The 114,508-nt window shown below is 65.3% G+C and carries 99 protein-coding genes and 2 tRNA genes (2 of these 101 running past the window's edge); 52 read left to right on the top strand and 49 right to left on the bottom strand.

All coding sequences use genetic code 11. The features are described 5' to 3' along the window. The 5 genes from BDOA9_RS04940 to BDOA9_RS04920 all read left to right on the top strand — a co-directional run. Positions 1-1,901 carry the 3' portion of a 2-oxoglutarate dehydrogenase E1 component gene (locus BDOA9_RS04940; protein WP_025032842.1) on the top strand. 1,057 nt of this gene lie to the left of the window's left edge, so only the last 1,901 of its 2,958 coding nucleotides appear in the window; its start codon lies beyond the left edge, outside the window; the stop codon is at positions 1,899-1,901. Positions 1,902-2,062: 161 nt separating this feature from the next. After that, a complete protein-coding gene (gene odhB / locus BDOA9_RS04935) occupies positions 2,063-3,304 on the top strand; it encodes a 2-oxoglutarate dehydrogenase complex dihydrolipoyllysine-residue succinyltransferase (RefSeq protein ID WP_025032841.1) in 1,242 nt (413 codons plus the stop codon). Between the two features lie 54 nt (positions 3,305-3,358). Next, a complete protein-coding gene (locus BDOA9_RS04930; protein ID WP_152033132.1) occupies positions 3,359-4,120 on the top strand; it encodes an SDR family oxidoreductase in 762 nt (253 codons plus the stop codon). Positions 4,121-4,178: 58 nt separating this feature from the next. After that, the gene (lpdA, locus tag BDOA9_RS04925) at positions 4,179-5,579 is read left to right on the top strand and encodes a dihydrolipoyl dehydrogenase (protein ID WP_025032839.1); all 1,401 of its coding nucleotides are present in this window, start codon (positions 4,179-4,181) and stop codon (positions 5,577-5,579) included. A gap of 34 nt (positions 5,580-5,613) precedes the next feature. After that, positions 5,614-6,144, top strand: a complete 531-nt coding sequence (locus BDOA9_RS04920) for a hypothetical protein (RefSeq protein WP_025032838.1) — start codon at positions 5,614-5,616, stop codon at positions 6,142-6,144. Positions 6,145-6,313: 169 nt separating this feature from the next. On the opposite strand, the gene BDOA9_RS04915 is transcribed toward BDOA9_RS04920, so the two are convergent. Then, positions 6,314-6,901 (bottom strand): DUF4337 domain-containing protein, encoded by a 588-nt coding sequence (locus BDOA9_RS04915; RefSeq protein ID WP_025032837.1) that lies wholly within the window; start codon positions 6,899-6,901, stop codon positions 6,314-6,316. A gap of 101 nt (positions 6,902-7,002) precedes the next feature. Then, complete coding sequence (locus BDOA9_RS04910) at positions 7,003-7,968, bottom strand: tyrosine recombinase XerC (protein WP_025032836.1); 966 nt, start codon at positions 7,966-7,968, stop codon at positions 7,003-7,005. A 113-nt stretch (positions 7,969-8,081) separates the two neighbouring features. On the opposite strand from BDOA9_RS04910, the gene BDOA9_RS04905 reads away from it, so the two are divergent. Further along, complete coding sequence (locus tag BDOA9_RS04905; protein WP_025032835.1) at positions 8,082-10,286, top strand: primosomal protein N'; 2,205 nt, start codon at positions 8,082-8,084, stop codon at positions 10,284-10,286. A 377-nt stretch (positions 10,287-10,663) separates the two neighbouring features. Here the strand turns inward: BDOA9_RS04905 and BDOA9_RS04900 are convergent, their stop codons facing one another. Next, complete coding sequence (locus BDOA9_RS04900; RefSeq protein WP_025032834.1) at positions 10,664-11,161, bottom strand: septal ring lytic transglycosylase RlpA family protein; 498 nt, start codon at positions 11,159-11,161, stop codon at positions 10,664-10,666. A gap of 658 nt (positions 11,162-11,819) precedes the next feature. On the opposite strand from BDOA9_RS04900, the gene BDOA9_RS04895 reads away from it, so the two are divergent. The 5 genes from BDOA9_RS04895 to BDOA9_RS04875 all read left to right on the top strand — a co-directional run bounded on the left by BDOA9_RS04895 (position 11,820) and on the right by BDOA9_RS04875 (position 16,999). Continuing rightward, positions 11,820-12,380 carry a F0F1 ATP synthase subunit delta gene (locus BDOA9_RS04895; protein WP_025032833.1) on the top strand — a complete coding sequence of 187 codons (561 nt, stop codon included), beginning with the start codon at positions 11,820-11,822 and terminating at the stop codon, positions 12,378-12,380. Next, positions 12,380-13,909 (top strand): F0F1 ATP synthase subunit alpha, encoded by a 1,530-nt coding sequence (gene atpA, locus BDOA9_RS04890; protein WP_018643886.1) that lies wholly within the window; start codon positions 12,380-12,382, stop codon positions 13,907-13,909. Before BDOA9_RS04895 ends, atpA begins: the two co-directional genes overlap by 1 nt. Before the next feature lie 175 nt (positions 13,910-14,084). Then, positions 14,085-14,957, top strand: coding sequence for a F0F1 ATP synthase subunit gamma (locus tag BDOA9_RS04885; RefSeq protein WP_025032832.1), 873 nt, complete (start codon positions 14,085-14,087; stop codon positions 14,955-14,957). Positions 14,958-15,039: 82 nt separating this feature from the next. Beyond that, entirely contained in the window at positions 15,040-16,473 is a 1,434-nt protein-coding gene (atpD, locus tag BDOA9_RS04880; RefSeq protein WP_025032831.1) for a F0F1 ATP synthase subunit beta, read from the top strand. Positions 16,474-16,591: 118 nt separating this feature from the next. After that, complete coding sequence (locus tag BDOA9_RS04875; protein WP_025032830.1) at positions 16,592-16,999, top strand: F0F1 ATP synthase subunit epsilon; 408 nt, start codon at positions 16,592-16,594, stop codon at positions 16,997-16,999. A 170-nt stretch (positions 17,000-17,169) separates the two neighbouring features. On the opposite strand, the gene BDOA9_RS04870 is transcribed toward BDOA9_RS04875, so the two are convergent. From BDOA9_RS04870 to BDOA9_RS04830, 9 genes are all read right to left on the bottom strand, one after another. Continuing rightward, positions 17,170-17,670 (bottom strand): RNA pyrophosphohydrolase, encoded by a 501-nt coding sequence (locus BDOA9_RS04870; protein WP_025032829.1) that lies wholly within the window; start codon positions 17,668-17,670, stop codon positions 17,170-17,172. 62 nt (positions 17,671-17,732) lie between these two features. Continuing rightward, on the bottom strand, positions 17,733-18,239 hold the full coding sequence (locus tag BDOA9_RS04865) for an RNA pyrophosphohydrolase (protein WP_025032828.1): 507 nt from the start codon (positions 18,237-18,239) through the stop codon (positions 17,733-17,735). A 74-nt stretch (positions 18,240-18,313) separates the two neighbouring features. Further along, entirely contained in the window at positions 18,314-19,537 is a 1,224-nt protein-coding gene (locus BDOA9_RS04860; RefSeq protein WP_025032827.1) for a divergent polysaccharide deacetylase family protein, read from the bottom strand. A 145-nt stretch (positions 19,538-19,682) separates the two neighbouring features. Beyond that, positions 19,683-21,044 carry a S41 family peptidase gene (locus tag BDOA9_RS04855; RefSeq protein ID WP_025032826.1) on the bottom strand — a complete coding sequence of 454 codons (1,362 nt, stop codon included), beginning with the start codon at positions 21,042-21,044 and terminating at the stop codon, positions 19,683-19,685. Beyond that, on the bottom strand, positions 21,041-22,405 hold the full coding sequence (locus tag BDOA9_RS04850) for a murein hydrolase activator EnvC family protein (protein WP_025032825.1): 1,365 nt from the start codon (positions 22,403-22,405) through the stop codon (positions 21,041-21,043). Before BDOA9_RS04850 ends, BDOA9_RS04855 begins: the two co-directional genes overlap by 4 nt. Positions 22,406-22,437: 32 nt before the next feature. Continuing rightward, positions 22,438-22,920, bottom strand: coding sequence for a 23S rRNA (pseudouridine(1915)-N(3))-methyltransferase RlmH (rlmH, locus tag BDOA9_RS04845; RefSeq protein WP_025032824.1), 483 nt, complete (start codon positions 22,918-22,920; stop codon positions 22,438-22,440). A 93-nt stretch (positions 22,921-23,013) separates the two neighbouring features. Continuing rightward, on the bottom strand, positions 23,014-23,370 hold the full coding sequence (gene rsfS, locus BDOA9_RS04840; protein ID WP_024338888.1) for a ribosome silencing factor: 357 nt from the start codon (positions 23,368-23,370) through the stop codon (positions 23,014-23,016). 208 nt (positions 23,371-23,578) lie between these two features. Then, complete coding sequence (locus tag BDOA9_RS04835; protein WP_025032823.1) at positions 23,579-24,223, bottom strand: nicotinate-nucleotide adenylyltransferase; 645 nt, start codon at positions 24,221-24,223, stop codon at positions 23,579-23,581. A 20-nt stretch (positions 24,224-24,243) separates the two neighbouring features. After that, complete coding sequence (locus BDOA9_RS04830; RefSeq protein ID WP_025032822.1) at positions 24,244-25,539, bottom strand: glutamate-5-semialdehyde dehydrogenase; 1,296 nt, start codon at positions 25,537-25,539, stop codon at positions 24,244-24,246. 193 nt (positions 25,540-25,732) lie between these two features. Between BDOA9_RS04830 and BDOA9_RS04825 the strand changes: the two genes are divergently transcribed. Both BDOA9_RS04825 and BDOA9_RS04820 read left to right on the top strand, forming a co-directional pair. Then, positions 25,733-26,011, top strand: a complete 279-nt coding sequence (locus tag BDOA9_RS04825; RefSeq protein ID WP_025032821.1) for a type II toxin-antitoxin system ParD family antitoxin — start codon at positions 25,733-25,735, stop codon at positions 26,009-26,011. Then, complete coding sequence (locus tag BDOA9_RS04820; RefSeq protein ID WP_025032820.1) at positions 25,992-26,288, top strand: type II toxin-antitoxin system RelE/ParE family toxin; 297 nt, start codon at positions 25,992-25,994, stop codon at positions 26,286-26,288. The genes BDOA9_RS04825 and BDOA9_RS04820 overlap by 20 nt, the downstream gene beginning before the upstream one ends. 11 nt (positions 26,289-26,299) lie before the next feature. On the opposite strand, the gene proB is transcribed toward BDOA9_RS04820, so the two are convergent. Beyond that, positions 26,300-27,421: a glutamate 5-kinase gene (proB, locus tag BDOA9_RS04815; protein WP_025032819.1), complete on the bottom strand. Its 1,122-nt coding sequence runs from the start codon at positions 27,419-27,421 to the stop codon at positions 26,300-26,302. 188 nt (positions 27,422-27,609) lie between these two features. Here proB and BDOA9_RS04810 point away from each other — a divergent pair, with 188 nt between their 5' ends. Beyond that, on the top strand, positions 27,610-28,578 hold the full coding sequence (locus tag BDOA9_RS04810; RefSeq protein ID WP_025032818.1) for a Bug family tripartite tricarboxylate transporter substrate binding protein: 969 nt from the start codon (positions 27,610-27,612) through the stop codon (positions 28,576-28,578). A 148-nt stretch (positions 28,579-28,726) separates the two neighbouring features. Here the strand turns inward: BDOA9_RS04810 and BDOA9_RS04805 are convergent, their stop codons facing one another. The 3 genes from BDOA9_RS04805 to BDOA9_RS04795 all read right to left on the bottom strand — a co-directional run bounded on the left by BDOA9_RS04805 (position 28,727) and on the right by BDOA9_RS04795 (position 32,170). After that, on the bottom strand, positions 28,727-30,361 hold the full coding sequence (locus BDOA9_RS04805) for an alkaline phosphatase family protein (protein ID WP_025032817.1): 1,635 nt from the start codon (positions 30,359-30,361) through the stop codon (positions 28,727-28,729). Between the two features lie 199 nt (positions 30,362-30,560). Continuing rightward, the gene (gene obgE, locus BDOA9_RS04800) at positions 30,561-31,601 is read right to left on the bottom strand and encodes a GTPase ObgE (protein ID WP_025032816.1); all 1,041 of its coding nucleotides are present in this window, start codon (positions 31,599-31,601) and stop codon (positions 30,561-30,563) included. Between the two features lie 86 nt (positions 31,602-31,687). Then, entirely contained in the window at positions 31,688-32,170 is a 483-nt protein-coding gene (locus BDOA9_RS04795; protein ID WP_025032815.1) for a MaoC family dehydratase, read from the bottom strand. A gap of 275 nt (positions 32,171-32,445) precedes the next feature. Between BDOA9_RS04795 and BDOA9_RS04790 the strand changes: the two genes are divergently transcribed. After that, positions 32,446-33,360 (top strand): DMT family transporter, encoded by a 915-nt coding sequence (locus tag BDOA9_RS04790; protein ID WP_025032814.1) that lies wholly within the window; start codon positions 32,446-32,448, stop codon positions 33,358-33,360. 31 nt (positions 33,361-33,391) lie between these two features. On the opposite strand, the gene BDOA9_RS04785 is transcribed toward BDOA9_RS04790, so the two are convergent. The 3 genes from BDOA9_RS04785 to rplU all read right to left on the bottom strand — a co-directional run bounded on the left by BDOA9_RS04785 (position 33,392) and on the right by rplU (position 34,886). Further along, complete coding sequence (locus BDOA9_RS04785; protein WP_025032813.1) at positions 33,392-33,985, bottom strand: GNAT family N-acetyltransferase; 594 nt, start codon at positions 33,983-33,985, stop codon at positions 33,392-33,394. Positions 33,986-34,133: 148 nt separating this feature from the next. Next, a complete protein-coding gene (gene rpmA / locus BDOA9_RS04780) occupies positions 34,134-34,403 on the bottom strand; it encodes a 50S ribosomal protein L27 (protein WP_025032812.1) in 270 nt (89 codons plus the stop codon). Positions 34,404-34,505: 102 nt separating this feature from the next. Beyond that, positions 34,506-34,886, bottom strand: a complete 381-nt coding sequence (gene rplU, locus BDOA9_RS04775) for a 50S ribosomal protein L21 (protein ID WP_025032811.1) — start codon at positions 34,884-34,886, stop codon at positions 34,506-34,508. A 331-nt stretch (positions 34,887-35,217) separates the two neighbouring features. On the opposite strand from rplU, the gene BDOA9_RS04770 reads away from it, so the two are divergent. Continuing rightward, positions 35,218-36,342 (top strand): ROK family protein, encoded by a 1,125-nt coding sequence (locus tag BDOA9_RS04770; protein WP_025032810.1) that lies wholly within the window; start codon positions 35,218-35,220, stop codon positions 36,340-36,342. A 258-nt stretch (positions 36,343-36,600) separates the two neighbouring features. Here BDOA9_RS04770 and BDOA9_RS04765 read toward each other — a convergent pair whose 3' ends face one another. Continuing rightward, positions 36,601-37,464, bottom strand: a complete 864-nt coding sequence (locus BDOA9_RS04765; RefSeq protein WP_025032809.1) for an alpha/beta fold hydrolase — start codon at positions 37,462-37,464, stop codon at positions 36,601-36,603. A gap of 137 nt (positions 37,465-37,601) precedes the next feature. On the opposite strand from BDOA9_RS04765, the gene BDOA9_RS04760 reads away from it, so the two are divergent. The 3 genes from BDOA9_RS04760 (at position 37,602) to BDOA9_RS04750 (ending at position 41,836) form a co-directional block, all read left to right on the top strand. Next, positions 37,602-37,691, top strand: a tRNA-Ser gene (locus tag BDOA9_RS04760). Between the two features lie 442 nt (positions 37,692-38,133). Further along, complete coding sequence (locus BDOA9_RS04755) at positions 38,134-40,836, top strand: CHAT domain-containing protein (protein ID WP_082847789.1); 2,703 nt, start codon at positions 38,134-38,136, stop codon at positions 40,834-40,836. A gap of 226 nt (positions 40,837-41,062) precedes the next feature. Then, on the top strand, positions 41,063-41,836 hold the full coding sequence (locus BDOA9_RS04750; RefSeq protein ID WP_192859542.1) for an SGNH/GDSL hydrolase family protein: 774 nt from the start codon (positions 41,063-41,065) through the stop codon (positions 41,834-41,836). Positions 41,837-41,933: 97 nt separating this feature from the next. Here the strand turns inward: BDOA9_RS04750 and BDOA9_RS04745 are convergent, their stop codons facing one another. Then, a complete protein-coding gene (locus BDOA9_RS04745) occupies positions 41,934-42,824 on the bottom strand; it encodes a LysR family transcriptional regulator (protein ID WP_025032806.1) in 891 nt (296 codons plus the stop codon). A 121-nt stretch (positions 42,825-42,945) separates the two neighbouring features. Between BDOA9_RS04745 and BDOA9_RS04740 the strand changes: the two genes are divergently transcribed. The 9 genes from BDOA9_RS04740 (at position 42,946) to BDOA9_RS04700 (ending at position 54,254) form a co-directional block, all read left to right on the top strand. Further along, positions 42,946-44,586 (top strand): FAD-dependent oxidoreductase, encoded by a 1,641-nt coding sequence (locus BDOA9_RS04740; protein WP_042335508.1) that lies wholly within the window; start codon positions 42,946-42,948, stop codon positions 44,584-44,586. Positions 44,587-44,670: 84 nt separating this feature from the next. Beyond that, complete coding sequence (locus tag BDOA9_RS04735; protein ID WP_025032804.1) at positions 44,671-45,651, top strand: Bug family tripartite tricarboxylate transporter substrate binding protein; 981 nt, start codon at positions 44,671-44,673, stop codon at positions 45,649-45,651. A gap of 117 nt (positions 45,652-45,768) precedes the next feature. Next, positions 45,769-47,040 (top strand): DUF2157 domain-containing protein, encoded by a 1,272-nt coding sequence (locus BDOA9_RS04730; RefSeq protein ID WP_025032803.1) that lies wholly within the window; start codon positions 45,769-45,771, stop codon positions 47,038-47,040. Further along, positions 47,037-47,651 carry a GDYXXLXY domain-containing protein gene (locus BDOA9_RS04725; protein WP_025032802.1) on the top strand — a complete coding sequence of 205 codons (615 nt, stop codon included), beginning with the start codon at positions 47,037-47,039 and terminating at the stop codon, positions 47,649-47,651. The genes BDOA9_RS04730 and BDOA9_RS04725 overlap by 4 nt, the downstream gene beginning before the upstream one ends. A gap of 89 nt (positions 47,652-47,740) precedes the next feature. Then, a tRNA-Ser gene (locus BDOA9_RS04720) sits at positions 47,741-47,825 on the top strand. A 278-nt stretch (positions 47,826-48,103) separates the two neighbouring features. Beyond that, positions 48,104-49,591 (top strand): DEAD/DEAH box helicase, encoded by a 1,488-nt coding sequence (locus BDOA9_RS04715; RefSeq protein ID WP_025032801.1) that lies wholly within the window; start codon positions 48,104-48,106, stop codon positions 49,589-49,591. A gap of 143 nt (positions 49,592-49,734) precedes the next feature. After that, entirely contained in the window at positions 49,735-52,356 is a 2,622-nt protein-coding gene (locus BDOA9_RS04710) for an HsdM family class I SAM-dependent methyltransferase (protein WP_025032800.1), read from the top strand. Between the two features lie 674 nt (positions 52,357-53,030). Beyond that, on the top strand, positions 53,031-53,891 hold the full coding sequence (locus BDOA9_RS04705; RefSeq protein ID WP_025032799.1) for a DMT family transporter: 861 nt from the start codon (positions 53,031-53,033) through the stop codon (positions 53,889-53,891). Between the two features lie 78 nt (positions 53,892-53,969). Further along, positions 53,970-54,254: a hypothetical protein gene (locus BDOA9_RS04700; RefSeq protein WP_025032798.1), complete on the top strand. Its 285-nt coding sequence runs from the start codon at positions 53,970-53,972 to the stop codon at positions 54,252-54,254. A gap of 3 nt (positions 54,255-54,257) precedes the next feature. Here BDOA9_RS04700 and BDOA9_RS04695 read toward each other — a convergent pair whose 3' ends face one another. Beyond that, positions 54,258-55,472, bottom strand: coding sequence for an EAL domain-containing response regulator (locus tag BDOA9_RS04695; protein WP_025032797.1), 1,215 nt, complete (start codon positions 55,470-55,472; stop codon positions 54,258-54,260). A 595-nt stretch (positions 55,473-56,067) separates the two neighbouring features. Continuing rightward, positions 56,068-57,231, bottom strand: a complete 1,164-nt coding sequence (locus tag BDOA9_RS04690; protein ID WP_025032796.1) for a hypothetical protein — start codon at positions 57,229-57,231, stop codon at positions 56,068-56,070. Positions 57,232-57,566: 335 nt separating this feature from the next. On the opposite strand from BDOA9_RS04690, the gene BDOA9_RS04685 reads away from it, so the two are divergent. After that, entirely contained in the window at positions 57,567-58,190 is a 624-nt protein-coding gene (locus tag BDOA9_RS04685; protein ID WP_025032795.1) for a helix-turn-helix domain-containing protein, read from the top strand. A gap of 79 nt (positions 58,191-58,269) precedes the next feature. Here the strand turns inward: BDOA9_RS04685 and BDOA9_RS04680 are convergent, their stop codons facing one another. From BDOA9_RS04680 to BDOA9_RS04665, 4 genes are all read right to left on the bottom strand, one after another. Beyond that, a complete protein-coding gene (locus BDOA9_RS04680) occupies positions 58,270-58,518 on the bottom strand; it encodes a hypothetical protein (RefSeq protein WP_025032794.1) in 249 nt (82 codons plus the stop codon). 152 nt (positions 58,519-58,670) lie between these two features. After that, the gene (locus BDOA9_RS04675) at positions 58,671-59,045 is read right to left on the bottom strand and encodes an Hpt domain-containing protein (protein WP_025032793.1); all 375 of its coding nucleotides are present in this window, start codon (positions 59,043-59,045) and stop codon (positions 58,671-58,673) included. Between the two features lie 156 nt (positions 59,046-59,201). Then, entirely contained in the window at positions 59,202-59,900 is a 699-nt protein-coding gene (locus BDOA9_RS04670; protein ID WP_025032792.1) for a Crp/Fnr family transcriptional regulator, read from the bottom strand. A gap of 184 nt (positions 59,901-60,084) precedes the next feature. Next, complete coding sequence (locus BDOA9_RS04665) at positions 60,085-60,795, bottom strand: Crp/Fnr family transcriptional regulator (RefSeq protein ID WP_025032791.1); 711 nt, start codon at positions 60,793-60,795, stop codon at positions 60,085-60,087. A 322-nt stretch (positions 60,796-61,117) separates the two neighbouring features. Here BDOA9_RS04665 and BDOA9_RS04660 point away from each other — a divergent pair, with 322 nt between their 5' ends. The 7 genes from BDOA9_RS04660 to BDOA9_RS04630 all read left to right on the top strand — a co-directional run bounded on the left by BDOA9_RS04660 (position 61,118) and on the right by BDOA9_RS04630 (position 67,656). Continuing rightward, on the top strand, positions 61,118-61,600 hold the full coding sequence (locus BDOA9_RS04660; protein WP_025032790.1) for a response regulator: 483 nt from the start codon (positions 61,118-61,120) through the stop codon (positions 61,598-61,600). A 426-nt stretch (positions 61,601-62,026) separates the two neighbouring features. Beyond that, positions 62,027-64,840 carry a hybrid sensor histidine kinase/response regulator gene (locus BDOA9_RS04655; RefSeq protein WP_025032789.1) on the top strand — a complete coding sequence of 938 codons (2,814 nt, stop codon included), beginning with the start codon at positions 62,027-62,029 and terminating at the stop codon, positions 64,838-64,840. Between the two features lie 24 nt (positions 64,841-64,864). Continuing rightward, positions 64,865-65,338, top strand: a complete 474-nt coding sequence (locus tag BDOA9_RS04650; RefSeq protein ID WP_025032788.1) for a chemotaxis protein CheW — start codon at positions 64,865-64,867, stop codon at positions 65,336-65,338. A 31-nt stretch (positions 65,339-65,369) separates the two neighbouring features. Then, on the top strand, positions 65,370-65,756 hold the full coding sequence (locus BDOA9_RS04645) for a response regulator (RefSeq protein WP_018321619.1): 387 nt from the start codon (positions 65,370-65,372) through the stop codon (positions 65,754-65,756). 61 nt (positions 65,757-65,817) lie between these two features. Beyond that, positions 65,818-66,696 (top strand): CheR family methyltransferase, encoded by an 879-nt coding sequence (locus BDOA9_RS04640; protein WP_025032787.1) that lies wholly within the window; start codon positions 65,818-65,820, stop codon positions 66,694-66,696. A 2-nt stretch (positions 66,697-66,698) separates the two neighbouring features. Next, the gene (locus BDOA9_RS04635) at positions 66,699-67,016 is read left to right on the top strand and encodes a hypothetical protein (protein WP_025032786.1); all 318 of its coding nucleotides are present in this window, start codon (positions 66,699-66,701) and stop codon (positions 67,014-67,016) included. A 136-nt stretch (positions 67,017-67,152) separates the two neighbouring features. Continuing rightward, positions 67,153-67,656 carry a response regulator gene (locus BDOA9_RS04630; RefSeq protein ID WP_025032785.1) on the top strand — a complete coding sequence of 168 codons (504 nt, stop codon included), beginning with the start codon at positions 67,153-67,155 and terminating at the stop codon, positions 67,654-67,656. 121 nt (positions 67,657-67,777) lie between these two features. Here BDOA9_RS04630 and BDOA9_RS04625 read toward each other — a convergent pair whose 3' ends face one another. Then, entirely contained in the window at positions 67,778-68,080 is a 303-nt protein-coding gene (locus BDOA9_RS04625; protein WP_025032784.1) for a hypothetical protein, read from the bottom strand. A 148-nt stretch (positions 68,081-68,228) separates the two neighbouring features. Between BDOA9_RS04625 and BDOA9_RS04620 the strand changes: the two genes are divergently transcribed. Beyond that, positions 68,229-68,864 (top strand): response regulator transcription factor, encoded by a 636-nt coding sequence (locus tag BDOA9_RS04620; RefSeq protein ID WP_025032783.1) that lies wholly within the window; start codon positions 68,229-68,231, stop codon positions 68,862-68,864. 161 nt (positions 68,865-69,025) lie between these two features. Here the strand turns inward: BDOA9_RS04620 and BDOA9_RS04615 are convergent, their stop codons facing one another. Further along, the gene (locus tag BDOA9_RS04615) at positions 69,026-72,559 is read right to left on the bottom strand and encodes a PAS domain S-box protein (RefSeq protein ID WP_244521451.1); all 3,534 of its coding nucleotides are present in this window, start codon (positions 72,557-72,559) and stop codon (positions 69,026-69,028) included. Positions 72,560-72,626: 67 nt separating this feature from the next. Beyond that, entirely contained in the window at positions 72,627-73,046 is a 420-nt protein-coding gene (locus BDOA9_RS04610) for a response regulator (RefSeq protein ID WP_025032781.1), read from the bottom strand. Positions 73,047-73,299: 253 nt separating this feature from the next. Here BDOA9_RS04610 and araD point away from each other — a divergent pair, with 253 nt between their 5' ends. Together araD and BDOA9_RS04600 are read left to right on the top strand one after the other, a co-directional pair. After that, entirely contained in the window at positions 73,300-75,036 is a 1,737-nt protein-coding gene (gene araD, locus BDOA9_RS04605) for an L-arabinonate dehydratase (RefSeq protein WP_025032780.1), read from the top strand. Positions 75,037-75,162: 126 nt separating this feature from the next. After that, a complete protein-coding gene (locus tag BDOA9_RS04600) occupies positions 75,163-75,882 on the top strand; it encodes a ribonuclease activity regulator RraA (RefSeq protein ID WP_025032779.1) in 720 nt (239 codons plus the stop codon). 199 nt (positions 75,883-76,081) lie between these two features. Here the strand turns inward: BDOA9_RS04600 and BDOA9_RS04595 are convergent, their stop codons facing one another. After that, the gene (locus tag BDOA9_RS04595; RefSeq protein ID WP_025032778.1) at positions 76,082-78,187 is read right to left on the bottom strand and encodes a S9 family peptidase; all 2,106 of its coding nucleotides are present in this window, start codon (positions 78,185-78,187) and stop codon (positions 76,082-76,084) included. Between the two features lie 289 nt (positions 78,188-78,476). Between BDOA9_RS04595 and BDOA9_RS04590 the strand changes: the two genes are divergently transcribed. Together BDOA9_RS04590 and BDOA9_RS04585 are read left to right on the top strand one after the other, a co-directional pair. Beyond that, positions 78,477-79,913, top strand: a complete 1,437-nt coding sequence (locus tag BDOA9_RS04590) for an MBOAT family O-acyltransferase (protein ID WP_025032777.1) — start codon at positions 78,477-78,479, stop codon at positions 79,911-79,913. Then, positions 79,913-81,019 carry a hypothetical protein gene (locus BDOA9_RS04585; RefSeq protein WP_025032776.1) on the top strand — a complete coding sequence of 369 codons (1,107 nt, stop codon included), beginning with the start codon at positions 79,913-79,915 and terminating at the stop codon, positions 81,017-81,019. Before BDOA9_RS04590 ends, BDOA9_RS04585 begins: the two co-directional genes overlap by 1 nt. A 171-nt stretch (positions 81,020-81,190) precedes the next feature. Here the strand turns inward: BDOA9_RS04585 and BDOA9_RS04580 are convergent, their stop codons facing one another. From BDOA9_RS04580 to BDOA9_RS04570, 3 genes are all read right to left on the bottom strand, one after another. Then, the gene (locus tag BDOA9_RS04580) at positions 81,191-82,378 is read right to left on the bottom strand and encodes a pyridoxal-phosphate-dependent aminotransferase family protein (RefSeq protein WP_025032775.1); all 1,188 of its coding nucleotides are present in this window, start codon (positions 82,376-82,378) and stop codon (positions 81,191-81,193) included. 100 nt (positions 82,379-82,478) lie between these two features. After that, positions 82,479-83,204: a thermonuclease family protein gene (locus BDOA9_RS04575; protein WP_025032774.1), complete on the bottom strand. Its 726-nt coding sequence runs from the start codon at positions 83,202-83,204 to the stop codon at positions 82,479-82,481. Between the two features lie 160 nt (positions 83,205-83,364). Then, positions 83,365-85,092 (bottom strand): hypothetical protein, encoded by a 1,728-nt coding sequence (locus tag BDOA9_RS04570; RefSeq protein ID WP_025032773.1) that lies wholly within the window; start codon positions 85,090-85,092, stop codon positions 83,365-83,367. 421 nt (positions 85,093-85,513) lie between these two features. Here BDOA9_RS04570 and BDOA9_RS04565 point away from each other — a divergent pair, with 421 nt between their 5' ends. After that, positions 85,514-86,362 carry a caspase family protein gene (locus BDOA9_RS04565; RefSeq protein ID WP_025032772.1) on the top strand — a complete coding sequence of 283 codons (849 nt, stop codon included), beginning with the start codon at positions 85,514-85,516 and terminating at the stop codon, positions 86,360-86,362. Positions 86,363-86,562: 200 nt separating this feature from the next. On the opposite strand, the gene BDOA9_RS04560 is transcribed toward BDOA9_RS04565, so the two are convergent. The 3 genes from BDOA9_RS04560 to BDOA9_RS04555 form a co-directional block, all read right to left on the bottom strand. After that, on the bottom strand, positions 86,563-87,456 hold the full coding sequence (locus tag BDOA9_RS04560) for an efflux RND transporter periplasmic adaptor subunit (protein ID WP_025032771.1): 894 nt from the start codon (positions 87,454-87,456) through the stop codon (positions 86,563-86,565). 233 nt (positions 87,457-87,689) lie between these two features. Next, positions 87,690-87,860: a hypothetical protein gene (locus BDOA9_RS37675; RefSeq protein ID WP_152033126.1), complete on the bottom strand. Its 171-nt coding sequence runs from the start codon at positions 87,858-87,860 to the stop codon at positions 87,690-87,692. A gap of 68 nt (positions 87,861-87,928) precedes the next feature. Then, a complete protein-coding gene (locus BDOA9_RS04555; RefSeq protein WP_025032770.1) occupies positions 87,929-89,056 on the bottom strand; it encodes a lactonase family protein in 1,128 nt (375 codons plus the stop codon). Between the two features lie 189 nt (positions 89,057-89,245). Between BDOA9_RS04555 and BDOA9_RS38730 the strand changes: the two genes are divergently transcribed. After that, positions 89,246-89,497: a hypothetical protein gene (locus tag BDOA9_RS38730; RefSeq protein ID WP_192859669.1), complete on the top strand. Its 252-nt coding sequence runs from the start codon at positions 89,246-89,248 to the stop codon at positions 89,495-89,497. Positions 89,498-89,586: 89 nt separating this feature from the next. Beyond that, positions 89,587-89,709: a hypothetical protein gene (locus BDOA9_RS39865; RefSeq protein ID WP_256375387.1), complete on the top strand. Its 123-nt coding sequence runs from the start codon at positions 89,587-89,589 to the stop codon at positions 89,707-89,709. Positions 89,710-89,739: 30 nt separating this feature from the next. Here the strand turns inward: BDOA9_RS39865 and BDOA9_RS04545 are convergent, their stop codons facing one another. After that, positions 89,740-90,099 carry a hypothetical protein gene (locus BDOA9_RS04545; RefSeq protein WP_025032769.1) on the bottom strand — a complete coding sequence of 120 codons (360 nt, stop codon included), beginning with the start codon at positions 90,097-90,099 and terminating at the stop codon, positions 89,740-89,742. A 274-nt stretch (positions 90,100-90,373) separates the two neighbouring features. On the opposite strand from BDOA9_RS04545, the gene BDOA9_RS04540 reads away from it, so the two are divergent. Next, the gene (locus BDOA9_RS04540; RefSeq protein WP_082847787.1) at positions 90,374-91,348 is read left to right on the top strand and encodes an ABC transporter substrate-binding protein; all 975 of its coding nucleotides are present in this window, start codon (positions 90,374-90,376) and stop codon (positions 91,346-91,348) included. 16 nt (positions 91,349-91,364) lie between these two features. On the opposite strand, the gene BDOA9_RS04535 is transcribed toward BDOA9_RS04540, so the two are convergent. Continuing rightward, positions 91,365-94,028, bottom strand: a complete 2,664-nt coding sequence (locus tag BDOA9_RS04535) for a bifunctional diguanylate cyclase/phosphodiesterase (RefSeq protein ID WP_025032767.1) — start codon at positions 94,026-94,028, stop codon at positions 91,365-91,367. Between the two features lie 138 nt (positions 94,029-94,166). Next, entirely contained in the window at positions 94,167-94,859 is a 693-nt protein-coding gene (locus BDOA9_RS04530; RefSeq protein ID WP_025032766.1) for a hypothetical protein, read from the bottom strand. A 179-nt stretch (positions 94,860-95,038) separates the two neighbouring features. Between BDOA9_RS04530 and BDOA9_RS04525 the strand changes: the two genes are divergently transcribed. The 3 genes from BDOA9_RS04525 (at position 95,039) to BDOA9_RS04515 (ending at position 97,871) form a co-directional block, all read left to right on the top strand. Then, positions 95,039-96,130 (top strand): LysM peptidoglycan-binding domain-containing protein, encoded by a 1,092-nt coding sequence (locus BDOA9_RS04525; protein ID WP_025032765.1) that lies wholly within the window; start codon positions 95,039-95,041, stop codon positions 96,128-96,130. Between the two features lie 117 nt (positions 96,131-96,247). Beyond that, positions 96,248-97,567: a Spy/CpxP family protein refolding chaperone gene (locus tag BDOA9_RS04520; RefSeq protein ID WP_025032764.1), complete on the top strand. Its 1,320-nt coding sequence runs from the start codon at positions 96,248-96,250 to the stop codon at positions 97,565-97,567. A 73-nt stretch (positions 97,568-97,640) separates the two neighbouring features. Beyond that, complete coding sequence (locus tag BDOA9_RS04515) at positions 97,641-97,871, top strand: AbrB/MazE/SpoVT family DNA-binding domain-containing protein (protein ID WP_025032763.1); 231 nt, start codon at positions 97,641-97,643, stop codon at positions 97,869-97,871. Positions 97,872-98,014: 143 nt separating this feature from the next. On the opposite strand, the gene BDOA9_RS04510 is transcribed toward BDOA9_RS04515, so the two are convergent. Further along, complete coding sequence (locus BDOA9_RS04510) at positions 98,015-98,881, bottom strand: hypothetical protein (RefSeq protein WP_025032762.1); 867 nt, start codon at positions 98,879-98,881, stop codon at positions 98,015-98,017. A gap of 364 nt (positions 98,882-99,245) precedes the next feature. On the opposite strand from BDOA9_RS04510, the gene BDOA9_RS04505 reads away from it, so the two are divergent. Then, positions 99,246-99,461 (top strand): hypothetical protein, encoded by a 216-nt coding sequence (locus tag BDOA9_RS04505; protein ID WP_025032761.1) that lies wholly within the window; start codon positions 99,246-99,248, stop codon positions 99,459-99,461. Between the two features lie 20 nt (positions 99,462-99,481). On the opposite strand, the gene BDOA9_RS04500 is transcribed toward BDOA9_RS04505, so the two are convergent. The 3 genes from BDOA9_RS04500 to BDOA9_RS04490 form a co-directional block, all read right to left on the bottom strand. Further along, positions 99,482-99,790 carry a HigA family addiction module antitoxin gene (locus BDOA9_RS04500; protein WP_025032760.1) on the bottom strand — a complete coding sequence of 103 codons (309 nt, stop codon included), beginning with the start codon at positions 99,788-99,790 and terminating at the stop codon, positions 99,482-99,484. 190 nt (positions 99,791-99,980) lie between these two features. After that, the gene (locus BDOA9_RS04495; protein ID WP_025032759.1) at positions 99,981-102,428 is read right to left on the bottom strand and encodes an adenylate/guanylate cyclase domain-containing protein; all 2,448 of its coding nucleotides are present in this window, start codon (positions 102,426-102,428) and stop codon (positions 99,981-99,983) included. 211 nt (positions 102,429-102,639) lie between these two features. Beyond that, positions 102,640-104,697, bottom strand: a complete 2,058-nt coding sequence (locus BDOA9_RS04490) for an AsmA family protein (protein ID WP_025032758.1) — start codon at positions 104,695-104,697, stop codon at positions 102,640-102,642. A 247-nt stretch (positions 104,698-104,944) separates the two neighbouring features. Between BDOA9_RS04490 and BDOA9_RS04485 the strand changes: the two genes are divergently transcribed. Continuing rightward, positions 104,945-105,619 (top strand): Crp/Fnr family transcriptional regulator, encoded by a 675-nt coding sequence (locus BDOA9_RS04485; RefSeq protein ID WP_025032757.1) that lies wholly within the window; start codon positions 104,945-104,947, stop codon positions 105,617-105,619. 24 nt (positions 105,620-105,643) lie between these two features. Here BDOA9_RS04485 and BDOA9_RS04480 read toward each other — a convergent pair whose 3' ends face one another. From BDOA9_RS04480 to BDOA9_RS04465, 4 genes are all read right to left on the bottom strand, one after another. After that, on the bottom strand, positions 105,644-108,790 hold the full coding sequence (locus BDOA9_RS04480) for an efflux RND transporter permease subunit (RefSeq protein ID WP_025032756.1): 3,147 nt from the start codon (positions 108,788-108,790) through the stop codon (positions 105,644-105,646). After that, a complete protein-coding gene (locus BDOA9_RS04475; protein ID WP_025032755.1) occupies positions 108,790-109,719 on the bottom strand; it encodes an efflux RND transporter periplasmic adaptor subunit in 930 nt (309 codons plus the stop codon). Before BDOA9_RS04475 ends, BDOA9_RS04480 begins: the two co-directional genes overlap by 1 nt. Positions 109,720-109,877: 158 nt before the next feature. After that, complete coding sequence (locus BDOA9_RS04470) at positions 109,878-110,549, bottom strand: OmpA family protein (RefSeq protein ID WP_025032754.1); 672 nt, start codon at positions 110,547-110,549, stop codon at positions 109,878-109,880. A gap of 143 nt (positions 110,550-110,692) precedes the next feature. Further along, the gene (locus tag BDOA9_RS04465) at positions 110,693-112,267 is read right to left on the bottom strand and encodes a caspase family protein (RefSeq protein WP_025032753.1); all 1,575 of its coding nucleotides are present in this window, start codon (positions 112,265-112,267) and stop codon (positions 110,693-110,695) included. A 361-nt stretch (positions 112,268-112,628) separates the two neighbouring features. Here BDOA9_RS04465 and BDOA9_RS04460 point away from each other — a divergent pair, with 361 nt between their 5' ends. Next, a complete protein-coding gene (locus tag BDOA9_RS04460; protein ID WP_025032752.1) occupies positions 112,629-113,435 on the top strand; it encodes an N-acyl homoserine lactonase family protein in 807 nt (268 codons plus the stop codon). A 334-nt stretch (positions 113,436-113,769) separates the two neighbouring features. Here the strand turns inward: BDOA9_RS04460 and BDOA9_RS04455 are convergent, their stop codons facing one another. Further along, positions 113,770-114,312 (bottom strand): MarR family winged helix-turn-helix transcriptional regulator, encoded by a 543-nt coding sequence (locus BDOA9_RS04455; RefSeq protein ID WP_025032751.1) that lies wholly within the window; start codon positions 114,310-114,312, stop codon positions 113,770-113,772. A 110-nt stretch (positions 114,313-114,422) separates the two neighbouring features. On the opposite strand from BDOA9_RS04455, the gene BDOA9_RS04450 reads away from it, so the two are divergent. Next, positions 114,423-114,508: the start of an FAD-dependent oxidoreductase gene (locus BDOA9_RS04450; protein WP_025032750.1), read on the top strand. Its footprint extends 1,531 nt past the window's final position; the window shows 86 of its 1,617 coding nt (coding positions 1-86); it begins with the start codon at positions 114,423-114,425; its stop codon lies off the right edge, out of view.

Genomic DNA, 114,508 nt, shown 5'->3' with positions numbered 1-114,508 from the left:
CCAACCCCTCGCATCTCGAGATCGTCGATCCCGTCGTGCTCGGCAAGGTACGCGCAAAGCAGGACCAGCACGGCGATCCCCCTGATATGCGCATCTCGGTGATGCCGCTCCTGATGCACGGCGACGCCGCGTTCGCTGGCCAGGGCGTGGTCGCGGAGTGCTTCGGCCTGTCCGACCTGAAGGGCTACCGCACCGGCGGCTCGGTGCACTTCATCGTCAACAACCAGATCGGCTTCACCACCTATCCGCGTTATTCCCGTTCGTCGCCTTACCCGTCCGACGTGGCGAAGATGATCGACGCGCCGATCTTCCACGTCAACGGCGACGATCCGGAAGCCGTCGTGTTCGCCGCCAAGGTCGCGACCGAATTCCGGCAGAAGTTCCACAAGCCGGTCGTCATCGACATGTGGTGCTATCGCCGCTACGGCCACAATGAGGGCGATGAGCCGGCGTTCACCCAGCCGGTGATGTACAAGCGGATCGCGGCCCATCCGTCGACGCTGTCGCTCTACGCCAAGCGCCTGATCGCCGAGGGCGTCGTCACCGAGGGCGAGGTCGACAAGCTGAAGGCCGACTGGCGCGCCCGGCTCGATGCCGAGTTCGAGGCCGGCACCTCCTACAAGCCGAACAAGGCCGACTGGCTCGACGGCAAGTGGGCGGGCTTCAAGATCGCCGACCAGGAAGAGGATGCACGGCGCGGCGTCACCGGCGTGGACATTGCGACGCTGAAGGACATCGGCCGCAAGATCACCAAGGTGCCGGACGGCTTCCGCGTTCACCGCACCATCCAGCGGTTCCTCGATAACCGCGCCAAGGCGATCGACTCCGGTGCCGGCATCGACTGGGCGACCGGCGAGGCACTGGCGTTCTGCACGCTGCTCAACGAGAATCACCACGTCCGGCTATCCGGACAGGATTCGGAGCGTGGCACCTTCTCGCAGCGCCACTCGGTCCTGATCGACCAGGAAGACGAGAGCCGCTACACGCCGTTCAACCATCTGGGTGGCGAGCAGGGCCATTACGAGGTCATCAACTCGCTGCTCTCGGAAGAGGCCGTGCTCGGCTTCGAATACGGCTACTCGCTCGCCGAGCCGAACACGCTGACGCTGTGGGAAGCCCAGTTCGGCGATTTCGCCAACGGCGCGCAGGTCGTGTTCGACCAGTTCATCTCCTCGGGCGAGCGCAAATGGCTGCGCATGTCCGGTCTCGTCTGCCTCCTGCCGCACGGCTATGAGGGCCAGGGACCGGAGCACTCCTCGGCGCGCCTCGAGCGTTACCTGCAGATGTGCGCGGAAGACAACATGCAGGTGGTCTACCCGACCACGCCGGCGAACTACTTCCACGTGCTGCGCCGGCAGCTGCATCGCGAGATCCGCAAGCCGCTGATCATGATGACGCCGAAGTCGCTGCTGCGCCACAAGCGGGCGGTGTCGCGTCTGGAAGAGCTGGCGAAGGGCACGACCTTCCACCGCATCCTCTATGACGACGCCCAGATGCTGCCGAACGAGGCGATCAAGCTCGTCCCCGACGAGAAGATCCGCCGCATCGTGCTGTGCTCGGGCAAGGTCTATTACGACCTCTACGAGGAGCGCGAGAAGCGCGGTATCGACGACATCTATCTGATGCGCATCGAGCAGCTCTATCCGGTGCCGCTGAAGGCGCTGGTGGCCGAGCTGTCGCGCTTCAAGAAGGCCGAGATGGTGTGGTGCCAGGAAGAGCCCCGCAACATGGGTGCCTGGCACTTCATCGAGCCCTATCTGGAATGGGTGCTGAACCAGGTGAACGGCGCGAGCCGGCGTCCGCGTTATGTCGGCCGCGCCGCTTCCGCCGCGACCGCAACGGGTCTGATGTCCAAGCATCAGGCTCAGCTGAAGGCGTTCCTGGACGAAGCACTGAGCTGAGAAGTTTTTGACGCTGTCATGCCCCGCGAAGGCGGGGCATCCAGTATTCCGTGGCTTTTCGGTTTTTATCACGAAAGTCACGGCGTACTGGATTGCCCGCCTTCGCGGGCAATGGCGTATGAATTCATGACCGCTACCTGCGATCCCTTGAGGAAGAGACCATGACTGAAATTCGTGTGCCGACGCTCGGCGAATCCGTCACCGAGGCCACCATCGGCCGCTGGTTCAAGAAGGCCGGCGACCCCGTCGCCGTCGACGAGCCCCTGGTGGAGCTCGAGACCGACAAGGTCACCATCGAAGTCCCCGCGCCGTCCGCCGGCACGCTGAGCGAGATCATCGCCGCCGATGGTGCGACCGTTGCGGTCGGCGCGCTGCTCGGCCAGATCACCGACGGTGTCGGCGCTGCCAAGCCCGCCGCCGCGCCGGCCAAGGCTGCTGCCCCCGCGGCCGCCGCCGCTGCTTCCGCGCCGGCTCCCGCTGCCGCGAAGGCGCCGCCGGCCGATGCGCCGCTCGCCCCGTCCGTGCGCAAGCTCTCCGCCGAGACCGGCATCGACGCCTCGACCGTTCCGGGCTCCGGCAAGGACGGCCGCGTCACCAAGGGCGACATGCTCGCCGCGATCGAGCGCGCGGCCTCCGCGCCGACCCCGGTCAACCAGCCCGCCGCTGCCGTGCAGGTCCGCAGCCCCTCGCCGGCCGATGACGCCGCCCGCGAGGAGCGCGTCAAGATGACCCGGCTGCGCCAGACCATCGCGCGCCGGCTCAAGGACGTGCAGAATACCGCGGCCATGCTGACGACCTTCAACGAGGTCGACATGACCAACGTGATGGCGCTGCGCGCCCACTACAAGGACGCGTTCGAGAAGAAGCACGGCGCCAAGCTCGGCTTCATGGGCTTCTTCACCAAGGCCGTCGTGCAGGCGCTGAAGGATATCCCGGCCGTCAACGCCGAGATCGACGGCAGCGACCTGATCTACAAGAACTATTATCACATCGGCGTCGCCGTCGGCACCGACAAGGGCCTGGTCGTGCCCGTGGTGCGCGACTGCGACCACAAGTCGATCTCCGACATCGAGAAGGGCATCGCCGATTTCGGCCGCCGCGCCCGTGACGGCCAGCTCAAGATCGACGAGATGCAGGGCGGCACCTTCACCATCACCAATGGCGGCATCTACGGCTCGCTGATGTCGACCCCGATCCTGAACGCGCCGCAGTCCGGCATCCTCGGCATGCACAAGATCCAGGAGCGGCCGATGGTCATCGGCGGCAAGATCGAGGTCCGCCCGATGATGTATCTGGCGCTGTCCTACGATCACCGCGTCATCGACGGCAAGGAAGCCGTCACCTTCCTGGTCCGCGTCAAGGAGAGCCTGGAAGATCCGGCGCGCCTGGTGCTCGATCTCTGATCCCCGATGCTTTGCGAGCGCCGTCGCAACTGACGCGACGGCGCGTGTCGAACCATGGAGGCGCACGTGACCGATAAAGTCGTTGTCATCACCGGCGGCAGCCGCGGCATCGGGCGGGCGACCGCGCTCGCGGCGGCCGCGCGCGGCTATCGCGTCGTGGTCGGCTATGCCAGCAACAAGAAGGCCGCCGACGAGGTGGTAGCTACGATCGAGGCCAGCAACGGCAAGGCCGTCGCGGTGAAATGCGATGTCGCCGAGGAGCGCGATATCATCAACCTGTTCAAGGAAGCCGACAAGTTCGGCACGCTCGGGGCGCTCGTCAACAATGGCGGCATCGTCGGTACGAGCGGGGTGCGCGTCGACGAGATGTCGGCCGAGCGCATCCAGCGGGTGATGGCCGTCAACGTCACCGGCTCGATCCTCTGCGCGCGCGAGGCGGTGAAGCGGATGTCGACCAAGCACGGCGGCAAGGGCGGCGTCATCGTCAACCTGTCGTCGGTCGCGGCCAGGCTCGGCGCACCCAACACCTACGTCGACTATGCCGCGTCCAAGGGCGCGATCGATTCCTTCACCACCGGCCTTGGCTATGAGGTCGCAAACGAAGGCATTCGCGTCGCGGGCATTCGCCCCGGTCTGATCGACACCGAAATCCACGCCTCGGGCGGCGAGCCCGACCGACACCACCGTCTGGCGCATATGGTGCCGATGAAGCGCGTCGGCACATCAGATGAAATCGCGAACGCCATCCTCTGGCTGATGTCGGACGAGGCCTCCTACATCACCGCAGCCACTCTCGATGTGTCCGGCGGACGCTGACGCACCGCGGGGACGCTGACGCATTCTCACCACGCCTAACCTTACGGGACTTTCTCTCATGGCTACCTACGATCTCGTCGTCATCGGCACCGGACCGGGCGGTTATGTCTGCGCGGTGCGCGCCAGCCAGCTCGGCATGAAAGTCGCCGTGGTCGAAAAGAACGCCACCCTCGGCGGCACCTGCCTCAATGTCGGCTGCATGCCGTCGAAGGCGCTGCTGCACGCCTCCGAGATGTTCGAGGAAGCCGGCCATTCCTTCGCCAAGATGGGCGTCAGCGTTTCCGCGCCGAAGCTCGATCTGCCCGCGATGATGAACTTCAAGCAGCAGGGCATCGACGGCAACGTCAAGGGCGTCGAGTTCCTGATGAAGAAGAACAAGATCGACGTGCTCAAGGGCACCGGCAAGATCCTCGGGACCGGCAAGGTCGAGGTCTCCGCCGACGGCAAGTCGCAATTGGTCGAGACCAAGAGCATCGTGATCGCCACCGGCTCGGACATCGCGCGGCTCAAGGGCATCGAGATCGACGAGAAGCGCATCGTCTCCTCAACCGGCGCACTGTCGCTCGACAAGGTCCCGGGCAAGCTCCTGATCGTCGGCGCCGGCGTGATCGGCCTCGAGCTCGGCTCGGTGTGGAAGCGACTCGGCGCCGAAGTCGTCGTCGTCGAATTTTTGGACCGCATCCTGCCCGGCATGGACGGCGAGATTGCAAAACAATTCCAGCGCATCCTCGAGAAGCAGGGCTTTGCGTTCAAGCTGGGCGCCAAGGTCACCGCGGTCGACACCTCGGGCAAGACGCTGAAGGCGACGATCGAGCCCGCCGCCGGCGGCACTGCGGAGACGCTCGAAGCCGACGTCGTGCTCGTCTGCATCGGCCGCGTCCCCTACACCGACGGTCTCGGCCTCAAGGAAGCCGGTGTCGCGCTGGATGCGCGCGGCCGGGTGCAGATCGATCCGCATTTCGCCACCAGCCTGAAGGGCGTCTATGCCATCGGCGACGTCGTCGCTGGGCCAATGCTGGCGCACAAGGCCGAGGACGAAGGCGTTGCGGTCGCCGAGATCATCGCAGGGCAAGCCGGCCACGTGAATTACGACGTCATCCCGGGCGTCGTGTACACCACGCCGGAAGTGTCCTCCGTCGGCAAGACCGAGGAGGAATTGAAGCAGGCGGGCGTGGCTTATACGGTCGGAAAGTTTCCGTTCACCGCCAATGGCCGTTCCAAGGTCAACCAGACCACTGACGGCTTCGTGAAGATTCTCGCAGATGCGAAGACCGATCGCGTGCTCGGCGTGCACATCATCGGCATTGAGGCCGGCGAAATGATCCATGAAGCGTGTGTTCTCATGGAATTTGGCGGCAGTGCCGAGGATCTCGCGCGCACCTGCCACGCCCATCCGACCCGTTCGGAGGCGGTCAAGGAAGCCGCGCTTGCAGTCGGCAAGCGGGCCATCCATATGTAGCGACGCGCCCAGCGCCGAACCGGGCGGGAAACACATGCTGCGCCGCCTTCTTCAACCGGTCTGGGTCCTGCTTGCGATCGTCTTCCTGATCGAAGCCTGGCTGTGGGACCATCTCGAGCCTGTTGTCGCCAAGGTCGTCGCGGCCATCCCGCTGGCGCGCTTCAAGCATTGGCTGACGGAGCGCGTCGATGCGCTGTCGCCGGCCATGACGCTGATCGTGTTCGCGGTCCCCGTCATCCCGCTGTTTCCGCTCAAGCTGGTCGGGCTGTGGCTGCTCGCGCACGAATACTGGACCAGCGCGTTCTTCACGATCGTGTTCGGAAAGCTCGTCGGCGTCGGTGTCACCGCCTTCGTGTTCGACGTGACGCGCGCCAAGCTGCTGGAGATGCGCTGGTTCGAGCGGATCTACGATCTGGTGCTGAGGGTTCGCGCCAAGGCAGCCGAGCTGGTCGACCCGATCAAGCGCCGCATCCGCGAATTGATCGCCGGCGACGGCGAGGGCTGGTCCTCCCGCACGCTGCGTCTCATCCAGCGCTTCAGGAAGAGCGTGCACCAGGCGCGGTGAGCGCCGGATGCATCCGCCTCTATCCTCCGTCATTGCGAGCGCAGCGACTTGTCCGCCGAAGCCTTGGCGAAGGCGGAAGCAATCCAGAATCTTTCCGCGGAGGCAGTCTGGATTGCTTCGTCGCAACGGCTCCTCGCAATGACGCGGAGAGAACCCTGCCACACGCCCCTCAATGCAAATGCAGCAGGTGCGGCCACCACAGGCCGAGTGCGGTCATGATCAGGCCGGCGATCGTCAGCACGCCGCCGACATAGGCCAGCGCGATCATGCCGGTGATGATGGTGGCCGAGGCCAGCACGATGCCGATCTGGAAGGCGGCCGAGGCCAGCTCGAAATGGTGGTACTTCGCGGTCGCCTCGTCGCGGGCGTGCTCGGCGTGCTTGGCCTTGTCCGCAAGCTGCTCGGTGCCTTCGCCGGTCTCGGGCTCGGAGCGGTAGCGCTGCGCGGTCTTGGTCCAGTCGTCGATCTGCTTCTGCACGGCGGGCTTCTGTGCCTCGTCGGCGGCCGCGAGCGTCAGCTTGCCCTGCTCCGCCGCGGTCACCACCACGGTGCGGCGAATGCTCTTGGCCTGGAAGAACGCCCAGAGATTGGCGGCCTCGACGTTCTTGCTGATCGATTCGGTCTGGGCGCCCTTGCCGAGCGTCTCCGAGATCGCAAGGAACAGCGCCAGCACGGCGATCAGAAGGGCGATCTTCTTGTTCGAGCCGGACGCGTGTTCGGCGTGCTCGGCATGCTCCATGCTTTCATGTGCGCTCATGATTCCCCTCTTGGTCGGTTCCGCCACGATTGACCGAACCGCGCGGCCTGCGCAAGAGGCACGCGCGCTATGACAGCTTCATGTCAGAATTCGGCGGCAATTCACCGCCGCGGATGCGCGCTTGCATAGACTTCGAGCAGCCGCTCGGAATCGATGCCGGTATAGACCTGCGTGGTCGACAGCGAGGAATGGCCGAGCAATTCCTGGATCGCGCGCAAGTCCCCGCCGCGCGACAGCAGATGCGTGGCGAAGGAGTGCCGGAGCGCGTGCGGCGTGGCGCTGTCGGGCAGCCCGAGCGCGCCGCGCAGCCGCTCCATCGCGAGCTGGATGATGCGCGGGCTCAAGGGGCCGCCGCGTGCGCCGACGAAGATCGGGCCATCCGCCGGCAGCGGATACGGGCAGATCGCGACATACTCCTGCACCAGCTCCAGCACGTTCTGCAGCACCGGCACCATGCGGGTCTTGTTGCCCTTGCCCGTCACGACCAGCACGTCGCCTTCGCCGGGCCGCGGCACCTCGCGGCGCTTCAGGCCGAGCGCTTCGGAGATGCGCAGGCCCGAGCCATACAGCAGCGCCATCACCGCGGCATCGCGCACGAGGATCCACGTTTCGCGTTCCTCGCCGGCGCGCTCGTCGGCGTCCGCAAGACGCTTGGCCGACGCCATCGGCAGCGGCTTCGGCAGGCTCTTTGCAACCTTTGGCGCGCGGATCGCCGAGAGCGCGCCGACCTTGCCCTTGCCCTCGCGCTCCAGAAAGCGTCCGAACGAGCGCAGCCCCGCCAGCGCGCGCATCAGCGAGCGGCCGGCGATGTCGTCGGCCCGGCGCATCGCCATGAAGGCGCGCACGTCGGTGGCCTCCAGCGCTGCAAATCGTTCGAGCGTGACGCGCTCGCCCCAATGGGCACAGAGGAAATCCAGGCACTGCCGCAGGTCGCGGCCATAGGCCTCCAGCGTCTTCGGCGACAGCCGCCGCTCGGCGCCGAGATGCGAAAGCCAGCGCGCCATCTCCTGCGCGATCGAGGGATCGGCGCTCGCGAGCTCGATGGGTGGGGCGGCCGCTTTGCTCATGCGCTCTGGACGTGGTGATTCCCCACAGTATATCGCATCACACTCGTTTATCGTTCGCTAAGGCCGCCGCGCGGCGCTAGCCTGAAGGCTTAAAGGTTCCGATTCCCCCGCTCATGGACCAATCGCCGCGCAACACAACCGCCCCCGCCACCCGCATGGTCGACGTGCTGGTGCCGGTCGCGCTCAACCAGACCTATTCCTACAAGGTGCCGCGCGGCATGGAGCTGAAGGCGGGCGACCTCGTCGGGGTCCCGCTCGGTCCGCGCGAGGTGCTGGCCGTGGTCTGGGGCGAGAATGCCAATCCCGATCCGCGCCTGCACAACCGCCTCAAGGAGGTCAGCGAGAAGCTCGACATTCCGCCGCTCAAGCCGGAGCTGCGCAAGGTGGTCGACTGGGTCGCCAATTACACGCTGAGTCCGCGCGGCATGGTGCTGCGGATGTGCCTGCGCATGGGCGAGACTCTCGGCCCCGAGCGGGCGCGCGCCGGCGTGCGGCTAACAGGCGATCCCCCGAAACGGCTGACGCCGGCACGCCAGCGCGTGATCGCGCTGCTGTCCGACCGGCTGCTGCACGGCAAGTCCGAGGCGGCCAAGGAAGCCGGCGTCTCCGCAGGGGTCATCGACGGCCTCGTCGACGAAGGCACGCTCACGGTGGAGCCGATGCCGCCGCCTCCGCCGCCGCCGGCGCCCGATCCGGAATTCGGCCGGCCGGATTTTTCACCGCTGCAGCGTGCCGGTGTGGATGCGATGCGCGCGCTCGCCGCCAACGGCACCTTCCACGTCGCGCTGCTCGACGGCGTCACCGGCTCGGGCAAGACCGAGGTCTATTTCGAAGCCGTCGCCGAGGTGGTCCGTCGCGGCAGGCAGGCGCTGATCCTGATGCCGGAGATCGCGCTCACCGGCCAGTTCCTCGACCGCTTCGCGCAGCGCTTCGGCGTGCGGCCGATCGAATGGCATTCGGAGCTGACGCCGCGCACCCGCGCGCGCAATTGGGCCGCGATCTCCGAAGGTTCGGCCCCGGTCGTGGTCGGCGCGCGCTCGGCGCTGTTTCTCCCCTACGCCAATCTCGGCCTGATCGTCGTCGATGAGGAGCACGACCAGGCCTACAAGCAGGACGACGGCGTGCACTACCACGCCCGCGACATGGCGGTGGTACGCGGGCATATCGCCAGGATTCCCGTCGTGCTGGCCTCCGCGACGCCCTCGGTGGAGTCCGAGGTCAATGCGCGCAAGAACCGCTATCAGCGCATCGCGCTGCCCTCGCGCTTCGGCGGCCAGCACATGCCGCATATCGAGGCTATCGACCTGCGCCGCGAGCCGCCCGCGCGCGGCCGCTTCATCTCGCCGCGGCTTGCCGGCGAGATCCGGACCGCGATCGAGCGGCGCGAGCAGGCGCTGCTGTTCCTCAATCGCCGCGGCTATGCGCCGCTGACCTTGTGCCGCGCCTGCGGCCATCGCTTCGCCTGCACCATCTGCGATGCCTGGCTGGTCGATCATCGGTTCCGCCAGCGCCTGGTCTGCCACCATTGCGGCTTCTCGATGCCGCGCCCGCATATCTGCCCGAACTGCTCGGCCGAGGAATCGCTGGTCGCGGTCGGCCCCGGCGTCGAGCGCCTGCAGGAGGAGGCGGCAGCGCTGTTTCCGCAAGCCCGCACCATGGTGCTGTCGAGCGATCTCATCACCTCGATCGAGACGATGCGCGTCGAGCTCGCCGAGATCGCGGAGGGCCGCGTCGATATCATCATCGGCACCCAGCTCGTGGCAAAGGGTCACAACTTTCCCAGGCTCAATCTGGTCGGCGTGGTCGATGCGGATCTTGGCCTGTCCAACGGCGATCCGCGCGCGGCGGAGCGCACGTGGCAATTGCTCAACCAGGTGATCGGCCGCGCCGGCCGCGAGCAGGGCCGCGGCGTCGGCTATCTGCAGACCCACCAGCCGGATCATCCCGTGATGCGGGCGCTGATCGCCTGCGACCGCGAGGCCTTCTACGACAGCGAGATCGAGCTGCGCGAGAAGACGCTCTATCCGCCGTTCGGCCGGCTCGCCAGCCTGATCATCTCCGCCGGCGACCGCCCGGGCGCCGAAGGCTTCGGCCGCAAGCTGGTGACGCTGGCGCCGCGCGACGAGCGCGTCGTCGTGCTCGGCCCCGCCGAAGCGCCGCTCGCCGTCATCAAGGGCCGCTACCGCTTCCGCATCCTGGTGAAATCGGCGCGCGGCTTTGATCTCTCGGACTACTTACGCAACTGGCTCGCGGTCTGCCCGAAGCCATCAGGCAATCTGAAGCTCGAGGTCGACGTCGATCCGCAGAGCTTCTTGTAGGCCCTGCCGCCCTCTCCACGTCATTGCGAGGAGCCCTTGCGACGAAGCAATCCAGGGTCTTTCCACGGAGGGATTCTGGATTGCTTCGCTCCGCTCGCAATGACGCTGTGAGAGCGGCGCCTCCTCCTCTCGTGCCCCGGACGCAGCGCAGCGCTTCTTCAGCGGTGCGCTGCAGAGCCGGGGCCCATGCCGCACGGCGCTCCGCGGCCTTTGGGTCCCGGCTCTGCGCCGCAACGTTTGCGCGCTGCGGCTTGTCCGGGACACGAGGGCCGTGACGGCCAAACAAAAAAGCCCGCGGTCCCCCAAGACCGCGGGCTTGTTTCTCGTGCGCAGCAAACTGATGAAAACTGCGCGTTGATCAAGGCGCGGATCGCGCCTTAGGAGACGACTTCCGCGGTGACGCGGCCGACGCCGCGACTGGTGAGGCCAATGGCGCGGGCGGCACCCGTGGAGAGGTCGAGCACACGCCCGCGAATGAACGGGCCGCGGTCGTTGATGGTGACGATGACGCTCTGGCCGCCATGGGTGACGCGCAGCTTGGTGCCGAACGGCAGCGAACGGTGCGCCGCGGTCATGGCGTTCTGGTTGAAGCGCTGGCCCGAGGCAGTCTTGCTGCCGGACTCATTGCCGTAAAAGGACGCCATGCCGGAGAAGCTGCGGCCCGTGCCGGAGGTCGGATTCATCGACGCATTGGCGTTGCGCCAATCGGAGGTCGCGTTGGCCTCGGTCTGGGCGTGGTGGCGGTGGTGATGCCGGTGATGCCGGGATTTGGCCGAAGCCTCGGTGGCAGTTCCACCGACGAGGAGAGTCGCGGCGACGAAAGCAACCGCCGTACGCGGCCGGGTCACAAAGCCCAGCGTCTTCAAAGACAGCATTTATTGGTCCCTAAGCTAGTATTGCCACATTTGTGGCAAGTGGAGCCCCCATCAGTTTGTGAGCGGATTGGCGTTTCGATTCCCAATGAGGCGTGAATTGGGCAGTAAATCCGGTATGTGTCGTCATGAAATATCTTGTTACCGTCACAGGATATTCAGCCGATGTTCCGTAATATTCGCCTTTAACGATTTATTAACCTCTCGATTACTTGCGAATACTGTAAAGCGAAGTCATCGCCGCGAGCGTTTAGAATTCGATAAGTATTCGGCGCGTGGAACTGGCGGGGCGGATTCACGCCTGAGCGATCCGTGTTCATGGCCGCTATGCGCTGGGGGCAGGAACCAATGGAAGGTGTCGCGTCAGGCCCGGCGCTGGTTTCCGTGACGGGGCAGGTCGCCGCCTCGGCCCGCCCCCTCGGCGCGCAATGGGTCGCGCGGCTGCGACGAACTGGCGAGAGAACCTCATGCCTTTAATTTGGCGTCATGTTGCACCTGCGCGCCTGCTATGTTAGCAAAGCCGCGATTTTAACGAGCCCGGCACCTCCCGTGCTGGTCGAAAATCGAAGTCCCGCTTGAATTCCAAGGGCTTGGATCGCTAGGCGCCGCTTCGTGGCGACGGTTTTTCCCTTGCGAGTTTGACAGCAAAAAGAGCGCGTCTGTGGCTGCAGAAGATACGTCCGTTTCAGGTGTGTCCGGCCGTTATGCAACGGCCTTGTTTGAACTGGCCCGCGACCAGAATGTGGTCGACGCGGTCAAAGCCGATCTCGACAAATTCGATGCTCTGCTGAGCGAGAGCGCCGATCTGACGCGCCTCGTCCGCAGCCCGGTGTTCGCGGCCGACGCCCAGTCCAAGGCCCTCTCGGCCGTGCTGGACAAGGCCGGCATCGCCGGCATCGCCGCCAACTTCCTGAAAGTGCTGACCGCCAATCGCCGCCTGTTCGCGGTGGTCGACGTCATCCGCGCCTACCGCGCGCTCGTCGCCAAGTTCAAGGGCGAGACGACGGCCGACGTCACCGTGGCGGAAGCGCTCTCGGACAAGAATCTCGATGCCCTCAAGGTTGCCCTGAAATCGGTGACCGGCAAGGATGTCGCGCTGAACGTGAAGGTTGATCCCTCGATCATCGGTGGCCTCGTCGTCAAGCTGGGCAGCCGCATGGTGGATGGTTCGCTTCGCACCAAACTCAATTCGATCAAGCACGCGATGAAAGAGGCAGGCTGATGGACATCCGCGCCGCGGAAATTTCCGCGATCCTCAAGGACCAGATCAAGAATTTCGGCCAGGAAGCTGAAGTCTCCGAAGTCGGACAGGTGCTGTCCGTCGGCGACGGTATCGCCCGCGTCTACGGTCTGGACAACGTCCAGGCCGGTGAAATGGTCGAGTTCGAGAACGGCACCCGCGGCATGGCGCTGAATCTCGAAACCGACAACGTCGGTGTCGTCATTTTCGGTGCCGACCGCGAGATCAAGGAAGGCCAGACCGTCAAGCGCACCCGCGCCATCGTCGACGCTCCGGTCGGCAAGGGCCTGCTCGGCCGCGTCGTCGACGCGCTCGGCAATCCCATCGACGGCAAGGGCCCGATCCAGGCCGACAAGCGCATGCGCGTCGACGTCAAGGCGCCCGGCATCATTCCGCGCAAGTCGGTGAGCGAGCCGATGGCGACCGGTCTCAAGGCGATCGACGCCCTGATCCCGATCGGCCGCGGCCAGCGCGAGCTGATCATCGGCGACCGCCAGACCGGCAAGACCGCGATCGCGCTCGACACCATCCTGAACCAGAAGCCGCTCAACGCGCAGCCGGACGAGAACATCAAGCTGTACTGCGTCTACGTCGCGGTCGGCCAGAAGCGCTCGACCGTCGCGCAGTTCGTGAAGGTGCTGGAAGAGCAGGGCGCGCTCGAATATTCGATCGTCGTCGCCGCCACCGCCTCGGATCCGGCGCCGATGCAGTACATCGCGCCCTTTACCGCCTGCACCATGGGCGAGTTCTTCCGCGACAACGGCATGCACGCCGTCATCATCTATGACGATCTGTCCAAGCAGGCCGTCGCCTACCGCCAGATGTCGCTGCTGCTGCGCCGCCCGCCGGGCCGCGAAGCCTATCCGGGCGACGTGTTCTATCTGCACTCCCGCCTGCTCGAGCGCGCGGCGAAGCTCAGCAAGGACCATGGCTCGGGCTCGCTGACCGCGCTGCCGGTCATCGAAACCCAGGCCAACGACGTGTCGGCCTACATCCCGACCAACGTCATCTCGATCACCGACGGTCAGATCTTCCTGGAAACCGACCTGTTCTTCCAGGGCATCCGTCCCGCCGTGAACGTCGGTCTGTCGGTGTCGCGCGTCGGCTCGTCCGCGCAGACCAAGGCCACCAAGAAGGTCGCCGGCAAGATCAAGGGCGAGCTCGCGCAGTACCGCGAAATGGCGGCGTTCGCGCAGTTCGGCTCCGACCTCGACGCCTCGACCCAGCGCCTGCTCAACCGCGGCTCGCGCCTCACCGAGCTCTTGAAGCAGCCGCAGTTCTCGCCGCTGAAGATGGAAGAGCAGGTCTGCGTGATCTGGGCCGGCACCAACGGCTATCTCGATCCGCTGCCGATCAACAAGGTGCGCGCGTTCGAGGACGGCCTGCTCTCGCTGCTGCGCGGCAAGCATGTCGACATCCTCAATTCGATCCGCGACAGCCGCGACCTCTCCGACGACACCGCCGGCAAGCTGAAGTCGGTGGTCGAAGGCTTCGCGAAGAGCTTCGCGTAACTGAAGGTCGTCATGGCCGGGCTAAGGCGCGAAGCGTGTCTTCGCAACTGAAGTCCCGGCCATCCACGTCTAACCGCGTGGCCGACGAGAACGTGGATGCCCGGGACAAGCCCGGGCATGACGGAGAGATAGGGTCGCGGTCTCGCCAAAGGCAGACCGCCGGGGTGAACGAAGAATGGCGTCACTTAAAGACATGCGCGTCCGCATCGCCTCCACCAAGGCGACGCAGAAGATCACCAAGGCGATGCAGATGGTCGCCGCCTCCAAGCTGCGCCGCGCGCAGACCGCCGCGGAAGCGGCGCGTCCCTATGCCGACAAGATGAGCGCGGTGATCTCCAACATCGCCAGCGCCGCGGCCGGCTCGCCCGGCGCCCCGACGCTGCTGGCCGGCACCGGCCGCGATCAGGTTCACCTGCTGCTGGTCTGCACCGGCGAGCGTGGCCTGTCCGGCGCCTTCAACTCCTCGATCGTGCGCCTCGCCCGCGAGCGCGCTTTGGCGCTGATCGCGCAGGGCAAGGAAGTGAAGTTCTTCTGCGTCGGCCGCAAGGGTTACGAGCAGCTCCGCCGCCAGTTCGACAAGCAGATCGTCGAGCACATGGACCTGCGCAGCGTCCGTCAGCTCGGCTTCGTCAACGCCGAGGACATCGCCAAGAAGATTCTGGCGCGGTTCGACAACGGCGAGTTCGACGTCTGCACGCTGTTCTATTCGCGCTTCAAGTCGGTGATCGCGCAGATCCCGACCGCCCAGCAGATCATCCCGCTGGTGGTCGAGGAGGCAGGCAGCGCCAACACGACCTCTTACGAATACGAGCCGGAAGAGGACGAGATCCTCACCCGCCTGCTGCCGCGCAACCTCGCGGTCCAGATCTTCCGCGCGCTGCTCGAGAACAACGCCTCGTTCTACGGCGCGCAGATGAGCGCGATGGACAACGCGACGCGCAACGCCGGTGAGATGATCCGCAAGCAGACGCTGGTCTACAACCGCACGCGTCAGGCGCAGATCACCAAGGAACTGATCGAAATCATCTCGGGTGCCGAGGCCGTCTGATCAAGGCGCTTCAGTACCCATTACACGCAACATCCCGGTCGATTGACCGTGGTCTAGAAGTTCGGATCGAAGGAGACATTCAATGGCAGCCCAGGTCGGTCGCGTCACCCAGGTCATCGGCGCCGTCGTCGACGTGCAGTTCGAAGGCCACCTCCCGGCCATTCTCAATTCGCTCGAGACCAAGAACGGCGGCAACCGCCTGGTGCTCGAAGTCGCCCAGCATCTCGGCGAGTCCACCGTCCGCACCATCGCGATGGACACCACCGAAGGTCTGGTCCGCGGCCAGGAAGTGACCGACACCGGCGCGCCGATCCGCGTTCCCGTCGGCGAAGGCACGCTCGGCCGCATCATCAACGTCATCGGCGAGCCGATCGACGAAGCCGGTCCCGTCAAGACCGAAGGCCTGCGCGCCATCCACCAGGAAGCGCCGACCTACACCGACCAGTCGACGGAAGCTGAAATTCTCGTCACCGGCATCAAGGTCGTCGACCTGCTGGCGCCCTACGCCAAGGGCGGCAAGATCGGCCTGTTCGGCGGCGCCGGCGTCGGCAAGACCGTGCTGATTCAGGAACTGATCAACAACGTCGCGAAGGCGCACGGCGGCTACTCCGTGTTCGCCGGCGTCGGCGAGCGCACCCGCGAGGGCAACGACCTCTATCACGAGTTCATCGAGTCCAAGGTCAACGCCGATCCGAAGAACCCGGATCCGAGCGTGAAGTCGAAGTGCGCGCTGGTGTTCGGCCAGATGAACGAGCCGCCCGGCGCCCGCGCCCGCGTCGCGCTCACGGGTCTGACCATCGCGGAAGACTTCCGCGACAAGGGCCAGGACGTGCTGTTCTTCGTGGACAACATCTTCCGCTTCACCCAGGCCGGCTCGGAAGTGTCGGCGCTGCTCGGCCGTATTCCGAGCGCCGTGGGTTATCAGCCGACGCTCGCCACCGACATGGGCGCGCTGCAGGAGCGCATCACCACCACGCAGAAGGGCTCGATCACCTCGGTGCAGGCCATCTACGTTCCGGCCGACGACTTGACCGACCCGGCGCCGGCGACCTCGTTCGCGCATCTTGACGCGACCACCACGCTGTCGCGCTCGATCGCCGAAAAGGGCATCTACCCGGCGGTGGACCCGCTCGACTCGACCTCGCGCATGCTCTCGCCGCTGGTCGTCGGCGAGGAGCACTATGCGGTCGCCCGTCAGGTCCAGCAGGTGCTGCAGCGCTACAAGGCGCTGCAGGACATCATCGCCATTCTCGGCATGGACGAGCTTTCGGAAGAGGACAAGCTGACCGTGGCCCGCGCCCGCAAGGTCGAGCGCTTCATGTCGCAGCCGTTCCACGTCGCCGAAATCTTCACTGGTTCGCCGGGCAAGTTCGTCGACCTCGCCGACACCATCAAGGGCTTCAAGGGCCTGGTGGAAGGCAAGTATGACCACCTGCCGGAAGCCGCCTTCTACATGGTCGGCACCATCGAAGAAGCCGTCGAGAAGGGCAAGAAGCTGGCGGCGGAGGCGGCCTAAGCTTTCTCATCTCGTCATCGCCGGGCTTGACCCGGCGATCCATCGAGAGAGAACTTTCGTTGACTGATGGACCCGCGGGTCAAGCCCGCGGGTGACAAGCGAAGCAAGCGGAAACACCATGGCCACCTTCCATTTCGATCTCGTCTCTCCGGAAAAGCTCGCCTTCTCGGGTGAGGTCGACCAAGTCGACATTCCCGGCGTCGAGGGCGACTTCGGCGTGCTCGCCGGGCATGCGCCGGTCGTGGCTGCGATCCGGCCGGGCATCCTCACCATCACCACCGCTGGCCGCCATGAGAAGGTCATCGTGCTCGGCGGCCTCGCCGAAGTGTCCGAAAAAGGCCTGACCGTGCTCGCCGACGTCGCGACCTCGCTGGATGAGCTGGACCGCGCCCAGTTCGCCGAGACGATCGCGGAGATGGAAGAGGGACTGAAGGAGCATGAAGGCGGCGAGCTCGATCACGCCATCGAGCGGCTCGACCACTTCAAGAGCATCCAGCAGCAGCTCAGCTCCACGGCTATGCACTAAGCCCCGGGGCACCGCTCCGGGGCTCAAGCTCAAAATTCCTGAACAGATTCAGCGCTCGTCACGAAAGTGGCGGGCGCTGAAGCTTTGTTGCGCGCTCGCTGCAGCTCCCGCCCATTTTATCGCGACGTGTCAAACACTTGGCTACTGTGCATGGGGTTGTTTTCGAGAGTTCAGCCTGCGAGGTGCGCAAACTCTCGCGCCACGGCGCGATAGACCTCGCGCCGGAACGGCACCACGAGGTCGGCGACGCGGTCGAGCCGCTCCCAGCGCCAGGCGTCGAACTCCGCGGGCTGGCCGTTGCGCGGCGTCAGCGGATCGATCTCGTCGTCCCTGCCGGTGAAGCGCAGCGCGAACCACTTCTGCCGCTGGCCGCGAAACTTTGCGAGGCGATGCGTCTGCGGTCCGTCGTAAGGCGGGAATTCGTAGGTGAACCAGTCGGTCTCGCCGAGATAATCGGCGCTGACGACGCTGGTCTCCTCCCAGAGCTCGCGCATCGCCGCGTCGCGCAAATTCTCGCCCTCGTCGACACCGCCCTGCGGCATCTGCCAGTCGAGCCCCGGCAGGATGATCTCGGGCCCGTCGCCCTTGAAGCGATGGCCGATCAGTACGCGGCCGTCGGCGTTGAACAGCGCGATCCCGACGTTGGGACGGTAGGGCTTGTCAATCGTCACGCGTAGATCTCTCATCGTCATTCCCGGGTGCATTAGCACCGAAGCCGGAACGACAATTGGATTTATTGATCCGCCAGTGCGGAAAATTCCTGCACGACGCGCTCGTAGACCGGGCGCTTGAACGGGATGATCAACTCGGGGAGATTCTTCATCGACTCCCAGCGCCAGCTGACGAACTCGGCCTTGTGGCCGCCGCCGCCGGGATTGGCGACGTTGATCTCGCTGTCCTTGCCGGTGAAGCGCACCGCGTACCATTTCTGGCGCTGGCCGCGGTAGCGGCCCTTCCAGGCGCGCCCCGCGACCGTGCGCGGGATGTCGTAAGTGAGCCAGTCCGGGACCTCGCCGAGCCGCTCGACCGAGCGCACGCTGGTCTCCTCGTAGAGCTCGCGCTTGGCCGCTTCCCAGGTGTCCTCGCCGGGATCGACCCCGCCCTGCGGCATCTGCCAGACATGGGTGTCGTCGACATGCTCGATGCCGCCGGCGCGGCGGCCGATGAACACCAGTCCCTTTGCATTGATCAGCATCACACCGACGCAGGTGCGGTAGGGCAGATCCTCGTAACGCGCCATTCCGCCAGACCTCTTGCCTGCTTTTTGGAAGGCATGCCGGCCCCAGGAGACCCGTGCCACACCAATTCGTTGATTTAGCTGGATTTTGATTTCAGCATCGCGGTTGTCAATGGCACCAAAAGGATACCTCGGTCGCCCAGCGTCTTGGTCCAGGCGCTGATGCGCTCGATCGAGACGGGCAGGGCGGACGCCGTCCCGACGGCGATGCCGCGCTCGCGCGCCGTCGATTCCAGCTTGTTGAGGGCGCGGTCGATCTCCGTCGCCGTCGGCACCGCGTCGATGGCGATATCGCCCCTGCCGAACGGAACGGCCTGGTTGGCCGCCGCCTGGGGCGCGATGCTGCGCGGCGAGGAGCCGTCGTCGAAGAAGCCGAGGCCGCGCTTGGCCGCCTCGCGGATGATCGGCTGCATCGCCGGCTCCGTCGCGACGAAGCGGGCGCCCATGAAATTGGTGAGACCGGCATAGCCCTGCATTCGGCTGAGGTGCCAGTACAGGCGGTCCATGTTCTGGTCAGGGCTGAGCGAGGTCAGCAGCGTCTGCGGCCCCGGATCGTTGTCGGGGAAGTCGTAGGGCTCCATCGGGATCTGGAGGAAGATCTCGTGGCGCTGCGCCCGCGCCCGTTCGGCGAGCTTGCCGGGATCGGATCCGTAGGGCGTGAAGGCCAGCGTCACCGCCGGCGGCAGCTTCATGATCGCATCGTTGGTCTTGGCGGCGCCGACGCCGAGCCCGCCGATCACGATCGCGACCACCGGCATTTTGGCGGCCCTGGCGCGGTCGGCATCGGCCGCATAGACGTTGAACGGCTTCAGCCCGTCGGCAATCACCGGGATCATGCCGTAGCGTGATTTCTCCAGCAGCTTCGGATTGATCCCGGCCATGACGGGAGGCGTGGCCGATGCCGCCTCGCTCTTGTCGGCGGCGTCGCCCGCGCCGATCACCACGTCGTGGCGCGCGCCGGTCGAGCCGTCGATCATGGTGATGGTCTTCTGCTCGCCGGGCGCGGCGGGCTTCGGCGCGTCCTTGGTCTCGTGCTTGCCGTCCGGCTTGCTCTCTGCGCCGGCGCCGGACGCGGCCGGCTTCTCGTCCGTGGCCGAGGGAGCGCGGATCGCGAGCCTGGCGATCGGCTCGCCCCCGAGCGGATCCTTGTTGAAGATGGCGAAGCCGGCAAAGGTAACCAGGAACAGGCCGAGCAGGACGGCCAGCAGCTGCATGGCGGTGAACGGCAGCCGCAGCCGGCGTCTCCGGCGCGGCTTGTCCTGTCCGAGCGGGGCGCTCAGATCATCGGCCGTCTCAGTCATGCGCGATCCCGAATCACTCGTGCCGACGATACCACGCCGGGGTCAAGCGGCGGCAGGCCGGGAGAGGCCGGGGGCGATGGAAGTTCCAAGCAAAAAGGGCGGCTTGGGGAAGCCGCCCTTTCGTAGAATCGCGCGTGGCGCCGACTTAGTTCGCCGCTTTCGGCTTGTCGGTCGTCGCTTTGTTGTCGTTGCCCGGCGTCGGCGCCGCGGAGGCGCTGTTCTTGATGCCGTGGAGCAGATCGCCGGCGAGCTTGAGCGCCTTGTCGTCCTTGGCGTCCGGCGGGACGTAGGATTGCGAGCCGGTCTTCTCGTCGCCGTCGTTCTTCAGATGACCGCGCAGCGAAGCCTCGCCCTTGGTGTCGGTGCGCGACTTCAATTCGTCCGGCACGTCCTGCAGCACTTCGATATCGGGCACGATGCCCTTGGCCTGGATCGACTTGCCCGACGGCGTGTAATAGCGCGCCGTGGTCAGCCGCAGCGCGCCGTTGCCGGAGCCGAGCGGAATGATGGTCTGCACCGAGCCCTTGCCGAACGAGCGCGTGCCGACGATGGTCGCACGCTTGTGGTCCTGCAGCGCGCCAGCGACGATTTCCGACGCCGAGGCCGAGCCGCCATTGACCAGCACGATGACCGGTCTGCCCTTGGTCAGGTCGCCCGCATGCGCGGTGCGGCGCTGGGTCTCCTCGGCATTGCGGCCGCGGGTCGAGACGATCTCGCCCTTCTCCAGGAACGAGTCCGACACGGTGACCGCTTCCTCGAGCAGGCCGCCCGGATTGTTGCGGAGGTCGATGATGAAGCCCTTGAGCTTGTCGCCGCCGATCTGGTTCGTGAGGTTGCCGACCTCGCGCTTCAGGCCTTCGGTGGTCTGCTCGTTGAAGGTGGTGATGCGGATATAGCCGATGTCGTCCTGCTCGACACGCGCGCGCACCGAGCGGACGCGGATGTTGTCGCGCACCAGCGTGACGTCGAGCGGATTGTCCTGGCCCTTGCGGATGATCTTGAGCTTGATCTTGGTGTTGACCGGACCACGCATCTTCTCGACCGCCTGGTTCAGGGTCAGGCCCTGCACCGCCTCGTCGTCGAGATTGGTGATGATGTCGTTGGCCATGATGCCGGCGCGCGAGGCCGGCGTGTCGTCGATCGGCGAGACCACCTTGATCAGGCCGTCTTCCATCGTGACCTCGATGCCGAGGCCACCGAACTCGCCGCGGGTCTGCACCTGCATGTCGCGGAAGCTCTTGGCGTCCATGTAGCTCGAATGCGGATCGAGGCCGGTGAGCATGCCGCTGATCGCGGATTCGATCAGCTTGGTGTCGTCGGGCTTCTCGACATAATCGGAGCGCACGCGCTCGAACACGTCGCCGAACAAATTGAGCTGGCGATAGGTGTCCGCGGTGGCGGCTCGCGCGCTGGAGCCCATGAACACCGCGCGCGGCTGGGTCACGAACAGCGTCAACGCCGCACCGGTGGCGGCGCTGAGGAGGATTACTGAAGTCTTGCGCATCATCCGCGAACCTTCTCGCCTTCATTTGCGGCCCACCATGGGCCTGGATCGATTGGAGTACCGTCTTTACGGAACTCGACATACAGCACAGGTTGACTTGCGTTCGTGGCGAGAATGGAGGCGACCTGAGAGGTCGACCCCATGGTCGCGACCGGCTCCCCCGTCAGCACAAACTGCCCGATGTTGACCGAAATGCGCTCCATCCCGGCGATCAGGACATGATACCCGCCCCCGGCATTGAGGATCAAGAGTTGTCCATAGCTGCGGAATGGGCCGGCATACACAACCCAGCCATCACACGGCGTCGTGACCTGGGAGCCGGGCTTGGTCGCCAGCGAAATGCCCTTCTGGACCCCGCCGACCCCGTCGGAACCGCCAAAGTCCCTGATCTTGTTACCGTTAACCGGAAGCGGCAGGAGACCCCTGGCCGAGGCGAAGGCGATCGCAGGGGTGGTGCGGGACTTGTCCTTGAACGCGCCCGGGCCCTGTTTGGCGCTGGCGGCCGCGTTCGCCGCCGCTTTGGCCTCGGCCTGCCTTGCGGCTTCGGCGGCCTTCTCGGCCGCCTTGGCGGCGCTTTGCAGGTCCTGCTCCATCTTGGCGATCAGCCCCTGGAGATCGCCGACCTGCTTTGACAGCGCGATCGCGCGCGCACCTTCGGCGTCGAGGTCTTTTTCCCGTGCGGACTGCTGGCGCTGCCGTTCCTCGATGAGGGCGGTGAGCCGGGTCTGGTCGCTCCTGACCTTGTCACGGTCGGAGGCGAGCTGGTCGCGCTCGGAGGCGATGGTCTTGCGCAAGGCCACGAGCTCGCCGAGCTCGCTTGCGATCTTCTCGGCGCGGCCGCGCAATTCCGGCACGACGGCGCCGAGCAGCATCGCGGTGCGTAGGGATTGCAGCGCATCTTCGGGCCGCACCAGCAGCGCCGGCGGCGTGCGCCGGCCGGCGCGCTGCAAGGCCGCCAGCACCTCGACGATGTCGGCACGGCGCGAATCGAGCGAAGCGCGCATCTGCTGCTCGCGGCCGTTCAGCGTGCGCAGGCGCGCCTCGGCCTCGTCGATCTTGGTCTCGACAGTGCGCACATTGGCGGCGGTTTCGATCAGCTGCTGATTGAGCTGGGTGCGGTCCTGGCCGAGCGCGGTGATCTCGGCCTTGAGCTTGGCCTGCGCTTCTTCCGCGCTTTTTTGCCTCGCGCGCGCGGCCTCGAGCTCCTGCTCGCGTTGCTTGATCGTATCGGGCGAGACCGCCGCGGTCTGCGGCGGCGCAACTGTCTGACCTTGCGTCTGGGCTTGCGCGAGGCTTTCTTCGGCGAAGAGGCTTGCGCCGGCAAGGCCGGTGATCAGCAGCAGGTTGAGGAGCGGCGCTCGCATCGTGTCGGCAAAGGTGCTCGTTGTGGCGCGCATCACGCGCGGTGATAGGGGTGGCCGGCCAGGATGGTGGCGGCCCGATACAGCTGTTCCAGAAGCATGACGCGGACCATTTGGTGCGGCCAGGTCGCAGAGCCGAACGCGATCGCGAGCTTGGCCTTACGGCGCAATTCGGGCGAAAGTCCGTCCGCCCCTCCGATCACGAAGATAGTATGTCCGGCACCCTCGTCGCGCCAGCGCGCCAGATGCCGTGCGAATACGGTGGAATCGAGATTCTGGCCGCGCTCGTCCAGCGCCACCAGGATCGCCTTGTCAGGAATATGCGCGGAGATCGCCGCGGCCTCTTCAGCCATCCGTGTCGCGATGTCGCGTGCGCGGCTTTCGGGAATTTCGTGGATGCCGAGCTCGCGGAATCCGAGCTTGCGGCCGGCCTCCTCGAACCGCTCGAAATAGCGGTCGGCAAGCTCCCGTTCGGGGCCCTGCTTCAGCCGGCCCACCGCAATGACAGCAACACGCATGATTTCAGGAGTCGCGTTGACGAGACCGCGCGCAACAGGCGCGCGCACGACGCTAGCATGCGCGCCAGCCGATTCGAAATCGGCCAGATGAGCCTAGATCGCCTTAGCAGCCCCTGGGCCCTGCGTGTACAACCGCTCCAGGTTGTAGAACTCGCGGACCTCGGGTCTGAACACGTGCACGATCACGTCGCCGGAATCGATCAGCACCCAGTCGCAATTGGGCAAGCCCTCGACATGGATGTTCTTGATGCCGTTTTCCTTGAGGCTCTTGGTGACGTTTTCCGCGATCGCGCCGACGTGCCGGTTCACCCGGCCGGTGGTGACGATCATGTAGTCGGAGTACGCCGATTTGCCGCGAAGGTCGATGGTGACCGTCTCTTCCGCCTTCATGTCCTCGAGGCGGGAGAGGATCAGGCTCAGCGTCTTGTCGGCGTCGGGTTGCGCCTTCAAGGCCGCAGCTTTGGTCGATGTTTTACGCGTAGGCTTGGCAACCTTGGGTAAAACAGGCTTGGACAATACAGATGCGGTCAGGGACCATTCCTTTCACTGTATCGCGAACGCCGAATCCGGCGCCCACCGGTTACACTACATCATGTGGGGTTAAGGGTTTCAATATGCCAGAGAGCCCGTAGTCCACACCATGTCCGTACACTTCGTCTCACTTCGTACCTTTCCAGCTCCCGTCCGGGTTCCGTAAGCCGGTCGAGGAGAGGTTCAGTTTCAATCCGGTCAGGAACACCCAGGCCGGGGCCGGCCGATCTGCAAGCAGAGCCGCCTTTTTTTCGGGCAGACGGTAGCGCGATAACGCCTGGGCTGCGGGCGAGCCGAGCGCGCGAAAACTCTGCGGCGGGCGATCGATCACCGCCATCGGCACCTGGGCGGCGATGCGCCGCCAGTCCTGCCAACGATGGAATTGAGCGAGATTGTCGGCGCCCATGATCCAGACAAAGCGCAAGCCGGGGAAGCGGCGGCGCAAGGTGTTGATCGTGTCGATAGTATAGCGGGTGCGAATGACGGATTCGAGACAGCTCACCTCGATGCGCGGATCATCGGCGACGTCGCGCGCGGCCTGCATGCGTTCGCCGAGCTCGTGCAGCGTGCCGTTCTCCTTGAGCGGATTGCCCGGCGTGACCAGCCACCAGACGCGATCGAGCTGCAATCGCTTGAGTGCGAACTGGCTGATGGCGCGATGCGCCTGATGCGGCGGGTTGAACGAGCCGCCGAGCAGGCCGATGCGCATGCCCGGCGTCGAGGGCGGAACCGCTTGCGCCACGAAGCGCGGCACGACGAGATTGTTGCTCAATGCCCGCCCCGCGACGTCACTTACGGCCGCGTCTGCCCGGTGCCGCGAACGCGATATTTGAAGCTCGTCAATTGCTCGGCGCCGACCGGGCCGCGGGCGTGGAAGCGGCCGGTAGCGATCCCGATCTCGGCGCCGAAACCGAACTCGCCGCCATCGGCAAACTGCGTCGAGGCGTTGTGCAGCACGATCGCGGAATCGACCTCGCTGAGGAATTTCTGCGCCGCCGCCTCATCCGCGCTCACGATCGCGTCGGTGTGATGCGAACCGTGGTCCTGGATGTGCGCGATCGCGCCGTCGACGCCGTCAACCACCTTCGCCGCGATGATCGCGTCGAGATATTCGGTGTCCCAATCCTCCTCGCTCGCCGGCTTGACGCGCGCATCGGTCTTCTGCACGGCCTCGTCGCCGCGCACCTCGCAGCCGGCATCGAGCAGCATCTCGACCAGCGGCTTCAGGTTCGCAGCAACGGCGGCACGATCGACCAGCAGCGTCTCGGCTGCGCCGCAGACGCCGGTGCGCCGCATCTTGGCATTGAGCACGATCGACTTCGCCATGGCGAGGTCGGCGCTGGCATCGACATAGACGTGGTTGACGCCTTCGAGATGCGCGAACACAGGCACGCGCGCTTCCTGCTCGACGCGCGCGACGAGGCTCTTGCCCCCGCGAGGCACGATCACGTCGACGGTGCCGTTCAGGCCCGACAGCATCATGCCGACCGCCGCGCGGTCGCGCGTCGGCACCAGCGTGATCGCAGCTTCCGGCAGGGCGGCTTCGCGCAGGCCCTGCACCAGGCAGTCATGGATGGCACGGCAGGAGCGGAAACTGTCCGAGCCGCCGCGCAGGATCACGGCGTTGCCGGACTTCAGGCACAGCACGCCAGCGTCGGCTGCGACGTTCGGCCGGCTCTCGAAGATCACGCCGACGACGCCGAGCGGCACGCGCACGCGCTCGATCGTCATGCCGTTCGGCCGCTGCCAGCTCTCCGTGACGATGCCGACGGGATCGGCGATGCCGCGCACGATGCCGATGCCTTCGGCCATGCCCTCGATGCGCGCCGGCGTCAGCGTCAGGCGGTCGATGAAGGAGGAGGTGGCGTTGCCGGAGGCGTGAGCCTCCGCGACGTCCTCGGCATTGGCGGCGAGAATTTTCGCCGTGTTGGCGCGGATCCCCCGCTCCATGGCTTCCAGGGCCCGGTTCTTCTGCTCCGGCGGCGCCAGCGCCAGCACGCGCGCGGCCGCGCGGGCACGGGTTCCGAGATCGGACATCAGCGCCTGAAGATCGGCATTGCCGTCAACGGCTTTGAGGGGGGCGGCCATGGGAGTTCAACCTTCTGCTAAGGCGGTGTCCTAGCACGGAAATCCCGCTTTTGCGAAGGGCAGGGAGGGTATGGCTGGGGTTCGGTTGGCGCCGTCAGGTGGGTCGATGGGCCGGTTGCGCCGGAGGAAGGGTGCATCCTTGCAGGATACTCAAATATCAATAAGTATCATATTTTGATAACGGAGCCGTCCCATGGCGAGCAGCTACAGTATCGGCAAGCATTTCGAGGACCTGATCGACACCCTGGTGGAGAGCGGTCGCTATGCCAGCGCGAGCGAGGTCATGCGCGAAGGCCTGCGCCTTGTCGAGGAGCGCGAGGAGCGGCGTAAGCTCAAGCTGCAGGCGCTGCGAGAGGAAATTCAGAGGGGTTTTGACAGCGGGCCGATGGAGGAGGTCGGCGATATGTTCGAGCGGATCAAGTCAGAGGGGAGGAAACGTCTGGCGGCCAAAAATGGCAAGAAGACCGCTTAAGAGTCCGCAGACAGAGATCGACCTCACGGCAATCTGGGACTACATCGCCGCAGATAATCCGAGAGCGGCTGACGCGCTGCTCGATCACATCGACGCAACATTCAATATGCTGGCAGAGACGCCGTTTGCCGGTCGCGAACGGAGGGAATTGCGTGCGGGATTGCGCAGCTTTCCGGTGGGCAACTATCTAATTTTCTACGTACCGACACCGGACGGTATCGACGTTGTTCGGGTCATGCACGGCCGACAGGATATCAACGCCGACGACATGCAATAGCCGCGGTTGGCCTACCCGCCCACCACGAGATCATCCCGATGGATCATCTCCGCCCGGCCGCTGATGCCGAGGATGGTCATCACATCGGGGGAGGAGCGGCCCTTGATGCGCTCGGCGTCGTCGGCGTCATAGGCGACCAGGCCGCGGCCGACCTCGCTGCCGTCGGGGCCGCGCACGATCACGGCATCGCCGCGGGCGAACTGGCCCTCGACCTTGATCACGCCGGCCGGCAGCAGGCTGGCGCCGGCACGCAGCGCCGTCACCGCCCCGGCGTCGATGGTCAGCGTGCCCTTCGGCTCCAGCGTGCCCGCGATCCAGCGTTTTCGCGAGGTGATGGGATTGGCGGGCGTCAGGAACCAGGTGCAGCGGCCGCCATCGGCGATTGCCTGCAGGGGATGCTCGATCTTGCCGGAGGCGATCAGCATGTGGGTGCCGCCGGTCGTCGCGATCTTGGCCGCCTCGACCTTGGTGCGCATGCCGCCACGCGACAGCTCGGACTCGGCATCGCCCGCCACGGCCTCGATCTCCGAGGAGATGCTCTCGACCACCGGAATGAGCTTGGCGTTCGGATTGTTCTTCGGCGGGGCGTCGTAGAGCCCGTCGATGTCGGATAGCAGCACCAGCAGGTCCGCGCTCGCCATGGTGGCGACGCGCGCGGCGAGGCGATCATTGTCGCCGTAGCGGATCTCGGTGGTCGCCACCGTGTCGTTCTCGTTGATGACGGGGATGGCGCGCCATTCCAGCAGCTTGCCGATGGTGGAGCGCGCATTGAGATAGCGGCGGCGTTCCTCGGTGTCCTGCAGCGTCACCAGGATCTGGCCGGCGCCGATGCCGTGTGCCCCGAGCACCTCCGACCAGATCCGCGCCAGCGCGATCTGGCCGACCGCAGCCGCGGCCTGGCTCTCTTCCAGCTTCAGCGGTCCGCGCGGCAATTTCAGCCGGCTGCGGCCCAGCGCAATGGAGCCCGAGGACACCACGAGGACGTCGCGTCCCTCCTGGTGCAGCTTGGCCATGTCGTCGGCGAGCGCGGCGAGCCAGGACGAGCGCACCTCGCCCTTGTCGGAATCGACCAGCAGCGCGGAGCCGACCTTGACGACGATGCGGCGGAATTGACTGAGTTCGGGGCTGGCCATGGCGGTCGTCAAATTGCTCTGTCGCTGATCCGGCGGAGCGAAAAGGGCGGCGCCGATGCGGCTAGCTATTGCAGCAGGACGGTGGCCGGCGCAAGGCAGCGGAGCCGGCAAATAGGCCTAACGGCGCCCTTGTCTGCCGAGGCTCGGGCAGTCTATGCCTCGAATAATCAATAACGAGGGAGGATGACGTGGACCGACGCAGCTTCATCGCCGGAGGCCTCTCGCTGCCCTTGCTGGCGCAGGCCAGTGGAGCACATGCTCAATCCGGTCCGCTGACGCGCATCATCTTCCCGTTCGCGGCAGGCGGCAGCGGTGATGCCTTGTGTCGTCTCATTGCCGAGCAATTCAGCGGCCCGCTCGGGCGAACCATGATTGTCGAGAATCGTACCGGTGGCGACGGGTTGATCGGAATCAGGGCCGTGAAGGGCGCAAGTTCCGACGGCACTACAATCCTGGTGACGACCGGTCCGACCATGTACCTGCTGCCGATGGTGGAGAATCAACCGAGCTTCGACGCGGCCAGGGATTTCGTCCCCGTGTCGCAACTAGTTCGCTTCGAGTTTGCCGTCGTTGCAAGTCCCGCGATCGGGGTGGGTAGTTTCAGTGAACTCGTCACCTGGTTGAGGGCAAATGTCGCAAAGGCCACCTATGGGACACCAGGCAGCGGCAACATCCCGCATTTCCTCGGATGGCGACTTGAACAGATCCTCGGTCTTTCAATGACCCGGGTGCCCTATCGCGGGAGCGCGCTCGTCATGAATGATCTCATCGCCGGCCATCTGCCGTTCGGCATCACCACGGTCTCCGATGCGATCGCGCAGCATCGTGCCAACGGCGTGAGGATCCTCGCGATTGCAAGCGCAGAGCGCTCGCCCTTCGTCCCCGATGTGCCGACGCTGAAGGAAAGCGGCATCGATCTCGTTGCCGACGGCTGGTACGGCATGTGGCTCCCCGCCGGCAGCCCGCCGGATTTTGCGAGCAAGCTCAGCGCCGCCGCGAGCGCGGCGCTTGCCAAGCCCGAGGTGAAGGAGAAGCTGATGGCGATCGGGTTGATACCGGTCGGCTCGACGCCGGAGGGATTGACGAAGGAGCTCGCCGCGAACACCGCGCTGTGGCAGCCGATCGTGAAGGCGACGGGGTACAAGATCGAGAATTGAGGTCTCTCCTCCGTCATTGCGAGGAGCTCTTGCGACGAAGCAATCCAGAGGCCCTCCGCGGAAAGATTCTGGATTGCTTCGCTGCGCTCGCAATGACGATGTTGATCGATGCGCGATCGTGTCGCTGATGCAGAATCGCGGAGAGCAGCTACATCTTCGCGCGCTGCGCGATGCCGTCCTTGATCGCGGCAAGCTCTTTCTCGTCCCAGATGCCGATCAGAACGCCGTTCTTCACCTGGAGCTGGTTGTCGGCATAGGCCGCGATTTTCTCGCGCGGCGTCGTGATGTGATCGTTCGGATGCAGCGCCCAGTCGAACAGCTCGGCCTGCAGCCGCGCGATGATGCCGGCGCAATCAGGGTCGTCGCCACGATCCAGATATTCTTCCGGATCGGTTTCGAGGTCGTACAGCATCGGGCGGAAGCCTGAGGCGTGGATGTATTTCCAGCGGCCGTCGAACACCATGAACAGACGGCAGCGCTCGATCGGCTGGTTCAGCTTCAGCCGCACGTCCTGCATGGAATAGTCGTATTCGGAGAACGCCACCTTGCGCCAATCCGGCGGCGTCGGCCCACGCAGCAGCGGCAGCAGCGAGCGTCCTTCGAGGATGTGGCCGGGCACCTTGCCGCCGAAATAGTCGACGAAGGTCGGCGCGAGATCGATTCCCTCGACCAGCGCATCGCTGCGCGTGCCGCGCGTGGCGTCGGCTTCCCTTGAGGGGTCGATGATAACAAGCGGGATCTTTGCCGACTGTTCGTGGAACAGGTCCTTCTCGCCCATCCAGTGATCGCCGAGATAATCGCCGTGATCGGACGTGAACACGATCATGGTGGTCTCCAGCAGGCCGCGCGCCTCCAGAAATTTCATGAGCACGCCCATCTGGTCGTCGATCTGGGTGATCAGCCCCATATAGGTCGGGATCACCTTCTCTCTCGCCTCGTCGCGCGCCATGTTGCGGGAGTAGCGCATGTCCATGTAGGCGCCGAACACCGGATGTGGATTCTGCCGCTCGCGCTCCGAGCGGATCGCCGGGATCATGTCATCGGTCGAATACATGCTGGCATAGGGCTCCGGCGCGATATAGGGCCAGTGCGGCTTGATGTAGGACAGGTGCAGGCACCACGGCCGGCCGTCGGTCTCGGCCTCGCTGATGAAGTCCATCGCGCGCCGCGTCATGTAGGGCGTCTCGGAATGCTCCTCCGGCACGCGCGCGGTCTTGTCGGCATGCACCAGCAGCCAGCCGTTCTGCAGGCTGCCATCCTCGGCAGCGCCGGAATTGGCCCAATGCTCCCAGGGATTGGTGGCCTCGAAACCTTGCTGGCGCAGATACTCGTCGTATTTCGGACGCGGCCGTCCCGTCGGATGCAGGCCATCGTCGCGCTCGTACGGCTCAAAACCGCATTCGGCGACATGCACGCCGATCATCGACTCCGGTGGGATGCCGAGCGCCTTCATGCCTTCGATATCAGGGGCCATGTGGGTCTTGCCGACCAGCACGTTGCGCACGCCGATCTTTTTCAGATGATCGCCGAGCGTGGGCTCGCCGACGCGCAGCGGCCATCCGTTCCAGTGCGAGCCGTGCGAGCGCATGTAGCGGCCGGTGTAGAACGACATCCGCGAGGGGCCGCAGATCGGCGATTGCACATAGGCCTTGCTGAACAGCACGCCGCGCTTCGCCATGGCGTCGATGTTCGGCGTCTTCAGCGTGGGATGGCCGGTGCAGCCGAGATAGTCATAGCGAAGCTGGTCGCACATGATCCAGAGAACGTTCTTCGCGCGCGCCATGCGTCTATCTCCGCCTTTTTTGATTTGCTGAATGCTGCTCTATCGACGGAGCGAAGACAACCTCTCCCGAAGGGAGAGGTCGGCGCGTAGCGCCGGGTGAGGGGTTACGCTCCCTCGTGGGACCTCTCCCCCCTCACCCGATTTGCTGCGCAAATCGACCTCTCCCCGTTGGGGAGAGGTGTCGAGAGAGCGTCGCCCGCTAAGCCGACCACGGCTCCGCTTCGGCCGCACTCTTCGCCTTGGCGGAGACCGGGCTCTCGCCGATCACGTCGGCCAGTGCGCGCAGCGCTTCCTTGACGCCCTGGCCGGTGGCGCCGGAGAGCAGCAGCGGCGTCTTCTTGGCGGCCCGCTTCAGGCGGTCCTTCTGCTTCTTGAGCTCGTCCGGCTCGACCGCGTCGATCTTGTTCAGCGCGACGATCTCGATCTTGTCGGTGAGCTGGCCGCCATAGGCATCGAGCTCCTTGCGCACCGTCTTGTAGGCCTTGCCGGCATGCTCGCAGGTGGCGTCGACTAGGTGCAGGAGCACGCGGCAGCGCTCGACATGGCCGAGGAAGCGGTCGCCGAGGCCGGTGCCCTCATGCGCGCCTTCGATCAGGCCGGGAATGTCGGCGAGCACGAACTCGCGGCCGTCGGCGTTCACGACGCCGAGCTGCGGATGCAGCGTGGTGAAGGGGTAATCGGCGATCTTCGGCTTTGCGGCGCTGACTTTTGACAGGAACGTCGACTTGCCGGCATTGGGCATGCCGACCAGGCCGGCATCGGCGATGAGCTTCAGCCGCAGCCAGATCCAGCGTTCCTCGCCGGGCTGGCCGGGATTGGCGTTGCGCGGGGCGCGGTTGGTCGACGATTTGAAATGCGCATTGCCGAAGCCGCCATTGCCGCCCTCGGCCAGCACGAATTTTTCGCCGACCTTGGTGAAGTCGTGGATCAGCGTCTCGCGGTCCTCGTCAAAGATCTGCGTGCCCACGGGAACCTTCAGCACGATGTTCTTGCCGTTGGCGCCGTGGCGGTCCGAGCCCGAGCCGTTCTCGCCCTTCTGGGCCTTGAAGTGCTGCTGGTAGCGGTAGTCGATCAGCGTGTTGAGGCCGTCGGCGACCTCGATGATGACATTGCCGCCGCGGCCGCCATTGCCGCCGGAGGGACCGCCGAATTCGATGAACTTCTCGCGGCGGAACGCCACGCAGCCGTTCCCGCCGTCACCGGAGCGGATATAGACCTTTGCTTCGTCAAGGAATTTCATGGGCCATAGGTAGGCCAGCAGGCCCCCAGCGGCAACCCGGATTGGCCCGCAAATCGGCGGAATTTCCGCGAATTCGACCCCCTTGCTTAACCCGTCGGCCGTTTCCGGATCAGGAATTTCTGCGTGCCCTCCAGCACCAGCTCCTTGCGCTGGTTGAATACGGTGCTGCGAAGCACGACCGTGCCGGTCGAGCGGCCCGGCACCAGCTCGGAGACCTCCAGTGCGGGATAGAGGGTGTCGTCGGCGAACACGGGCTTGAGGAAGCGGCTCGATTGCTCGAGGAAGCCGACCAGGGAGTCCTCGACCAGGAACGGAAACAGGCCGGCGCCGGGCGCGGTATGGATCAGGGTCTGGAAGCCGTGGGCGAGCAGATGCGGCATGCCGCGGCTGCGGCAATACTCCACGTCATAGTGCACGGGATGCGTGTCGCCGCTCGCGGTCTGGAATGCGGCGAACAATGCCGAGGTCTGGGTGCGGCTCGGCAGCACGAAGCGTTCGCCCACGACGAAATCCTCAAACCAGCGTTGCGCCCTGATCATGCGATGCTGGGCCGGATCGAAATCGGTCATGGCTTGGCTCTCTTCCTGGCTCTCGATGTGGCCTGTATCGCTACCGCGATGCGAAGAGTGCGACAATCCGTTCAATTTGGCGTAGCGGGCTTGTCCCGGCGGCTCACGTCATTAAAACGACCGCAAGCGACACTGGTCGCGATGATTCCGCGCTCTCTCCGCTCGTCATTGCGAGCGAAGCGAAGCAATCCAGACTGCTACCGCGGATGCAGTCTGGATTGCTTCGTCGCAAGAGCTCCTCGCAATGACGGGCCCCCGAACTCAGACTCGTTGCAATGCCCCTCTTCAAGAACCTCTCCGCCTATGACGATCGCTCCGCGCGCCTGGCCGGCATCGGACTCATGGTGCTGTCGATCTTCATGTTCTCGTTCGGCGATGCCATGGGCAAGTTCCTGGTCGGGACCTATTCGGTGGGGCAGCTCTTGTTCCTGCGCGCCTGCGCGGCGCTGCTGCTGCTGTCGCCCTTGATCTGGAAGCAGCGCGACCTGTTCCTGCATCTGGAGCGGCCGGGCCTGCAGCTGGTTCGCGTCGTGCTGTCGACGCTGGAAGTCGCAGCCTTCTTTCTCGCAACCGTCTATCTCCCGCTCGCCGACGTCATCACCTATTATCTCGCCGGTCCGATCTTCGTCACCGCGATGTCGGCGATCTTTCTCGGCGAGAAGGTCGGCTGGCGGCGCTGGACCGCGATCCTGATCGGGTTCTGCGGCGTCCTGATCGCGCTGCGGCCGTCGGCGCAGACCGTCAGCCTGCCGGCGCTGATCGCGCTCGGCGGCAGCCTCTCCTTCGCAACCCTGATGCTGATCACGCGCAGCCTGCGCAAGACGCCCGACATCGTGATGGCGTCCTCGCAATTCATCGGCACGTTTTCGCTGGGGGCGATGCTGTCGGCGTTCCACTGGGTGCCGCCGACGCCGGGCAGCCTCGTGATCTTCGCGCTGGCCGGATGTGTTTCGGTGACGGCGCTGTTCTGCGTCAACCGCTCGCTCAAGCTGGCGCCGGCGAGCGTCGTCGTGCCCTATCAATATTCGATGATCGTCTGGGCCGTGATCTTCGGCTTCGTCGTGTTCGGCGACGTTCCGTCGATCGCAACACTCGTCGGCGCCGCGATCATCATCGGCGCCGGGTTCTACATCTATTTGCGCGAACGCGATTTGGGACGTCCGAGCAGCGAAGTGAATCCGCCGGCGTAGCGCTTACCCTCCCCCTCCAGGGGAGGGTAAGTTACCGCACCCGCCGCGCACTGCTCCAGCTCTTCAGCGAGGCCCAAACCCCGCGTGACAGGCGGAAGCAGTCGACGGGCGTCGAGGAGCCGAGCGCCAGGAAGCGGTGCAGCTGAACGCCGCTCCACTGGAAGCCGCACTTCTCCAGCACCTTGCGCGAGGCCGGGTTGGTGACGCGCGCGCCGGCATAGAGATGCTCGTCCTCGAACTCCTCGAAGAAGAAGTCGATCGCGCCGCGCGCGGCCTCGGTGGCAAAGCCGCGGCCCCAATGCTCGACGCCGAGCCAGTAGCCGAGCTCGGCATTGCCGGGCCTGGAGCAATCGATGCCGACCATGCCGACCGGCCCGCTGTCGTGCTCGATCAGGAATACGGTTTCGCTGCCGAGCGCGGCGGTGGCGCGGATGAAGTCCGCGGCGTCGTCCTGCGAATAGGGATGCGGCAGGCGGCGCGTGTTCTCGGCGACGCGGCGGTCGTTGGCGAGCCGGGCGATGCTCCTGACGTCGGCCAGCGTCGGCCGCCGCAAGGTCAGCCGCTCGGTGGCGACGACGCTCGGTCTCGCCTCGGCCAGGGTCACGCTCGAAAAATCCTGCAACATGTCCGGCTCCGTGAAAGTCACTAATGCAAAGTGAGCAACGAAAAGGGGAGGCCGGTTTCCCGCCTCCCCCTGGAGCCTTCGATCTTTTGAGATCTTTAGGACTCCGCCGGTTCAGTCGGGACCGGCGGACTCCGTTTTTGTCCACCGTCTATTCAGCAGCCTCGGCAAGCGGGAGCACCGATACGAAGGTGCGACCATTGGCTTTGGCCTGGAACGCAACGCGGCCCTCGATCTTGGCGAACAGAGTGTGATCCGTACCCATGCCGACATTGAGGCCGGGGTGCCAGGTGGTGCCGCGCTGACGCGCAATGATGTTGCCCGGCGTGACGATCTCGCCGCCGAACGCCTTGATACCGAGGCGCTTGCCCTTGGAATCGCGACCGTTGCGCGATGAACCGCCTGCTTTTTTGTGAGCCATGGCTCGTCTCCAAAATCCTGCGTAGTTCTAGGTCAATTCCTTGACGGAATCATTTCAAAATTTCTCACGCATCAATTCGTGAATTGGCGTGATCGATTTCCGTTACTCGGCGGCTTCCGCTGCCGGCGCCGCCTTCTCCTTCTTCGGACGCGGGCCCTTGGTGGGCTTGGCGCCGTCGGTCAGGATCTCGCTGATGCGCAGCACGGTGATCTCGTCGCGATAGCCGCGCTTGCGGCGCGAATTCTTGCGGCGGCGCTTCTTGAAGGCGATGACCTTGGGGCCGCGCTTGTGGTCGAGCACCTCGACCGCGACGGACGCGCCTGCCACCGTCGGAACGCCCAGCACCGGCGTGTCGCCGCCGACCACCAGAACTTCATTCAACTGCACGATCGAGCCGACTTCGCCTTCGATCTTGCCTACTTCGAGAACATCATCCGGCACGACGCGGTATTGCTTGCCGCCGGTTTTGATGACTGCGAACATCGTTCTTTCTCCGTGTTCAATCCCGGCCTCGGGACGTGGTTCGTCCGGGTCGGCTTTTTGTCAGTCGCTATGGGTTTACTGCGTTTTGTGCGGGTGGGTTTTATCCCGTTGAAAACCCACGCAAAAACAAGCGGCGCGAGAAACGCCCCGCGCCGGCTGTGGGACTTATAGCTGCCGAGCGCGCCAAGTCAAGGAAAACCGCCGAAAAGGCCCGGATTTGAAGGATTTGGCCGCGCTGAAAGCGCGCAGCCGAATCTCGGGCGGGCCATGCAACAAACGGGTTCCCCCGCAGTTGTCCCGGCCGGAACAGGCAAGCGGGGCGAGGGCTCTCATGGCAACGGACGAACTGGTCAAGACAACGGGCATCGCCCAGCATGGCGCCGAACGGCTGCCGTCGGTCGATGTCGACAGCTTCAACATCGAGATCAAGGACGAGGACGGCTTTCTCGGCGACCGCGCCAGCAAGGGCGCGTTCCGCGAGGTTCTCGAGCGCTGGCGCAAGCCGCTGCGCAAGACGGGGGAGGATCCGTTCGGCAAGGTGCCGACCGAGGAGATCAACAAGAAGACGCTGGATGCCATCCTGGTCGGCGACGACACCGAGGCCTCGGCCGTGGTGCACAGCGCGATCGAGGATTTCTCCCAGGAGCTCGCCTATGTCACGCGCCGCTTCCTCAAGACCAAGGCCTGGGCCAAGACCGAGCGCATCGTCGTTGGCGGCGGCTTTCGCGATTCCCGACTCGGCGAGCTCGTGATCGCGCGCGCCGAGATCATCCTGAAATCGGAGGACTTCAAGATCGACCTGCAGCCGATCCGCCATCACCCCGACGAGGCCGGCCTGATCGGCGCGCTGCATCTGGCGCCGTCCTGGATCTTCGAGGCCCATGACAGCATCCTCGCCGTCGACATCGGCGGCACCAACATCCGCTGCGGGGTGGTGGAAACGAGCTGGAAGAAGGCCAAGGACCTGTCGAAGGCCAAGGTGGTGCATTCGGACCTGTGGCGTCACGCCGACGACGAGCCGACGCGCGAAGGCGCGGTCAAGCGGCTCACCAAGATGCTGAAGGGGCTGATCACGGAAGCCGAGAACGAAGGCTACAAGCTCGCGCCGTTCATCGGCATCGCCTGTCCCGGCGTGATCAATCCGGACGGCTCGATCGAGAAGGGCGCGCAGAATCTGCCCGGCAATTGGGAGAGCAGCAAGTTCAACCTGCCGGCGAGCCTGCTCGAGGGCATTCCGCAGATTGGCGAGCACGACACCGCGATCCTGATGCACAATGACGGCGTGGTGCAGGGCCTCTCGGAAGTGCCGTTCATGCAGGACATCGACCGCTGGGGCGTGCTCACCATCGGCACCGGCCTCGGCAATGCCCGCTTCACCAACCGCCGCAAGGAGAGCGGAAAGGAGAAAGACCGGGATTCCACGGAGAACGGGAAGAAAAAGAGCAAGAACGACTAAGATAGCGTTTTCAAGCGAAGTGGATTCCGGTTCGCGTCAGGAAAACGCGTCCAAACAAGAGCTGGAGCCCCGTCGGGGCTCCAAAGTAACCTTGACCGGTTAGGTTAAGGACCGGATTGCGTTGCGGGCCGCCCGCCGCACGCTAGGGTCGAATCGTCGCTTCCACTCGGCCGGCGAAGCCGCCCTTCACGGCCAGTATTTCAAAGAGCGGCACGGGACCGCCAGTGTTTACCGCGTCTGGCGGTCCCACCCCGTTCTTCAGCTCCAGCCGATCCGCCCGAAGAACGCCGCGATCTCTGCGGCCGCACGATCCGGATCTTCCCGATGCGGGAAGTGGCCGACGCCGGGAAACATCTTAAGGTCGAGATCGCTGAAGGTCTCCCCCAGCCGATCCGTCCACGCATACGGAAACAGCGGATCGTGCTCGGCCCAGCGCACGCAGGTCGGCACCGCGATCGGCGGCAGCCGGGGCGCGTCGCCCTTCATCATCGCGACGCGCCCGGCATGCGAGGCGCGGTAATGCGCAAAGCCGCCGGCGAGATTGCCGTCCTTCAGGAAATTGTCGGTGAAGGCCTCCAGCACGTCGTCGAAGGCGCCTCTCCGGTGCGCCCAGCCTTTGAGGAAATGGCTGATATAGAGCCGGCAGCTCTCCCGGCTGGCACCGACGAGCTGTGGCGCCATCTCCATCTGGTGAAAGGACTGGTACCAGATGTGGTTGAGCCGATCGGGCGCGGCCATGCGCGGCCCGATCCCGGGATAGACGAAATCGAAGAAGAACAGGCCCGCGAGCCGCTCCGGCGCCTGCCGGGCCAGAGGCTGCATCACGGCGCCGCCGACATCGTGGCCGACCACGCCGAATCGGTTGAAACGAAGCCCGTCCATCAGCGCCAGCATGTCGGCGGCATGGCCGTCTGGACCAAAGGGCCCATCCGGCTTGTCGCTGTCGCCGAAGCCGCGCAGATCGGGCGCGACGAGCGTGAAGCGGTCCTTCAGCCGCGCCATCACCGGCTCCCAGGTCAGCCAGAATTCGGGCCAGCCATGCAGCAAAAGCAGCGGTTTTCCCTGTCCGGCGCGGACCAGGTGGAAATCGGCGCCGTTGGCCGTGATGGTGAGGTGCTCCATGGCAGTTCCTTCCGGAGGCGGTCGGCACGGGGGCAAAAGAGGCAGCGGATTTTCCCCTTTCGCGCCTTGTCTGGCCCGTCATCCTCGCCTATTAACGCCCCAACCACAGGGGCCGCAGCTCCTATATGGCGCCTTCAGGAGAGGTGGCAGAGTGGTTGAATGCACCGCACTCGAAATGCGGCATAGGTGCAAGCCTATCGGGGGTTCGAATCCCTCCCTCTCCGCCATTTAACCGCGCCGTGCCGACACCCCAATAGAGCCGATCGTCGCCAGAGCCCGCCGGATTCGGACTGCGGATACCGCGGGCCGGGTGCATGAGCTTCCCAAGCTGCATACGAGGTCCGATCCACTTCGCCTGATCGGCGGGCCGATGTCTTGTTGACAATCCGACGTCGGGCATTCAACCTAACATTGGCGTTGGATGTCGATACACGTCCGCCGCCGGTTTATTGAGCCGTTCGAATATTCTGATCATTGAACGCGTGGCACGTGGAGATATTGCCGTGGCCGATCTGCTTCGCAATCCAGCAGAGAATGCCGCCTACAGCGCCGGGCGCGTTGCGAATTCGCCATAGGGATGGTCGCGCCGGAAGGCAAACGCCATTCGCGCGCGGCAACCGCCCGTGCGGCTTCGTGCGTGGTGACAATTGCCGATAGCCAGGAGGTCCGATGTCAGTCATCGTCTGCCGGCCAAGGATTCTTCAGCCCGAAATGCTCGCGAACGCGGAGCGGAGAGCGCTGATCATCAATCCAGCCAACGAGGCGGAGCGGCACACGATCGAACGCACGCCCGTCGGACGTCGAGGTGGTCCGCGGCGCATTGCCGTGGTGGTCGGTCGCAAGTGGCCGGCCAAGGGAGTGCAATTGAGCGTTTCGTTCCTGGACAGCCCGAGGAACGATTTGCGAAAACGCATCCTGCTGCACATGAATGCCTGGGGACAAAAGGCCAATGTGAAATTCGCCGAGACCTCCGGCGTCGGACAGGTCCGCATTGCGCGGCTCGATTCTCCCGAAGACCAGGCTGGCTATTGGTCCTACGTCGGCACCGAGATCCTGGAGATCGACAAGGACAAGCCGACCATGAACCTCGAAGGCTTCACGATGCGAACGTCGGAAGCCGAATTCAGGCGCGTCGTTCGCCATGAAGCCGGGCATACTCTGGGTTTCGACCACGAGCACATGCGCAGCGACATCGTCAAGCTGATCGATCGCGACAAGGCCATCAGCTTCTTCGACGAGGACCAGGGCTGGACCCCCGAAGAGGTGAAAGAGCAGGTGCTGACGCCGCTGGCGAAGAAGTCGATCATGGGCACCGAGGAAGCTGATCCGGTCTCGATCATGTGCTATCAGCTGCCCGCCGCGATCATGAAGAACGGCAAGCCCGTCAAGGGCGGCAAGGACATCAATCCGAGGGACCATGCCTTCGCGGCCTCGCTCTATCCGAAGACGAGCAGGACCGCCAAGCCGCCGCCACTCGATTTCGCGGATACCGCGGAGCCGATGCCGCCTCCGTCCCCGGAGCAGCCGGACGCCGCGGCCGCTCCCGGGCCTGGGAGCGGGGCCACGCCGCGCAGCGTGCAGGGAAACGTCTTCGAGCTCGTGATCATGGACGAGTTCCGGTCGAACCATGGCGCGCCACGCAGCGCCGGCGGTGCCACACCGGAATTCGCCCAGGTGCTTGCGAGTTACGGCGGCGCCCGCGTCACGTCGGTGATGCGGCTTCGCGCCGGCGAAGACGGCGAGAAGACCCTGTTCGGAAAAATCATCGCAACGCACGAGCGCGTCAAGAAATACACCAACCGGGAAGAAGGCTCGCTCCCCGGGGACAAGGACATGATCGCGTTCGGCGAGCAGCTGTTCGATACGCTGTTTCAGGGTGACGTCCGCCGCCTGTACGACGAGGCGCGTACGCGGCAGGGCCGCAAGCTCGATTTCATCTTCACCTCGATGATTCCCTGGATCGCGGAAAAGCCCTGGGAATTCACCTACGACCCGGGGCGGCAGTGCTTTCTCGCAACGGAGGAGATGCGCTTTTCGCGCAATGTTCTGACCAGTATTCCCGCCGACCAGATCAACCCAGGCTCCGGGCCGCTGCGAATCCTGGTCGCGTCGGCTCAGCCGGTCGGATACGGCCGTTTGTCCATCGAGCAGGAAGAGGCCGTGATCCGCAGTGGCTTCGAGCCGCTCGTCGCGGCCGGGCTCGTGACCGTTGCGACGCTGCCGCGGGCAACGCCCACGAAGCTGCACGGCTATCTCTCGAACGGAAAATTCGACGTCGTTCATTTCATCGGTCACGGCACCTACGATGAGATCCGCGGTGAGGGGCGCCTCGTCTTCGTGAATGAAAAAGGACAGGAGCACAGTCTCGGCGAGCGCTCGGTGCGGGAGATTTTCTGCAGCCGAAACCTCAGCCTCGTCTTTCTCAACGCCTGCGAAACCGGCGCTGCAGGGCGCGCCGAGTTCAACAAGGGCGTCGCGCAGTCGCTGGTCGCGCACGGGCTGCCGGCGGTGGTCGCGAACCAGTATAGTGTCCTCGACTCCTCCGCCACCTCGTTCGCGCAGCACTTCTACTGGTCGCTCGCCCAGGGCAATTCGCTTGGCGATTCGGCGCGGGAGGCGCGCATCGCGGTCAATTACTCATTGCATGGCGAGCCGATCGACTGGGCCATCCCCGTGCTGTATGCGCGAGATTCGAGCCTCGTGCTGTGCAGGCCTCCTGCAAAGCGCAGCTTCGTTCCCGAAACCCGCGTGCGTCCCGACGCACGGCGCGCGACTGCCGGACACACCGCCCGCATCGCCGTCTGGGACATGGATAATGTCTTTCCGGCACTGGATCGCACGCTCACGCAGATGAATGCTGCCCAGAAGGAATTTGGCTTCGAGCTCGTCCGGCTGTCGGTTCCGCTCGATGTCTGGGACCTGCAGAAGGGCAAGCCGATGATATTGTGGGCCGAACGCCTCGCAGATCGTTTGCGCGGGATGCCGGTCGAGCTGGACGCCGACATCCTCGCCTGCATTACGCGTCATCCGCTGCGGGGCGAGGGGCGGGAGCAAATCTACGGGTGGTGGCCGGACAATCAGGAGCCACGGATCCTGATCGGGTCGGTGGCCGGGTTCAACCAGCTCGCGCCGGAGGGACGTGAAACCGATCGCGTCATTGCCAACGCGATGGTTTCGGGCCTCGCGGGATTTTATGGCGATATGGATGGCCACTCGAAGGGAAGCAAGGAGTGCCCGCTCTATTTCAACCTGGAGCGCAATTTCGAACATCTCATGTCCCGGCAGCGGTTCGACGAGGGCTGCCGGAAGAAGCTGAAGGGTCTCGGTGCAAAGCTCGATGCGCTTGATGCACTGCTCGATGTCTTTCCCTGAAAAGAGGTGAGCGATGGCGAAGAAGACACGCAAGTCAAGACGGTCGGCGCGTGCTCCTGCCGAGCTGAGTGCCGCGATAAAGAGCGGCCAGGCGATGGCGGAGGATGTCATCGCCTTCCGAAACGGACAAACGCGCAAGCGGGCAGCCGCGGTCCGGCGGATGGCGCGTGCGCCGAGGCCGCGGCGAGCGCCGGCCCCGCCGCAGATTCCCTCACGGACGCGAGCCTTGCTTGGAACTGCGGTGAGCGCGGGCGTGCTGATCGCCGAGGGCGATTCCTGGTTCGACTATCCCTTTTACGACGTCCTGCAGATGCTCGAGGACGACTATCTCTACGATGTGGAATCCGTCGCTCACAAGGGCGACACGGTCGAAGACATGGCGCACTCGGGCGGCCAGTTCGAGGAATTTGCGCGGCGGCTGGAGAAACTATTGCGTGCGAACAAGGTCCCGCGGGCGATTCTGCTGTCCGGCGGCGGCAATGACATTGCCGGAGACGAATTTGCGATCCTGCTCAACCATGCGGCATCTTCCCTTCCGGCCGTCAATGACGACATTGTTCGCGGATTGATCGATGTGCGGCTGCGCGCGGCCTATGCACGCATCATCAGCGGCCTGACCACGATCGCGCAGCGCTATCTCGGCCGACCGATTCCCATCGTGACGCATGGCTACGATTACGCGCTTCCCGATGGCCGCGGCTATCTGGGCGGATTCTGGCTGCTGCCGGGCCCCTGGCTCGAGCCCGGGTTCAGGAAAAAGGGTCACGTCGACTTCGGCAAGAACTCCGCCGTGGTCGTCAAGCTGATCGACCAGTTCAACGCCATGTTGAAGGACGTCAGCGCGACTGCCGGCTTCGAGCACGTCCACTATCTGAACCTTCGCAACACCCTTCGGCACGATCGGACCTACAAGAAGGATTGGGGAAACGAGCTGCATCCGACGGAAGAGGGCTTCAAACTGGTCAGCAAGAAATTCGCTGAGCTGGTTGGGAGGCTTTAAAGCATGATCCGGAAAAGTGCGAAGCGGTTTTCCGGAAAGATCATGCGCAGACAACAAGCTAAAGCGCGATGACGATTCATCCAAATCTCATCGCGCGCTAGGCCGTCAGCACCATCCGCGCCGTCGCGACGAAGGCCTGCGCCGCCGGCGACAATGTCCGGCCCTGGCGCTGCAGCAGCGACACGGGGCGCGTGAGGGCGGGGCGCACCAGCGGTCTTGCGATCAGCGTCGGGAACTGGTCGGCCGGCAGCATCGTCGCGGGAAGGATGGCGAGGCCGAGGCCCTGCGCCGTCATCGCGAGCGCGGTGTTGATCAGCGTCACTTCATAGGTCGGATCGAGGCGCTTGCCCTGCGCGCTCAGGGCCTGATCGATCTGCATGCGGATCCGCGTCTCCCGGCGCATCGCGATGGTCGGCTTTTGCGCCAGCTCGTCCCAGGTGAGGGATCGCCGCGCGGCGAAGTCCGCGGTGCGGCGGCCGATCGCGCTCAGGCGGCCGCTCGTCAGCGTCTCGATCGTCATGTCCGCGAACTCGCCTTCCGCGCTGCCGATCGCGAACTCGGCATCTGTCGTGCTCAGCCGTGGCACGAGATCGTCGGCGGCAACATCCCGCATGTCGATCTCGATGTCGGGATGGCTGGCGCGGAATTTCGCCAGCACTGCGGGCAGCAGCGCCGATGCGGTGCCGGCCGAGGCGAGAAACGCGACGCGGCCGGCGCGGGCCTGCGCGAGGTCGCGCATGCGGCGCGACAGGCCCTGCGCGTCGCTCAGCATGCGCTCGGCGGCGGCGAACGCCTCAATGGCGGCCGGCGTCGGCTGCACCGAGCGCGTGGAGCGGTCGAACAGCCTGACGCCGAGCTGGGCCTCGAGCTGCTGGATCAACAGGCTCGCCGCCGATTGCGTGATGCCGAGCTCACGGGCGGCCCGCGTGATGCTGCGCGTCCGGTACACGCCGGCGAAGGCCCGCAATTGGCGCAAGGTGACATCCATATGGAAAGCTCATGAATTGATGAGTTCTTTCCGTCTTATCGCATAAACAGACCTGCAATAAAATGCATGCTGTGCGGACGGCAAGAAACGGAAAGAATCCGCGGCAAGGATTGGAGCGAGCATGAGAGCGCAAGTGCTGGTGGTGGGCGCCGGGCCGGTCGGATTGACCGCGGCGATGGATCTCGCCTCGCGCGGGATAGACGTGATCGTCGCGGAGATCCGTCACGCCGGCGATCCGCCCAGCGTCAAGTGCAATCACGTCTCGGCGCGCTCGATGGAGATTTTTCGGCGGCTCGGCGTGGCCGCGAAGCTGCGCGATGCGGGCCTGCCGGCGGACTTCCCCAACGATTGCTCCTATCGGACCACGGCGACCGGGATCGAGCTTTGCCGCATCGACATTCCCTCCCGCGCGCGCCGCTACAGCGCGACCGGCGGCCCCGACACCTGGTGGCCGACGCCCGAGCCGCCGCACCGGATCAACCAGGTCTATCTCGAGCCGATCCTGTTCAGCCATGCCGCCGCGCAATCACGCATCAAGATCCTGGCCCGCACGGAAATCACCGACATCGAACAGCACGATGGCCACGTCGTCGCGCTGGCGCGCGATCTCGACAGCGGCAATTCGCTCCGCATCGAAGCCAGCTTCGTGATCGGCTGCGACGGCAGCCGGTCCCTGGTTCGAAAAGCGATCGGGGCCAGCCTGTCCGGCACACCGGTGATCCAGCGCGTGCAATCGACCTTCATCGAAGTTCCGCAACTGAAAGAGCTGATGGGCGCGCACAAGCCGGCGTGGATGGTGCTCGCGCTCAATCCGCGCCGCTCCGGCACCGTCGTTGCGATCGACGGTCACGACCGCTGGCTGATCCACAATCATCTGAAGCCTGATGAGCCCGAATTCGACTCGGTCGATCGCGACTGGGCCATCCGCGCCATCCTCGGCGTCGACGAGAGGTTCGAGTACAAGGTGCTCAGCAAGGAGGATTGGGTCGGGCGCCGCCTCGTCGCCGATCGCTTCCGCGACCGCAGGGTCTTCATCTGCGGCGACGCCGCGCATCTGTGGATGCCCTATGCCGGCTACGGCATGAATGCCGGCATTGCGGACGCCGTCGACCTCTGCTGGCAATTGGCGGCGCATCTGAACGGCTGGGCGCCTATAGCGATCCTCGATGCCTATGAGGCGGAGCGCCAGCCGATCACCGAGCAGGTGTCGCGCTTTGCGATGGACCATGCGATGAAGATGATGGCGCAGCGCGGCGGGGTTCCTGCGGAGATCGAGGACGACACGCCGCGCGGCCACGCGGCGCGCGCGGCGCTGGCGAAAGCGGCCTACGATCTCAACGTGCAGCAATATTGCTGCGCCGGCCTCAACTTCGGCTATTATTACGATGCCTCGCCGATCATCGCCTATGACGGCGAGACGCCGCCGCCTTACGCGATGGGCAGCTTCACGCCCTCCACCGTGCCCGGCGCCCGCGCGCCGCATCTGTTCCTGCGCGACGGACGCTCGCTCTACGACGCCTTCGGCCCCGGCTACACCTTGCTGCGGTTCGACCCGGCGATCGATGTGACGCGGCTGCAATCCGCTGCCGAGGCGCGCGGCGTGCCGCTCGCCCTGGTCGACATCGCGCCGGAGGAGGCGAACGGCGCCTATGCCGAGAAGCTCGTGCTGGCGCGGCCCGACCAGCACATCGCCTGGCGCGGGCAGTCCGCGCCGGAGAACCCGCTGGGCCTGCTGGCGCGCATCACCGGCGCTGCGGCGTAACACGACGACGCGGACGGCCCGGCGCAGCTCGCTGGCCCGTCTTCACGACAACGATGTCCAAGAACAGAACGCAAGGAGGAGAACGTGTTTCACGTTGCAAGGCGCCGCATCCTGGCCGCACTGACGGCTGCGACCTTCGTACTGTTGCCGCCGGCGGCGGCCCGAGCCGCCTATCCCGAGCAATTGATCAAGATCGTCGTGACCTTCCCGCCCGGCGGCAGCGCCGACACCGTCATCCGCGCGCTCGAGCCTGTCGTCACCGCCGAGCTCAAGCAGGGCCTGGTGATCGAGAACCGCGCCGGCGCCGGCGGCAACATCGGCATGGCCGCGGTCGCGCAGGCGAAGCCCGACGGCTATACGCTCGGCGTCGCGCCGGCCGGTGCGCTGACGGTGAATCCGCACCTCAATGCCGCGATGCCGTTCGCGCTGAAGGATCTCGCGCCGATCACCCTGCTCGCGGAAATTCCCTTCGTGCTGGTCGCATCCGCGAATGTCCCGGCGCGCACACCTGCGGAGACCATCGCGCTCGCCAAGGCGAAGCCCGGGGCATTGTCGATCGGGCATGGCGGCAACTCGACGGCGATGCATTTGACCGCCGCGCTGTTCACGCAGAGAAGCGGGATCGCGATGGAGCTGGTGCCGTATCGCGGAACGGCGCCGGCGGCGGTCGATGTGCTCGCCGGCCATGTCCCCTTCGCGGTGCTGGATATTCCGGCCTCGCGACAGCTGATCCTCGACGGCAAGCTCAACGCGATCGGCGTTTCCTCCGCGCGCCGTCTTGCGTCCCTGCCCGATGTGCCGACGCTGGCCGAGAGCGGCATTGCGGGTTTCGAATCCGTCGGCTGGTTCGGGCTGGTCGCGCCCGCCGGCACGCCCGCGGATGTCATTACCCGGTTGAACGAGGCCTTCACCAAGGCGCTGAAGGATCCTGCCGTGGCGGAGAAGATCCGCACCCTCGGCGCCGAGCCCGCCCCGACCTCGCCCGAGCAGTTCGGCCGCTTCATCGAGGGCGAGAGTGCGAAATGGGGCAAGCTGATCAGCGAGGCCGGGATCAAGGCGAACTAGACAGGGTATCGCCGCGGATGCGAATCTTGCCGGACCGGCGACGGCTTGAACCCACCGCCCGCACGATCCGACCAAGCAACGTCCCGCCGGCCGACTGGCGGCAGGTGATCTACGACCATGTTCGACAAAGCCTACCGGCAGCGCCTCGAAGCCGATCTTGCGCAATGGGAAGCCGATGGCGTGATTGCGCCGGCGGCCGCCGTCTCCATCCGTAACGCGCTGCCGCCGCTCTCGCCCGGCATCAACATCGCAATGGTCGTCGCCATCGTCGGCGGCCTCCTGATTGCGGCCGCGTTCCTCGCCTTCGTGGCCGCGCACTGGACCGAGATCGCGCGCCTCGTGCGGTTCGCGATCCTGCTCGCCGGCATGGTCGTCGCCGGCGGCCTCGGCGCCTGGTTCGCCGCGAGGCAGCGCAGCGTTCTCGCCGATCTCTGTGCCGGCGTCGGTGCGATCATCTTCGGCGCCGGCATCGCGCTGGTCGGGCAGATGTACCACCTCGGCGACGACTTTGCCGGCGGCATGCTGTTGTGGTCGATCGGCGCGTTGGCCACCGCGATGCTGACCGGCTCGCGCGGTGCGCTCGCCGTCGGACTCGCGTCTGCCTCGGTCTGGACCTGCATGCGCATCACCGATGCGCCCGACGTCCTGCATCTTTCGTTCCTGATCGCCTGGCTGTTCGCCGCCGCACTCGCCTTCGCCTGGCATTCCCGCGTCGCGGCCCACCTCGTTGCGGTCGCGGCGCTGCCGTGGTGGATCGCGACGTCGCTTCGCTTCGAGCTCGACGGGGCCCAGCCGTCTTTCGTGCTCGCGAACGGTGCGGCCCTGCTGTTCGGCGCCGGGCTCGCGATCGCCGCCGCGCCGTCGCCGCGGGCGCTCCGGCTCGGCAGCGTCCTGTCGATTTACGGCGCGTTTTCACTGGCCGTCGCCGCGTTCCTGGAGGTGACGACGGTCGACGATCTCGTCCGCTTCCGCGAAGGTTCGCGGGCGGGCCAGCCGCTTTGGGCGATCGCGTGCGGAATTGCCGGCGTGATCCTGGCGCTGGCCTCGGCTGCCATCACCCGGCGCGCGGGAGAGCTGCTTGCAGCAGCTGCGATCGCGCTGGTCCTGCTCGCGGCGCCGGTCTGGCCGGCCTCCATGGCCGGCGAATCCTGGCTCGCTTATGCCGCGCTGCTCGCGGCCATGCTGTGTCTCGTCGTCTCCGGCATGCTCGACGACGTGCGCCCGCGCATCGTCGCCGGCTGGCTCGGCATCGCCGGCGTGATCGCCGGCATCACCTGGGCCGTGAAGGGCTCGCTGCTGCGCCGCTCGGCCTTCTTGGCAGCGGCGGGCGTCGCGGCCGTCGTCTTCGCCACCGCGCTCAACCGTCTGCTGCCGAGGACCGCGCGATGACCGGGCTGATCGCATCTCTCGCGGCGTTCTGGCAGCGCATCCCGAATGCCGTGCTGTTCGGCATCGCCGTCCTGCTGCAATGCGCGCTGCTGGTCCTGATGGTCGCCGATCGCATGCAGATCCTGCGCAACGGCGTCGAGGTCACCTTGCAGACCCAGCCCGTCGATCCCCGCGATCTCCTGCGCGGCGATTACGTCGTGCTCCGTTACGACATCTCGCAAGTGCCGGCCGGCGCGCTCAAAGGCAAGCCGTCCGACGCGCGCCATCCTGATGTCTTCGTCAAGCTGGCGCCCAAGGCCGACGGCGTCTATCAGGCGGTCTCGGTGCATGCCGAGCCCGTCCCGGTCACGGCCCCCGAAGTGCTGATCCGCGGCCGCGTCGGAAATTATGGCGGGTCCTGCGGCGACGACCGCCGAAGGTTCTGCGACAAGCTGCCGATCAAATACGGTCTCGAAAGCTATTTCGTGCCCGAAGGCGAGGGCAGGACGCTCGAGCAGGCCCGCAACCAGCAGAAGCTGCGCATCGTCGCCGCCGTGCTCCCCTCAGGCCGCGCGGCGATCAAGCGGCTGTTGCTCGACGGTAAGCCGGTGTACGAGGAGCTGCTGTATTAGGGGGGAATGCCGCTGGGATAGATCGATTGCCGCGACGTATGCAACTCTTGCGCTCGCGGCAGGGCAGCAACCTCTCAATGGCGCCTTCAGGAGAGGTGGCAGAATGATTGAATGCACCGCGCTCGAAACGCGGTATAAGTGCGGCCTATCGGAAGTTCAAACTCCCCCTCTCGGCGATGTAGTCTGAGTTAACTTGCCAATGGCCTTTCGTCAGAATTTTCGCGAGAACCAATCGGACATATAGATTCATACGGCGGAGGAAAGCGTGCTGCAGCTCGTCAATTGACCTTCAGCCCCTTTTTCCCTATGGTTGCGCTGCAGCGGGGACTGAACGGTTGTTCCGTGGTCGTTAGACGGACCCCCTAAGCTTGCACAAGCCCGCCTTCCAGGCCGAGCGCCAATTCCCTTCGATCCGAGCTGCCGGTTCGACGTGAAGTCTAATCAGAGGCTCAATGTCTTTTTCCCATCTTGGACTGTCCGAAAAGGTCCTCGCCGCAGTGGCGGCTACTGGTTACACTACTCCCACCCCCATTCAGGAACAGGCGATCCCCCACGTCCTTGCACGCAAGGATGTGCTCGGCATCGCCCAGACCGGCACCGGCAAGACCGCGGCCTTCGTGCTGCCGATGCTCACCATCCTTGAAAAGGGCCGCGCCCGGGCGCGCATGCCGCGCACGCTGATCCTTGAGCCGACCCGCGAGCTTGCGGCCCAGGTTAAGGAGAACTTCGACCGCTATGGTGCGGGCCAGAAGCTCAACGTTGCCCTCCTGATCGGCGGGGTTTCTTTCGGCGACCAGGATGCCAAGCTGACGCGCGGCGTCGACGTTCTGATCGCAACCCCCGGCCGATTGCTCGACCATACCGAGCGCGGTGGACTCCTACTTACCGGGGTTGAGCTACTGGTTATCGACGAAGCTGACCGCATGCTGGACATGGGCTTCATCCCCGACATCGAGCGCATCTGCAAGCTCGTCCCCTTCACCCGGCAGACCCTGTTCTTCACCGCGACCATGCCGCCGGAAATTCGGCGTATCACCGAGGCCTTCTTGCACAATCCGCAGAAGGTGGAGGTCTCCAAGCCCGCCACCACCGCGGTCACGGTGACGCAGTTTCAGGTTCCTGCCGGCCGCGAGGCGCACGAGAAGCGCGAATTGCTTCGCCGCCTGCTGCGCGAGGCCAAGGACCTCAAGAACGCGATCATCTTCTGCAATCGCAAGCGCGAGGTCGCGATCGTTCACAAATCGCTGCAGAAGCACGGCTTCAGCGTCGGCGCCCTACACGGCGACATGGACCAGCCGGCCCGCATGGCCGCGCTCGACCAGTTCCGCAAGGGTGAGCTGCCCCTCCTCGTCGCCTCCGACGTCGCCGCCCGCGGCCTCGACATTCCCGAGGTCAGCCACGTTTTTAACTTCGACGTTCCCCATCACGCCGACGATTACGTCCACCGCATCGGCCGCACCGGCCGCGCAGGTCGCTCCGGCATGGCGATTTCGCTCGTCACCCGGCTCGACCAAAAGTCCATGGTGGCAATCGAAAAGCTAATCGGCCAGAGCATCCCGCGGGCCGAGGGCGACTTCGAGGTGCAGGAAGGCACGGCCGAACCGGGTGAGCGCCCACGCGAGTCGCGCGGACGGGAACGCGAACGCTCCCGCGGGGGACGCGGCAAGACGCGTCGTGGCCAAGAGTCTGGTCGCGACGCGCCACAACCGTCCGAGGCAAGCCGCTCGGTGGGCGCAAGACTCGCCGTCGAAGCCCGGCCGCCTCGTGAAGCTCGGTCATCATCCGAGCCGCGCGGCAGGTCGCGCCAACAGGCCAACCCGCCCCACGTGCCATCAATCGGGCGTCCCCAGCCGCGCCGCGAGCGCGAGGCCGACGCCGAGTCGGGCGATCACTCACATCTTCCCGCCTTCTTGCTGCGACCGGTTCGCTCTCCTGTTTGATCGATTGGGAAGCTATGCGTCGCCAATCCTGGTCGGCGCGGCGGCGGCCCTTTCTGCCGTCCAACTGCAATAAGCCAATGTTGAAGTGCGAGGCCAAATCGGAATAGATGCCCGTTGCGAAGGCATAAGGGGTACTCGCAATCATGATGGGCCTAGTTTCACTGCTTACCGGCAAAAGTCTTAAGAACGAGCCGGAAGTGGAAGTGTTGGCGATGGCGCAGCTCAAGAAAGCTGGCTATGAGCTGACGATGCGGCAGTGCAAGAGCCCACTGTTGCGCAAGCACTGGCCCAGCAAAACCAAAGCGGCTAAGGCCGCGGGTTACCCCGACATCCTCCTGCACGTTGCTGATGCTGAGAAGCCGATTTGCGTGTGGGAGAATAAGGGACCGGCTGAAACAGCAGCCGATGCTCTCGCCGAAGCGCAGTTCTATATTGAGGGTCTGCGGAAGAGCCTGCCAAATGAGCCGGCACTGCCGTTCATCGCCGCCGGATTTAATGGCAAAGAACTGCGAATTGCGATTTACACTAATGATGGGAAATGGGTTCCGATCAAGGTCGACGGGCAAGAACTCCGCGACTCCTTTCCAAAAGCAGAGTTTGTTCAAGCGGGCATTGCCGCAAACGGGGTGTTCACCGCTGGCAACGGTGCTGCCAACGTTAAGGACCTGCGCGCGCTCCTACCGAAGTTGAAAACGCTTTATCGAAACATCGCCACTCTTTCTTCCGGCCGAACGCCTATCGACTTCACGGTCGCGATATTGACGCTCAAGCTCATTGTGGAGCAGCAGCCGGATTGGGGTAGCTGGAGCGAGATGCCGCGGTTCTCGCCGGGGGCGCAATCCGTTGACCACGCTATTGGTGAGCGGTTTGAAACGCTGGCAAAGCGAGTCCTGTCAACCAAGGAGCTGAAGGGCAAGTACGGCGACATTTTCGACTTCCACGAGAAAAGTGACACGCTCGAAGTCGCATTCTCGTTTGTCGAGGTACTTGGGACTATTGAGAAAGGCCAGGGCTTCTTTCTGAAGCTATTCGACTTGCTTGACCAATTGCCTCCGCTCGCCGGCGCCGACTTCGATATTTTTGGAGAGGTGTATCAAGCGATCGGCGACGAAGCGACAAAGAAGAAACTGGGAGAGTTCTTCACTGGTCGTCACATCATCGCTGGTGTTCTTCCGATACTTTTTTCACGCGCGGGCTTCGATAAGTCTTTTTCTTCGATCAGGTCGAAGAAGATTGCCGACTTAGCGTGTGGCACTGGCGGATTTCTAACTGAGATGCTGAGGAGGGTGCGTAACGACCATCACCCATCCACCTCAAATCTGAAGGCATTCGCGCAGAATGCGTTCTTTGGCTATGACATCGGCCACGCCAATGCGTCCCGAGCGAGAGTGAACATGTACTTCGCCGGCGATGGCTTCAGCTCCATCCGGGGGGGCTTCGATTCGCTAGCCGGCTCAAGCGCAACAACCTTCCCGAAGGATGGTTTCGATATCATCGCCACCAATCCTCCCTATGGCACCTCAAATTACGGACGTATCGAAGAAGCGTTCTTGCTGAAAGCTCTCGCGACGCTGAAAAAGGGCACAGGCTGGCTGCTTATTGTTCTGCCCACTGGCGTTCTTGAGAACCCGCGATCAGCGAAGACCCGCTTCGCCTTGTTAGACCAGGCGATGATCACCGACGTGATTTCCCTACCGAAGCACGCCTTCGCTCCCTATACCCAGCAACGAACGGCCATCGTGATCGCTCAGAGGCGCAAGAAGCCGTTGGTTGGTGAAGCAGGCACGTGGCAGACGCTCGCTACCGCAGCACAGCACGAGAACATCAATATGTTCATCGTGGACAATGATGGGTTTGCGAACAGCGACAAGCGATACCCTACTGACAAGCGCGCCCCGTCAGGTGAGTGGATGCACGATGATCTTTCAGAATGGATAGACAGCGAAGGCTTCAAACATCCGAGCAAGCTGTTCCAATCCCTGGTGAATGGAACGTCACCAGCGGAGGCGACGAATGAGTTTGGTGAACCGCTAGGCCCCAAGCATGGCGTTTTTCATCCACCCGCATTGTTACACGCCGAACGGGGGATCGTGCTTCTGCCCGACATCCCGCTGCGTGCCGAACTAAAGTCCATTCCATTCGCCGAATGGAAGCACAGAGCTGACCAGGTGGAGGCGTTTGCAAAGGGAGACCTCGTCTCCCTGCCGCTACCGTTTGCAGAAGAAGTGGAATTTCTGCTCGATCATGGAATTGAATTCGATGAGACCGAAGTCGATCCACCTACAACCTTGGACGCCCTGTTTAAGCCGGTGGTGAAGGGTGACACCGGACTAACTGAAGCCATGATCTATCAGTCCGCGTCGGAAAGTGGTTCGCCGGTATATGGTGGCGGCCGCGGCGTTCCCAGGTTTAAGGCCGATGACACCCTAAAGCGCGACAACGGAGCATTCGCAACCAAATTCAACGGGCCTGCGCTCGTGGTCTCTATGGACGGTTCGTCCGGTTCGGTGCAGGTCATTGAAAAGGGCAGCTTCTTTTGCAACCACCACGGGGCAGTTCTCTTGCCGTCATCCGACGTAAATCTCTGGTGTTTTGCGCAGGTCGCAGAGCCCGCTCTGCGTCGATTGGCTTCAAATGTTTCGGCTTCAGCCACACTTACGAAGCCAGCTTTGGAAGGCATCAAGGTGCGGCTCCCAATCGGCCCTGCTGCCTCAGAGGTCGAGAAAAGACGAAGAACTCTAATTTCGCTTTCCCGACTGTTCTAATTCGCTAGAAACGCGCTACAGACGCCTTCAAGTTTGTCGCGGAAAGAGTAGCAAAAACAATGAACTGGACGGCGGGTTGGGATCCACCCAACTGTGCTTATCGTATGGCGTTCATATATTCGGTACGCCGAGGCCTACGCAAAACCTCGTGTCAACCGTTCGCAAAATTTCATGCCGATTGACACTCAACGTAAGTGATTCGCCTCTGCCAACCCCGGTGTTACGGTGACAGCGACCAAACGAAGTTGTTCAGCGGCCGACGTCCGAAAAAATTCGACTTAGCGTTGACCACTCAACTCGCTCGCGTCCGAAAGGACCAGCCAGAACGCGGCCTGTCCGACCTCCTGCGATGATGTCACTATGCTCCTGTTTTGCCCGACGAAGCAAATCACGGGAGACCTCATTCGTAATGGGCCGCAACCATCGCCGCCAATTCCCATCGGCTCGCGTCGGTGCGCCGGACAGGCGCGTCAAACCACGATCCATCGGCTTTTTGCCTCCCGAAACCCTGCCCGACCCGCACCTCATCCCACCCCCCACGTAACCCATTGATCTTGCAACCCCCGTCTACTGTGCATGGGGTTGTTTTCGCTACTTTGTTGTTCCATGCCATCACGCGAGGCGTTCACCGCCGCGGCACCACCTCCGCCGCCTCCCACCCAAGCGAGACCAACATGCACTCTTCGGCCAGCGGCTGGGGCAACGGGCTTCTCGGCGTCATCATCTTCAGCGGCTCGCTGCCGGCGACGCGCGTGGCGGTCGGCGGCTTCTCGGCGCTGTTTTTGACCTCGGCGCGCGCGGTCATCGCCGCGCTGATCGGGGCTGCGGTGCTCGTCGTGCTGCGGCAGGCGCGGCCGCAGCGGGGGGATCTCGCCTCGCTCAGCATCGTCGCCATCGGCGTCGTGGTCGGCTTTCCCCTGCTGACGGCGCTGGCGCTGCAGCACATCACGTCGGCGCGCTCCATCGTCTTCATCGGCCTGCTGCCGCTGTCGACCGCGATCTTCGCCGTGCTGCGCGGCGGCGAGCGGCCGCGGCCGCTGTTCTGGCTGTTCGCCGGTCTCGGCAGCGCGACGGTGGCCGGCTTTGCCCTCACCGGTGACGGCGCGGCATCGCTCACCGGCGATCTGCTCATGGTCGCCGCGATCGTGCTGTGCGGCCTCGGCTATGCCGAAGGCGCCGCGCTGTCGCGCCGCCTCGGCGGCTGGCAGGTGATCTCCTGGGCGCTGCTGCTCGCGCTGCCCCTGATGCTGGCGCTCGCCGTGCTGACGTGGCCGCCGGTCTGGGGCGGCATCAGCGTGCCCGCCTGGATCGGGCTCGCCTATGTCTCCGTCTTCAGCATGTTCGTCGGCTTCATCTTCTGGTACCGCGGGCTCGCGCTCGGCGGCATTGCCCGTGTCGGCCAGCTGCAGCAGCTGCAGCCGTTCTTTGGCCTCGCGCTCGCCGGCCTTCTGCTGGGCGAGCCGGTCGCAGCAAGCATGATCGCCGCCACCGCAATCGTGGTCGCCTGCGTCTTCTTCGCGCGGCGCTTTGCGTGAGCCAAACCTTGATCTAGGTCAATGCCTGTTCCGGCGCGGTGTCTGCCTCTAAATGCAGGAACAGCGGAGGAGGACGTCATGCGACAGCGAACGAAATTGTGGTTGGCCGGCGCCATCATTGTCTGCGCAGCCTTGGGCTCGGTGCAGTGGTCGGCAGAGGACGGGCTTTCAGTCTCGATCCAGAGCGCGGAAGCCCGCGTCGGGCGGCCGGCGACGCCGGCGAGCGTCGCGGGCGTCGCACGTCGAACGACGCGTCGTGCCGTGGTCGGTGGCGCGGCCGTCGGCGCAGCAGCCGCAGGAGCCGCCGTCGTGGCGCCCGCCTGCGTCCGCGTGCTGGTCAACGGCGTCTGGGTCTGCCGCTAGGCCTCACGCCTGCCCCATCACCGTGCGCGTCAGCGCGGCCTTCGCGAACTTCTTCAGCGGCATCGGCTTGCCGAACAGGAAGCCCTGCACGACATCGAAGCCGAGCTCGCTCGCGGCGACGAGGTCGGCGCGGCTCTCGACGCCTTGCGCCACGGCGTGCGCGCCAAATCCCTGCGCCAGCTCGACGATGTGACGGCACACCGTGCGCTTCAGCCGGTCGCCGCCGCTGCCGGTGACGAATTGCCGGTCGGCCTTCAGCTTGACGAAGGGAATCTTGTCCAGCTCCATCAGCTGTGGCCAGTTGGCGCCGAGATTGTCGATCGACAGGCCGATATTGTGCAGGCCGACCTCGCGCGCGACCTCGGCGAGGAGATCGAGCTCGCGGATCGCCTCCTCGCTGTCGATCTCGACCGTCAGTCCGCCGAAGGCCGGATGCGTCGGCACGCGGCGGCAGAGATCGCGCACCGCCTGCGGCTCCCTGAGATAGGCGGCGGGAAGATTGATCGCCAAGTCGACCGGGCTTTGCTGCTCGAGAAGATAGTGCCAGTCCTGCATGGCGCGATCGATCACGAACTCCGACAGCTCGCGAAAATGCGGATCGTGCGGCTCCGGGATGAAATAGGCCGGCGGCACCACGCCCCAGGTCGGATGCCGCATCCGCACCAGGGCCTCGGCGCCGTTGCGCACCAGCGTGCGCGCGTCGATCTTGGGCTGGTACCAGAGCTCGAGCCAGCCGGCATGCAAGGCCTCGCCGACATGCACGGCCGGGCTCGGCGCCGGCTCCTCCGGCAGCAGCATGGCGACGCGCTCGCGCAGCGTCTCGGCGGCAAAAGGCGTCGTCAGCGGCGGCAGCATCGCAAGGCCGTATTCCTCACCGACCTGCCGCACGGCCTTGACGATGATCGAGTCGCGGGCGCCGACGGCGAGGACCTTGCCGGCAAACGCCTCGCGCACCAGGATTTCGAGGAATCGTCCCGGCTCGATGCCGTCGGCGGCGACGCCGAGCAGGATCAGGTCGGGCAATTCGCTGGCGAGCACGGTCTTGAGCTCGTCGGCGCTGGCGCATTCGCAGGTGACGAAGCCGAGATCTTCGAGGATCTCGCTGAGGAAGGCGCGCAAGTGACGCTTGCTGTCGGCCACGCAGGCGCGCGGCGTCACCTTTCGTCGTCCGAAGGTCACAGGCCTTCGTCCGACGAGCTCAATCATCCCATCGTTCATTCCAACACCACTCCCGTTCCGTGACGGTTTCATAACCGCGGAGCGTGGGTTCAAATAAGGAGAGCTTCACGTCGTTCTTGAATTATCTGAGTAACGTTAAGCCCTGCAATTCGAGCTAATTTGTCGACAGAATCTTCGAAAAGAATCCGCATACCGGAGCACCACGCGCGCAGCGCCGGTTGTTGCAGGTGAAATGCCTCCGCGCGCAGATCGGCGTGCGACCTGCCGGCCGGCGGCATCGAACGATGCCCTCGCGGCGTGTTCCAGGGCAGCGATGACGGCGGCGCAACATTAATCGGCGGCGGCGTTCATGCTGCGTCTCCCGCGATGCCGCATCGCGGCCATCTGCCCGTGACGGTTCTGCGACAACGGGTCCGGGCGAGCGGCCAGGAATGTGAAGCACCTCACACGCGCGTTGCTGCACTCGCGCTAAAGGTCCGCCGAGCCGGTGGAGGCTGTCGAGGACTACAGCGATGTCGATGCGGCGAATGATGTATTGGTGGTTCAGGTTCGTGCTGTCAGGGCGATTCATCGATCGCTTCCTGTGTCTGCCGCGTTAGCCGTGCGGCGCGCTGTGGCTTTCGCCGAACCCGATCTAGGTCTGCCCGATCAATTTGCGGAGCGCCGCCGCGCCGTCCTGCACCGCGTCGCGGCCCTTCCAGGCCAGATAGGTCAGCTTGCCGCCGAGCGTGTCGTGGCTGCGCAGCCGCCGCGAGCCGAGAATGTGGCCGACATTGTCGGGGAAGCGGCTCACCTCGGCGGACACCAATGCCGCGATCGCGTCCATCAATTGCTGGAGGCGGACGCCCCACTCGCAATGCTCGATGCCGTCGATGCGGACCTTGAGCGCATATTCGGTGTCGTAGATGTCGGCGAGCAACTCGCGGGCGACCAGCACCCGGTTGTTCCGGAGTGCGACCCGAAGCGCGAGGCGCTTGTCGTCGAGCCGGTCGAGGACCATGGGAACGACGCAGGCATAGGGGGTGACGGCGACGTCTGCGGCGGCCTTGCTCGCAGCGGCCCTGGTGGCAAGCCGCACCAATTGCCATGACGTCTTCAGGCGTCGCGCCACCAGCGCCAGCGCGAAGGGCAGCGCCTGGGGATGGGCCTTCTTGAAGGCGTCGAGCTGCGCCGTGATCTGGGCGACCCGGCCGTCGTCGAACTTCGCGATCGTCTCGGGCAGCTTCTCGTTGAATTTCGGCAGCGCATCGCCGGCGCGCAACACCTGCAGCATCTTCAAGACGTCGTCGAAGGCGGTGCGCGAGGCCGTATATTGCGCGAGCTTGGCGCGCGCAGCTTCGGCGCTCTCGGGCGAATTGAGCGTGCTCTCGAGGACCTTGACGACCTTGGTCTGGAAGGTCGAGGCGATCTTCTGCACTTCCTTCGGATTGTTGGCGGCGACCTGGTCGCTGATCGCCTTGATGTAGTCGCGCGCCATGGTCGGCAGCAGGTCGCGGCAGATCCATTCCCAGATCGGGGTGAGGGTATTGCGCGAGATCCGCCCCATATTGGCATGCTCGGGCGCGCCGTCGATCAGCAGCAGCTCGAGCGGCGCGAAGAAATAGCGCGACGGGCTGGTGGCGCGCGCCTGGGTCGATCCGTCCTTGCGGAATTCGGCGCGCAAGCGAGCCTGGACGTCGGCCGAGCCCGGCATGTCGATACCGCACAGCTCGAGCCGCTCGAGCTCGCTGAGCAGACAGCTGCGCGACAGCGGCGTCAGCCTCTGCAGAAATTCCGACAGCCGATCGATCTCGTTCATGGCACGCAATCTTTCGCAGCGTGGCCCGCGGGCTCGCGGGCCCAATGCGTGGAGGCATTTGCGCGCTCTCAACCTCCCTAAAGAAGCAAGTCGCCGTTAATTAATCCGTAAAATCCGGGGGGCGGACGTCGGAGCAAGGCGGGCCGAGGGGCCTTTCGCCGCCGCAGACCAAGGATTTCGGCAGCAAACTCAACCGCTACATGGTCGCATGCGGCATGCCGCAAGCACAAATTGTGCCGAAGTCGTCATTTTAGCGCAGAACGGCCCAAATCACCGTAGTCTTACGGATTAGAAAGTTAACCACAGACCCGCCCCGGTTCCGGTAAACGAGTGACATGGGGTCACACAACGATACGGCCATCGATTCGCGGCCGTCTGAGCGGCACGAAAGCAGCGCTGCTTCAGCTGAAGAGCCCGATTTCGTTCGCCTGAGCGCCGTTCGAGCGATGGCGGCCGACGAAATGGCGGCCGCCATCGCTCGCGAGCTCAACGGCCCCCTGACGGCGCTGCTGCTCTACATGGGCGAGATCAAGCATCACAGCGATCAGCTCGTCCCCGCTTCGGGCGATCGTGCCTATCTGCAGCGGGTGGTGGAGAACGCGCTGGCCCAGACCGAGCGTGTTTGCGGCCTGGTCAAGCAGCTCGCCGGCCCTCACAAGGGCGGCTTGCCGACCCCGTCCAGCACCGAGGAGGCGGAATCGAAGGCCCCCCGCGTGCTGCAGCCGCCGCGCGCGCCGACCGCCGGTCTGCTCGGCCCCTCCGGCCAGAAGCGGCTGACCAAGCGCGAGCGCGAGGTTCTGAGGCTGATCAGCGAAGGCTATTCGAACAAGCAGGGCGCGCTTCGCATGCAGATCAGTCCGCGCACCTTCGAGAGCCATCGCGCCGAGGCGATGCGCAAGCTCGGTGCGCGCAACACCGCGGACCTCGTCCGTGCGGCGCTGTTGCATTCGATCGACTGAGCCGGGCCGGTTGCGCCGCCGTCGGGCGGCGCGGACGAGATGCCGAAATCCATCTCGAAAGATTGGAAATCCGTGGCGCTCAGAAGTAGTCTTCGGCGAACGGACGCGCGCGCGAGGCGGGACGCAGCGGCTTGATCTCTTCCTTCGGCGCGCTCGGAACGATCGTGATGGTCCAGCGGGGAGGCATGCTCGATTCCTGCTCCAGCACCGAGCGCACGAAACCGGTCACGGTCGACCCGCCGGCCTTCACCGTCGCCATCCGGCCGTTGAACTGTGCGATCCGGAAGCGACGAACCTCCTTCTGGTCTGCGGTCTCGTAGGTGAACATGGAAAACCCTCCTGGTTTTCCGGGACTATCGCCAGCTATGATTAGCCATCTGTGAAAATCGCAAGCCGTAGAAGTACGGCGGGAATGCACGTGCGGGTAGTTCGGAGGGTTTTCCACGCGAAGTAGCGCGACGAGGGAGCGTCAGAAGCGAGCTAGCCTTGCGGCTCCTGCGCATGCGCGGCGGCGTAGGCCGCGTCCATCAAGTCCAGTAGCGCGTGGAATTCGCCGGCGCCGAGGCTCTCCGCGGTTTTCTCCAGCCGCAGCGCCAACGCCGCGAGCCTGAGATAGCCGAACGTACCGGCCGCGCTCTTCAACGAATGCGCTTCGCGCGCGATCCTGGCGTGGTGCCGCGCAGGCGAGAGCGTGCGGAGCAATTGCAGGCGCGCGCAGGTATCGCTCCAGAACACGATACGCACTTCGCCGGCGCCGTCCTCGCCGATCTCGCGTACCAGCGCTTCGTACGCGCTCGGCTCGCGCGCGGGTTCGGCATCGAGCGCCTTCGCAGGCGCGACGGTGACGTCAAACATGGCCTTGTCTGCCTTGATCACGGTTCGTTGCCGCGCGGCACGTTGCCGCGCGAGGCATGTCGCGTGTCTATGGCATTCGAATTTCAGTTCCGGTAGCGGGATGGCCGGTGTTTGCAGAGCGGCATTAGCCCCCGGTTTACCAAGCGACCGCGGCGTTCAGGGCGAGCCGAGCAGACGGTCGTACTGGCCCTTCACGGCGGCGTAGCATTCGCACGCCGTCTGGCGCAGCCCGTCCAGGTTGGTGATCTGGATGTGTCCGCGGCTGTAGTGGATGAAATTGGCCTGCTGCAGGGAGTTGGCGACCAGCGACACGCTGTTGCGCCGGGCCCCGATCATCTGCGCCATGGTCTCCTGGGTCAGCAGCAGACGCGACTCGCCCGACAGGTCATGAGTGTGCAGCAGGCAGCGCGACAGCCGCGACTCCACCGGATGGGCGGCGTTGCAGCCCGCGGTCTGCTGGACCTGGGCGTAGATCGCCAGCCCGTGGCGCGTGAGCTGCGTGCGCAGGGCGCTGCTCTGGTCGGCGGCCATGCGCAGGCGGTCCAGATCCACCACGGAGGCGACGCCTGGAACCAGCACGATGGCGGTGTTCAACGCACACGCATCGCCCACGATGGCAAGCGTTCCGAGCAGGCTGCCACGGCCGATCATGGCGACTTGCACATGCTCGCCTTTGGCCAGTTCAACCACCAGCGAGATGACACCGCGGTGAGGAAAGTAGGCGCGCCTGAGCGTCTCGCCGGTCTCGACCAGCACCGCTCCGTGGGGCAGGTCCACAGTTCGCAGGTGCGGGCGGATCAACTCATAATCGTCTGCCGACAATGCGGACAGGAAACCGTTGGACGGACGCGCCATGTTTTCCAAAGCTGCCTCCCCCGGACCTTGCACTGGGAATCGCAACGCGCGCATTCGCGCCGAGCGCGGGTAAGTTCCATCATCTTCGCGGTGGGATATATTGGCAATTGAGACAAGTTGTCCGGCCTGGCGATGCGTCGATGCTGCGTGCACGTCGTCATACGGATGCTGCATCGCGCCCCCATCACGCCACCGCTCCCATCAGGCGCAGGTGATGCGCCTTCACTGCCGAATAGCAGCCGCAGGATGTCGTCAGCAGCGCGTGCGGATCGACGATCTCGATCTGGCCACGGCTGTAGCGGATGATGCCGGCCCGCTGCAGCGCATGCGCGACCAGCGAGATTGCGTTGCGGCGGACGCCGATCATCTGCGCCAGCGCCTCCTGGGTCAGCGGTAGGATCGGGCCGTCGGACAGGTCGTGGGCGCGGAGCAGCCAGCGCGCGAGCCGCGCCTCGACCGGATGCGACGTATTGCAGAGCAGCGATTGCTGCGCATGCGCGAGCATGACCTGCTCGTGGCGGACCATCAGCTTGCGAAACCGCGTGCTTGACGCCGCGATCGCGCGGAAAACCCCGATTTCGAGTGCGGAAGCAACTCCCGGGAACAGCACAACCGCGTCCATCGGCGAGATGCCGTCGGCAAGTGCCGCACCGGTTCCCACGACGCTGTCGCGGCCCAGCAGCGCAATTTCAATTGTCTGTCCTTCGGACAGGCTCACTCTGATCGAAACGGATCCAGCGTGCGGGAAGTAGACATGTCTCGGTGCAATGCCGACCTCGCCCACGACAGATTTGCTGACCATTTCGACCGTCGCGAGATGCGGACGCAGCAAATCGAAATCCGCCGCGTCGAGCAGTTGCAGCAGCTGGTTGGGCGGTGGGCCGCTCACGATCATGCAGGTCAATCCGGCGAGTACGATGGACTTTGGGCGCGCCCAGTTGCGCGGCGCGCAAATACTAATCTAAAGGTTGTGTCGTCGTCCATATACCCGTTGGAGGGCAGACAGGTTGTCTCATTTGCGGCGGAATTAAGAGGCGCACACTGATTCGCTGACGAGGCGGCCGCCCTGCAACGCGTGAGCGGGGATAAGCGGCAAGGGGGCCTCAGGAGCTGGAAGGCATTGCATCCGCGCTGGCCATCGGGCCGGTTCGCGTCGCCTCGTCCGCTTCCGCAAACGACGTTCGTTTCCACTCGCATCGAAACCGAAGGAGAAAGGCGTGCCCCACGGTTCAATCGTTGAATCGCCGAAACGGGAAGCTCAACTGGGGCGAGAGGATCTGCGCCATATTCTCGTCGTCGACGATGACCCGATGGTGTGCATGGCCATCGAGGTCTACCTCCAACGCAACAATTTTCGGGTGACGATCGCCGAGGGCGGCGAAGCCGGACTGCGCGCGCTCGAGCATATGCACTTCGATCTGATGATCATCGACATCTTCATGCCGCACATGCGCGGGTTCGAATCGATCCGGATCTTCCACGAGCAGGCGCCGGTGATTCCGCTGATCGCGATGTCCGGCTACGCTTTCGCAAACCTGAACTCGCCGGCGCCCGACTTCCTGCGGATGGCGCTGGAGCTCGGCGCCGCGCGTTGTCTGCGCAAGCCGTTCACGCCGCATGCGCTGCTGGCCGCCATCAACGATTGCCTGGCAGAGCATCGCCCCCGCTCCGACATTGCGACGGCCGCGCAGCTCGGTTAGCGCCGCGCGAGCCGCTTCGGCCGCGCTGTAACCTTTCGTTTACCTCAAGCGTGGACCGCGCAAATCGCGGCAACGCCCAAGAGCACGCGCGGCGAGAGCGCGGCCGGTTGCGGGCGGCTCGCCCCAGCTGGCTGCGGGGCGGCGCTATCGTTCCTCGCAAGCAGGACTTTCCCACGCGCCTCGTCCCGCAATTATCGGCTCGTTTACCGCGCGGCTGCCTCCGCCGCAGCGCGGAGGCGGTTTTTCCGAAAAACGCAGCTGCATGCAGCAGAACCGCAAACTTCTCTTTAATATCCGTAGTAGCACGGAGGATGAAATTAACGGGACTGTGAAAGGGGATGTCTAACGATCCAGGATAGGGCGTCCGTCCGTGCCAAAGGTAGCTCGGACGTCGCGTTTGCGGCCCAAGTCAGTAAGGCGTAGCTCATGGATGATCTGTTGCGGGAGTTTCTGACGGAGACCAGCGAGAGCCTGGACACCGTGGACAATCAGCTGGTGAAGTTCGAGCAGGAGCCGAACAACGCCAAGATCCTGGATAACATCTTCCGCCTGGTCCACACCATCAAGGGCACCTGCGGCTTCCTGGGTTTGCCGCGGCTTGAAGCGCTGGCGCATGCCGGCGAGACCTTGATGGGCAAATTCCGTGACGGCATGCCCGTCACTGCCGAGGCGGTGACGGTGATCCTGTCCTCGATCGACCGCATCAAGGAGATCCTCGCAGGGCTGGAGGCGACCGAGGCCGAGCCTGAGGGCAACGACCGCGATCTCATCGACAAGCTGGAGGCGATGGTCGAGCAGGGCATGGCCGCAATGTCAGCGTCGGCTTCGCCGATCGCGTCCGGCTCGGCGCAGCCGATGCCGAGCGGCGCTGCTCCCGTTGCCGACGCCCCGCCGCTGGTGCCGGAAGCCCCGGCTGCTGCACCCGCCAAGGAGATGACCACGGGCTCGCTGATCGAGCAGACCCTGGAGCGTCCGTTGCGCCCGGGCGAGGTCTCGCTCGACGAGCTCGAGCGCGCCTTCCGCGAGACCGCGATCGAAGCGCCCGTGCCCGCCGCCAAGGCCGAGGCTGCGCCTGCGCCCGCCGCCGAAGCGCCGGCCGCGAAGGAAGCCAAGGCGCCCAAGGAGAAGGCCGCGCCGAAGAAGTCGATCGCCGACGAGAGCGCCGGCGAAGGTGCCAGCATCGCCAACCAGTCGATCCGCGTCAACGTGGATACGCTGGAGCACCTGATGACCATGGTCTCCGAGCTGGTCCTGACCCGCAACCAGCTGCTGGAGATCTCCCGCCGCAACGAGGACACCGAGTTCAAGGTGCCGCTGCAGCGCCTCTCCAACGTCACCGCCGAGCTGCAGGAGGGCGTCATGAAGACGCGCATGCAGCCGATCGGCAATGCCTGGCAGAAGCTGCCCCGCATCGTCCGCGACCTCTCATCCGAACTCGGCAAGCAGATCGAGCTCGAGATGCACGGCGCCGACACCGAGCTCGACCGCCAGGTGCTCGACCTGATCAAGGACCCGCTCACCCACATGGTGCGCAACTCCGCCGATCATGGCCTTGAGACCCCCGCCGAGCGCCTCGCCAACGGCAAGGGCGAGCAGGGCACCATCCGCCTGTCCGCCTATCACGAGGGCGGCCACATCATCATCTGCATCGCCGACAACGGAAGAGGCCTCAACACCGAGAAGATCAAGGCCAAGGCGATCTCCTCCGGTCTCGTCACCGAGGCCGAGCTCGAGAAGATGAGCGAAGCCCAGATCCACAAGTTCATCTTCGCGCCGGGCTTCTCGACCGCGGCCGCCATCACCTCGGTCTCGGGCCGCGGCGTCGGCATGGACGTGGTGCGCACCAATATCGACCAGATCGGCGGCACCATCGACATCAAGAGCGTGGCCGGCGAGGGCTCCTCCGTCACCATCAAGATCCCGCTGACGCTCGCCATCGTCTCCGCCCTGATCGTCGAAGCCGCCGGCGACCGCTTTGCGATCCCGCAGCTCTCGGTGGTGGAATTGGTGCGGGCCCGCGCCAACTCCGAGCACCGCATCGAGCGCATCAAGGACACCGCCGTCCTCAGGCTCCGCAACAAGCTCTTGCCGCTGATCCATCTGAAGAAGCTGCTCAAGATCGACGACGGCGCGGCCTCCGATCCCGAGAACGGCTTCATCGTGGTCACGCAAGTGGGCAGCCAGACCTTCGGCATCGTCGTGGATGGTGTCTTCCATACGGAAGAGATTGTCGTGAAGCCGATGTCGACGAAGCTGCGTCACATCGACATGTTCTCCGGCAACACCATCCTGGGCGATGGCGCGGTGATCATGATCATCGACCCCAACGGCATTGCCAAGGCGCTCGGCGCCGCCGGCTCCTCGGCCCATGACATGGGCGACGAGAACGGCGCGCACCACATCGGCTCCGGCGAGCAGACCACCTCGCTCCTCGTCTTCCGCGCCGGCTCCTCGCAGCCCAAGGCGGTCCCGCTCGGCCTCGTCACCCGCCTGGAAGAGCTGCCCGCCGACAAGATCGAGTTCTCCAACGGCCGCTACATGGTGCAGTACCGCGAGCAGCTGATGCCGCTGGTCGCCATGGAAGGCGTCACCATCGCCAGCCAGGGCGCCCAGCCGATCCTGGTGTTCGCCGACGACGGCCGCTCCATGGGCCTCGTCGTCGACGAGATCATCGACATCGTCGAGGAGCGCCTCAACATCGAGGTCGGCGGCTCCTCCTCCGGCATTCTCGGCTCGGCCGTGATCAAGGGCCAGGCCACCGAGGTGATCGACGTCGGTCACTTCCTGCCGATGGCGTTCGCCGACTGGTTCACCCGCAAGGAGATGAAGCCGTCGCTGCACTCGCAATCGGTGCTGCTGGTCGACGACTCGGCCTTCTTCCGCAACATGCTGGCGCCGGTGCTCAAGGCCGCCGGCTACCGCGTCCGCACCGCGCCGACCGCGCAGGAGGGCCTCGCCGCACTGCGCGCCCAGACCTTCGACGTGATCCTGACCGACATCGAGATGCCCGACATGAACGGGTTCGAGTTTGCCGAGACGATCCGCTCCGACAACAACCTGGCTGCGACGCCGATCATCGGCCTGTCGGCGCTGGTGTCGCCGGCGGCGATCGAGCGCGGCCGCCAGGCCGGCTTCCACGATTATGTCGCCAAGTTCGACCGTCCCGGTCTGATCGCGGCGCTGAAGGAGCAGACCGCGGGCGCCGCCGGCGCCTCCGAGCTGAGCCGGGCAGCGGCGTAACCAGCGGGATCAGGAGATACGCTTATGGCCAACAAGATGCAGACCACCGAAGGCGCCATGGTCGAATACGTCACCGCGATGATCGGCGGCCAGCTGTTCGGCCTGCCGATCTCCCGCGTCCAGGACGTGTTCATGCCCGAGCGCGTCACCCGCGTGCCCTTGTCCTCGCGCGAGATCGCGGGCGTGCTCAATCTGCGCGGCCGCATCGTCACCGTGGTCGACATGCGCGCCCGTCTCGGCCTGCCGCAGCCCGAGGACGGCAAGCTGCCGATGGCGGTCGGCGTCGACCTCCGCGGCGAATCCTACGGCCTCCTGATCGACCAGATCGGCGAGGTGCTGCGCCTGCCCGAGGACGGCAAGGAAGAGAACCCCGTCAACCTCGATCCCCGCATGGCCAAGCTCGCCGGCGGTGTCCACCGCCTCGACGGCCAGCTCATGGTCGTCCTCGACGTCGACCGCGTCCTCGAGCTCGAAACCAAGACGCAAATGGCCGCCTGAGCCAACGAAACATCGAAGCCGGAGAACCGAAATGAAGACTTGTTTGGTGGTCGATGATTCCAGCGTGGTGCGCAAGATCGCGCGCCGGATCCTGGAAGGTCTGGAGTTCGAGGTCACCGAGGCCGAGGACGGCTCGAAGGCACTCGAGATTTGCCAGCGGCAGCTGCCCGACGCGGTGCTGCTCGACTGGAACATGCCGGTCATGGACGGCTTCGAGTTCATGGGCCATATGCGCCGCCTGCCCGGCGGCGACCAGCCCAAGGTGGTGTTCTGCACCACCGAGAACAACGTGGCTCATATCGCTCAGGCGCTCAGCGGCGGCGCCAACGAGTACATCATGAAGCCCTTCGACAAAGACATCATCGCCGACAAGTTCGCTGAAGTTGGTTTGATCCCGGTCGGACAAGCCATGGTCTGAGTGTGTCTGGCCCAAAGTGCTTGGGCCAGAGTGTTCCAGTACAGCTTTCGAGAGGCCATCCGTGACCCCGACCGAGTATGAGTATCTGCGTAAGTTCCTGAAGGATAATTCCGGTCTCGACCTGTCCGCAGACAAGCAATATCTGATCGAAAGCCGCCTGCTGCCGTTGGCCCGCAAGGCCGGGCTGTCCGGCATCGCCGAGCTCGTGCAGAAGCTGCAAGGCGGCTCGCGCCAGCTGATGACCGACGTCGTCGAAGCCATGACCACCAACGAGACCTTCTTTTTCCGCGACAAGGTCCCGTTCGATCATTTCCGCGACCACATCATGCCGGAGATCATCAAGGCGCGCGCGGCCAAGCGCAGCGTGCGCATCTGGTGTGCCGCCGGCTCGACCGGGCAGGAGCCCTATTCGCTGGCGATGTCCCTGAAGGAGATGGGCGCGGCCCTCACCGGCTGGCGCGTCGAGATCATCGCGACAGACCTGTCGCAAGAGGTGCTGGAGAAGGCCAGGGCCGGCATCTACAGCCAGTTCGAGGTGCAGCGCGGCCTGCCGATCCAGATGCTGGTGAAATATTTCAAGCAGACCGGCGAGACCTGGCAGATCAATCCCGAATTGCGGGCGATGATCCAGCACCGCCAGCTCAACCTGCTGCACGATTTCGCCCAGCTCGGCACCTTCGACGTCATCTTCTGCCGCAACGTGCTGATCTATTTCGATCAGGACACCAAGATCAACATCTTCAACCGCCTGGCGCGCCAGATCGAGCCCGACGGCTTCCTGGTGCTCGGCGCCGCCGAAACCGTGGTTGGACTGACAGACACGTTCCGGCCGATTCCGGAGCGGCGCGGCCTCTACAAGCCGAACGATCCGCGCGCGGCGGTGGCCAAGCCGGTTCTCGCCGGTGCGGCGCCGCGCATGGCGGTGGTGGCGGGACGATAATCATGACCGAGGAGGGCAAGGGCGCGGAGCGCGTGACCTTCAGTCGTGGTTATGATGTCTGCATCATGGCCATCGACGGCACCTGGCGGCGCGACTGCAAGCTCAACGCGATCTCGGATACCGACGCCGTTCTCACGGTGGAGGGCTCGATTCAGGGCTTGAACCTGAAAGAGTTCTTCCTGCTGCTGTCGTCCACGGGTCTCGCCTATCGTCGCTGCGAGCTGGTCCGCGTCAACGGCGCCGAAATGGACATCCAGTTCCTGCGCGGCAAGAACCGGAAGAAGCGCGGTGCGGCCGGCGGCCACGACGCCGCAGCCTGATCTCGCCGCCGCTACGCTTTCCGACACCTTGCTTCACAATTGCTGAAGACTTCCCGGTCAATTGCTCGCAGCAGCTTTACGCGGCTTAAGCGCGCGCCGTGCAATCCATTGACGCTCTCAATCTCAGGACACGGCAATGCCCAGAAGTTCTCTTTCCCCCATCTCGTCAAACCTGCCCGACGGCACTGAACGGCGCGCGCTTCAGCTCCTGGTGGTCGACGACGACGCCACGCAGCGCAGCCTGATCACGGTCGCGGCCAAGCAGGCCGGCCACGAGGTCACCGTGGCGCCATCCGTGGCGGACGCAATCGAGAAGCTGCGCGCCGCGCGCTTCGACTGCGTGACCCTCGACCTCGTGCTCGAGGATGGCGACGGCGTCGACGTGCTGCGCGAGATGGCAAGCGCGAAGTTCGCAGGCTCCGTGATCGTCATCAGCGGCATGGACGGCAAGCGCCGCAGCGCCGCCCGCAGCTTCGCCCGTTCCGTCGGGATCGAGCTCCAGAGCCTTCCGAAGCCGCTGGATCTCGCGGCGCTGCGCATCAGCCTCGCCAATCTCGGCAAGATCGCGATGGGCCTTCCGGCGATTCATACCTGGGGTGGTGTCGCCACCGACGCAATCGTGGAACGGCACCGCGCCTAGAGCGCGATGCGGTTTGGGTGACCCGTCATCGCGCTTTAGGTCATTGTTCGAGCATGATCTTTTCGGAAAATCGCTACACACTTTTCCGGGTCATGCTCTGACTTGCGGAGCCGCCATGCGGTCAGGCGCGGCCGCCTGCCGCGTTGCCGGATTCCGATAGGCATTGCAGGGCGTGGCTGAGGCCCGCCCGGCAGGCATTGAGGGCCGCGCTCGCGCTGGCATAGCGGGGCGTGACGTCGTCGAGCACGACGACATCTGCGGAACCTTCGGGATCGCTGCCGTGTTCATGGTCCATGGCTGCGGCGATCCGGCGCATGCTGGTCTCGATCTGTGTGATCAGCAAACGAAGGTCCGCCGCAATCAGCTCACGGCTCGCGATCTCGGGCGTTGCGACGGGAGGCGGCGTGTCGGCCAAATTTAGCATGGATATTCTCCGTCCACTGCAATTAGGCGCCATGCCGCTACTTGTGCGTTAAGTCCATGTCCCGTACAAATACGGTGGGCCGAATCCGCGCCGAGCGCCATAACGATTGGCGCGGACGCGAGTCCTTCATGCCAACCGGATGTGGCACATGGCCGAACAAAGCTCTCGCGGTGAAATCTTCGTGGTCGATGACGACCCTGCCGTTCGCGACACCTTGTCGATGGTGTTGAAGGCGGCGGGCTATGAGGTGATCTGTTTCGCCGACGGTGCAGCGCTGCTTTCCGTCGCACGAAACCGCACACCGGCTGCAATCCTGCTCGACGTGCATATTCCCGGAAAGTCGGGTCTCGACATCCTGAAGGAGCTGCACGGCGAGGACTATCCGGCGCCGATCTTCATGATCTCCGGGCAGGGCGACATCGCGATGGCGGTGGGCGCGATCAAGAGCGGAGCCCTCGACTTCATCGAGAAGCCGTTCCGCGGCAGCGAAATCGTCGGCCGCCTCGACGAGGCGATCGGCGCCTATGCACGCCGGCAGGCGGAGAACGCGTCGCCGAAATTCGGCTCGCTGCATTTCCCCGGCCGCGAGCCGCTGACGCGCAGGGAGCGCGAGGTGCTCGAGCAGTTCGCCGCCGGTGCCTCCAACAAGGAGGCCGGCCGCACGCTCGGTATCAGCCCGCGCACCATCGAGGACCACCGCGCCAACATCATGAAGAAGCTCGGCGCGCGCAATGCCGCCGACCTGATCCGCATCGTGATGACCGCGGCCCAGCGCGCCTCGTAAGGCCGCTTGGCAATCCTCGCTCGTGCCCCGGACGCAGCGCATCATGCAATGATGCGCCGCTGAGCCGGGTCCATCTCTCCAATTCCGCCGCAGGCAGTCTGGGTCCCGGCCCTGCGTCGCAGCGCTCACGGCGCTGCGCCTTGTCCGGGACACGAGAGCGATCACCCGCTCAGCGCCTTGCGGATGATCCGCGCCAGATCCGATTTGCGGTAGGGCTTGGCGAGCAACATCACGCCGGAATCCAGCCGGCCGTGATGGATGATCGCGTTCTCGGTATAGCCTGACGTGTAGACCACCTTGAGATCCGGGCGCGTCTTCATCACCTCGTCCGCGAGCTGCCGTCCGTTCATCTTGCCGGACATGATGACGTCGGTGAACAGAAGGTCGAACGGCTTGCCGGCGGCGACGATCGCGAGCGCCTCCGCGGCGTCCGCGGCCTGCAGCGTGACGTAGCCCAGCGAATGCAGCTGCGCCAGCACGTAGTTCCGCACCAGCCGGTCGTCCTCGACCACCAGGATGGTCTCGTGTCCGCCCTCGATCGCGGCCGGCGTCACACCCTCGCCGCTCGCCGTCGGCGTCTGGCCGGGCGGCAGATACATCTTGATCGTGGTGCCGTGGCCCTCCTCGCTGTAGATCTTGATGTGACCTGCGGACTGCTTGATGAAGCCGTAGACCATCGAAAGCCCGAGCCCGGTGCCCTTACCCGGTCCTTTCGAGGTGAAGAAGGGGTCGAATACCCTGGGCAGCATGTGCGCGGGGATGCCGGTACCGGTGTCGCTCACCGCGATCAGCACATAGTGCCCCGGCGGCACGTCGTTGGCGCCGGCATAGACCTCGTCGAGATAGGCGGCGCCGGTCTCCAGGATCAGCTTGCCGCCGCCGGGCATGGCGTCGCGGGCATTGAGCGCGAGGTTGAGGATCGCGGTGGTGAGCTGGTTCGGATCGACGATCGCGACGCAATTCTCGCCCTCGAACACCGATTCGATCTGGATCTGCTCGCCGAGCGTCGGACGCAACAATTTCGCGGTGTCCACGATCAGTGAGTTGATGTCGATCTCGCGCGGCTGGAGCGGCTGCTTGCGTGCGAAGGCGAGCAGGTGCTGGGTCAGGTCGGCGCCGCGCGCGGCGGCCTCGTCGATCATCTTCGTGATCGCCGCGAGCTGCGGCTCCTTGGCGACCGCCTCCGCGAGGATCTCGATCGTACCGGTGATGACGGTGAGAATGTTGTTGAAGTCATGCGCTACGCCGCCGGTCAGCTGGCCGACGGCCTCCATCTTCTCGGCATGGCGAATGCGCTCCTCGGCGGCGATCTTGTCGGTGAGGTCGCGGTAGAAGACGTTGAACAGCAGGCCCTCGCGCCGCTTCAGCGCGGTGACGCTGAGCTCGGCCTTGAATTCCTTGCCGTCGCGGCGGCGGCACATCAGCTCGCGGCGGCGGTTCAGCATCCGGCCGTCCTCGTTGGCCAGGAATTGCCTCAGGCCCGCCCTCACTCTCTCGCGTTCGTCCTCGGCGACGATGAGGTCGATGGTGCTCTTGCCGAGCACTTCGTCGCGGCGCCAGCCGAACAGCTGCTCGGCCTGCGAGTTCCAGTTCAGGATACTTCCGGTCTCGTCGGTCTGGACGAAGGCGTCGAGCGCGGTCTCGACGATGTTGCGGGCGAGCCGCTCGCTCTCGCGCAGCGATTCCTGCGCGAGCCGCGCTTCGGTCATGTCGCGCCCGACGAAGAAGAAGCGATGCGCCTGCTCGGACCAGCTGCCGAGCCAGGACAGCCAGACCTCGTGCCCGTTCTTGTGGATGCAGCGGGTGTCGGCCAGCTTGACGCGCTCGCCGCGGCGCATCGCCCGCATCTCGGCCCGGGCCTGCTCCAGATGACCGGGATGGATGAAGTCGGCGCCGCTGCGGCCGATCATCTCGTCCGGCCGATAGCCGAGAATGGTCTCGCTGCTCGGGCTGATCTGCGCGACATGGGCCCGCGCATCCATGATCATGATCAGGTCCTGCGACGTCTCGAAGATCTGACGCCGCTCCTCGAGCTGGTGCTGCAGCGCCCGCTCGGCGCGGCGCGCCTCGGTCAGGCTGCGCGCGCTTCCCGAGGCGCCGATGACCTCGCCCGACGGTCCCTTGATCGGTGACAGGCCGAGCGAAATCTCGACCGGCGTGCCGTCCTTGCGCAGGCGGACCGTCTCGAAGCGTTCGATCGGCTCGCCCCGCGCGATCCGCCGCAGATAGTCCTTGCCGTGCTCGCGGCGGTCGGGTGGGACAATGATCGACGTGGGCTTGCCGATCGCCTCCTCCGCCGTATAGCCGTAAAGGCGTTCGGCGGCCGGATTCCAGCCCGTGATGATGGCATCGAGCGTCTGCATGACGATCGCATCGTCGGACGATTCCACCGCGGCACTGAACAGGCTCTCGCGCGCCGCGTGATGGCTTCGCGCGGCTTCGGTTCGGCGATGCTCCTCGATCTCGCGTTCGAGCGCGGCTGTTTTCGCGCGCATCTCCTCCACCATCCGCGCAAAGGCCCGCGCCAGCACGCCGGTTTCGCCGCTGGCATCGACGGGGATGTCCGCCGGACGTCCGCTGCCGATGGCCTGCACCGCCTCCGTCAGGCGCCCGATCGGGCGGGTCAACGAGCGCGCCAGCAGCACAGCGAGCGCAGCCGCGGCGAGAACGGCCAGCACGCCGACGAGCAGGGACGTTTTTTGAATGGCGGCCGGCACGCGGCCGAAGACGGAGGGGGGAACGGTCACGACGATGGCGACCCATTCCTTGCTCGCAAGCGATATCGGCGCGAATGCCGCGCCGCTGGTCCGGCCCGACTCGTCGGCCGTGACCCGCGTGGCCACGTCGGAGGTGCCGACCAGCGCTGCGAAGAACGGAAAGTCCTTGCGCCAATCGGTCGGATGGTCCCGCGATGACCCGAACTCCCGCGCCCGGTCGGGATGGACGAGATAGTCGCCGCGTGCGTTCACGACGTAGATATCTCCTCCCGACGTGGCAGTGGAGCGGACCCGGTCGAGTGCCGGGCGCATGTCGATATTGGCCACGATGATGCCGAACGGCTTGTCGTCGGCCGTGAACAGCGGCATCGCGACCCGCAGAGTCGGCGCGTGAGGCGCCGTCGTGCCCCCCTGCCGGGTCGCGAGCTCGATGGGAGACACGTAAATCTCGCCGGGACCGAGCCGTATGGTTTCCTGAAAATAGGCTCGGTCGCTCTTGCGCTCCAGCTCGCTGTCCGGGGCGATCCGGGCTGCTCCGTTCGGGCCCGAGCGATCGACGTGGACCAGTTCGCGCTGGTCGTTGTCGGCGCCGATGATCCTGAACTGCCCATAGATGGGCTTGGCATCGATCTCGGCCGCGAGCCGTGCCGCGATACGCTCGCGCCAGGTTTGCTCCGAGACGCCGTCCGCAGGATCGATCCCTCCGCCGGCATGGGCGCGCATCAGGCCGTTGATCGCCGCTGCGGCGCGATAGCCGACCAGATCGCCGCGCACCCCGGCAACGTAGGATTCAAGGTTGGTCGCGAGCAGGCGCGATTGGGCTTCGACCCGCTCCAGCACGCGCGGAATGACGGCCTGTGTGGTGTTGCGATAGCCGAGCCATCCGACTGCGGCCACGGTGACCGCCACCAGCAGGATCATCGCGATGGCCAGCCGCGTGGCCAGCGTCGTCGCTGCTGTCATGGGCAGTTTCGTCATGGGCAGTTTCGTCGGATCTCCCGTAGTGCTGCGCCATTTCTGGCTTGCAGCAGAGGAGGTGGCCTTGTCATCGGCGGCCGGAGCGGACATCGGGCCCCTCCGGCTCGTGGGCCTCCAGGCAATCTGCGACCACGGCAAGCAGTGCATCGGGCCGGAACGGCTTTTGCAGGCTCGCCACCGCGCCGAGCTTGGTTCCCATCTTCAGGAAGTCCGGCTCCGCATAGGCATCCGGCGCGCTCGAACGGCCGGAGATGACGACGATCGGAACGGCCGGGGCCAGCACCCGGATGTGACGCATGGTCTCCAGTCCGTCCATGCCGGGCATGAAGATGTCCAGAAACAGCAGGTCGAAGCGGCTGGCCTGGAACAGCGCCAACCCCTTGCGGCCATCCCCGGCGACCGTCACGTGATGACCAGCCCGTTCCAGCAGCAGCCGGATGGTGGACTGGACGGCCGGATCGTCATCCACGATCAGGATGTTGGCCACGCCTGAAATCCTCCGGGCCGCACGGAACGTTCCAGCGGCCGCAAATCAAGCCAATGAACTCGAAATTGTTGCGCGGATTCCCGTCTGCCGGCAAGCACTTCGGCCCGAGCTGCAGATTTATTGCGCTGCACCGCAGGGTACTCACGCCTGAGTGCATAGCAGAGGTCCGCCATCCGCCAGCCCAGCGCCTTGCCGCGGGATGGATTGCCTGTGAGAAGAGCAGAGCCAAGCCTCCGGACGGACAAGGAATGAGATGACCAGGACGAAAACGCCCGACCAGCTCCGCAGCGCGCGTTGGTTCGCGCCCGACGACCTGCGCTCGTTCGGCCACCGCTCCCGCGCCATGCAAATGGGCTACGCGCCGGAGGAGTGGAAGGACCGTCCGATCATTGCGATCCTCAACACCTGGTCGGATGCGCAGCCCTGTCACATGCATTTCAAGTCGCGCGTCGACGACGTCAAGCGCGGTATCCTGATGGCCGGCGGCCTGCCGCTGGAGCTGCCGGCGCTGTCGCTGTCGGAATCGCTGCTGAAGCCGACCACCATGCTCTATCGCAACCTGCTGGCGATGGACGCCGAGGAATTGCTCCGCAGCCACCCCGTCGACGGCGTGGTGCTGATGGGCGGCTGCGACAAGACCACCCCGGCGCTGCTGCTGGGCGCGACCTCGATGAACATTCCGGCGATCTATCTGCCGGCAGGCCCGATGTTGCGCGGCAATTGGAAGGGCAAGACGCTCGGCTCCGGCTCCGACGGCTGGAAATATTGGGACGAGCGCCGCGCGGGGAAGATCTCCGACAAGGACTGGCTCGACATCGAAGCCGGCATCGCCCGCAGCTACGGTACCTGCATGACCATGGGCACGGCCTCGACCATGACGGCGATTGCCGAAGCCATCGGCATGACGCTGCCGGGCGCCTCCTCGATTCCGGCCGCCGACGCCAACCACATCCGCATGGCCAGTGAATGCGGCCGGCGCATCGTCGAGATGGTGTGGGAGGATCTGACGCCGAAGGTGATCCAGACCCGCAAGGCCTTCGAGAATGCCATTGCGGTCGCCATGGCGATGGGGTGTTCCACCAACGCCATCATCCATCTGATCGCGCAGGCCCGCCGCGCGGGCCAGGACATCGGCCTCGACGATTTCGAGACGGCCAGCCGCAAGGTGCCCGTCATCGCCAACGTCCGCCCGAGCGGCGATACGTACCTGATGGAGGACTTCTTCTATGCCGGCGGCCTGCCGGCGCTGATGGGCCAGATCAAGCCGCATCTGCATCTCGACTGCATCACCGTCACCGGAAAGACGGTGGCTGAGAACATCGCGGGCGCCGAGGTCTACAATGCCGACGTGATCCGCGGCATCGACGATCCCATCTACAAGGAGGGCGCGCTCGCCGTGCTCAAGGGCAATCTCGCGCCCGACGGCTGCGTCATCAAGCCCTCAGCCTGCGCGCCGCGCTTTCTCAAGCACACCGGACCTGCGCTGGTGTTCGACGATTATCCCGCGATGAAGAAGGCGGTCGACGATCCCGATCTCGACGTCACCGAGGATCACATCCTCATCTTGCGTAATGCCGGTCCGCAAGGTGGTCCCGGCATGCCGGAATGGGGCATGCTGCCGATCCCCACAAAACTCGTGAAGCAGGGCGTGCGCGACATGGTGCGCATCTCGGATGCGCGCATGAGCGGCACCAGCTACGGCGCCTGCATCCTGCACGTTTCGCCGGAATCGTATGTCGGCGGCCCGCTGGCGCTGGTGCAGAACGGCGATCGCATCACGCTCGATGTCGCCGCGCGCACCATCAATCTCGATGTCTCGGAAGCCGAGCTCGCAAAGCGCCGCGCCGCCTGGAAGCAGCCCGAGCGCCGCTTCGAGCGCGGCTATGGCTGGATGTTCACCAGGCACATCAAGCAGGCCAATGACGGCTGCGATTTCGATTTCCTCGAGACCGATTTCGGAGCGCCGATCGGCGAGCCGTCGATTTATTAACCCTTGTCATTCCGGGGCGCGCCGCTTGGCGCGAGCCCGGAATCCATCGTGCAGCGGTGTGTGTCGCCCGATGGATTCCGGGTTCGGCTTCGCCGCCCCGGAATGACGAATGAGAGAGCCTTACCAATGTCAAAACTCACCGAAGCCACGCGCACAAAACTCAAATCCGTCTCCACTGCCACCGTTGCCACCGCCTTGTTCAAGCGCGGCCTGCGCATCCAGATGATCCAGGATGTCCGCCCCTTGAGCCCGGACCAGCCGACCATGGTCGGCGAAGCCTTCACGCTGCGCTACATGCCGGCGCGCGAGGACCTCAACACCATCGACGTGTTCAGGGACCGCTCCCATCCGCAGCGCAAGGCGGTCGAGGATTGCCCGCCGGGCGCCGTGCTGGTGATGGACAGCCGCAAGGACGCGCGCGCGGCCTCGGCCGGTGCCATCCTGGTGACGCGCCTGATGAAGCGCGGCGTCGCCGGCGTCGTCACCGACGGCGGTTTTCGCGATTCAGCCGAGATCGCCAAGCTCGGCTTTCCCGCCTTCCACCATCGCCCCTCGGCGCCGACCAATCTGACGCTGCATCAGGCGATCGAGATCAACGTGCCGATCGGCTGCGGCGATGCGCCGGTGTTTCCCGGCGACGTCATCCTCGGCGATGCCGACGGCGTCATCGTGATCCCCGCGCATTTGGCAGACGAGATCGCCAACGAGACCTTCGAGATGACCGCGTTCGAGGATTTCGTCACCGAGGAAGTCGGCAAGGGCCGCGGCATTTTTGGGCTTTATCCCGCGACAGATCCGCAGACGCTGACTGATTTCGCGGAATGGCGGAAGAAGAACGGGCGCTGAAGCAAACGAATTCACGTCGGGAAACGAGCCGGCGCAGCAAGCGCCGGCCCTACATTGCAGAGCGTTGAGAAAGAAGTGACGGACAATGCTGCCGTAGGGTGGGCAAAGGCGCAGTTGCGCCGTGCCCACGTGCTGTTCGAAACGGCATGAGATCGTGGGCACGCTTCGCTTTGCCCACCCTACAAGATTGTTCGTGTGGCTACGCCCCGGCCTCCGCCATCCCCGCCGCCCACAGCGCGAACGCGTACACGATCGCGACTTCATCGAGCCGGTCGAAGCGGCCCGACGCACCGCCGTGGCCGGCGCCCATGTTGGTGCGCAGCAGGACCGGTCCGCCGCCTTTCATGGTGGCGCGCAGGCGTGCGATCCATTTGGCGGGCTCCCAGTAAGTGACCCGGGGATCAGTAAGCCCGCCCATCGCCAGGATCGCCGGATAGTCCTTTGCCGCGACGTTGTCGTAGGGCGAGTAGGACAGGATGGTGCGGAAATCCGTCTCGCTCTCGATCGGGTTGCCCCATTCCGGCCATTCCGGCGGCGTCAGCGGCAGCGTGTCGTCGAGCATGGTGTTGAGCACGTCGACGAACGGCACCTCCGCGACGATGCCGGCGAACAATTCGCCGGCGCGGTTGGCGACCGCCCCCATCAGCATGCCGCCCGCCGAGGCGCCGTGGCCGACGATGCGCCTGGCGCTGGTGTATTTCGCGTCGATCAGTGCCCGCGCACTGGCGGCGAAATCGTCGAAGCTGTTGGTCTTCTTCTCGCGCTTGCCGTCGAGATACCAGGCCCAGCCCTTGTCGGCGCCGCCGCGGATATGCGCGATGGCGTAGACGAAGCCGCGATCGACCAGCGACAGGCGGTTGGCGCTGAACGAAGCCGGCATCGCCATGCCGTAGGAGCCGTAGCCGTAGAGCAGGAGCGGCGCTGTGCCATCGAGCTTCAGCCCGCGGCGATGCAGGATCGAGACCGGCACCTCGGCGCCGTCATGCGATTTCGCCATGATGCGCGTGGTGACGTAGTCGGCCGGGTTGTGCCCCGACGGAATCTCCTGGCGCTTGCGCAGGGTGCGCGTGCGCTTGACCATGTCGTAATCATAGACTTCCGACGGCGTCGTCATCGACGAATAGGCAAAGCGCAGCGTCGTGGTCTCGAATTCGTAGGAGCCCATCGTGTCGAGCGAATAGGCAGCCTCGTCGAAGGCGATGGCGTGCTCCTCCCCGCCGGCGAGATCGCGGATCACGACCGACGGCAGCGCATTGGCGCGCTCGAGCCGCACCAGGTGGCCGGCATAGAGATCGAGGTCGATGATGTAGATGCCGGGCCGATAGGGGATCAGGTCGCGCCAGTTCTTGCGCTCGGGCGCGTGAAGCGGGGCGGTGACGATCTTGAAGTCGATGGCGTCATCGGCATTGGTGAGGATGAAGAGCTCGTCGCCGCGGTCGGCGAGCGAATATTGCACGCCCTCCTCGCGCGCCGCGACGAGGCGCGGCGGCACCTCGGGGTTGGCGAGGTCGATCAGCCGCTGTTCCGAGGTCTCGTGATCGCCGCCGGCGATCACGCAGAAGCGGCCGCTGGTGCTCTCGTGCAGATGGGTGAACCAGCCGGCATCCTGTTCCTCATAGACCAGCGTATCGTCGGCCTGCTTGGTACCGAGCCTGTGCCGCCACACCTGCATCGGCCGATGATTGTCGTCGAGCTTCACATAGAAGAAGGACTTGGCATCCGCAGCCCAGACCACGCCGCCATCGGTCTCCTCGACGAGGTCGTCGAGATCCGTCCCCGTCGCCCAGTCGCGCACGCGGATCGAAAAATATTCCGAGCCCTTGGTGTCGGCGCTCCAGGCCTGCAGCTTGTGATCGTAGGAGTGCCGGCTGCCGCCGAACTTGAAATAGGTGTGGTCTTTTGCGAGCGCGTCGCCGTCGAGCACGATATGCTCGATGCCGCCATCGCGCGGCATGCGGCCGAACAGCTCGTGCTGCCCGCCCTCGCGGAACCTGCGGAAATAAGCGAAGGGGCCGTCAGGTGACGGCACGCTGGAATCGTCCTCCTTGATCCGGCCGCGCATCTCGCGCACCAGCGTCTTCTGCAAGGGTGACGTGTGGCCGAGCAGGCTCTCGGTGTAGGCGTTCTCCTCGTCGAGATATTTGCGGATGTCAGGGGCGAGGATGGAGGGATCGCGCAGCACCTCCTGCCACTTCTCGTCCTTCAGCCAGGCATAATCGTCGATCACGGCGATGCCGTGCCGCGTGAAGGAATGCGGCCGGCGCGGGGCGACGGGGGGCTTGGAAGGCGTCTTGGCTTGGGTCACTCGGTCCTCGTTCGTGTCTCGCCGGAACCCAGCTCGTCATGCGCGGGCTTGATCCGCGCATCCATCAAGGACGAATTCCTTATCGATGGATGGCCGGGCCTACGCCGCGCCGGAGCGGCTTCGGCCCCGCAGGAGGGTCAAGCCCGGCAATGACGCCAGGAAAGGCGGCAGGCCACGCATCATATGGCGACGCGCCTGCGGATTGCCAGCACGACCGCCCCAGGCTGCCGGGTTGTTGACCGGCCCCTTGTATGCTTTAGGGACGCTATCCCGCCGCCGGTCCAGCCCGATGCTGTTCAATTCCTATGCCTTCATCCTGCTGTTCCTGCCGGTCGTGCTCGCCGGCTATTTCCGGCTCGGCCGGCGCAGCAATCTGGCTCCGGTGGTCTGGCTGGCGCTGGCCTCGATCACCTTCTATGCCATCGGCAGCTGGCAGTTCGTTGCCCTGCTGCTGCTGTCGATCGCCTTCAATTACGGCGTCGGCCATCTCCTGATCGTGGCGGAGCTCACGCATCGGAAACGAAAGGCCGCGCTCATCGTCGGCGTCGCCGGCGATCTCCTCATGCTCGGCATCTTCAAATATGCCGGCTTTGTCGCCGAGAACGTCAACGCGCTGCTCGGCACGCATGTCGCGCTTCAGATCCTGCTGCCGGTCGGCATCTCCTTCTACACCTTCACCCAGATCGCTTTCCTGGTCGATGCCTATCGCGGCCAGGTTGCGGCCTATGCGCTGCCGCACTACGCGCTGTTCGTGACCTACTTCCCGCATCTGATCGCCGGGCCGATCCTCCATCACAAGGACATGATCCCGCAATTCGAGGAGGAGGAGACCAAGCATCCGGACGCGCATCTCATGTTGTGCGGAATCATCATCTTCGCGATCGGCCTGTTCAAGAAGACCTGCCTTGCCGACGGCATCCAGCCGCTGGTCGCGCTCGCCTTCGAGGCGCGCTCGCCGAGCTTCGACCAGGCCTGGTGTGGTGCGCTCGCCTACACCTTCCAGCTCTATTTCGACTTCTCCGGCTATTCCGACATGGCGATCGGGATCTCGCTGATGTTCGGCATCTTCCTGCCCGTCAACTTCAATTCGCCCTACAAGGCGACCAGCATCGTCGAGTTCTGGCGGCGCTGGCACATGACGCTGTCGCAATTTTTGCGCGACTATCTCTACATCCCGCTCGGCGGCAACCGCCGCGGCCGCGTGCTCCGCTACGTCAACTTGATGATCACGATGCTGCTCGGCGGGCTCTGGCACGGCGCGGCCTGGACGTTTGTAATCTGGGGCGCACTGCACGGCGCGTATCTCTGCGTCAATCATGCCTTCAATGCCTTGGTGCCGAACGTTCCGCCGCCGCTTGCACGCCCGGCTCGCATCGCGGGCGCTGCGCTGACCTTCCTCGCCGTCGTCATCGCCTGGGTCTTCTTCCGCGCCGCGAGTGTGGAATGGGCGCTGCGCGTCCTTCGCGCCATGGCCGATCCCTCGAATATTGTGTTCGGCCGCGAGGAGATCGCAGCCCTCGTGCAGGTCATGGTCTACGCGGCGCTGGTGTGGCTGGCGCCGAACACGCAAGCGCTGATGGGCTACGACCACGCGGGCCGCAAGGTCGGCGAGGCCTTGCGGGCAGGGCGCATGCGGCCCCTGGTGCTCTATGCGGCCTCGCTGGTGCTCGCCTTCGGCTTCCTGGGCATCCAGAGCCACAGCGAATTCATCTATTTCCGGTTCTGATGAGGAGCGCGTTCACCCATCTCTTGCGTCTTCTGCTGGCGAGCGCGGCCTGCGTGCTCGGCGCCGCAGCGCTCACCTTCGTGGTCGATCCCCTGCAATTGTTCCGCCCCTCGCGTCTGGTCCCGGCCTTCTACTCGGAGGACACGCGCGTGCAGAATGCCGGGCTGATCCGCAGCCAGCCGTTCGACACCGCCTTCATGGGCACATCGCTGGCGATCCATTTCCGCCAGAGCGACATCGACCGCGCGCTTGGTGTCCGCTCGCTCAAGCTGGCGATGACCGGCTCCAACTCGCGCCAGCAGGCCTTCGTGCTGGAGCAGGCGATCGACCGCGGCGCAAAGCGCGTGATCTGGGAGATGGACGACTTCATCTTCATCGATGCCGCCGAGATCGAGGCCGATCCTTATTTGTCCGTCGATCTCTACCGCCGGACGACGAAAGGCATCGCCTCCTACCTGTTCAGCGCGGCGATGGCGAAGGAATCCCTGTTCGCGTTGCTGCGGTCCGTTCCGCCGCTGCGGGAGCCGCTGACCCGGGCGTCACCCTATCTGCCGGTCAAGTTCGCGCTGTCAGACATCGACGACATCTACGCCCTGCCGCGGGATTTCGACGTTGCGCGCGACTACAATGCGAAGAAGACGCTTGCCGCCTTCACCTATATCACCAGTCCCGTCCGCAGCCGCTTCCTCGGCGAGGGCTACGGCTATGATGCCATGGTCCGGCATTTCGAGCAGGACGCCGTCGGCCTGATCGCGCGCCATCCGGGCGTGACCTTCGACATCTACTTCCCGCCCTATTCGATCCTGCAATTCGTCGCGATGCGCGATGCCTCGCCCGAAACGCTGAAGATCGTCACCGATCTCACGGCGCACATTGCGCAGCGTCTGACGCAATTGCCCAACGTCCGCCTGCACGATTTCCGCGCGGTCAAATCGGTCACGCACGACCTGAACAACTACAGCGACGTCATCCACCACTCGCCGGTGATCGATGCGAAGGTACTGAAGTGGCTGGCAAGCGGGGAGTATCGGGTGGATCCGGAAGCGCCGCTTGCGTCGCTGGACGAGTTGAAGAAGCAGGTGGAGGCGTATCGGCTAGCGCGCTGATCTTCCCCTATCCCCTTGTGGGAGAGGGTGGCTCGCCGCGTAGCGGCGAGACGGGTGAGGGGTTCTATCCGCGAGTCTATCTCTATACTGAATTCGCGGAGGCAACCCCTCATCCGGCGCTTCGCGCCAGCTTCTTCCGCAAGGGGAGAAGGAAGAAGGGCGGGCTTGCGTTTACACCGCCACCTCGTCGCCCAGATACGACACCGCCGCTTCGAGCCCGCCCTTGCCGTGCGGGATCTTCAGCGCGTTGAGGCCGACCTCGATCACACCGAGCGTGCCGAGCAGCATCGGCGCATTGACATGGCCCATATGGGCGATGCGGAAGGCTTGTCCGGAGAGATCGCCGATGCCGGTGCCGAGCACGACGCCGCATTTGTCCTTGCAATAGCGCTGCAGCACGGCGGGGTCGTGGCCGTTGCTCATCGTCACCGTGGTCACGGTGTTGGAGCGCTCGCTGGCTTCGGCCACGTTGAAGCCGAGCACCTGGCCTTCCGACCACATCGCAACCGCGCGGCGCGCGGCTTCGCCGAGCAGGCTGTGGCGGCGGAAGGCGTTCTCGAGCCCTTCCTCGTGCAGCATGTCGATCGCCTTGCGCAAGGCGAACAACAGATGCACCGGCGCGGTGCCGGCATATTTGCGATAATTCTCGGTGCCCTCGCGCTCGCTCCAGCTCCAATAGGGCGTCGACATATTCGCCTTCTTGTGCACCTCGAGCGCGCGCGCATTGGCGGCGACGAAGCCGAGGCCGGGCGGCGTCATCAGGCCCTTCTGCGAGCCGGACATCGCGACGTCGATACCCCATTTGTCCATCTCGAACGGCATGCAGCCGAGCGAGGCGACGGTGTCGACCATGTAGAGCGCGGGATGGCCGCTGGCCTTGATCGCCTTGCCGATCGCCTCGATGTCGTTCTGCACGCCGCTAGCCGTGTCGACCTGGACCACGACGACGGCCTTGATGCTGTGCTCCTTGTCGCGGCGCAGGCGTTCCTCGACCTCGTGCGGCCGCACCGCGCGGCGCCAGTCGCCCTTGAGCACCTCGACCTCGGCGCCCATCAGCGCCGCCGCGTTGCCCCAGCCGATCGCGAAGCGTCCGCTCTCCAGCACCAGCACCTTGTCGCCGCGCGACAGCACGTTGCTGAGCGCCGCTTCCCAGGCGCCGTGGCCGTTGGCGATGTAGATGTAGGACTTGCCCTTGGTCGCGAACAGCTTCGAGATGTCGCTGAGCAGGCTCTCGGTGAGATCCAGCATCTCCTTGGAGTAGATGTCGATCGCCGGACGGTGCATCGCCTGCAGCACCTCGTCGGGCATCGTGGTGGGCCCGGGGATGGCCAGAAACTCCCGGCCCGCACGAACGGTCATTGCTGTCAGTCCTTATTGCCAGAGAACAGGGTGGTGGGTCGCTGCAACGTTCTTACGTGGCGATGGAGCGTTAGAAAAGCGCGCAAAATGCAGGGCTGGGTTATCGCTTCGTCTCCCGGCAACCGGCCGCTTCGGCCTCTTCGACCGAGCAGAACCAGCGGGTGCCCTTGCTGATCTTCATCCTGATCTGGGTGTACCAGCGGCTGGTCGGCTGGTGATAGATGCATTCGCCGGCGCTGTTGACGTTGCCCTTGATGGTGCAATCCGGCGACGGCGCGACCGGCCCCGAGGCCGAAGCCAGCAGCACCGCATGCGCCCCGTCGGGCGGCTTGGTGGCGCCCAGGATGGCGGTCTTCTTGTTGCGGACGCGCCAGTCCCAGGGGGCGATGAAGGCGCCCTGCCACATCCCGGCTTTTGCCTCGCGTGCGGCCTTTTCGTCCGCTTCGTAATCGCGGGACATGCGGGTGTAGGCCAGCGCCCAGCCGGCGCGCACCAGCCATTTCTGGATGTCCTCGCCGCCGACCTCGCAGCGCGCCACGGTGCGGCCGCGCCGGTCGATCGACCTCGTGTGGCAGACCCAGTGCTTTCCTTCGGTGTATTTGGCGAGCTCGTCGCGGGCCGCGACGCCGCAGGTCCAGCGCTCCGTCTTGGTGTTGAGGCAGAGCTGGTCGACCGCCGGCGCGTCGATGCCGCCGAGCCGGATCCGCGTGGTGCCGATCACCACGGCATCGCCGGCGCGAACCTTTGCCGTGCCGCTGGTCTCAGCGGCCTCAGCCAGCGAAGGGATGGCGAACAAGGACAGCGCAATCAGGGCTTTTCGCAACATGCCGGTCCGGTTGTGATGACGATCTCGATAGACCGCGCAATTGTGGTCGGCTTTTGGCGGCCCGGCCAGCGCATGCCGAACGGATTCGCTTTCAACTTCCTGTCATTGATCGATGGCGCTTCACTTACCCTCCCCCTCCAGGGGAAGCTAAGAGAGTGCATCACGCCCGCGCCATCGCCCGCTTCGCTACCGCCAGCCCCATCAGCACGAACGCCGACGTCACCTCGGGCCCGCCGACCAGGATCCGCGTCGGCGTCTTCATCTTGTTCCATTCATAGGCGCGGAACGGGCCGCGGCGGCCGCCTTCGCCAAGGCTGGCGACGATCACGTTCAGCGCCGGTGCGAAGGCGCGCGGGTCGGCGCCGAGATGGCCGAGCGCGATCAGCGCCAGCGCGGCGTCGAACACGTTCATCTCGGCCGCCATCAGCTCGCCCTTGACGTAGGACAGCACGCGGTGGCGGATGAAATCGAAATCGCCGTCCGGATCGATCGCGGCCTGCGCCGCCAGCGGCAGCGCCAGGAAGGCGGCATAGCAGCGGCCGAAATAGGCGCTGTAGAGCTCCGGCAGGTAATAGATGTGCGAGCGCGGATTGGCGAAGGCGCCGCTGGCCGCGAGGCGCTTCTGGAATCCGATGATGCGATGGACGGTGGCGAGCCGCGACGGCGTCTCCAGGACCTTCCATCGCGCAAGATTGCGAAAGCTGACCTCGAGAATGTCGAGATTGAGCGTCGGATCGAGATCGTTGCCGTAGGGGCGCTCGCCATTGAGATTGTCGATCCAGGTCGCAACCCCGCCCTCATAGTCGATATTGTCGTTGAGCGGCACGGTCACGCGCGGCTCGTTGACGCCGGCGCGCACCTGATAACCCGCATAGAAGTCCAGCAGCGGCTGGTCGATGATGGCATCGGTACAGCCGGCCTGCGTCGCCGCGGAGATCGAGCAGGCCGTGGTGTCGCAATCCGGCACGTAGATGCCGAAGCCGAGGTCCTGCTTGATCTGCGCGAAGTAGCGCGAGAAGCGCGGATGCGGCGCCGGCGCCAGCGCGGTGATGACGTCAAAGCGCGCGCCGCCCAAGCCCTCGACCTCCTCGCGGCTGATGTTGACGCAGAAATCGACCATGTCGGCGATGGCGCGCTCCGCCGCGATCTTGTCGGCCGGCGAGGCGAGCCCGGTTTCGACATAGCTCAGCAGCGCCTCGATGAAGAATGCATCGTAGTAGGCCGAGCGGTGGCGGATCTGCACCGGCTCCCACATCGGCTCGGCAATGCCTTTCCAGGGCGGATTGACCACGGCGCGTGCCGGCGAGCGCGCGATGAAGACGCGGGCGAGGTTGAACAGCAGCGAGGAATTCTTGTAGCCGCGCGCGTTCAGTCCCGTCAGCGCCATGATCAGCTCACGGCCGCGGACATCCGGATCGCCGATCAGGTTGAAGGCGGCGTAGGTCGGCAGGAAGCCGTTGCGGCGGTAGGAGCCGAGCAGATGCTGCGCGCAATCGCGGATCACGCCGTCGATCTCAGCGCTCTCAGGCATCGTGGCGTTGAACGGCACCGGCGGGGGCCTCGGATGGTCGAGCGTGATGCCGTCGACGAGATCGGCGATCGGCTGCCCGACCGCCGCCCAGTCGGGCTCGATTTCGTCGCGGGCCTGGGTGAGGGCCTGCCGCAGCTGCGTCAGCCTGGTCTCGTCGCGCAGCTCGGGCAGTCCGGCGCGGCGGAGCAGGATCCGCAGCGCGGGATTGCCGAGCGCGGTCTTGTAGAATTTGGCCAGATGCGGATCGCCGCCAGGCGTACCCGACAACACGGCATCGCAGACGTCGTAAAGCGAGGGGCCGTCCTTCCGCGCCGTCAGCGCCCGGCAGGCGGCGCCGGCAAAATATTGAAAGCTCATGAAATACCTGGTCGCGGGGCCCTTGGTCGGGGATATCAGGCACGCCGGCATCTGCGCGCCACCCCCTTGCAAGTCGTTGAAAAAGCTACCCGGATTCGCAGGAAATACAAATGTGATGAACATCACGGAAAAGCCGGCACGAGGGCTGCATGGTCGCTCCCCGGAAAGCTACGGGGACGCCAACGAAGCAGGACTCCAGCGCGGAGAATTAACTAACGCATTCAGCTACTTAGCTTAAATTTTGGGCAATCTATTGCCCCAGGACCTATATGCGGTTAAGGGTTTGTTTGGTGCGGCGCCGCAAATTGCGCGCAATTCGGGGGCACTTCCCCGGCCAATCCCTCAAACCTAAAGACGCTATCGCGCTACTCAAACAGTGTGCGCGCGCTTGGCTGGTCTTTGGCACAGGAAACGAAGCGAGATGAATGTAAAGCAGCTCGACCTTTCCAGACGTACGATCGCCTTCGCCGCGGCCCTCATCGGCACGGTGTCGCTGGTGATCGGCGCCCATGCTGCTCTCAACATGCGTGCGATCGATGCCGCCAAGGCCGTCTCGACCGACCAGATCACCGGCTCGATCGGCCAGGCCTCGCGCCTCGCGCTGGTCATCGGCAACGGACATTATCCCGACGCCAGCGCGCCGCTGACGCAGTCGATCAACGACGCCCGCGCGCTGTCCTCGTCGCTGCGCAAGAACGGCTTTGACGTCGACATGGTCGAAGACGCGACCAAGGACGACATGGTCCGCGCCGTCGGCCGCCTGAAGTCCCGGATCACGCGCGACAGCGTCGTCATGCTGTTCTTCGGCGGCTACGGCGTGCAGGCCGGCCGCGAGAGCTACATGCTGCCGGTCGACGCCGTGATCTGGAAGGAAGGCGACGTCCGCCGCCATGGCGTGTCGATCGAGGGCGTGCTCGACATGATGAAGGAGCAGGGCGCCAAGGCCAAGCTCGTCGTGGTCGATGCCTCCCGCCGCAATCCTTACGAGCGCCGCTTCCGCTCCTACAGCCACGGTCTCGCGCCGATCAGCGCGTCGGACAATGCGCTGATCCTCACCTCCGCCTCGCCCGGCAAGGTCGTCGACGACGGCAAGGGCGAGCACAGTGTGCTGGTCAGCGAGTTCCTCAACAATCTTGGCAAGCCCGGCAGCGCCGAGAGCGTCTTCAACAAGACCCGCCTCGCCATCTCCCGCGCCAGCGAAGGCGACCAGGTCCCGACCGTGTCGTCGTCGTTGCTCGAAGACGTCCATTTCGGCGAAGCCGGCGGTTAGTTTTTTTCTTGGATCTTGCGACGTCTCGTGCCCCGGACGCGGCGCATCATGCAATGATGCGACGCTGAGCCGGGGCCCATTTTTGGCACACTGTACCCCCCGTCGTCATTGCGAGCGCAGCGAAGCAATCCAGAATCCCTCCGCGGAAAGACTCTGGATTGCTTCGTCGCAAGAGCTCCTCGCAATGACGATGGTGGCCGCTACTTCGCCGCTTCCGCGCTGGCCATCACCGGACGCACCGGGTCGCCTTCGCGCAGCAAGGCGCCGGCGCGGGCGACGACGACGTCGCCTTCGTTGAGGCCGTCGCGGACCTCGATATTTCCGCCCGACATCAAGCCGACCTCGACACGCTTGGTCTCGACGCGGTTGCGGCGGATCACCTGCACCACGGTGCCGGCGGACGAATACTGCACGGCGGTCAGCGGCACCGCGACGTTGCAGCTCTGCCCGGTCTTGATCAGCGCACGCGCGCTCGCGTTCAGCAGCAGCCGCTTCTGCGAGGAGATGCCGATATAGACCATGCCCTGCTGGATGTTCGGCTCGACGGTCGCGCCGATGCGGCGCACCTTGCCGCTGATGTCGGGGGCGCCCGGGATATGCACCGTGGCCTGCTGATTGACCGCGAGCTTGCGCACATCGGTGGTGGCGACGAGGCCGACGAGATCGTATTCGCTGCGCGCCACGATCGTGAACAGCGCCTCGCCCTTGGCCGAGGCGAAATTGCCGATCTGCGCGGACGAGTTCGCGATCACGCCCGCCACGGGGGCAGTGACCTGAAGCGTGCCGCCCTCGGGCAGCGCCAGCCGCGCCAGCACCTGGCCGGCGGTGGTGGTATCGCCGGCTTCCGCCAGCACGTCCGTGACCTTCAGGCCGGGCCGCTCGGGCCGCACCGAGGTCTCCTCCCGCGCGACGATCGTGCCGGTGGCCTCGACGACGTCGGAGAAGCAGGATTTCGCGACCTTCAGCACCGTGACCGCCGGCCCCTTGGGCGCGTCGTCATCGGCGGCGCTGGCCGGATAGGGGCTGAGGGCGAGCAGGCCGGCGACGGCTGCGGGATACAGGCTTCGGGCAACGGCGCGGGGCAACTGACGCATCGGAAATTCCAATTGGGTAAATTCCACTTGGGCTATGCCTCCAATCGATAGCAGATGGCCGCCGCCCGCACTACGGCCGCGCCGTCCCGAAACGGGACTCGGCGCCGCCGCGGGCAGTCGCGGCAAGTCTCTTAATGACAGGCCTCTTAATGACAAGTCTTTGATGAGTCGCGGGATTGGAGAACAGGTTCGCTCCGAACAGCTCACGGCCAGGGCGCCATGCCCGGCGGACGTCAGCGGCGCCGATCACCCACCAGCGTGCCGCTGGCCCGCTCGATCAGATGCAGCCGCGTGCAGGCCGGGCAGGACACGGATACGTGCGTGCGATCGGCCGGCTCGTCGGTCAGACGATGCTGCACGTTGAGTCCCGTCTGGGGGCATTTGAAGACAATCTGCCGGTCCATGACCGAGATATGACGTCAAGCCGGGCCGCGCGAAACTGCGGATGTTTACGTAGGTCGGCCGCGTTCCCTCACGGCAGGCTCAGGAACTCGATCCAGTTCGGCTTCTTGCCGGTGGGATAGGATTTCAGCCTGGCCAGCGCGCCGCTGCCCTGGTCGATGGCATAGACCGTCATGCTGTTGGAGAGCTCGCCGGCGGCGGCGAGATAGCGGCCGCTGGGATCGACCTGGAAGCCGCGCGGCTGTTTCTCGGTCGGCACGCTGCCGATCGTGGTCAGCTTGCCGCTCGCGCCGTCGACCTTGTAGGCGGTGAGCGTGCTGGTGGTGCGCTCGGAGGCGTAGAGGAAGCGGCCGTCCGGCGTGATGTGGATGTCGGCCGTCCAGGGTTTTCCGGAGAAGCCTTCGGGCAGCGCGGTGGTGCGCTGGATCTCGTCCCAGGCGCCGCTCCTGGCCTCATAGGTGAATGCCGCGACGTCGCCGTTCAGCTCGTGGAGGAGATAGACGAACTTGCCGCCGGGGTGAAAGACGAAGTGCCGCGGCCCGGATTTCTCCGGCACCTTGTGCGCCGGCGGATCGCTCGGCGTCAGCGTGCCGGCCGTGGCATCGAACGCGAAGGCCAGCACCTGATCGGAGCCGAGATTGGTCGCGAACGCGAAGCGGTTGTCGGGCGAGGGCAGGAAGGCGTGGGCGTTCAGCCCCGTCGGGATCACCTGCTTGGGATCGCCGGCAACGCCGTTATCAAGCAGCGGATTCAGCGCGACCTTGTTGCCGCCATAGGAGGCGCTGAACAGGAACTTGCCGCTGCGGTCGATGGCGATATGGGCCATGCTGTCCGCGAGCGGTCCGGCGCCGAGATGGCTGAGCTCGCCCGTCCTGGGATCGATCGCAAAGCTCACCGCGAGATAAGGCTGCGAGCGGATTGCGGCGATCAGCACGCGGCGGTCTGGCGTGATCGCGAGCGGTGTCGAGGAGCCCGGCTTTTCGACGCCCTTGAAGGCGGCCGTCTGCACGGGCGTCATCTCGCCGCTCTCGCTCATCTTGAACACGCTGATGTCGTTGCTGTCGGCATTGCCGACATAGGCGAAGGTTTCGGCCATGCCGGCACGAACTCCTGAAACGAGGGTGAGCGAAGCGAACAGGGTGGCGGCGATCATAGCGCGCGGCACGCGCGATGCGATGTGTCGGATCGATCTCGACATGGGCTCCTCCTCCTGAAAGCCGGTTCGCGGCATTGTCGTTTTGCCGCGAGGATAGCGGCAGGCGCGCCGCCGCACCAAAATCCAGATGGGATCGATCGATGCCGAAATCGCATCGGTCGCGGAATGGCGTGTCAGCGCGCTGCCGCAGTGCGGGAGGGCAAATGCGGCCCCGGCGCCGGCGGCCCGAGCATGACCCACACGATGACCGCGACCACAATAGCCGGTGTTGCTGCGAACCAATGCGCTGCGAACGCATTGAACCTGCATGACCCGCGAAAACGATCTCGAAGGCAGCCCGACATGGGTGGCAAGCATGGCGGTCAGGCCGGCCAGCCCAGGCTTCCGCCGCGCCCGCACGAGGGCGAGCACGACGAGGACGTCGTGGCAAAGCGCCACACCGGCCAAACCGACCGGGCGCCGCCGCAGACCAAATCAAAATAGCGCCTTGTCGCCTGCCATCGCGGCGGCTTCGCGTGGGGAACGGCGGCATCGCTCTGCCGCGTCGGAAAAGCAAAGAGGGAGGCTGGCCCGTGTTTTGGATCTGTTGGAACACCGCCTGGTCGCTGATCATCAGCGGCATCTGGGTCGCCACCATCGTCAGCCACCCCGACTCCGAATTCGTCGAAGTGCAGGCCGCCAGACGGCAAATGTGATCATGCCAACCGTTGCCGAACTCGCCCGCCTCAGGTCATGCTGCCAGGCATGAAGCAGCGGATCATGGGACGGCCGTTGACGTAATAAGGCCAGACCATGGTGCGCCCGGCGCGGTTGGGCTCGGTGATGACGGCATCGTCGGGCACCTCGACCCAGTTGCCGAGCAGCCGCACCCGGTAACGTCCGTCCCGCGTCTCCCAGTCGACGTCGTCGAGCGCCGTGCCGTCGGCGTCGGCACAGCAGGGACCGCCGCCCTTGCTCTTCAGGCTCTCGAACCAATCCTTGAGCGGGGAGTTTGCGTAGCGCCCGTCGTCGCGGGCCTCGGCGGCAAGGCCGATCACGGCGGCAACCGCGACCAGGGCAAGCATTCTGAACGCCAGGATAGACATGTCACCTCGCTCGTTTCGCACACGCGCGACGGCGCGGGCGAAAAGCCGCCTGCGGTCCGCGTGATGCAATGTTGACTGGGCCCGTCGGCCGGAGTTCCCGGCCGTCTCAGCGAGGCGATAACCGCGAGGTACAAGGTTTGATCCTATCTTTCCCCGGGAGGCAGGCCCGGGTGTCGCGCCGGCCTGTGATCGGGGGGAAACAGGCTCGCGGCAGTTGCTGGATAACGCTGCCAGGTGCGACTAAGTTGTTGGTCTGTCGAGGATACGGACCGGGATGGATCGGCGGACATTTCTATCGTCGGGCGCTTTTCTTGCAGTGGCGGCGCACAAGGCCGCGCACGCGGCAGGCAAGGTGTCTCGCATCGGCTGGCTCACGGCGCAGCGAGAGGCGAGCCTTACGCCGTTTCTGCAGGTGTTCCGCGCCGGCCTTCGCGAGCTCGGCTATCGTGAGAACGAGAACCTCGAGGTCACCTATTGCTATGGTGATGATGATTTGACCCGCGTCGCGCCGCTGGCCGAAAGCTTGCTTCGAAAGCCGGTCGACCTGATCGTCGCTCAAGGCGCTGCGGTCGCAATCGTGGCTGAGCTGAAGCTATCAACCCCCACCGTGTACGTTTTCAGCGGCGACCCTGTCGTCGCCGGCTTCGCCGATAGCCTGGCGCGTCCGCCCGCCAACATGACCGGCCTGACCTTCATGGCCGCAGAGTTGAACGCCAAACGTTTGGAGATCCTGCGCGATACCGTTCCGGGCTTGCAGCGCGTCGCCATCGTCGGCAATCCCGAGCATCCGGGCTCGCAGATCGAGCGCGCCTATTCCGAGGACACCGCCAGGAAGCTCGGGTTGAAGACGGAATTTTTCGCGACCGCAAGCCAGGACCAGCTCGCCGCCGCGTTCGCCGCCATGGACCGCAATCCGCCGCAAGCCGTCTCGCTGTTCGCCGATGGATTTGCGATCCAGTACCGGGACCGGATCATCGAGCAGGCGATGAAACATCGGGCGCCGGTCATTTCGGGCTGGGCAGCCTTCGCCCGGAGTGGCGCCCTCTGCACCTATGGGCCCAGGCTTTCCGACTCCTATCATCGCCTGGCCGCATACGTGGACCGCGTCCTCAGAGGCGCACCTCCATCGGAGTTGCCGATCGAACGTCCCGCCAGGTTCGAGACGGTCGTCAATCTGAGGACCGCCAGGGCACTCGGCCTGAAGCTGCCCGACTCCCTCATCGCCTCTGCCGACGAATTGATCGAGTGACCGCCGCCGTCGGCGGCTAGGCCGCCACCGCCTGCGCTGCCAGCAGCTGCTTCAGCTTCGCGGCCGGCACCGCCGGGCTGAACAGCCAGCCCTGCATCTGGCTGCAGCCGAGCTGGCGCAGCACCTCGGCTTGCGCCTCGGTCTCGACGCCTTCGGCCGTCGTCGCCATGCGGCGCGCGGCGGCCATGTGCACCACGGCCTGCACGATCGGCGAGGAATCCTCGGGCTCGCCGATGTCGCTGATGAAGCTGCGGTCGATCTTGATCTTGTCGAACGGGAAGCGGTGCAGGTAGCTCAGCGACGAATAGCCGGTGCCGAAATCGTCGAGCGCGATGCGCACGCCGAGCTCGCGCAGCTGCTGCAGGATCGCCAGCGCCTCCTCGTCGTCGCGGATCAGCACCGTCTCGGTGATCTCGAGCTCGAGCCGCCCCGGCGCGAGCCCGGACTCCGCGAGCGCGGCGGCGACCTTGAGCGCCAGCGTGCGCGAGCGGAATTGCACCGGCGACACGTTGACCGCGATGTGAATCCGGCCGGGCCACGAGGCAGCCTCGACGCAGGCCTGCTTCAGCACCCATTCGCCGATCTCGCCGATCAGGCCGGTGTCTTCGGCGACCGGGATGAACTCCGCCGGCGAAACCATGCCGCGCTCGGGATGGCGCCAGCGCAACAGCGCCTCGCAGCCGGTGACGACATTGGCGGTGAGATCGACCAGCGGCTGGTAGTGCACCTCGAACTCGCCGCGGGCGAGCGCCTGGCGCAGATCGAGCTCGAGCTGGCGGCGCTGCCGCACCCTGGCGTCATATTCGGGTGCGAAGAGGCGGAAGGTGCGGCGTCCTTGCGACTTCGCCGCATACATCGCCAGATCGGCGCGCTTGAGCAGATCGTCGAGATTGTCGCCATGGTCGGGTGCGATGGCGATGCCGATGCTGGCATCGGTCGGAACCTCCTGCCCCCCGCAATCCACCGGCGCGCGCAACGCCCCAAGGATCGTTTCCGCGAGTAGCGTCAGCTCGGCCGGATCGGAGGTGCCGGCCTTGACGATGGCGAATTCGTCGCCGCCCAGTCGCGCGACCATGTCGTTGCCGCTGACGCAGGCACGCAGGCGGCTCGCCACCTGGCGCAGCAATTCGTCGCCGACCTCGTGTCCGAGCGAATCGTTGACGCCCTTGAACTCGTCGACGTCGATATAGAGGATCGCGAACGGCTTGCCCTGCGCGAGCTCCGCGACGCGGCGCTCCAGGTGTCCGCGCAGCAGCACGCGGTTGGGCAGGTCGGTGAGCGCGTCGTAATGCGCCAGATGGGCGATGCGCTCGTCGGCGCGGATGCGCTCGGTGACGTCGTCATGGGTGGCGAGCCAGCCGCCGCCAGCTGCCGGCTGGTTCTTGATCTCGATCAGCCGGCCGTCGGCGGTCTCGACGATGGTGCTCTGGGTGCGGCCGATATTGCTCAGGATGTCGTCGCAATAGGCCTCGACGTCGCCCTCGAACGAGCCGGTGTCCCGGCGGTGCCGGATCACGTCCCGGAAATGGACGCCGGGCTTCACCACAGCGGGCGAGAGCCCGTACATCTCGATGTAGCGCCGGTTGCAGACGATCAGCCGCTCGTCCTGATCAAACATCAACAGGCCTTGCGTCATCGTGTTCATCGCGGTGTCGAGCCGCTGCTTCTCGAGCGAAAGCCGCCTCGTCACCTGGCGGAAGATCAGAAACAGCGTGAGCACCAGCAGGCCGATCGACAGCACGGCAATGGTGACGAAGAACTTCGTCTGCGTGCGCCAGGTCGCCAACGTCGTATCCAGCGACTTGGTCGCCACCACGACCAGCGGCTCGCCGGTGAGCAGGCGCGAGGCGACGATGCGGTCCTTGCCGTCGATCGGGCTTGCCAGCTGGGTGGTGACGAAAGTGCGCTCGAACACCGCCATTTGCTCCGGCGTGCCGGTGCGGAAGTTCTGCCCGATCATCGCCTCGACATGCGGAATGCGCGCGAGCAGCTGGCCGTTCTGGTGGTGCATCGCGATCGAGGAATCCTCGCCGAGCCCGGTCGAGGCGAAGAAGGATTCGAGCTGCTCCGGCGCGATCGCGCGCGAGACCAGTCCGAGGAACTCGCCATGCGGGCCGGAGACGCGCCACGCGAACACGATCGCCGGTCCGTTGCCGAGCCGGCCGGGCACGATCTCCACTTCCTTCTGCGCGGCCGGATCGTTCTTGAGACGGTGGAAATAGCCTCGATCGGCGATCGAGATGTCGGCGACCGGCCATTGCCGCGACGAGTTGATCAGCACGCCCCTGGAATCGAACACATTGGCGCCGGCGACGTCGGACCAGCCGCTGGCCTTCGCGCGCAGCACCTCGTGCACGGCGAGCGTGCCCATCTCGCTGCGGAAGATTTCGGCGGAGGCGATGCCGTGGCTCTCGAGCTCGGCGATGATGCTCTTCTGCAGCACCGCAAAGTCCTCGAACTGGCGGTCGAAATGCCGGGCGAGCATGCGCACGGCGCTCTCGAGGCTGTCGCGGCCGCTCTCGATGGCATTCTGCCGGAAGCGGTCGACGGTGAGCGCGGTGCCGATGGCGGTCGCAAGCATCAGCACGAAGCCGCCGGCGATCAGCCACGTCAGCGGCGCCCCGCGCCAACGCCGGAGCAACGCGCGCAACCGCGCGGTCCATCGAATCGATGCGCCCATCCAGCCCTCCCGTGGGCTGCAAGATGCAGCAAAACCGACAAGAGCCCGTTACCATTGACGGTTACGGAAAGATGAATCGGAATGGAATCAGTGGCTTGGTTCCATCGCACGGGAACCTGCGGCGCGTCGGCAGGTCCCTTAGCGCTTGATTTCCCACCTCAAGGCTGCCGCATTGCCCTTGGCGAACATCTCGGGGACGTCGAACTGGCCGGTCTTGAGGTCATAGCGGCATCTCCAGTTCGCCAGACCCTTCACCGCGACGTTCTTCGGATGCTCGTCCATTTCGCCCGACAGCGAGATCAGGAGATAGCGGTTGTTGGGCCAGTCGACGCCGAGCCAGCGATACGCATTTTCGGTACCTTTCATCAGGTTGGCCGAGATGTGGTAGTCCAGCTTCATGTTCTTCGTGTCGGGCCGGCTGTGGAAATAGGCCCAGGCGAGATCGCTGAGCGATTGCTCGGTCGCGTTGACGAAGGCGCCGTTCTCGACATGGTAGAGAAAGAGGTCCTGCTCGCCCGAGCCGGTCTTCTGCATCCGCACCAGCCATTGCGAGTCGGCCGTGAAACGGAAACCGGCCGGATAGAGCTGCTCGGGCTTCAGCTCCTGCATCTGTTCGCCGCGCCGCGCCCAGACCTGCCACTTGATGTCGAAATCCTCGCCCTCCTTCACATACTGCTCGAGCCTGGTGGCGCCGTCGGGCGAGGTGAAGGCGAAATCGGCATCGTCGGAGAGCTTGAAGCCGGGTGGCGGGCCGGAGGCGGGCAAAGCGGGTGAAGCGGCCAACGTCAGCAGCAGCGCCAGCGATCGCACGGTACGGGAGAATACGGTCACGGGAGGAATTTCCTTGAAGAATGCACCAAGGCGGCCTTGATACTTGGACACAAGCAGGGTCGCGCCGGTTCATCCCGCGCGCCGGGACGGAGGCGTAATCCTATCGGCAGTCTTGCTGCCGCAGCCAAATCGGCGCACCTTGCCGGCCTCGGCTGATTTGCCACCCAAGGTCCTTTTCAATGATCACCGCATCCAAGGCCTTCATCGCCTTCTGTCTGCTCGCGCTGGCCGGCACCGCGCTGGTGATCGGCCCGGCCGAGCTGCGCCGCCTGCTGCCGGATGGGACCAAGGTCACCGTCGCCGCCAAGCCGGAGGCCAAGATCGAACCCAAGATCGAACCCAAGGTCGAAGCCAAGGCCGAGCTCAAGATCGAGCCCAAGCTTGAAGCCAGGGTCGAGCCCAAGGCGGAAGCCAAGCCCGAGCCGAAGCCGGAACCGCCGAAGCTCGCCGGCAGCGCGCCGCCGGCCCCCGAGCCGAAGGCGGGCGCGCTGGCCGAGACCCAGAAGCAGGTGGCCGCGCTCGGCGATCTCGTGCCGGCCAAGCCGGCGCCGGCGCCGGCTGCGGATGCCGGCCCCCGTTTCGACGTCGCCCGCATCGACGATCACGGCGAGGCGGCGGTGATCGCCGGCCGCGCCACGCCGGGTGCGAGGGTCGAGCTGCTGCGCGACGGCAAGCCGCTCGACAGCGTGGTCGCGGACGCCTCGGGCCAGTTCGTGATGACCCCGCCGCAGCTGCCGGCCGGCTCTTACGACCTGACGCTCCGGGCCAAGGCGCCGGACGGCACGGTCACCGAATCCGGCCGGACCATGCCGGTGACCATCGCAGCAGTGGCGCCGCCGCCCGCGCGCAGCCCACAGGTCGCGAAGCAGGAGACCAGGCAGGCCGAGAAGCCCGACGACAAATCGGACGCCGTCGCCGCCCTGCCGTCGGCCTCGCCGCGCCTGGCGTCGGTGCCTGTGAAGCAAGCGGGCCGGCCGAAGCTGGTCGGCGCGCCGAAGCCCAAGGCCTTCGCGCATGGGCCTTTCGCACATGCGCCGGCGGGCACCGCGGTCGCATCGGCCTCGCCGGCGGAGGCGCTCACCACCGCACCGGCCGAGGCCGGCGGCAGCCGGATCATCGCCCGCGGCGACAGCCTCTGGGCGCTCAGCCGGCTCGCCTACGGCGACGGCTCCCGTTACGCGGTGATCTTCAAGGCCAACCGCGACAAGATCCAGAACCCCAATTTGATCTATCCCGGCCAGACCTTCGTGATGCCGCAAAAGGCGGAGTGACACCGCACCGGCACGGCCGGCCTGCATTGCGACGCATTGTTCTGTGTCTCTCTGGAACATTCGGTTCCCTCGCGCGTCATTGAGATGCGACGCATTGCGCACGCGGGAGGGAGGGACGTGATCAAGCCCGTGGTTAGGTCAGCGATCGTGCCGGGACGCCTGGGACTGGCGCTCGCCGGTGCGACCCTGCTGCTCGCGGCCGTGCTGCTGCCTAACAGGGCCGAGGCGCAGTTCGGCTTGCGCGGCGGTCCGCTCGGTGTTGCGCGCTTCGCGGTCGGCCACATGATGGGCCTGTCGCGGCTGCGCCATTCCCGCATGGCCGTGCGCGGTGGCCGCTATCGCTCCGCGGCGCTGAGGTCGCAGGACCCGCGCGGGGACCGGAGCCAGCTGTCGAACCCTTACGTGCTGCGCGCGGCTCTCACCGCGCAGGCGGCGCTGGCGGGCTGGCAAGGCGGCCGCCGTCCGCAGGGCTGGTGGCGCCATCCCGACGGCAGCTACGGCTGGGTCGGCCCGGTGTTCTGGCCGTTCGCGCATGACGATCTCACCAATGCGATCGTCTTCGGCGATACCACGAGCCTCTCGCTCTACGGCTACGGCGACATCTATGCCGCGCTGTTCACGCCCTACGCCGCCACCGAGCTTGCCGCCTACACCGTGCCGCAAGGCCGTCGCGCGCGAAAGGTCCCGACCGCGGAGACGCTGTGCGAGGCCAGCGACACCGGCGGCCTGCCGGTCGAGCGCATCGCGAGCGCCGTGCAGCCGAACGAAGCTCAGCGCACCGCGCTCGACGAGCTCTCATCCGCCTGGAATGCGGCGCGCGACACCATCCGCGCCGCCTGCCCGGAGCAAACCCCCGCCAATGCGGCGGAGCGCCTCGGCCTGATGCGCGAGCGTGTCGAGGCCATGATCAAGGCCATCGACGCCATCGAAGCGCCGCTGTCGAAATTCGTCGGCCTGCTCAACGACGACCAGAAAGCCCGGTTCAACGCCCTCGCCAATGAGCGCCGCGCCGCGCTGGCGTCCCACCAGTCCAAAAACGCTGACAAGACCGCCAGCAAGGACGCCCAGGCGGCCAAGGCCTGCCAAGCGGACTACGATCCTCTTTATGACGAAAACGCGCAGCGCCAATACGAGCAGTTCGTCCAGCAGCAATGGCCTGCCGCCGAGATCGCCGCCACGCTGCACCTCGACGAGGTCGGCCGCGCCCGCTTCGAGGTGCTGCAGGACACCACGCTCCGCACCATGCAGACGCTCAGCGCCTGCCCGACCGAGCCCCCCGCAACCCCGCAGGCCCGCCTCGCCGCCGTGAAGACGCGGCTGCAGACCCTGCTGCAAGCCGTCGGCGCCATCGCCGACGCGTTCGATGATTTTCAGGCTGATCTGAGTGACGAGCAGAAGGCCGGGTTTGAGGCGATCGGGCCGAAGCGGGGGGCGTGAGGGGCGCCAGCTTGGAATGCCATCATATCCCCCTATGATATGCAGATAGGGATGCACATCACGGAGAGTGCTGGTGCTGGTTTCCAAATGGGGCAACAGCCTCGCCATTCGCCTGCCCAAAGCGCTAGTTGATGAACTCGGCCTCAAGGAGGGCGACGAGCTCAACGTGGTCAGAGCCTCGAAGGGCGAGATTGCGGTGGAGAAGGTCGACAAACGAGCGGAGTTTCTCAGGCAAGTGGAGCAATTCCAGTTTCCTCTGCCCGGCGGCTACAAATTCGATCGGGACAAGGCGAACGAGAGGTGAGCGCGTTGTTTGACAGCGGTGATCTTGGGACCTTCAGCACGGCCGCAGCATCGGCGGGCTCACCATCGTTAATCCGTTTCTCGGCATAACGCCGTGAACGCTCGCATCATCGCAAAGTCCGGACTCCTGCGCAGTCTGTGATCTCACCCGCACGCCCAGTCGAACTTCATGTCCCTAAAGTCCAGCTGCGCGTTGCCGCCGCCGAAATTGTAGCCGCCGAAATATTCCTCGAACTCGATGTAGAACGGGCTCATCTCCGGCACGGCCTGGCACGGCCGCATGGTGCCGCCGAGATGGTTGTGGGCGTGATCCCTCGCCCAGTCGTGCAGGCGGAAATTGTCGCTGCCCGGCTTGCCGCCGACATAGTAATAGTAAGGCTGATAGCCGGTCGGCGGATGTTCGCGCACATACTCGTCCTGCGGGCCCTTGCCGGCGTTGGGATCATTCGCGCGCGGCGACAACGCGATCGCGCGCGTCTCGCCGAGATCGGCGCGCGGCGGAGCGGCGAACATCTTCTTGGCGTAGCTAGGTGCGGCCTCGAAGAAGGCGCTGGCGCCGCCGACGTCGAGCCAGCGCGGCCGCTCCACTGTTGCCAGCGCAAGCGGTGCCGGCGGTGCGGCGAACGCGCCGTCATATTCGGCCCGCGTCAGCAGCAGCGCGGCATATTCGTAGTCGAGAATGTCGGTCATGCGCGACAGGCGCGGATGCGACGGCCGTGCCAGCACCGCCTCGCGAATCTCGGGATCGTCGGGCGCCCCGCCGTCATTGTGATCGGGCGCCGTGGCGAAGAACGACAATGCGACGATGTCATCGCCGTGCACCCGGTAATCCTCCGGCAACAGCAGCGTGAAGCCGTGCATCAAGGGATAGCCGGTGACGGGATCGAGCGGCCATTGCTCGGATGCGATGCCCGGCGGCAGCCCAAACACCCAGCCCTGGTCGCGCGCGCGATCCGCGGGCCGGTCCAGCATCTGCAAATCATAGGCACGCGAAGGTGGGGCAAGGGTCACGGGGTGTCTCCCACGAATGGGCCTCGCCGTTGAGGCGAGGGTTGGTCGCGGCGAGGAGGGATGTGGTTCGGGAGTGTCGTCGCGAGAGTTGCGCGTTTCAGGCGGCTTGCACCGCTGCGCTCCCTGCCACCTTGCGGCAGGGCAATCGCATTTGAACTCTGCAGAAATCATCACCCAATCAATTTGGCTCTCGAAGATACGCGAACTCGGTTGAGAAACGCGTCGACTGAGTTAGAGTTGCTCATCTCCTCCTTCCGGCACTGCGCCTTCTCCGGGCAGACCGGGTGGCGATCCGCATCATCTCGGCACGGAAGCCGACCCGGCGTGAGATAAAGTCCTATGAAGATGGTTGATCGGTGATCTGATGAAGGACGAATACGATTTCTCAGCCGCTGCGCGCGGCAAGTTCTTCCGGAAAGGGACGCGCTTGGTGCCGCCAGTCCATTTGGAGCCAGACGTCCTGGCGTACCTCTCGGACCTCGCCGTCACCCAGGGGACCTCTCTGAACGACCTGGTGAATACCCTCCTGAAGGAGGATATCGAGCGTATCGACGCTGCCGAACAAAAGGACCTTCCGTAAACCTCCCCGCCGATGCGAAGTCACGCCGCCGATGTCAGCGGTCGCGCCCGTTCGATCCGCTTGCGGTCGCGGGCCAAATGCATTGCCTCCCACAAATCTGTCCGCCACTGCACGTTCAGCCAGAAGTCCGGGCTGTTGCCGAACACCCGGGCGAGGATCAGCGCGGTTGCCGCCGTGACGTTGCGACGGTCGTTGCAGAGTTCGTTGACGTGCTTGCGCTGCACCCCCATAGCCTCGGCCAGCGCGCCCTGGGTCAGGCCCATCGGCTTCATGAATTCCTCAGTGAGGATTTCGCCGACCGTGGCCGGCTTGCGCTTCGTCGTCAGCATGGGTCACCTGTAGCTGTGATCGTCGAGATAGAGGTGGTCCCCTCGCTGCGCGCTGACCAAGCCGTTGCGCATTGGTGTTTTGCCCGACGAGTCAAGCCAAGCCGGCACCTGCGAGGCGCGCGCCGTAAGTCATTGATCCTGCAACCCCGCGCCTACTGTGCATGGGGTTGTTTTCGCAACTTTTGTTTGGCTACCCCCGTCGCCGCACCGCCGTCGCATCCACCACGTTCTCCACCGCCTCGCGCCAGCTCAAAATCTCCATCGCCAGCACGGGGTGGTTAAAACCCTTGAGCTGGAGATCGTCGAGGGCGCGGGCTTCGACCCAGGGCTCGACCATGCCGTAGACGCGGCGGCTCACCACGATCTGGTTCGGCTTGGCCTCGCTGCAGAGGCGGGAGGCGAGGTTGGTGACGCTGCCGATCGCGGCATATTCCAGCCGCTGCTCGAAGCCGACCTGGCCGAGCGTGGCATAGCCGAGCGCGATGCCGATGCCGAAGCCGAGGCTATGCCCGCGGTTGCGCCAGCGCTCGGTCAGGGGGCCGATCGTGTCGCGCATCTCCACCGCCATCCTCACGGCGCGCGCCGTGTGGTCCTCGAACTGGATCGGGGCGTTGAACAGGATCATCACGCCGTCGCCGGCATACTTGTCGAGCGTGCCCTCGTACTTGAAGATCAGCTGGCCGAGCGCGGCGTGATACTCGCGCAGCACGTTCATCGCCTCTTCCGGCTCGGTCGCTTCCGTGAACGCGGTGAAGCCGCGCAGGTCGCAGAACACCACCGTGACCTCGCGGCGCTGGCTGGTGAGCAGCCCCTCGGGGCTGTCGGAGGAGGCGATCAGCTGCGCCACCTGCGGCGCCAGGAAACGCTCGAGCTTGCGGATGCGCTCGATCTCGCCGAGCTGGGTCCTGACGCGCTCCTCCAGCGACTTGTTCCAGTCCTTGAGCTGTTCGGTCTGCTCGCGGAGCTTGTCGGCCTGGGCGCGCACGGTCGTGTTCGCCGCCTCCAGCGCGTGGCTCTTGTGGTCGACCTCGGTGAACAGCTGCGCGTTGCGCATCGCCAGCACGGCCTGGTTGGCGAAGGTGCGCATCAATCCGATGATGCTGGGCGCGAACGCGCCGGCGGCGCGGCGCAGCACGACGAGCGAGCCCAGCGTGCCCTGCTGGTCGATCAGCGGCACCACCAGCACCGAGTTGAAGCCGGCCGCGCGCGCGACCTCGCGCAGCGGTTGCTCGGCCGCATCGCCGAGCTCGGCCAGCGCGATCGGCTCGCCGCTGTCGGCGGCATCGCTCAGGATGTTGCCGCCTTGCGCGATGGTGACATGCGCGCCCTCGGCGGATTTGTCGATGCCGTTGGCCTCAACCAGGTTGAAGCGGCGCGCCTCCGCGTCGAAGCCGTAGATCAGCACCGCGTCGGCACGGGTGATCTCGATCGCGCGGCCGGCGATGGTTGCAAGCACCGCGTTGAGGTCGAGCGAGGAGGCCACCGCGCGGCCGACCTCCTCCAGCACCTTGAGCTCGTGGATCGATTGCGCGAGATCGCGGGTGCGTTCCTCGACCTTGCTCTCCAGGTTCGAATAGGTCTCCTGGATCTGGTCGGCCATGCGGTTGAACTGCCCGGCGAGGTCTTCCAGCTCGTCGGAGGTGTGCACGTCGATGCGATGGCTGAAATCGCCGGCGCCGAGCAGTTGCGCGCCGTCGCGCAGCGCCGTGATCGGAATGATCATGCGGCGGGCGAGCAGCGTGCCGGCGAGGATCGCGACCATCAGGCCCATGCCGATCAGAAGCGCGATGCGCACCAGCTGGTCGCGGATCGGCATCAATGCCTGTGTGGTCGGCTGCTCGAACAGCACGCTCCAGCCGAGCTTCGGCACGAGGCTCGCGGCGCTCATCACCGCATGACCGTTGAAGTCGGTGCCCGACGTCTCGGCTTCGTGGCCGGGCGCGATCGCGGCCGCCACCTGTGGCAGCTTGGAGAGGTCCGTGCCGATCTCGGGTCCCTTGGAGGACGTCGCCAGCACCCGGCCGCGCGGATCGACGACATAGGCGAAGGCGGCCTTGCCGACCTGGGCATCGGACAGGTAGTCGGAGAGGAAGCTGAGGTCGATCTCGGCCACGGTGACGCCGGCATTGAAGCCGGAATGCGCCACCGAGATCGACATCATCGGCGTCCGGTCGGCGAACCAGGCCGGCGCGTAGGTGACGCCGCGGGCGACGGCCTCGGTGAAGCGCATGTCGCGGGAGAGGTCGGCATTGCCGCCGGTCGTGGTCGATTGCCTGGAGACGCGCAGCACCTCGCGGCCGTCGCCGTTGAGCTGGAACAGCTGGTTGACGACCGAGACCTGGTGCAGCAGCGAGGCGTAGTCGGCACGGCGCTTCTCCAGCGTGTCCTGGCTCGCCCGCGTCACCCAGCTGATCTGGCGGTCGAGCTCGGAAATCGACTGCTCGATGCGCCGGGCGGCTGCCTGCGCCTTGTCCTCCAAGCCGTCAGTCAGCTGTGTCCTGGTGGCGCGGTAGGAGATCCAGGTCTCCATCGCGCCGTTGACGGCGAGGACGAACACGACGAGGCCGACGAGGGAGACGACGTATTTGGCGAACAGGCCCTCGCGCAGAGATCGTGTCTTGTCGTTCGCTCCTGCCATCCCGATCCTCTCGCGCCGCCACGGATGCCGCGCGCTACGGCCGTACAGGCCCTTCCAAGCCGTTCTAGCACAATTTGGACCGAAGGGCGGTCATGCAGCCGGCGGACCGGCCGGTGTGGTTACCCCCTTATGGTCTGTTGCCCCCTTATGGTCTCTTGGGCAGGTGGACCGGCAGCGATTGTCGCCGCCCGATCCGTTCGAAGCAGGGAGCTTATCGATTGAAGAGCTGCCGCAGCACGTCGTTCATTGGCTGACTGTCCTGCTGCGCGACCGGCGGGTCCTCCAGGGCGGGGGCCGCAGGCGAGGCCTGCTGCGCCGGCGTGGAGGGCGTTGCCGGCAGGCTGCGGCTGCGGCCGGTAGCCGTGCCGCTCCCCGCGCTGCTCCCCGTACCGCTGGAGAGGCCCTGCTGGATCAGATTGCCGAGCGCCTCCCCGAGCGGGCCGCCGAGCAGATTGTTCTGCGCCGGTTGCTGGCCTTGCGGATTGGCATTGCCGGTTGCATTGCCGCCGCCCGGCGCGACGGTGCCGCCAAGACCGAGGCTGCCGAGGATGTTGCCGAGCCCGGCGCCGTCGGGGCCGAACAGGCCCTTGCCCATCTCGCGCAGCTTGGCATAGGCGGCGTCGGGATTGTCGAGCATGCCGGCCATATCAGGATAGATCCGCGGCTGCGACCAGGAGCCCTGGATCATCACGGGAATGCCGAAGCCGACCGGCTCGCTCGTGCGGCCCTGGCCTTCGGTCGTCATCACGAGCTTCGGCTCGACGCGAAAGCCCATCATCTTGGTGTCGAGGGCGATCGTGCCGGCGCCGGTGACCCGCACCAGCGGCCCGATCAGGTTGAGATCGGTCGTCACCGCCTGGCCCTTGTCGATGCGGAAGGAGGCCGAGAGCTGCGACAGATCCGTGCTCTGCTCCTGGCTGCTGCTCTGGTTGTCTTGCCAGCCGGACAGCGTGCTCGTCGTCAGCGAGCGGATCATCTGTGCGACATTGATGCCGCGGATGGCGCCGTCCTGGAAATTGACGAAGGCCGTGCCCTGCATGTTCGCCATCAGCGCGCGCTGGCTGGTGCCGGCGCTGCGCAAGGCGAGCTTGGCCTGCAGCTTGCCGTCGATGCGGTCGAACTCGGCAAGGCCCTGCAGCAGCGGCAGCGCGCGCACGCCGACGAGGTCGGAATGCATGGCAAAGCTCGGCGCGCCGGTGGTCGCGTCCAGGATCACCTCGCCCGAGATCTGGCCGCCATAGGCGCCGAGATTGGCCGTGCCGGCCTTCAGCACGCCGCCGGCGAGCTTGGCATCGAGCGCCAGCGGCGCGATGCGCGCATCGCCGATCACGGCCTCGCTGGCGGAGATCCGCACCTGCGCATCGACATAGTTGAGCCCGGAGACGTCGATCGGCGCATTGCTCCAGGGTTGCCCGGACACGCCTTCCGGCGATTTTGCCAGCGGCATGGCGAGCCGCTGGAAGTCGAGGTCGAGCTTGACCAGCGGCTTGCTCGCGATGTCGACCGAAGCCCAGCCGTTGAAGGCGCCGTCGCCGAGCCTGCCGTTCACGCCGTTGATCATCACGACATTGCCGCTCAGCCGCATCTCGGCGTGACCGGTGAGCTGGGATTTCAGCACGCTCGGCATGTCGACGGCGAAATCCACCGGATACGTCGAGCGCTCGGCCGGCACGGTCGCCTTGATGTCGAACTTGGTCGGATGATCGCCGACGCGGGCGGTGCCGGCGATATTGACCTTGCGGTCGCGGTCGATGGTCGCGTCGGCATTGATGGTGCTGATGCGGCCCTCGATACGGTCGCGCAGGCGCGAGAATGCCACCTCGCCGTCAGTGATTCTGATGCGCTCGATGGTGGCGCCGTTGGTGTCGAGCGCGAGCGGCTTCGCAGGCGCGGCCGCACTCGGCAGGCGTTCGCGCAGCAGCGGCTGATAGAGCACGGGATGGGTGACGACGAGCTCGCTGATCTCAGGCTTGCCCGACCATATGCTGGCGAGCGACATGTCGGCCTGCACGCGGTCGATCGTGAGGCGCTTGATGCCGCTGCGGTCCTTGGGATCGGTCAGCGCGAGGTCGTTCAGCGTGACGTTCAGCGTCGGCCACAGGCTGATCTTGGTGGTGCCGTCGATCGACAGCCGATAGCCGGTCGCACTCTCGACGCGCGAGGCGATCGTCGAGGTCAGGAAGCCCGAGGGGATCCCGATCACGAGCAGGAGTGCGATCACGACGATGACGGCGGCCAGGGCCCCGCCGGCGAATTTCAATGCTCTCATGTCGACTTTCCAGCGCCGGGCAATCCGCGTCGAACCGGCAGGTCACCCGTCCTTTGCGCCCAGAGTTTATCCCCGGACGGGAAGCGGCTCCAAGCGCGTAAAAATAGTCTGGGGGTGCTGCAAAGTTATGTGACTTATGACACACTTCTCCGGCGCGGTATTACGCGATCATGAAGTTGATGGTTTCAAGCGATTTGCCAGGAACGATGCCAAGACAACTGACCTGGACGTTCACAAGGACATTGACATGAGCAAGCAGGCCGAATTTGCGGTCATTCTGAAGATGAACCCGATGTTCGCCGATCTCGGGGCGGACGAGCTCCAGCGGCTGTCCAATCTCTGCCACACCCAGCATTTGTCCAGCGGCGAGGTGCTGTTCCAGAAGGGCGATCCAGGGAACGCGCTGTTCGGCGTGCGCCGCGGCCAGGTCCGCATCGAGACCGGCGCCGCCGACGGCAGCCGGCTGACGCTGAACTTCATGGGGCCGGGCGACCTGTTCGGCGAGGTCGCGGTGCTGGACGGCCAGAACCGCACGGCCGATGCGACCGCGGGCGAGGCAAGCGAATTGTTCGTGCTGCGGCGCGAAGACTTCCTCGGCTTCCTCGAGCGCGAGCCCAAGGTCGCGATCAAGATCATCGCGCTGCTTTGCCAGCGCATTCGCTGGCAGAGCGAGCGCATGGAAGAATCCATGCTGCAGCCGCTGCCGGTGCGGCTGGCGCGGCGGCTCTGCGCGCTCGCAGCCGATTTCGGCTCCGAGGTCCACATCTCGCAGGAGCAGCTCGGCGTCTTCGTCGGCGCCGCCCGCGAAAGCGTCAACCGCCAGCTCCAGGCCTGGCGCAAGGAAGCGATCCTCGACCTCCAGCGCGGCCGGATATTGCTGCGGAACATGACCAAGCTGACCGCGATCGCGCGGAACGAGTAGGGCTTACGAGCACGCTTCGTAAGCTTACTCCGCCGCGGGCCGCGCGACGTTCGTCGGCGCCGGCCGGGCGTCCGCCGGCGCAGCCCCGTGATGGTCCGTCTCCGCATCCTCGCTGTGCACGATCAGCCGCTTGGCGAAGCGCCAGATCAGGGCGCCGAAATCGTCCATCACCATGAACATCGCGGGCACGAACACCAGCGACAGGATGGTCGAGAAGATCAGGCCGCCGATCACCGCGAGCGCCATCGGCGAGCGGAACTCGCCGCCGGCGCCGACGGCGAGCGCGCTCGGCATCATGCCTGCGGCCATCGCGATCGTGGTCATCACGATCGGGCGGGCCCGCTTCATGCCGGCGTCGATCATGGCTTCTTCGCGCGGCTTGCCGGCGTGAATCGCTTCGATCGCGAACTCGACCAGCATGATCGCGTTCTTGGTGACGATGCCCATCAGCATCAGGATGCCGATCCACACCGGCGTGGTGAGCTGCTTGCCGGTGACGAGCAGCGCCGCGATCGCGCCGCCGATCGAGAGCGGCAGCGAGAACAGGATTGTGATCGGCTGCAGGAAGGTGCCGAACAGCAGCACCAGCACCGCGTAGACCATCATCAGTCCCGCCGTGATGGCGGTCGCGAAACCCTCCGACAATTCGTTCAGGCTTTCGGCATCGCCCGAGGGCGAGACCTTCACGCCCTTCGGCAGGGTCTTCATGACCGGCAGGTCGTAGATCTTCTTGGTGGCGTCGCCGAGCGCGGCGGAGCCGACGAGGTCGGCGGCAACGGTCGCCTGCCGTTCACGATCGTAGCGGCCGATGCTGGTCGGACCTTGGTCGAGCTTGACGTCGGCGATGACCGAGAGCGGCACGCCACCCTTCTCGCCGCGCTCGCCGAGCGGCACGCGGAGCTGCTCCAGCGTCTTCAGATTGCCGCGGGCGGCATCCTCGAGCTGCACGCGGATCGGCACCAGGCGGTCGCCGACGTCGAACTTGGCGAGCGCCGGTCCGACGTCGCCGATGGTGGCGACACGGATGGTCTGCGACAGGCTTTCGGTGGAGACGCCGAGCCGTGCGGCGAGATCGGCGCGCGGCTCGATGCGCAGCTCGGGGCGCTCCAGCGAGGTCTCCGAGATGACGTTGGCGATGGTCGGAATGCGCTTCATCTGCGTCGCAAGCTCGCTCGCGACGTTGTTGACGATGTTGGGATCGACGCCGGTTACCACCAGCGAGATCGCGCGCAGGCCGTTCTCGTCGAGGAACCAGAAGCGGATATCCGGAACGTTCTCCAGCTCCTGGCTGATCGAGAATTCGAGCTCGCGCTGGGTGATGTCGCGGCTGTCCTTGGGCGTGTAATTGATGATGAGGGCGGCGCGCCGGACTTCCTGCGTGCCCGGCGGGACGCGGCCGCCGTCGACGAAGATGCTCTTCACCTCGGGCCGCTTGCGCAGGCGCGCGACGATGTCCTCGGTGACCTTCTCGGTGTAGGCGAGCTGGGTGCCCGGCGGCAGCTCGAGCGCGAGCAGCGAGCGCGCGCTGTCCTGGGCCGGCAGGAAGCCCTGCGGCAGCAGCGTGATGCTCCAGATCGAGGCCGCGAAGATGCCGAAGCCGATCAGCACGGTGATGAAATAGTGCCGCACCGACCAGGCCACGATGCGATGATACGAGCGCAGGATGCGGCCGGGCGGCGGCTCCTCGTGCGTACTGTGCTTGAGGAAATAGGCCGCCAGCACCGGCGTGACGAAGCGCGCGGCGAGCAGCGAGAAGAACACCTGCACCGAGACGGTGATGCCGAACTGCTTGAAGAACTGTCCGGCGATGCCCGACATGAAGCTCGCGGGCGCGAAGATGGCGATGATGGTCAGCGAGATCGCGATGACGGCGAGGCCGATCTCGTCGGCGGCCTCGAGCGCGGCCCGGTAGGGCGATTTGCCCATGTTCATGTGCCGGACGATGTTCTCGATCTCGACGATGGCGTCGTCGACCAGAATGCCGGTCGAGAGCGTGATGGCGAGGAAGCTGACGAGGTTCAGCGAGAAGCCGAGCAGGTCCATCGCCCAGAACGCCGGGAAGATCGACAGCGGCAGCGAGATGGCGGCGATGATGGTGGCACGCAGGTCGCGCAGGAACAATAGCACGATGATGACGGCGAGGATCGCGCCTTCGAATAGGGTCGAGATCGCCGCGTGGTAATTGCCGTTGGTGTATTCGACCGAGGTGTCGATCACCTTCAGGTCGACGTCGGGATAGGCGGCCTTCAGCGCGTCGATGCGCTTCTGCACGGCCTCGGCCACCTTCACGTCGCTGGCGCCCTTGGAGCGCTTGATGCCGAGCGCGACCACCGGCTCGCCGTTGAAGCGGGCGAAGGTGCGGCGGTCGGCGATGGTGTCGGTGACGGTGCCGAGGTCGTCGAGCCGGACCTCGCCGCCGCCGAACAGCGGGATCATGGTGCCGGCGAGGTCGCCCAGCGTCTTGGCGCCGGCGAGCGTGCGGATCGCCTGGTCGTTCTTGCCGATCTCGGCGCGGCCGCCGGCGACGTCGACATTGGTGCCGCGCAGGCTCTGGCTGACATTGACGGCGGTCAGGCCCATCGCCTGCAGGCGATCGGGATCGAGCGAAACGAGAATCTCGCGCTCGACACCGCCGATGCGCTCGACCTGGGCGACACCGCGCACGCCCTGCAGCGCGCGCTTGACCACGTCGTCGACGAAATAGGAGAGCTGCTCCGGCGTCTTGCCGGGCGAGATCGCGGCATAGGTCACGATCGGCAGGCCGATGACGTCGACGCGCTGGATCAGCGGCTCGGTGACGTTCTGCGGCAGGTTGGAGCGCACGCGCGTCACCGCGTCCTTGACGTCGTTGAGCGCGCGGTCGGTGTTGGTCTCGAGCGCGAACTGGATCGTGGTGACCGACAGGCCGTCGGTGATCGACGAGGTGATGTGCCTGACGCCTTCGACGCCGGAGACCGCGTCTTCGACCGTCTTGGTGACCTGGGATTCCAGCTCGGCCGGCGCTGCGCCGAACTGCGACACCGCGACCGAGATCACGGGGATGTCGGCCGAGGGCAGCCGTGTGATCGCGAGCTTGGTGAAGGACACCCAGCCCAGCACCAGCAGGATGATCGAGAAGACGACCGACGGCAGCGGATGACGGATCGACCATGCCGAGATATTGAGAGCCATCAGCGTACCCGCGTGCGATCGAGTTCATCGGCGAACATGGTCTTGATCTGGTCGCCGTCATGGAGCGAAGAGCCGGCGTCGGCCACGACGATTTCGCCGACCTCGAGCCCTTCCAGGATTTCCGTCGCGCTGTCGGACGACAATCCGACCCGCACCTTGCGTGTCTCGACGATGTTGCCTTTGACGACCTGCACCGTGAGGTGATCGATGGCGGTCTTGGGGATCGAGACGCCGCAGCTGCGCTTGGCGTCGATCGAGGCGCGGGCGAACACGCCGACCTTGAGCGAGGGGTTGTTGGTGACGCTGATGCGGACCCGCCCGAGCTGCGTGGTGCGGTCGATCTCGGGGGCCACCAGCCGGACCCGCCCGATCAGATCGGGCGCGTCGTCGCGGCTGATCCGCACGGTGGCGCCTGATGTGAGCTTGGACATGTGCACCGCCGGGACCTGGGCATCGAGCTCGATCTCGTTGTTGACGGCGATGCGGAACATCGGCCCGGCCTGCGGCGAGGCCGGCGCGCCGACGATGGTGCGGACCTCGGTGACGAGACCCGGCGCAGGGGCCTTCAGCGAGACCGGGCCTTGCGGGCCGGGCCGCTGCGGCTGGCCCGGAATCTGCGGCGGCGCCGTCAGGCGTGCCAGCTCCTGGTTGTCGGTGACTACAGTGCCCTCGGTGACCAGGAGGTCGGTGACCCTGGAGCCTTCCTGGTCGGCCACGACCACCGCTTCGCGCCGCGGCACGAAGAAGCCGGTCACCCGCACCAGATCGGAGAAGCAGGCATTGGTCGACTTCGTCACGATGACGAGCGCCTCGCTTTGCGTCTCCTTCGGCTCGGGACGCTTACGGTGCTCGAACAGGTAATAACCGACGCCGAGTGCGGCGATGAACAATACGGTTCCGGCCGGCTTGAGATATTCAGTCAAATTCATCGCCGGATCATCCTGACCTGGCTCACGGCCATCCGCGCGAGGCCCAAACGGAGCGTTTCCCTGAAATGAAGCGGCGTCCCGCAAGGCTGCGGGACGCGCTCTGGAAGCGAGACCTTACACCACATCACGACTGGTCACTGGCAAAGGATACGTCGTGCTCACTTCGATGCGGTGGTCTTGTTTTCCATGTTGACGACCTGCACGCGGCGGTTGACCTCCGCCAGCGGCTGGTTCGCGTCCTTGAGCTTGCTCTTGCCGTAGCCGACGGTGACGAGATCGGTGGCGGAGATGCTGTACTTTTCGACCAAATAGCGCTTGATCGAATCCGCGCGACGCTCCGAGAGGTCCTGGTTGTAGGCTTCGCCGCCGGCGGCGTCGGTGTGGCCGGCAAGGACGAAGGTCGAGCCCTTCAGGTCGGGACTGGTCAACGCGCGGCCGAGCGCCTGCACCGAGGGCAGCGACTTGGCGCTGATATTGGCGGAGTTGTAGTCGAACGTGATCTCGAGATCGATGTTCGGCTTGTCCTTGGCGGCCGAGGCGATTTCCTCGCGTTCGATCGAGGACAGCGACCGCGTCGAGCGGCCGCGCACGGATTGCAGCAGCTTGGTCTCGGCGGCGTTGGGCGCGGATTCGGTCTGCGGACCGATCGAGAGGCCGCGGGTCAGGGGCTTCTTCGGCGCCGGCGCCAGCGCACGGAGGATTTCGTCCTCGGTGACGTTCTTGCTGTTGCCGTCATCGCCCGCATAGGCGGCCGAGGTCGGCAGCGACAGCGCGACGCCGACGGTGATGATGGACAGAATCGCGGTAAGCCCTTTTGCAGCCGATCTCATAGCCAGTCCCTCCTGCGCAGCCAGCTCGCGTGCTCTCAGAATTCAAGCAACACGCCCCGAAAGGCCTGTTGCGGCATCCGCCCATTGGTCTTCCCTGGGCTGTTCAAGGTTCGAGCCTTGGACGGGCCCAACTCAAAAAAATACTAGCGCACTCCGTAGCTTGCGAATTCCTGAACGATGTTCGGGTCCATCGCTTTGGCATTGGCGATGTCCAGCGCGCCTTCCTGGGCCGAGCCGTTGCGCTGCTTGGCAAGGCCCCGTCCGTAGAGCGAGGAGGTCAGGCGCGGGTTGATCTTCAGGGCCGCGTCGAAATCGGCGATAGCGTTCTTCACGGCGCCCGACTTGAGATTGACGAGGCCGCGGCTGTCCAGCGCATCGACGAAGTTCGGCCGTAGCCGCAGCGCCTCATTGCAATCCTTCAGCGCGCCCTGGAGGTCGCCGACCACGGTGCGGGTCCAGCAGCGGTTGTTCAGAGCCTCGACGTCCTTCGAATTGATCCGGAGGGTGTCGTCGAAATCCTTGATGGCGAGGGTGTAGGCGCCCTTGCTGGCATAGACCTGGCCGCGGCGGTACAGCGCGTTCACGTCGTCAGGATTGGCGGCGATCTTGGCGGTCAGGCTCTTGATCGTTGCATCGTCGGCCAGGGCGGCAGCGCTCGGCCCGCCGTCCGTGCTCGGCGCGGGCGCGGGGTCAGCCGGCTTCACCGGCGGTGGCGGCGGCGGCAGGGCGGCCTCGATCTGCGGCCTCGGCGTCGGAGCAGGCGCCGGCGCCGGCGCCGGTGCTGGCACCGCAACTGGAGCCGCAGGAGCGGGCGCCGCGGGAGCGGGGGCCGCAGCGCTGTCGGCCGGCTTCGGCGGCGGCGGAGGTGTCGGCGGCGCGGGAGGGGCGGGCGGCGGGTTGTTGGCGACGACGGCCGGCGCGGCCGGAGGCGCGGGGGGCGGCGGCGTTGAGGGGCGCGATCCGCCGGCGCCCGGAATGAACGAGAAATCCTCGGCCAATGACGAGGAAATCCACGGCACCTGCTCGCCGCGCGAGGCGCGGGTAACGCCCATCTTGGTGCGGTTCAGCGTCTCCTCGGCCATCAGGTCGGGGACGCGGATCTCCTTCAGCAGCTCCTGGACAAACAGGCTGCGGTCGCCGCCGGCGTCCGAGACCACCGAGGCCAGCGCCGCCGAATACATCACCAGCGTGCCGTTCGGCGCGATCACCGGGGTCAGGCCCGCCGAGAAGCTGCGGAACCGGCGCTCGAACGGGTTGCGCCTCGATGCGTCGATCAGCGCGATCTTGACGCCGGCGCCGCGGGTGTTGAGTTCGCCGAGCACGGTCTCGAGGCTGAAGCCATCGCGGCGCACGTCGGACTCGGTCCAGATCTGCGCATCCACCGGCAGCAAATAGCTTTGGCGCGCGGACTGGATGCCGAAACCCGAGAAGAAGACCAGCGCCACCGAGCCGGGCTTGATCTTGCCGTAGAGCTTGTCGAAGGCGCGGCGCATGCCGTCACCGGTCAGGTTCTCGCCGAGCTCGACCGAAAAGCCGTCGCGCTTGAGCTCGTCGGCGACGGCGCGCGCATCGTTGATCGGTTCCTTCAGCGGGGCATCCGCATCCGGGTATTTGGCGTTGCCGATGACAAGCGCGAAACGGTCACCGGCCGCAAGCGAGGGAGCAGTCGGGACGAACGAGATGAGCAAGGACAGGAGAACAAAGAAGCGAATTTTCATAATCAGCGCGGTCCAGCCAAAAAGGCGCCGTTCCAGCTTGCGCCGCGGCGACCTTAACTTACGCTTACCTCATTATCAAACCGGGGACGGGGGGCGTCAACCACTTGGAGATGCGACCTTAATCCGATGATTGACCGCAACGGATGGCGTGCCGCGCGCGAAAATAGACGGGTTGTCATGACAGTCCTCGGTACCTCGATGCTATCGGCGGACGTTAAGACAACCATGGCGATCAAGACGTGATTGATCTCACATTGCAGCCCCGCCTCCGCTGCAACGCCCCACGTTTGACCTTTCCTGCCGGCGATGGCTTGGTGTGCACGATCGTTCCAGAAGATCCAACGCGAAAAAAAGCAGGCCCATGGGAAACGTCTACGAGATCTACGCCCTGCGCTATGCGACGATGTCGCCGCGCACCCCCCACATGAACTTCCTGGTGCCCGACCCGCATGACAGCGCGGCGCAGGACCTCGATTATTTCGTCTGGTTGATTCGGGGCCACGGCCGCGACATTCTGGTCGATACCGGCTTCAACGCCGAGGAGGCGAGCGCGCGGGCGCGCAAGCTCACGCTCAATCCGGTCGATGCGCTGGAGCGTTTCGGCGTCGCAGCGTCGGCCATTCGCGACGTCATCGTGACGCATCTGCATTACGACCACGCCGGCAACCTCGACCGCTTTGCCAATGCGCGCTTCCATCTCCAGGAGCGCGAGATGGCCTACGCGACCGGCCGCTGCATGTGCAACGGCCTGTTGCGCCACCCGTTCTCGGTCGAGCATGTCACGCTGATGGTGCGCCATGTCTATGGCGAGCGTGTCACCTTCTATTCAGGCGATGGGGAAATCGCGCCCGGCGTCACCGTGCACCGCGTCGGCGGCCATTCCGACGGCTTGCAGGTGGTCAAGGTCGAGACCGCACGCGGGCCGGTGGTGCTGGCCTCCGATGCCGCGCATTACTACGCCAATCTCCAGCGCAAGAGCCCGTTTCCGATCGTCTACAATGTCGGCGACATGGCGGCCGGCTGGGAGACGATCGAGCGCCTCGCCGGCCATCCCGACAGGTTCATCCCCGGCCACGATCCGATCGTGACGGAAATCTATCCGCGCGCCAGCGACAAGGTCGATGTCTGGTCGCTGCACCTGCCGCCGTCGCGATCGTTTGCGACGTGACGGCGAACACAAAGCAAGCTCGATTCATCCCCGTCATTCTCTCAGAATGACGCAGGGCTTTCGCATATGGTGCGCACGGTGCGGCGGCATCGGCACTGGGCTCCCTCCCCCGCTTGCGGGGGAGGGCCGGGGAGAGGGTGTTTCCGCGGCGGGATTGTCGAGAAATGCGGATGCTGTCCCCGGATCGCAAGAGCCCTCACCCGCCGCGCTCTGCGAGCGCGTCGGCCTGCCCCGCAAGCGGGAGAGGCGGAGCAAACCCGCGGACAATCCCCGCGAAATCCATATGCGATTGCCTGCAGGACGACGGGATCGACACCACGCGCGGGCGATCAAGCTAATACGCCTGCTTCGCATCCGCCTCTTCGCTGGTCTGGATCAGATCGAGGCTCTGCTCGATCTTGCCGAGCAGCACTGAGAGCTGCTTGCGCTCCTGCGCCGAGAGGCAGGCGAGGATCTCGTCCTCGCGCCGCAGCAATTGCGGGAACAACTGCTCGTAGAGCGCGCGGCCCTTCCTGGTCAGTTGCAGGCGGAATTCGCGGCGGTCGGCCTCGTTCTCCACCCGCTCGATCAGGCCTTCGTTGAGCAGCGTCGTCACCGCGCGGCTGATGGTGGATTTGTGCGTGCGGGTGCACTGCGCGATGTACTGTGCGCTGCAGGCATCATTGCGGAAGCCGAGCGTGGCGACGACGCGCCAGGCCGGAATGTCGAGGCCATGGCGTTCCTGATATTCGACCGACAGCGCGGCACTGACCTCCGCCGCGAGCCGGTTGAGGCGGAACGGCACGAACTTGAACAGGTCGAGCCGTGCCTTTGGCCGCACTGAAGCCTCGTTGGTCTCGCGCGTCTTCAGCGCGATGTCGCTGGATGTCCTCGCCAAGGAGCGCGCTCCGAATTCCAGTTGACGGCCGGCCGGCTCCGGTCCAAAATAGTTGCACGTGAGACTATCTAGCAGATCAGTCCTCTCCTGACCAGAGCCGAGGTTCGTGTATGGCGCCGGCCAATACGCAGCAGGCCAAAACCCAGTTCGGCTATCGCCGTCACCCCGACCAGGACCGTCCCGGCCAGTCCGTGGC

The organism is Bradyrhizobium sp. DOA9, from assembly GCF_000617845.2.
Taxonomy (GTDB): Bacteria; Pseudomonadota; Alphaproteobacteria; order Rhizobiales; family Xanthobacteraceae; genus Bradyrhizobium.
Note: the sequence above shows the minus strand (reverse complement) of the source record. Positions and strands in the feature narration are given on the sequence as shown.

Bases quoted from the DNA above. Each gene is read 5' to 3' on its own strand.
- BDOA9_RS04770 (WP_025032810.1), top strand. From the start codon at position 35,218: ATGGCAACGGACGAACTGGTCAAGACAACGGGCATCGCCCAGCATGGC.
- BDOA9_RS04470 (WP_025032754.1), bottom strand. From the start codon at position 110,549: ATGAGATCGGCTGCAAAAGGGCTTACCGCGATTCTGTCCATCATCACC.
- BDOA9_RS37675 (WP_152033126.1), bottom strand. From the start codon at position 87,860: ATGGACCGGCAGATTGTCTTCAAATGCCCCCAGACGGGACTCAACGTG.
- BDOA9_RS04475 (WP_025032755.1), bottom strand. From the start codon at position 109,719: ATGAATTTGACTGAATATCTCAAGCCGGCCGGAACCGTATTGTTCATC.
- BDOA9_RS04690 (WP_025032796.1), bottom strand. From the start codon at position 57,231: ATGAACGAGATCGATCGGCTGTCGGAATTTCTGCAGAGGCTGACGCCG.
- BDOA9_RS04710 (WP_025032800.1), top strand. From the start codon at position 49,735: ATGATGGGCCTAGTTTCACTGCTTACCGGCAAAAGTCTTAAGAACGAG.
- BDOA9_RS04915 (WP_025032837.1), bottom strand. From the start codon at position 6,901: ATGAGCGCACATGAAAGCATGGAGCATGCCGAGCACGCCGAACACGCG.
- BDOA9_RS04540 (WP_082847787.1), top strand. From the start codon at position 90,374: ATGGATCGGCGGACATTTCTATCGTCGGGCGCTTTTCTTGCAGTGGCG.
- BDOA9_RS04505 (WP_025032761.1), top strand. From the start codon at position 99,246: ATGAAGGACGAATACGATTTCTCAGCCGCTGCGCGCGGCAAGTTCTTC.
- BDOA9_RS04730 (WP_025032803.1), top strand. From the start codon at position 45,769: ATGTTCGACAAAGCCTACCGGCAGCGCCTCGAAGCCGATCTTGCGCAA.
- BDOA9_RS38730 (WP_192859669.1), top strand. From the start codon at position 89,246: ATGACCCACACGATGACCGCGACCACAATAGCCGGTGTTGCTGCGAAC.
- BDOA9_RS04500 (WP_025032760.1), bottom strand. From the start codon at position 99,790: ATGCTGACGACGAAGCGCAAGCCGGCCACGGTCGGCGAAATCCTCACT.
- BDOA9_RS04900 (WP_025032834.1), bottom strand. From the start codon at position 11,161: ATGCTGTCTTTGAAGACGCTGGGCTTTGTGACCCGGCCGCGTACGGCG.
- BDOA9_RS04705 (WP_025032799.1), top strand. From the start codon at position 53,031: ATGCACTCTTCGGCCAGCGGCTGGGGCAACGGGCTTCTCGGCGTCATC.
- BDOA9_RS04565 (WP_025032772.1), top strand. From the start codon at position 85,514: ATGAATGTAAAGCAGCTCGACCTTTCCAGACGTACGATCGCCTTCGCC.
- rplU (WP_025032811.1), bottom strand. From the start codon at position 34,886: ATGTTCGCAGTCATCAAAACCGGCGGCAAGCAATACCGCGTCGTGCCG.
- rpmA (WP_025032812.1), bottom strand. From the start codon at position 34,403: ATGGCTCACAAAAAAGCAGGCGGTTCATCGCGCAACGGTCGCGATTCC.
- BDOA9_RS04600 (WP_025032779.1), top strand. From the start codon at position 75,163: ATGTCAAAACTCACCGAAGCCACGCGCACAAAACTCAAATCCGTCTCC.
- BDOA9_RS04920 (WP_025032838.1), top strand. From the start codon at position 5,614: ATGCTGCGCCGCCTTCTTCAACCGGTCTGGGTCCTGCTTGCGATCGTC.
- BDOA9_RS04725 (WP_025032802.1), top strand. From the start codon at position 47,037: ATGACCGGGCTGATCGCATCTCTCGCGGCGTTCTGGCAGCGCATCCCG.
- BDOA9_RS04825 (WP_025032821.1), top strand. From the start codon at position 25,733: ATGGCGAGCAGCTACAGTATCGGCAAGCATTTCGAGGACCTGATCGAC.
- BDOA9_RS04480 (WP_025032756.1), bottom strand. From the start codon at position 108,790: ATGGCTCTCAATATCTCGGCATGGTCGATCCGTCATCCGCTGCCGTCG.
- BDOA9_RS04790 (WP_025032814.1), top strand. From the start codon at position 32,446: ATGCCCCTCTTCAAGAACCTCTCCGCCTATGACGATCGCTCCGCGCGC.
- proB (WP_025032819.1), bottom strand. From the start codon at position 27,421: ATGGCCAGCCCCGAACTCAGTCAATTCCGCCGCATCGTCGTCAAGGTC.
- odhB (WP_025032841.1), top strand. From the start codon at position 2,063: ATGACTGAAATTCGTGTGCCGACGCTCGGCGAATCCGTCACCGAGGCC.
- BDOA9_RS04620 (WP_025032783.1), top strand. From the start codon at position 68,229: ATGGCCGAACAAAGCTCTCGCGGTGAAATCTTCGTGGTCGATGACGAC.
- BDOA9_RS04665 (WP_025032791.1), bottom strand. From the start codon at position 60,795: ATGATCGTGAGCGGCCCACCGCCCAACCAGCTGCTGCAACTGCTCGAC.
- BDOA9_RS04615 (WP_244521451.1), bottom strand. From the start codon at position 72,559: ATGACGAAACTGCCCATGACAGCAGCGACGACGCTGGCCACGCGGCTG.
- BDOA9_RS04765 (WP_025032809.1), bottom strand. From the start codon at position 37,464: ATGGAGCACCTCACCATCACGGCCAACGGCGCCGATTTCCACCTGGTC.
- BDOA9_RS04830 (WP_025032822.1), bottom strand. From the start codon at position 25,539: ATGGCCGCCCCCCTCAAAGCCGTTGACGGCAATGCCGATCTTCAGGCG.
- BDOA9_RS04905 (WP_025032835.1), top strand. From the start codon at position 8,082: ATGGACCAATCGCCGCGCAACACAACCGCCCCCGCCACCCGCATGGTC.
- BDOA9_RS04685 (WP_025032795.1), top strand. From the start codon at position 57,567: ATGGGGTCACACAACGATACGGCCATCGATTCGCGGCCGTCTGAGCGG.
- BDOA9_RS04585 (WP_025032776.1), top strand. From the start codon at position 79,913: ATGAGGAGCGCGTTCACCCATCTCTTGCGTCTTCTGCTGGCGAGCGCG.
- atpD (WP_025032831.1), top strand. From the start codon at position 15,040: ATGGCAGCCCAGGTCGGTCGCGTCACCCAGGTCATCGGCGCCGTCGTC.
- obgE (WP_025032816.1), bottom strand. From the start codon at position 31,601: ATGAAATTCCTTGACGAAGCAAAGGTCTATATCCGCTCCGGTGACGGC.
- BDOA9_RS04630 (WP_025032785.1), top strand. From the start codon at position 67,153: ATGCCCAGAAGTTCTCTTTCCCCCATCTCGTCAAACCTGCCCGACGGC.
- BDOA9_RS04860 (WP_025032827.1), bottom strand. From the start codon at position 19,537: ATGACTGAGACGGCCGATGATCTGAGCGCCCCGCTCGGACAGGACAAG.
- BDOA9_RS04695 (WP_025032797.1), bottom strand. From the start codon at position 55,472: ATGAACGATGGGATGATTGAGCTCGTCGGACGAAGGCCTGTGACCTTC.
- BDOA9_RS04625 (WP_025032784.1), bottom strand. From the start codon at position 68,080: ATGCTAAATTTGGCCGACACGCCGCCTCCCGTCGCAACGCCCGAGATC.
- BDOA9_RS04850 (WP_025032825.1), bottom strand. From the start codon at position 22,405: ATGCGAGCGCCGCTCCTCAACCTGCTGCTGATCACCGGCCTTGCCGGC.
- BDOA9_RS04535 (WP_025032767.1), bottom strand. From the start codon at position 94,028: ATGGGCGCATCGATTCGATGGACCGCGCGGTTGCGCGCGTTGCTCCGG.
- BDOA9_RS04795 (WP_025032815.1), bottom strand. From the start codon at position 32,170: ATGACCGATTTCGATCCGGCCCAGCATCGCATGATCAGGGCGCAACGC.
- BDOA9_RS04910 (WP_025032836.1), bottom strand. From the start codon at position 7,968: ATGAGCAAAGCGGCCGCCCCACCCATCGAGCTCGCGAGCGCCGATCCC.
- BDOA9_RS04490 (WP_025032758.1), bottom strand. From the start codon at position 104,697: ATGAGAGCATTGAAATTCGCCGGCGGGGCCCTGGCCGCCGTCATCGTC.
- BDOA9_RS04560 (WP_025032771.1), bottom strand. From the start codon at position 87,456: ATGCGTCAGTTGCCCCGCGCCGTTGCCCGAAGCCTGTATCCCGCAGCC.
- BDOA9_RS04570 (WP_025032773.1), bottom strand. From the start codon at position 85,092: ATGAGCTTTCAATATTTTGCCGGCGCCGCCTGCCGGGCGCTGACGGCG.
- BDOA9_RS04555 (WP_025032770.1), bottom strand. From the start codon at position 89,056: ATGTCGAGATCGATCCGACACATCGCATCGCGCGTGCCGCGCGCTATG.
- BDOA9_RS04670 (WP_025032792.1), bottom strand. From the start codon at position 59,900: ATGGCGCGTCCGTCCAACGGTTTCCTGTCCGCATTGTCGGCAGACGAT.
- BDOA9_RS04655 (WP_025032789.1), top strand. From the start codon at position 62,027: ATGGATGATCTGTTGCGGGAGTTTCTGACGGAGACCAGCGAGAGCCTG.
- BDOA9_RS04635 (WP_025032786.1), top strand. From the start codon at position 66,699: ATGACCGAGGAGGGCAAGGGCGCGGAGCGCGTGACCTTCAGTCGTGGT.
- BDOA9_RS04715 (WP_025032801.1), top strand. From the start codon at position 48,104: ATGTCTTTTTCCCATCTTGGACTGTCCGAAAAGGTCCTCGCCGCAGTG.
- BDOA9_RS04740 (WP_042335508.1), top strand. From the start codon at position 42,946: ATGAGAGCGCAAGTGCTGGTGGTGGGCGCCGGGCCGGTCGGATTGACC.
- BDOA9_RS04525 (WP_025032765.1), top strand. From the start codon at position 95,039: ATGATCACCGCATCCAAGGCCTTCATCGCCTTCTGTCTGCTCGCGCTG.
- atpA (WP_018643886.1), top strand. From the start codon at position 12,380: ATGGACATCCGCGCCGCGGAAATTTCCGCGATCCTCAAGGACCAGATC.
- BDOA9_RS04745 (WP_025032806.1), bottom strand. From the start codon at position 42,824: ATGGATGTCACCTTGCGCCAATTGCGGGCCTTCGCCGGCGTGTACCGG.
- BDOA9_RS04465 (WP_025032753.1), bottom strand. From the start codon at position 112,267: ATGAAAATTCGCTTCTTTGTTCTCCTGTCCTTGCTCATCTCGTTCGTC.
- BDOA9_RS04785 (WP_025032813.1), bottom strand. From the start codon at position 33,985: ATGTTGCAGGATTTTTCGAGCGTGACCCTGGCCGAGGCGAGACCGAGC.
- BDOA9_RS04805 (WP_025032817.1), bottom strand. From the start codon at position 30,361: ATGGCGCGCGCGAAGAACGTTCTCTGGATCATGTGCGACCAGCTTCGC.
- BDOA9_RS04865 (WP_025032828.1), bottom strand. From the start codon at position 18,239: ATGGCGCGTTACGAGGATCTGCCCTACCGCACCTGCGTCGGTGTGATG.
- BDOA9_RS04580 (WP_025032775.1), bottom strand. From the start codon at position 82,378: ATGACCGTTCGTGCGGGCCGGGAGTTTCTGGCCATCCCCGGGCCCACC.
- BDOA9_RS04885 (WP_025032832.1), top strand. From the start codon at position 14,085: ATGGCGTCACTTAAAGACATGCGCGTCCGCATCGCCTCCACCAAGGCG.
- BDOA9_RS04855 (WP_025032826.1), bottom strand. From the start codon at position 21,044: ATGATGCGCAAGACTTCAGTAATCCTCCTCAGCGCCGCCACCGGTGCG.
- lpdA (WP_025032839.1), top strand. From the start codon at position 4,179: ATGGCTACCTACGATCTCGTCGTCATCGGCACCGGACCGGGCGGTTAT.
- BDOA9_RS04650 (WP_025032788.1), top strand. From the start codon at position 64,865: ATGGCCAACAAGATGCAGACCACCGAAGGCGCCATGGTCGAATACGTC.
- BDOA9_RS04545 (WP_025032769.1), bottom strand. From the start codon at position 90,099: ATGTCTATCCTGGCGTTCAGAATGCTTGCCCTGGTCGCGGTTGCCGCC.
- BDOA9_RS04675 (WP_025032793.1), bottom strand. From the start codon at position 59,045: ATGTTTGACGTCACCGTCGCGCCTGCGAAGGCGCTCGATGCCGAACCC.
- BDOA9_RS04700 (WP_025032798.1), top strand. From the start codon at position 53,970: ATGCGACAGCGAACGAAATTGTGGTTGGCCGGCGCCATCATTGTCTGC.
- BDOA9_RS04575 (WP_025032774.1), bottom strand. From the start codon at position 83,204: ATGTTGCGAAAAGCCCTGATTGCGCTGTCCTTGTTCGCCATCCCTTCG.
- BDOA9_RS04645 (WP_018321619.1), top strand. From the start codon at position 65,370: ATGAAGACTTGTTTGGTGGTCGATGATTCCAGCGTGGTGCGCAAGATC.
- BDOA9_RS04485 (WP_025032757.1), top strand. From the start codon at position 104,945: ATGAGCAAGCAGGCCGAATTTGCGGTCATTCTGAAGATGAACCCGATG.
- BDOA9_RS04875 (WP_025032830.1), top strand. From the start codon at position 16,592: ATGGCCACCTTCCATTTCGATCTCGTCTCTCCGGAAAAGCTCGCCTTC.
- rlmH (WP_025032824.1), bottom strand. From the start codon at position 22,920: ATGCGTGTTGCTGTCATTGCGGTGGGCCGGCTGAAGCAGGGCCCCGAA.
- BDOA9_RS04755 (WP_082847789.1), top strand. From the start codon at position 38,134: ATGTCAGTCATCGTCTGCCGGCCAAGGATTCTTCAGCCCGAAATGCTC.
- BDOA9_RS04820 (WP_025032820.1), top strand. From the start codon at position 25,992: ATGGCAAGAAGACCGCTTAAGAGTCCGCAGACAGAGATCGACCTCACG.
- BDOA9_RS04930 (WP_152033132.1), top strand. From the start codon at position 3,359: ATGGAGGCGCACGTGACCGATAAAGTCGTTGTCATCACCGGCGGCAGC.
- BDOA9_RS04460 (WP_025032752.1), top strand. From the start codon at position 112,629: ATGGGAAACGTCTACGAGATCTACGCCCTGCGCTATGCGACGATGTCG.
- BDOA9_RS04590 (WP_025032777.1), top strand. From the start codon at position 78,477: ATGCTGTTCAATTCCTATGCCTTCATCCTGCTGTTCCTGCCGGTCGTG.
- BDOA9_RS04680 (WP_025032794.1), bottom strand. From the start codon at position 58,518: ATGTTCACCTACGAGACCGCAGACCAGAAGGAGGTTCGTCGCTTCCGG.
- BDOA9_RS04495 (WP_025032759.1), bottom strand. From the start codon at position 102,428: ATGGCAGGAGCGAACGACAAGACACGATCTCTGCGCGAGGGCCTGTTC.
- araD (WP_025032780.1), top strand. From the start codon at position 73,300: ATGACCAGGACGAAAACGCCCGACCAGCTCCGCAGCGCGCGTTGGTTC.